Below are 115,343 nucleotides of genomic sequence, written 5' to 3' on the forward strand. Positions count from 1 at the left end.
CCGTGCGCCCGCCCGCCTGCCCGCCATCCCCACCCCGCCTGCGTTGCAAACGCCCACTGCCCAGCCCACCTTCCGGCAAAGGATGCCCGTGCGTGAACGTGACAAAAACGATGTGCTGGAGTCGCCCTGGCTCTCCCAGCAGGCCATGGCCCAGCTGTTCCGGGGGGAGCTGAGCCGCTCCGATACCTGGCGCACGCGCCTGGACACCACCACCAACTGGGCAATCACGACGACGGCGGCGGTCATCTCCTTCGGCTTCGCGTCGACGCAGAGCTCACACGTCACCTTCCTGGTGGGAATCTGGATGGTGGTGTCGTTCCTCCTCATCGAGGCGCGGCGCTACCGCTACTACGACTTGTGGAACCGCCGGGTGCGCCTGCTGGAGGACGGCTGGTGGGCCCCCATGCTCCGGCATGAGCCGGTGGACCCGGACGCCCTGCGCGAGCTGGCCCTGGAGCTGGAACGGCCCCAAATCCAGCTTTCTCTCTTCTCCGCCATCTCCACCCGGCTCAACCGCGCCTACGGGCCCATCCTGATGGTCCTGATGATGACGTGGTTCGTGAAGGTCTACAGCCACCCGAAGCCACCCGTGGACCTCGACGAGTTCCTGGCGCGGGCGGGGGTGGCCTGGATTCCCGGCGAGGCCGTGACGGCCATCCTGCTGCTGCTCACGCTGACCGCGTCCTACCTGTTCCTGTCGTCCTTCTTCATCCGGGCGCCCCTGGGCGAGCTGCGGACCCGGCCCCGGGGACGCCGGGCGGCCCTGTGGGAGGCCTTCTACCGGCCCTACGCCATCCGCACCCGGCGCAAACCCACCCGCCGCCCGCGGCCGTCTTCCACATCCGAGCACTGACACTCGGAGCGGATGCCCTCCCGCCCGGAATCCGGCCGGGTGACCCGCCAGGGTGCCCCTACCTCATGGCCGCCATGCCTCCGGCTGAATCCCGGGCGTTTTCGTCCTTTCGACACCAGGGAAATTGTGCTGTGACTCCGCACCCATGGCGACCACACGAACTGTCACGATCATCAATGGCGATGGCATTGGCCCCGAAGTCATGGCGGCCACCGTTCGCGTCCTCGAGGCGCTCAAGGTCCCCCTTGATTTCGAGTACAAGGACGCAGGCACGGAGGTGGTGGCCAAGTACGGCACCAACCTGCCTCACGAGACGGTGGAGGCGGTGCTGCGCAGCGGCATCGCGCTCAAGGGCCCCACGGGCACGGTGGTGGGCGGTGGCCTTCCGTCGGCCAACGTGGGCCTGCGCAAGCGGCTGGACCTGTACTCGTCGCTGCGGCCCGTGAAGAGCGTACCGAACGTGAAGACGCGCTACGAGGGCGTGGACCTCGTCGTGGTGCGTGAGAACACGGAGAGTCTCTACGCCGGCCTGGAGCACATCATCGTCCCGGGCGTGGTGGAGTCGCTGAAGATCATCACCGAGAAGGCCTCCACGCGGATTGCCCGCTTCGCCTTCGAGTACGCCCGCAAGCACGGCCGCAAGAAGGTCACCGCCGTGCACAAGGCGAACATCATGAAGCTGTCGGACGGCCTCTTCCTGGACTGCTGCCGCAAGGTGGGCCGTGAGTTCCCGGACATCACCTACGAGGAAGTCATCATCGACAACCTCGCCATGCAGCTCGTGAAGGACCCGACGCGCTTCGACGTGCTGCTGGCGGAGAACTTCTACGGCGACGTGCTCAGCGACCTGTGCGCGGGCCTGGTCGGCGGCCTGGGCGTGGTGCCGGGCGCCAACATCGGCGAGCGCACCGCCGTCTTCGAGGCCGTGCACGGCACCGCCCCGGACATCGCGGGCAAGGGCATCGCGAACCCCACCGCCCTGATGATGTCCGCGGTGATGATGCTGGACCACCTGGAGCTGGGCGAGGCGGCGCGCCGCATGGAGAACGCCATCTGGAAGGTGTACGGCTCGGGCGAGGTCCGCACCGGCGACCTCGGTGGCAAGGCCACCACCCGCGAGTTCACAGACGCCATCATCGGCGCGCTGTAGTTCGCACGGCGCAGGCCGTAGCAAGAAGCCCGGGGCGCCTTCACGGCGGCCCGGGCTTTTTCGTGCCCGGGTTACACCCTCGTGAACTTCACGCCGGTCCCTGACGCCCCTACCTCTCGGTATCCTGGTCCACGCGAAGTGCGGGAGAGCCACCGAAGCGGGCCAGGCTCACTCCGCTTGGTAAGGCACTGAATTAGGGGGCACTGGCTCCGAGCCATCCTGTATCGGCGGCACAGGAGATGACAGAGCGTCGGGACTCGGTGACTGAGCCGGGGCAACTGGGGGCGTTCGTGCAGGCGAAGCAGTGCCTGTGTCCCGAGCAGGCTCAACGGGATGCGGCGGCATTTGAGGCGGTGACGCTGGAGGCTCCTCGCTCGTCGGAATCGGAGCCTTCGCGACCACCTCCCCCTGAGCCGTCACCGCATAGACCTCCCACCAGTCGAGGACACGTCCACTCGGACCGTCACAGCGGTCAAAGCGTTGGTCCACCGCCACGAAGTACAAGCCCGGCGTCGGCCCCGCGAAGACGGAGACGTCCAAGCCCTGCTCCGGACTCGAACACCCCGCGAAGAGGTTTGGAAATGGGTTGGTCCTCACCACCTCACGAATTGCGCCTGCGGCAGCCAACGCGGCACCAGCCTCCATGCGCTCTACGACGGTTCTGGACGAATGCTCATCCGGCCACGGGACTTCACCCTTCCAAGCGGATGCAGGCGCGGCGCACCCTTGAAGCACCGCGACCAACCCTGCCACCGTCAGCGCCTTGCTCATTTTCCCGACCCTAATCACGGAGTAACTGCAATCCCCCGCTACGACATTGGGGGGCCACGTTCCGAAACGGAGGACGAGGAGGAGTGGGAGCACAGATGCCCAGCGTGACCCAGCTGCCCCTGGCGTCGCTCCACTGCTGGACCTCGCCCGTGGGGAAGTAGCGAAGGAAGAGCCGAGTCCCATCCTGGCGCTCCGCCACCAGTGCGGATGCCATCTCGATGACGGAGCCCATGAAGGCTGCTGGAGCAGGGTTTCCAGGTATCAAGCGCACTTCCGCCATGGACACGAAGGGCTTGAACGCGTCTGTAGGCCACACGCTCAAGTCCTGCGACGAAGGTGCCGCGGCACACGGATGGTTGTGGACGAAGCCCACGACCCACACCTGCGAAGATGGATAGTCCTCATCCCTCACTGCGAAGAACGGGCGGCAGGAAGCATGACTCCCCCGAACGGGCTCTGCCACCCGCCAGGACAACGAGTCTCGACCGCCCGCCACGTACACCGTCGAGCAATACTCCGTGGAGAGCCCTACGACGGGACGCCGTGTTCCCGGGTCGCACGCCGTCGCCCCAGGGAGATTCAGCAGCGCTTCCGCCACATCCCGAAGAAGGCTTATTGGGATGGAAGCATCCCCTGTGGGCATCTCGACAGCGGGGACTTCTGACCACGGGCCTCTCGCAACCTCCGCGTCGGAAGCGGTCATTGAGGGGGGAGTGGAACCTGCGCATCCCACCAGGAGGTGGAAAAGCAAAGCGCCAAGCCTGATGGAGCCAGCGGAGGCCATCGGCACGAATTATAGACGCAGTTCAACACACAGAGCGAACACGCACAGGACGCGCAGCGAAAGCGACACACGGTTCGACCTTCGTCGTATCCGCGTCGTCACCTCACGACCGGCAAGTGGCGTTCCAGCGCTTGGCGAAGAACACCAGGCCTCGCCCTTCACAAGCAAAGCCCGACGCCGAGCCCGTCAGCCGACCGTGACCTTCCGCACGCCCCGCGCCTCAAGCAGCGCGGGCAGCCGCTCACGCTGGTCGCCCTGGAGCACCAGCGTGTCGTCCTCCACCACGCCGCCGCAGCCGAGCGAATTCTTCAGCGCCTTGAGCCACACCTCGCGCTGAGCCGCGGGCAGCTCCAGGTGCTCCACCACCGTGACTTCCTTGCCGCCACGGCCCTTGCGCTCCATGCGAACCACCGCGCGCGCGGGGCCCTTGGGTTCTGCCTTCACAGGCGCCTGAGCCACGGGCGCGGCGGGAGCCTGAGGCAAGGCCTCCCGCTGCGCCGCGAGCGCGGCGAACGGGTTGTTGAACGGAGCCGCCGGTGCCGCCGGCGGCTCACCCTTCTTGTCGCGCTTGCCCATGGTGCGGGTGCCGCAGCCTCAGTGGTTGTGGCCCGCGTGGTCGTCGTGGCCGTGGCCATGGCCACCGGCCGGGCGCGGGCGCGGCGGAGGCAGCACGTCGAAGCCAGGGGCGCTCGGGTTCCCGTCCGCCATCACCAGCGCGTAGAGGAACGGCGCGGAGGGCGGTGTCTCGCGGCCGTTCACCAGCACCAGCGGCGTGCCCTGGATGTGGTGGCGCATGGCGTAGCGGGAGTCCTCCTGAATCTTCGCCGCCGTGGCCGGGCTGTTCATGCACACCTCCAGCTGCGAGCGCGGCACCGAGCCCGACGACGCAATCTCCACCGCCCGCTCCGTATCCAGCACGGCCTGCGCGGCGAACATCTTCTCACGCAGCTCCCAGTAGTCCGGCGCGCCCTCCAGGCAGATCTGCGCACGCGCCGCCACGCAGCGCACGCTGGGGGCATCCGGCCCACGGCGCGGAATCGCCGGGTTGCACGCGCCATCCAGCGGGAACTGGCGAGCCTCCAGCGACATCTTCCCTTCGGGAACCCGCTTCTTCAGCGCGGACAGCTCCTCCACCAGCATCTTGCAGTGGGGGCACTTGCTGTCCGTCCACTCGACGATCTTCACCGGCGCGTCCACCGGCCCATAGCGGTGACGCGCGGGCGCCGCGGCGGGCTGCGGCGTCTCGCTGCGGTACGCGGCCAGCGCATCCGCGATGAACTGCTGATGCTGCGGCGGCAACGAGCGCAGGAACTCCTCCAGCGACGCGGGCGGGGGCGGCGGCGTCTGCGGCGTCACGCCCGGCATCGGCGTGCTGGCCACCTGCGGCACGGGCGGCAGCAGCGCGGCACCGGACGCCTCCGACGCCTTGGGCGTGGCCCGGCCGGGAAGCAGCGTCGCCAGGAAGACCGCGGCGGTGACTCCCACCGTCCACTTCAGCGTGGCGCCCCACTCATCCGCGCCGGGCAGCAGCGGCCCGGGCAGGCCCTTCCAGGCCACACCCGCGAAGGCCACCACCAGCGCATAGGTCGCCAGACACGTGGGGCACAGCGCACCCGACTGCGCGCTCGCCACGGCGAAGACCACCACGGACACCAGGCCCGCGGCGGCCACCAGCCGCAGCCCGTTCGCCGCCGGGCGCACCGGACGGCCCGAGCGAGCCCACGCCAGGAACAGCGCGGACAGGCCCACCGCGACCAGACCCCACACGAGGCCCAGGGCCGCCACGGGCAGGCCCACCAGGTCATGCACACGGCTGGCGAAGGCGGAGTTCCACACCGTCTCGCAGTTCACCGTGTCGGAGACGCCGCACACGGTGGAGCCGCCACCGCGCAGGGTGAGCAACTGCATCCACTGGAAGATGGACATGCCACTCTCCGCGAGGCCCAGGACCAGCAGCGCCAGCGCGCCACGAGTCGCCACGGGGGTGGGCGAAGGGGAAGACGTCGAGCTCATGCATGCTCCGGGGGCGGGGACATCAGGACGAGGAGGCGGGCGGCATCGGGGCCGTCGTTGGCGACGCCGTGTTCGGCGCCCGCGGGGGCGAAAATGGCGGCGCCAGGACCGTGGACTTCCTCTTCGGCGCCCACGCGAAAGCGGCAGCGCCCGTCGAGGACGACATACACCTTGTCCGACGTGGCATGGCGGTGGGGCTTCTGGGCCTGTCCCGGCTGGAGGCAGTACACGTCCAGGAAGAAACGGCCGGACTGGAAGACATTGTGCTTCAGGAGCTTCTCCGGTGAGAAGTCCTGGAAGGACGACAGGTGCTTCACATCCATCGTGGCATTCGCTCCTTCGCCTCTATATAGCGACGGACATGGAACCGCTGTCTCTGCATTTTCTTCACGAGAAGGCGGGCGCCCGCTTTGGCGCCGTGGGCGGCCGGGAAACCGTGGCCGGGTATGGAGACTCGGAGGGAGAGTACCGGGCGGCGAAGGCGTCCGTGGCCCTCCATGATGCCTCCTACCGCGAAACCCTCCGAATCACTGGGGAAGACCGGGTCTCTTTCCTACACGGGATGGTCACCCAGGAGGTGAACAACCTGCCAGTGGGCACCGCGGCCTATGCCGCCATGGTTACCGTCAAGGGGGCCATGGTGGCGGATGCCCGCATCCTCAAGCGGGAGTCAGACCTCCTCCTGGATTTGGAGCCCGGCACCGGCGCCAAGGTGCGGGAGTTCCTGGATAAATACCTCATTTCCGAGGACGCCGAGCTGCATGAGGCCACGGGGGAGCTGGCCCTGCTCCGGCTGCTCGGGCCCCGGACGGCGGACGTCCTGTCGGCCGCCCTGGGCAGCCCCCATGCGCCGCTGTCGCACCATGCCGCCCGCACGGCCACGCTGGCCGGGCAAGAGGTGTGGCTGCTGGGGAGCACCGCCATCGAGCCCCATGGGGTCGACGTGTGGGTGCCGCGCGCCAGCCTGGAGGACGCCTGGCGGGCCCTGTCCGAGGCTGGCGCCGCTCACGGCCTGAAGCCCCTGGGCTTCGAGGCCCTGGAGCTGCTCCGCGTGGAGGCCGGCGTCCCCCGGTACGGCCAGGACATGGTGGCCACCACCATTCCGCTGGAAGCCAACCTGGCGAACGCCATCTCCTACAACAAGGGTTGCTACATCGGGCAGGAGGTCATCGCCCGAGCCACCTTCCGCGGCCACATGAACCGCAAGCTGACGGGGCTGCTGCTGGGCGACGCGGACGTGGCCCCTGGCACCGAGCTGCGGCGTGGGGAGAAGAAGGTGGGCTGGCTGACCAGCGTGGTGCAGTCGCCTGTCGCGGGGCAGCGGGTGGCCCTGGGCTACGTACACCGGGACTCGCTGGAGCCGGGCACCGAGCTGACGCTGGCGGCGGGCCCCGCCACGGTGAAGGTGGCGTCCCTCCCCTTCTCCGCGTGAAACAGTCCCAGCATACTGGTGAGCCATGTTCCCTGGCTCACCAAGCACCCTGCTTCGTCCCGCGCTGCTGTTCACGGCGCTGTCCCTCTTCCTGACGGGCTGCTTCAACGTCGAGCAGGACCTCTGGATTGAGCCGGGAGGTTCTGCTCGCCTCGTCGTCGACATGGGGATGCCCAGGTCCGTGACGGCGCTGGCGCGGCTGGGCGGCACGGCGGACGCCCGGGAGGCGCTGCTCGCGCAGGCGCGCGAGGCGGAGAAGACGCTGCGCCAGGACCCGGAAGTCTCCCAGGTGATGCTCCGGGACTACGAGAAGGACGGCCAGGTCCATCTCGTCTACGACGTGACGGTGAAGGACGTCACCCGGCTCCCGGAGCTCTACCGCCGCGCCGCCGAGCAGCACACTCAGGGCCAACCGTCATCGCCGAAGGATGCGTGGGACTTCCGCATCGAGCGCCAGGGCGGGAACTACGTCTACACCCAGCGTTTCAACCCGGAGAAGGCCTTCACCGCGCCGGTCGGCATCGGTGACGAGGCCGCGGAGCAGGCCGCCCAGGAGTTCGCGAAGGGCATGGTGAAGGCCATGCTCGTCAACAACCGCCTCACCCTCCGCATCCACGGCCCTGGCATCGGCGAGACGAACGGCACGGTGAACGAGCAGAAGGACACCGTGGAGTGGAAGCTCAACCTCGCGGAGCTGATGGACGCCCCCGCCGAGGGCCGCGAGTTCCGCGCCGTCATCCACGGCGGCGAGCCGCTCTGGCTGTGGCCACTGGTGCTGGGCGTGCCCATGATGGTGCTGCTGCTGACGATCGCCGCCGCCCGGAAGCGGCGGGGCATCGCCGCCCGATAACACACCCCTGACACACCTGTCACAGCACCCCTGCCGTCGCTGTCCCTCCGCACCAATCATTTCGAAGACTTCGCCTTGGAACGGACCTTGCTGAAGCAAGCGCCCGAGCATGCGACCCACGTCTTCGCTGACATGGCTGTCCTTCATCACCGGCGCGACCGTCATGGCGTCGGAGATGGCGGCGTCACGCCTGATGGCGCCCTACTTCGGCAGCAGCACGCCCGTCTGGGCCGCGCTCATCTCCCTGGTCCTGGGTGGGCTCGCGTTGGGCGCGCATCTGGGAGGCCGCGTGGCGGACCGCTCGGGTCGCCTGACACTGCTGCTGAGCGCGCTCTGCCTCTCCGCGCTCGCCCTGGCCATGTTGCCCTTCCTCGCGCGGGTGCTGCTGCCCGGCGCCACGGCCGCGGTGCTGGGCGGACGCCCCATGGAGGGGTTGGGCCGCGTGGCATTGCTGATGGTGGTGGCGATGCCGCCCCTGCTGGTGCTGGGCGCGGTGGGGCCGTACGTGCTGCGCGTGGGGCTGGCGGGAGTGGAGTCAGCGGGCGCGCATGCCGGACGGCTGTCCTCCGCATCCACGGTGGGCAGCATCACCGGAACGCTGCTGGCGGCCTTCGTCGTGCTGCCGCTGCTGGGCACCGCGCGCACCATGGCGCTCTTCGCGGCGGTGCTGGGGCTCACGGCCTCCTGGCGCCTCGGGTGGCGGTGGCGGCTGCCCGCCGTGGGCGTGCCCATGGTGGCGCTGGCCCTGGGCGCCCACGCCCTGCCCCGCGCCCCCAAGGCCGTGGACGTGGCCGAGTCCCCCTATGCCTTCATCCAGGTGGTGAAGGACGAACATGGCACCCGCTCCCTCGTCTTCGATGAGGGCTACGCGGTGCAGAGCGTCCACCGGCCTGGCCTGCCTGTGCGCGGCGAAGTCTTCGGGCACTACCTGCTGGTCCCCGCCATGGCCCAGGCAGCGCCTCGAGCGCCTCGGGTGCTCGTCCTGGGCCTGGGCGCGGGCACGAGCGCCCGGGGCCTGCGGGAGACGTACCCCGGCGTGGAGGTGGTGGGCGTGGAGCTGGACGCGGAGGTGGTGCGGCTGGGCCGTGCGCACTTCGACCTGCCCCCCGAGGTGGAAGTCCACGTCGGAGACGCGCGCGCCTTCCTCGCGAGCGACACCCGCCAGTACGACGTCATCCTGGTCGACGCGTTCCGCTTCCCCTACGTCCCCTTCCACCTGACGACGCGCGAGTTCGCCGCCGCCGTGGCCGCGCGCCTGAAGCCCGGTGGCGTGGCGTGCTTCAACGTGGGGCGCTACGCGCAGGAGCGCGCGGTGGTGGAGGCCGTGGGCGCCACGCTGGCCACCGTCTTCCCGGAGGTCCGGGCCGCCGACGCGCGCAACCACAGCAACACGCTGCTCTTCGCCGGAGCCCCCGGGCTCGCGGAGCGGCTCGCGGAACGCACACCGTCGCTTCCCGCCTCGCTGCGCCCGCTGGCGGAGCGCGTGGCCGGGGAGTTGGAGCCAGTGCCCGAGGGCGAGCCGCTGACGGACGACCGGGCCCCGGTGGAGCTGCTCACGGACGCCATCCTCCTGCGAGCCCTGTCGAGCGGGAAGGACCTCCAATGAAGCGCCTGCCCGCGATGCCGGAGTTCCTCGCGCCGCTGCCCCTGTTCGCGGTGGCGCTGATGGCGGTGAATGACCGCTGGCTCAAGCCCACCTTCCACAACGCCCTCACCGGCAAGCTGTCCGACGTCGCCATCTGCTTCTTCCTCCCGCTCTACGTGTCCGCGCTGCTGGCGCTGATGACGCGCTGGCCCAGGGCGCGCAGGGTGGCCGTGGGCGCGAGCTTCACCGCGTGCCTCTACACCGCGCTCAAGGTCTCCCAGCCCGCGGCGGACCTCTTCTGTGAGCTGCTGCGCCCTTTGGGCTTGCCGCTCGGCATCCGGAGCTTCCGAGCCTGGGCCGACCCCACCGACCTCGTCACCTTGCCGCTTGTCTGGGCGGCGGTGCGTTACAGCCGCGCCGCCGCCCGTGAACCGTCGTCCCTCCCCGCCTCACCCTCCACTGGAGTCAGCTCGTGAAAGTCATCCTGATGAACCTCGCGGCCACGGCCGCGCTCGCCACCACGGCGGTGCTGCTCGTCGCGGACTCGGGAGGGAAGGGCTGCCACCAGCCCGCCCAGAGCGTCACCTTCGACGTGGGCCACAACACGTGCGGAGCGCCGGGCATCCTCCGGGTGAGCACCCCCCAAGACACCTGCCGCCTCGACGTGGAGGCGGAAGAACGAACGGGCCTGCCCATGACGGGGGACGTCTACGACGGCAACGTGGACCTCCGCCAGGGAGACAACTGGTACCTGGCGGACATGAACGTCGCCATCACCGTGGACGCGGATGGTGGGACGCTGCCCGGCGACGTGGGCAGCGGAACAGTGGTCGAGGTCAACCGCGCGTGCGAAGTCCTGCGCGAAGGCGAGGTCCTCCGGCTGAAGTGCACCGCGCGCAGGGCGGACCTCGCCAACGAGCCGGTGAGCGCCTGCGAGGCCGTGCTCACCCCGCGCTGAGGCCCCCGGCGGCCAGCACTCCCACGCAGCCGCCGCCCAGCACCAACCACGCGGAATTGACGCGATAGCGGATGAGCAGCACGGCGGCCACGGCCGCCAGTGCCACCGGCAACGGGCTCACCAGCACGGTCCGCCCCAACTGCCACGTCACCACCGCCATCAGCGCGAGCGACGCCACGTTGACGCCGTCCAGGAAGGCGCCGGCCACCCACGAGCGACGCAGGCGTGGCACCAGCGGTCCACTCAGCGCCACGAAGACGAAGGCGGGCAGGAAGATGCCCGCCGTGGCCACCACCGCGCCGGATGGGCCGCCCATCACGTAGCCGATGAAGGTGGCCGTGGTGAACACGGGCCCCGGCGTCACCTGCCCTACCGCCACCGCGTCCAGCAACTGGGCTTCGGTCAGCCAACCGTAGCGCTCCACCAACCCGGTGCGGAGGAAGGCCAGCAGCACGTAGCCGCTGCCGTACAGCACCGAGCCCACCTTGACGAAGAAGAGGAAGAGGCCGTGCAGGGTGAAGGGGGCGGCGGCCGTGGCGGTGGCGGCCCCCAAGGGCAGCAGCGGCCACAGCGGCGCCACCCCCGTCCGAGGCGCGCCTGGCCGTTGTCGTTCCATGCCGCGCCACGCGAGCACGGCGAGCCCCGACAGGAGCAGCAGGAGCAGCTCATTGACGCCCATGAACGCCGCCGCCACGGCAGCCGCTCCCACGCTGGCGGCCAGCGGTGTCCGCACGACGGTGCGCAGCAGCCCCCAGAGCGCCTGGGCCACCACGGCGATGATGACGGCCTTCACGCCGTGCAACACGGCGTCCACCTTCGGCAGCGTTCCGAAGCGCGTGTACGCCCAGGCGATGGCCGCGACCATGAAGAAGGCGGGGAGGATGAAGCACGCACCCGCCACCAGCAGGCCGGGCCAGCCCGCGCGCCGATGGCCGATGTGGATGGCCAGCTCCGTGGAGTTGGGCCCCGGAATCAGGTTCGTGGCGCCGAGCAGGTCCACGAACTCCTCGCGCGACAGCCAGCCGCGGCGGCGCACCACCTCGTCCTCCATCATCGCGATGTGAGCCGCCGGCCCGCCGAAGGCGAACGTCCCCAGCCGGAGGAACAACCCCGCCAGCTCCCGCAGCGCGGTGACACGGTCCACCGGCGAAGCGGGAGACGAGGGAAGACCACCCTGCGGGGACGAGGAGGGACTCATGGGAATCGAGTGTCCCACGCCGCGCTTCCGGCGACCGCGCCCACGACAGGCGCGGTCGCCACACCGGACTCAGGCGGGAACCGCGTCCGGCTGCCGGTCGGCCTGGGCGGCCTGGAAGGCGGGCAGCGCCTGGCACTCGGCTTCGATGCGCAGCAGCGTGGGGTACGGCGACAGGTCCACGCCGAAGCGGCGCGCACCATAGAGCTGCGGCACCAGGCACACGTCCGCGAGCGACACCGCATCCCCGACGCAGAAGCGCCCCATCGTGGACTGCACCGCCGCCTCCAGCGCCTCCAGGCCCCGCGTGTTCCAGTAGGCCGACCACGCCTTGTCGTCCGCGCTCAGCACCTGCTTGACGTGCTGCATCACGGACAGGTTCTGCAGGGGCTGGATGCCGGAGTTCACCATCTCCGCCAGCATCCGGGCCTTCGCCCGGAGGAACGCGTCAGCGGGCAGCAGCGCGGGCGCCGGGAAGCGCTCCTCCAGGTACTCCAGCACCGGCAGCGACTGGGACAACCGGCGCACCGAGCCATCCGCCTCCGTCCACTCCAGCGTGGGCAGCGTGCGCATGGGATTGATCGCCCGGTACGCGGCGCTGTTCTGCTCGCCGCCGTCCTTCACCAGGTGCACCGGCACGTACTCGAACGCCAGCCCCTTCAGGTGCAGGCCGATGCGCACCCGCCAGGACGCGGACGAGCGCCAGTAGCTGTAGAGCCGAAGGCCCTTCATGGAACCTTCACCACCTTCTGGGAGATGCGGCCGAACACGCTGCGGCCCTCGGCGTCCGTCATCTCGATGTCGATGGTGTCGCCCGGCTTCATGAAGGGCGTCTTGGGCGCGCCCTGCTCAATCGTCTCAATCATCCGGCGCTCGGCGAGGCAGGAGATGCCGCGCTCGCGGTCCGCGTTGGACACGGTGCCGCTGCCCAGGATGGTGCCCGCCGTGTAGCTGCGCGTCTTGCACAGGTGCTGGATGAGGTCGAAGAAGGAGAAGTGCATCTCCGGACCCGCGTCCGTGTCGCCCACCTGCTGCCCGTTGAGCACCGAGCGCAGCCGCAGGTGGATGCGCCCGTCGCGCCAGGCCGCGCCCAGTTCGTCCGGCGTCACCGCGAAGGGGCTGAAGGCCGTGGCCGGCTTGCTCTGGAAGAAGCCGAAGCCCTTGGCCAGCTCGTTGGGGATGAGGTTGCGCAGGGACACGTCATTGGCCAGCATCAGCAGCTTGACGTGCGGCGCCGCGTTCTCCGCCTTCGTGCCCTGGGGCGTGTCGCCCAGGATGGCGCAGACCTCGCCTTCGAAATCCAGACCCCAGGCCTCGTCGGCCAGGGGGATGTCGGCGGTGGGCGCCAGGAAGTCCCCGGAGCCGCCCTGGTACACCAGCGGGTCCGTCTTCAACGTCTCCGGGGGCTCGGCGCCGCGCGCCTTGCGCACCAGGATGACGTGGTTGAGGTACGCGCTGCCGTCCACCCATTCGTAGGCGCGAGGCAGGGGCGCGTGCAGGGCGCTGACGTCCAGCGGGCGGCTCTGCACCGTGCCCGCCTCCAACTGGGCGTCCAGCGCGCGCAGCTGGGGTTCCTTCGTCTCCCAGTCGTCCAGCGCGGCTTGCAGCGTGAGCGCCACGTTGGTGGCCAGCGCATAGGCCGTGTTGTCCCGCTTGACGACGATGAGGCGGCCGTCACGGGTTCCGTCCTTGAGCGTCGCGAGCTTCAATGCCGGGCTCCCCGGCGGCCTCTGAGGAAAATAGCCGGGCCGCCTCGTGTGTCCGGGCTTTTCCGACGGAGATTCCGGGGTGTCAAGCAAGACGGACACGCGCCACCGGAGAAAAGCGAACGGCCGACACGTGGCGAAAAAAGAGCGCACGGGCGGAACCGGCCGCCCGTGCGCTCCTTGCTGCTTCAGTCACTCACGCCCGGAGCGGATTCACGACCTCGGGGCAGTGCCAGTACGTGTACTCGCAGGCCTCCTGCTCGGCATCGCAGGGCACCTGGATGATGGTGATGGCCTCGCACGGATGGCGCGGAGCCTTGCTCTGGCCTCCACCCCTCGTGCGGCCTTCGTCAGGGACCGCTCCCTGGGTCTCCAGCGCGTCCTTCGCGTCTGGAGGTGGCGTCACCCCCGCCGGATGGACGGGAGCGGATGCGCCCTTCGCCGGGCCTCCCCGGCCCTTTCGAGAAGTCCCGCGCGAGTCCTGACGCGACTCCTGCGTGGACGCCACCGGCGGCGCCGACACCACCGGCAGCAGGCCCGGGGCGGCGCCCAGCACCGCGCCCAGGACGTACAACTTCGTGTTCATGAAACCCCCTTGCCGGGTGCAGCCGCCGGCGCGCCCCTTCGGCGCGCCGGTACCGGAGCAGCGGCAGGGACGTCAGTACCAGGTGGGTCTGACATTCCCTGCCCTTCCGGACAGGGCCGGGAAGGTGCCGCCAGGATGCCCCATCCGCCCTCCCGCTCTAGACGTGTCACCGCCTGCGGCTAGGATGGCGCGCCCGCCCGGAGCCCGTCACCGTCATGCCATTCCAGATCACCGTTCACTCGCAGGACCGCATCCTCGAGGTTGTCTATCCCCCGCAAGTCACGACCGCGGACCTGGCCGAGTACCTGGCCGACGTGAAGAAGGCCATCAACGACCTGGCCGGTGAGTGGTCCGCCCTGGTGGACCAGTCCCAGCTCCGGGTGATGCCCAGCGACGTGGTGACGGCCATGGCCAGCCTCAACGCCTTCGCCCAGCTCCACGGCATGAAGCGCTCCGCCCGGGTCGTCAGTGACGCCCCCTCCGGGCTCCAGGCCTGGCGGATGACAAAGCGCGCCATGCTGAGCATCCCCACCCGCACCTTCGAGACGCGGGGGGAAGCCCTCCAGTGGCTGCGCGACCCCGACGCGGACTGAGGCGCGCGCGAACTGTCCGCCAGCAGACAGCAGGAACGCCTTTTTTCACATATATTGCGGCAGCCCGCCCCCGACGGGGCTGGGCCTCACATCTCCCGTAGGAGTGGTTGTCTCATGCGTATCCCCCGGACCGACGCCCGCAGGAAGCTGCTCGGCGCGCTGTTGTGTACCTTCTCCGTCGCGGCCTGTGGACCGGCTTCGGAGGGCGAGCCCGCTGGCAGCGGCTCCAGCGAGCAGCCCGTCGTCTATGGCAACGATGACCGGATGGACGTGTACGCGCACCCCGACGCCACCCTGCGGCAGTACGCGATGCAGGCCAGCGCCGTCATGGTCGACCCCTTCGAGATTGACGACTCGGACCCCAACAACGTCGTCTTCACCAGCCTCACGCTGGGCGAGTATGCCGACCTCTGCCCGGGCCAGCGCTTCATCGACGACCCGTCGCCCGGCTACTGCTCGGGCACGCTCATCGACGATGACCTCCTGCTGACCGCCGGCCACTGCGTGGAAACCGCGGCCGACTGCAGGGACTTCAAGTGGGCCTTCAACTTCTACCGGCCTGACGCGAACTCGGTGCAGACCATGACCACGCAGGACATCTTCAGCTGCAAGGAGATTGTCGTGCGGCGGGACAACACCTCCAGCGGCCGCACGCTGGACTACGCCATCATCCGCCTGGACCGTTCGGCGGCGCCGCGCTTCACGCCCGCGCCCATCCGCCCGGGCAACGCCGCCATGACGACGGGCGCCAACGTGGCCGTCATCGGTTCGGGCAGCGGCATCCCGCTCAAGATTGACTCGGGCGGCATCGTCCGCAACGGCCGCGCCAGCACCCTGGACTACTTCACCGCCACCACCGACACCTTCGGCGGCAACTCCGGCTCGGCCGTCTACGACATGTCGAGCCACACCATCGCCGGCATCCTGGTGCGCGGCGAAACGGACTACATCTTTCAGGGCAACTGCCGCGTCGTGAACGAGTGCAGCCAGAACGGCACGGACTGCGGCGGCGAGGACATCACCTACGTCCGCCCGGCCATCGAGGCGTTCTGCGCCGCCCACACCAGCGTCCGGCTGTGCAACACCACGCCGCCGCCGCCGACGTCCTTCGACTTCACGGCCAGCAACACCCAGAACGCCACCGTGAACACCACCCGCCACACGGTGGAGCTCACCGCCGGCCAGAGCATCACCGTGGGCACCTGCGGCCTGACGGGCGCCAGCGCCACCGGTGACACGTGGCTGCGCGTCAATGGCCCCAGCGGCATCGAGGTCGCCTCCAACGATGATGGCTGCGCCACGGGCCGCGGCTCCAAGGTGACTTTCACGGCCGGCGCGGCTGGGAACTACGAAATCATCGCGGGCTGCTACAGCAACACCAGCTGCAGCGGCACGGTGGCGTGGACCATTGGCACGGCGACGCCGCCGGCCACCTCCGGCACGTTCAACTACAGCTCGGTCAACTCCGACAGCGCGCGGCAGAACACCACCAACGAGAACGTCACCCTCACGGCCGGCCAGAGCCTCTCCTTCGGCACCTGCAACGTGGCGGGCGCCTCCGGCACGGGTGACTCGTTCATCCGCCTGTACAACGCCGCCGGCACGCAGGTGAAGTTCAACGACGACGGCGCCGGCTGCGGCTCGCTGTCCCACGCCACCTACACGGTGCCGGCGGGCGCGGGCGGCACGTATCAGATCCGCGCGGGCTGCTACGGCAACACCAGCTGCAGCGGCACGGTGGGCTGGACCGTCCAGTAGTCACGTTCCACCGACGAGGTGGGCACCGCGGGGCGCGTCACTCTTCACGGAGTGGCCGCCCCGCTGTCGCATCTGGCCACCCGCTCGCGGTTGAAGGACCTCTCCGCGGCGCGTTAAAATTCACACATTCGGCCGTTCGGTCCCGGAGCGTGCGTGGTCCTGAGGATTCGACCCGAACAGATGGCGTGCCTCGACACCTCGGTACGCGGCGCCTACGTGAGCAGCGTGGTGCGCTTCCTGAGGACGCAGCTCCCCCGGGAGAGCGCGGACCTGAAGGAGCGGGAGCTGCGCGCGCGGGCCGAGCGCGGCATCGACGCCGCGGCCCGGCATGGCATCACCGCGCGCTGGGACGTGGCCCGCTTCATCGCCTGTCAGCTCTGCCTGGGCGAGCACTTCGACACGGACCCGGCCCATGCCTGGCCCCAGGCCGTGCTCGCGCGGCCGTACCTCACGCCTTCCCGGAAGATGGACTGGATTGAGCGCCATTACCTGCGGCCCCGTCGCGGGCGCTCCCCCACCGTGCCCTGACCCATGCCCTACCTTCCCCTGCGCTGCGACTGGACGCACTTCGCCCCTTCCCAGGAGACGCTCGCCGTCACCTACGACCCGCCGGATGAAGGACGGCTCGTCTCCGTCCAGTTGGAGGTGCGCGACTACGCGGATGCCCTCGTGTACCGCTCGGACGCGCTCGATTGCCGCGGCGGCCCGGCGGCCATCACCTGGTCGGGCGCGCTGAACGTGGGCAATGACGCCATCCAGGAACCCTTCGCCACGCCGCTGAGGGCGCCCTACACGCTCCGGGTCGAAGCCGTCATCGAAGCGGATGCGCGCGAGGACCTGCGCCAGCCCGAGGACCTGCCCAACACCGAGCTGGGCAGCGTGGCGCCCTGCGAGTCCCGGCGTGACGAATCCCTCCCGGAGGAAGAAGCGAGGGAGCTGCCGCTCCCGCCTCCCACCACCGCGCGGGTCAACGTCCTCTACCATTCGGTGGAGGTCGTCCGCGGACCCTGGCTGGCCACCGGCGAGGTGTTCGTCCGGGGCACCGCCGCCAGCATCTGCCACAAGCTCAACCAGCTCGGGTACTACGCCGGCCCTCCGGCACGCGCGGCGGCCACCCCGGACCTGCTGGACAAGGCCAAGGAGCGCTTCCGTCGCAACCACGGCGACCTGCGAATCATCCCCGCGCCCACGAACGACGATTTCGAGAACGCGCTGGACGGCGCGCTGGGGCACGCCCATGGCGCACGGCCGACGCTGGTCGATGACCAGAGCAACCCCGTCCCGGAAGGCACCGCGATTCCAGGAGGGAATGGAGCGCCGCTGCGCGTCTACGTGGAGGCCGTGGGCTTCGACGAGGACCTCGCCAACCAGACCGACGAGTTCATGCGGCAGATTCCTTCCAACCGGGGCAATGCCGCCATCGACTGGAGCACGCTGCACAACAAGACGCGGAGCGAGGCCGGCAAGCTCAACCGCCCGCTCGTGCCGCTCGAAGCGGTCATCTACCTCAAGGGCCATGATGGAAGCCGCGTCGCCGCCCCCCAGGCCGTGGGCGCGGTGCGGGTGGACTGGTCCGCGCTCGAGCCGGGCGAGGACGTGTCGCACCTGCCCTTGAATCACGACCTGCACCTGGGAACCCGGGCCTACGTCAACCGCGTCCTCGGCAGCGACTTCGTCGACCTCGCGGGCGACGGTGGCACGAACTGCCCCGTGGCCTACGGCGGCATCCGCACCAAGGACGGCAACTTCCGCAACCCCTTCTGGCGGGAGCCCCAGTCCTATGCCCCCTACGCAACGCCCACGGAGGACGCCAGGGCCAAGAAGCTCTGGGTCCCCGCATTCACGGACGGCGCCGCGCATCCGAACCGCGTGGGCCGCTCGGGCATCTACCTCCAACCGTCACTGATTGCCGGCGACCGATACCAGGTGCGCGCGCGGCTCAGCTACGCGGGCCGCGGCAATGCCATGCAGCTCGAGGCCGCCAACCCCGTCTGCCAGTACGAGACGAAGCCCATCGTCGTCTGGCGCCGGGTGGAGGTCTTCGGCATCGTGGGCTGGCCGCTGCGCAACCACGGGAACCTGCCGCAGAAGTGCCGGGACCGCTACGCGGAGGCCTACCTGGAGGTCGACTTCTCCCACACGCAGTACCGGCGCATCTCCCAGGTCATCAACGACACGGACTACTCGGACTGGTTCACCCACATCCGGAGGCACGTCAAGCCGTCCGTCGCCAGCGTCGTTGGCCTGCTGGACACCACGCACGTGCATGACGCCAGCCCCGTCGTGCGGCTCCGCCCTGACGTGGAACTCAGCGCCAACCAGAAGAACAACATCTGGTTTTTCGTCAGCGACATGTTCAACGAGCTGGTCAGCGCGGCGAACGTCCGCAGCGCCGGCGGATTCCTGCTGTCGCGCATCTCCGACAGACTCCGCACGGGGGATGCGCCCTGCGGCGGCATCGTCATGCTCGAATACAAGCTGTCGGATGACATCGTGGACGCGCTCAGGACGTCGGACGCCGGAGAGGTACCCACGACCTCCAACGGCAACGGCGACCTGCTGGGCATCATCGACCAGAGCGTGGATGCGAACCCCGACTTCGTCTTCACCCACGAGGTGGGCCACTGCTTCTGGTTGACCCACCACGAGGCCTCCTCGGGCGTGGTTCCCCAGCACCACGACCCGCTCGACCACAACTGCATGATGAGCTACCCCGACTGGGAGCAGAAGCGGCCGCAGTACCCGCATCATGCGCCGGCCCGCTTCGACCCGCACTTCTGCGGCAAGTGCAACCTCAAGCTGCGGGGCTGGGACATCACCCACGACGACATCCTGGCGCTCGATCCGCCCGCTCCGGTCGACCAGCTCAGCACCCTCTTCTATTACGACCGCGCGGACCCCGGGCTGCAGTGGAACGTCGAGCTGGGGCACGTGCGCAACGCCTTCGCCCTTGCCTCACGGGGTCCGTTCCGTGAGCGCTTCTTCGACCGGGACGCGAACTTCGACACCTGGGTGAACCAGCTCGGCGACTGCGACATCTACCACCACGTCACCCACGGGAACGTGCGCTGCTCGAAGCACGCCATGCGCCTCGCGTCCATGGACATGGCCTACCCCCGCTACCCGACGTGGTGCCGGAATGACCCGTCCAAGGTGGATGGCCTGGCGGCCAAGGAGGAGAAGCTCTGCATGGAAACCGGCTTCGACCCGGTCGCGCTCACCCAGTGGGCGAAGGAGTCACTCATCACGCCGAAGCTGGGCTGGAGCCTCTTGAGCCCCGACCACACGCTGAGAAGCGTCATCCAGTGGACCGTGGACGACAACGACAGCAGCCGCGACGTCGAGTTCACCTACGAGGCCATCGAGCAGGCCTTCAAGCGCGGCAAGAAGCCGCCCCGGCTGCTCGCCTTCTTCAGCTCGTGCCTGATTGGCTGGGAGCATCACTTCGCCCGGCTCTTCATCAACCATGGAACGCCCTATGTCATCGCGTTCCGCAGCCGCTACCAGACCTCCCAGGCCCTGCCCTTCAGCCAGGAGTTCTACCGCATCCTGGCCCTGGGCAAGCTCGAGCCGCAATTCATCCACCGCGCGTTCCAGACCGCGGCGACGGGCAACCCCCACGCCGAGCCCTGCCTGTTCACGAAGGACAACATCCTCCGCTGCGTCGCGAAGACCAAGGCGGGCGAGGCGGAGTTCCACGACGTCAAGTGGGACTCCAAGGAGTTCTACGAGCCGCGCTTCCCCACCACGCAATGACGCATGGACCTCAAGCGAGCCCCACCCCACCCTTGACAGTCCCGAGTCCCAGGTCTAACGCAAGGCGCCATGAGCACTCCCCAGTTCCCGCCCTCTCCGACGCGCGCCATCAGCAGTGACGGCCCCTTCCGAGCCCTGCTGCTGGAGAACATCCACCCGTCCGCGGGGGAGATGCTGGCCGCCGAGGGCTTCCAGGTGGAGCGCGTCTCGTCCGCCCTCAAGCCGGACGAGCTGGCGGAGCGGCTGAAGGGGGTGCACCTGCTGGGCATCCGCAGCAAGACGACGGTGCCGCTCGCGGCGCTGGAGCACGCGGAGAACCTGCTGGCCATTGGTGCCTTCTGCATCGGCACCAACCAGGTGGACCTGACGTCCGCCAACACGCACGGCGTCCCCGTCTTCAACGCGCCCTTCAGCAACACGCGCAGCGTGGCGGAGATGGTGATTGCGGAAATCATCGTCCTGACGCGGCAGCTCTTCGACCGCAGCCGGGAGGTCCACGCGGGCCAGTGGCGCAAGGTGGCCACCGGCAGCCATGAGGTGCGCGGCAAGACGCTGGGCATCATCGGCTATGGCCACATCGGCTCGCAGCTGGGCGTCATCGCCGAGGCACTGGGCATGCGCGTCCTCTACTTCGACGTGATGACCCGGCTGCCGCTGGGCAACGCGCAGCCGGCCATCACCCTGGAGGAGCTGCTCGGCGCTTCCGACTTCGTCACCCTCCACGTGCCCGCGCTGCCCACCACGCACATGATGATGGGCGCCGAGCAGATTGCCCAGATGAAGAAGGGCGCGTGCCTCATCAACGCCAGCCGCGGCACGGTGGTGGACATCGACGCGCTGGCGCGGGCGCTCCAGTCCAAGCACCTGGGCGGCGCCGCGGTGGACGTCTACCCGGAGGAGCCGGAGAGCAACTCGGACGGCTTCGTCACCGCGCTCCAGGGCCTGCCCAACGTGGTCCTCACGCCGCACATCGGCGGGTCCACGGAAGAGGCGCAGGCCTCCATCGGCAAGGAGGTGGCCACCAGCCTGCTGAAGTACTTCAAGGCGGGCGCCAGCACGGGCGCGGTCAACTTCCCGCACATCGAGGCGCCGCTCATCCCGGGCACGCACCGCATCCTCAACGTGCACCGCAACATCCCGGGCGTGCTGCGCGACATCAACCGCATCGTCTCCGACCTCAACGCCAACATCCACGCCCAGGTGCTCAGCACGGACGCCAACATCGGCTACCTGCTGATGGACCTGGACCAGGACGTGTCCACCCCGGTGTGCGAGGCCATCGCCGGGCTGGAGACGGACATCAAGACGCGCATCCTGTCCTGATGTCCGGCGCCCTCAGGCATCCACGACCTTGCCCGGGTTGAGGATGCCTCGAGGGTCCAGCGCCCGCTTGAGGGTGCGCAGCAGGGCCAGCTCCGCCGGCGCGCGTGAGTAGCCCAGGTAGTCCTTCTTCAGCAGGCCGACGCCGTGCTCGGCGGAGATGCTTCCGCCGTGCTTCTGCACCAGCGCGAACATGGTGGGGTCCGCCTGCTTCGTGTGGGCCAGGAACTCCGCCTTGTCCATGGCGTCCGGCTTCATCACGTTGACGTGCAGGTTGCCGTCGCCGATGTGCCCGAAGAGGCAGATTTCCCAGCCCGGGTAGCGCGCGCTGAAGATGGCCTCCAGCTCCGCGCAGAAGGCCTCCAGCCCCGCCACCGGCAGGGAGATGTCGTTCTTGTGCGGCAGGCCGGTGGCGGAGAGGCTCTCGCTGATGCCCTCGCGCAGCGCCCACAGCTCGGCCGCCTGCGCCGCGCCCTGGGCCTGGACGCCGTCCGTCACCAGCTCGCGCTCGAAGAGCGAGCCCAGCCAGCCCTCCACCGCCGCGGCGTCCTTCGCCTCCGCCTCCAGCAGCACGTAGCACTCGCTGGGCGTCTCGAAGGGCGGGCGCAGCTTGCGGTGGCGGCTCAGGCGCGCCATGCACCGGTCGGTGAAGAACTCGTAGGCGGAGATGCTGAAGGCGTTCTGCCGGCGCGCGTCGCGGAACAGCCGCAGCACGGCCGCCACGTCCGGCACCGCGAAGAGGAACACGTCCTGCTTGCCGGGGAGCTGGGTGAGCTTGAGGGTGGCCTCGGTGATGACGCCCAGGGTGCCCTCGCTGCCGATGAAGAGCTGGCGCAGGTCGGTGCCGGTGTTGTTCTTCTCCAGCGCGCCATTGAGCTCCAGCACTTCTCCCTGGGCGGTGACGACCTGGAGCCCCAGCACCCACTGGCGCGTGAGGCCGTAGCGGATGACCTTCACCCCGCCCGCGTTGGTGGCGATGTTGCCGCCCACCGTGCTGGAGCCCTTGGAGGCGAAGTCCACCGGCCAGGTGAGGCCGTGCTCCGCGCAGTGGTGGTGGACGGCCTCCGTCACCGCGCCCGCCTGCACGCGCACCGTGTTGCCGAGCAGGTCCACCGGCCCCATGCGCGTCATGCGCTGGAGGGACAGGACCAGTTCGCCCCGGGCCGCCACCGCGCCGCCTGCCAGCCCGGTACGGCCGCCGGAGGGCACCACGGCGATGTGATGCTGGTGGCACAGGGCCAGCAGCCGGGCGACCTCGTCCGTCGTCCGGGGAAGCGCTACCGCGGCGGGGGCGGGCGTGTAGACGCGCGTCCAGTCACGGCCGTACTCCTGGAGTTCGCCTGGCTCCCGGGTGAGGAAATCTACGGGGAAGCCCTCGGTGATGGCCTGGAGGAAGTCGGCGGGGAGCGCGGCGGTGGACATGCCTCTAGGCGTATTGCAGCCAGACGGCTGTGACAAGGTGCAGCACAGGGCGCGTTGGCGCCGAATCCGCCAAGGAATCGAAGGGAGGGCGTATAGGGCGTGGGCCCATGGCGGAATCCGCCCGTTTTCAGCCCCTCCGCGAGGAACCCCTTATGCCGAAATCCCTGTCCCGGTGCATCCAGGCCCTTCCCCTGCTCGCGGCCCTGTTCGCGGCCTCCACCGCGGTGGCGGAACGGGCTGAAAACGGCCGGGAATACGTCTTCACGACCGTGGATAGCTACACCGTCCGGCTCGAAGGCACCATCGAGATAACGGGCGTGCTCCAAGGCGAAGAATCTCCCCGAACGCTGACCTTCTCGGCGCCAAACAACACCCAGAACAGTGCGGTGGCGTACCGCGACCGCTGCGACCGACTGGCCCTGCTCGCCATGAGCAAACCTGGCGCCTACCTGTTCACCACGTCGTCGGGAGGCAGCATCAGTTACAACCAATTCGCCTGCAACCTGACCCGCGTCCCCTAGCACCGCACGTCGATGGCACGAACGGCGCCCATGGGGACGAACCGAAAGACGTGGCTGGTGTTGACGCTGACCGTGGCGGGACTCCTCGCGGGGTGTTCTCCGGAATCAGGCCCCACGGAAGAGGACGCGGACGGGGACGGTGTCTCGGACGCGGCCGACTGCGCGCCCGGCGATGCGAGCCGGTGGCGGCTCCTGGAAGGCTCCGCGGACGATGACCGCGACGGCGTGGGCGCAGGCGCGATGCGCGAGGTCTGCGCCGGCGAGCGCCTCCCCGAGGGCTGGAGCCAGCAAAGCGGCGACTGCGCTCCGGGCGACGCGACCCGCTGGCGGGAGCGGGCCGGGCTCTATCCTGACCAGGACGGAGACGGAGCGACCGCGGAAGGCCCGGTGACGGGCTGCGTGGGCGACACGCTCGTGGGCTACCGCGAGCAACCCGGCACGCCGGACTGCGACGACAACGCCCCCCGCTTCGCCGCATCCATCCAGCTCTGGCCGGACGCGGACTTCGACGGCATCGGCAACGGCGAGCCCATCTCCCACTGCGCGGGCAGGGACCTGTCCCGGGGCTACGCTGCGGTCGACGGCGACTGCGCACCCGACGACCGCGCGCGCTCGACGTGGCGCGACTACACTCACCGGGACGCGGACGGCGACGGCTTCACCGTGCCCGAGGAAGGCCGGGTCTGCTCCGGCATGACATTGCCCGCCGGCTACGCCCTGGAGGCGCGCGGCCTGGATTGCGACGACACGAACGCCGCATGGTGGCAGGACCGCACCGTCTACGCGGATGTGGACGGAGACGGCTTCGGCAGTGGTGACCCCGTCATGCGGTGCACGGGCCGCACGGCGCCTCCCGGCTACGCGCTGGACTCCGTTGACTGCGCGCCGGAGGACTCCACGCGGTGGCAGTGGCGCTCCTATGCCCACCGGGACTCAGACGGTGACGGCGACACGGTGCCCGAACAGGGCGTGACCTGCAGCGGCGCGGCGCTTCCTCCGGGCCATGCCCCGTGGCCCACCGGCCATGACTGCGACGACCGCGATGCCACCGCCATGGTGACCTGGCACGTGTATTCCGACGATGACGGGGACGGCTTCGGCACGGGCACGCGGCAGACCTTCTGCGCGGGCCGGCAGATTCCCTCTGGGTACTCGGCGGTGAACACTGACTGCGACGACACGGCCCCCCTCCTCTGGCGGCTCCTGGCCTACTCGCACCGGGATGCGGACGGTGACAGCTTCACCGCGCCGGAGGTGGGCACGGTGTGCTGGGGCATGGCGCTGCCGCCCGGCCATGCCACCACACCACGAGGGAATGACTGCGACGACGCGGACCAGAGCATCCACACCACCGTCCAGGCCTGGACGGATGCAGACGGGGACGGCGTGGGCGCGGGAGACGCGGTCGCGCTGTGCACGAATGGCACGGTGCCCGCGCCGTGGTCGGCCCAAGGGACGGACTGCGCGGCGGAAGACGCGGCGCGCTGGCGACAGGCAGCCTACGCGCATGTGGACCGGGACGCGGATGGGCACACCCACCCCGAAGCAGGAACCGTGTGCACCGGTGCGTCACTTCCCGAGCCCTACTTCACCCAGGCCACGGGTAACGATTGCGATGACACGGACGCCGCGCTCTACCGGAACGTTGTTCTCTACCCCGACATGGATGGCGACGGCGTAGGCACCTCGCCCCGCACGATTCCCTGCATCGGCGCACAGACGCCCCTGGGCTTCTCCCTCAAGGGATACGACGTGGACGACTCGGACGCGTCCATCCAGGAGGACCCCGAGGACGACCTGATGTTGGAGCTCATCCTCGACTAGACGCAGACGCTGGCAACGCCAGACGCACTTTGAATAACAATTCCCAGTGGGCGACAGGTGGCTGCCACAGGCTTTATTCCTCGTCGAAGGACTCCTCCCGCCCGAGGAGCGCCTCCCCCGCACACACTGGAAATCCGATGATGCGTCTCGCAAGAACCTCATGGCTCTGGGCCCTCCTCCTGGTCCTTTCCGCCTGTACCCCTGACAGTCCCACCCCCACGCCCGACGCCGGCACGCAGCCACACGACTCAGGGACACAGCTCGGCCGCGTGACAGGGCAGGCCCTCCTCGAAGGGGAGAGCCACCATGAGGGCACCACCGTCATCCTCTCCGGCGTGCGCGACAGCGTGTCCACGGACGCGCAAGGCCGCTTCACGTTCGACAACGTCCCCGCGGGAACGCACACCGTGGAGGCCCATCGGGACCACTACCAGCGGGCCGGGGACACGCTGGAGGTCCAGCCAGGTCAGACGACGTCGGTCGACCTGTCGCTGAGCCGCCACCAGGAAGCCCTGGTGCTCGAGGCGCCCGCCCTCACCGTGCAGCGAGGCCACCTGAAGCTCACCGGCTCCGGCTTCGGCGAGACGCGTGGCACCTCCCGCGTCTCCATCGGCGGCGTGGACGCCGAGGAGTACCTGTCCTGGTCGGACACGGAGGTGGTGGTGCGCGTGCCAGGGAGCGTTGTGCCCGGCGAGCAGGAGGTCGTCGTCACGCCTGGCCTGGATTGGAAGCCCGCCGCTACCGCGTCGCTGCGAGTGCTCCGACAGCGGACCCTCGCGTATGCGGCCGACTGGGGCATTGGCGTCCTGCCGAACAACACCGTCACCGTCTGGGGCTCGGCCGACTCCCTGAATGATGTCACTCCGACGCCGGCGGGGCTTTCCGATGTCGTCAGCGTGGGCGCGGGGACGACCTTCGCCGTGGCCCTGCAGGCGGATGGAACCGTAGTCAAGTGGGGAGGCCCCGACCCCGTCCCGGTGCCCGCGGGCCTGTCGGACGTCGTGGACATCAGCGCGAACGGAGTCCTGGTCCTCGCGCTCAAGCGAGATGGGACGGTCGTGGCCATCGGTGCGGAAACCGACCCGCAGACGCATGTCCCTGAAGGGCTTCAGGACGTGGTCGCGGTGTCCGCGGGGGCGTACCACGGCATGGCGCTCAAAGCGGACGGCACCCTCACCGTCTGGGGGCAGGACGTGTTCGACCTCCTCGTCGTCCCGGCGGGCCTGGATGACGTCGTGGCCATCGCCAACACGAGCAGCAGCGCACTGGCGCTGCGGGCGGACGGGACCGCGGCCGTCTGGGGATTTGGCGCGGCGTACTACGACCTCGCGCTCACCCCGGACCTCAGCGACGTCGTGGATGTCGCGGCAGGCGAACACCACTACATGGCGCTCCGGTCCAACGGCACCGTCGTCGCCTGGGGGAACAGCGCCTTTGGCCAGACGACGCTCCCCGCGGGATTGACGGATGTCGCCGCCGTCGCGGGCCAGGCCTTCAACAAGAGTCTGGCGCTCCGGCACAACGGCACCATCGCGGCCTGGGGAGACACCACCTCTGCCGGGAAACTGCCTCCGCCGGGCCTGGTCCTCCGCGTCCCTGCCCGGTAGACCCAAGCCGCTCCTCCGGCGCCTCACCTCGGGCGCCGGAGCGGCAAGTATTCCAAGGAATACAGGTTGCACATGGAGTCATGCGGAGGAACACTCCGGCATGCTCGCAATCCAACGGAGAGACGCGGCGATGACAGCTCCCGTCCAGCTCGACGCGCCCGACATCCAGGATGTGGTGCGGAGCCGAACGTTGGGGCTGGCATATGTCGGCACGGTGTTGGTGGTGGCGCACAACGCGCAGCCACCGGCCCCCGACGACTGGGCGCGCTACTGCGAGCTCATCGCGCGTCACCAGGACACGGCCACCGGGCAGCTCGTCCTGGCCGAAGGGCCCGGGCCCAATGCCACCCAGCGGCAACAGGCGCTCAACCAGGTGCCCAAGGACTACGTCATTCCGCCCACGGCGGTGTTCACCGAGTCCCCACTGGTCCGCGGCGTCGTGACGCTCTTCAACTGGTTCAGTCCCCGGGCCATGCGCGCCTTCATTCCGGGGGACGTCCCGGGCGCCGCGCGGCACCTGGGCTTGAGCGAGGAACAGGTGCGGCGGCTGGTGGACATCGGCAAGACGGTGCGGCCGGAACTGCAGTGACACGCACCGGCTACGGCTGGGTGCCCTGCTGGATGCGCAGCTCCCGGATGCCCTTGAGGATTCGGGGCGCCGTCAGCAGCATGTTCTGGTTGAGGAGCTTGCCGTCCACGGGGGTGCAGCTTCCCGACACACATGCGGTGTACGCGGGGCACGGTGACTCGCACTGGAAGGACTCCGGCGATATCTGGCAGGTCTCCGAGCAGTAACCGGAGAGGCAGGCCTCGTGCCGCATGCACGGCTGTCCATCTGGAAGCTGGCACAGCTTCGTCGCGCCACACTGCGTGGGCGAATGACATTCGGCGTTGCTGTCACAGCGTCCGTCATCGCGGTTGCACTTGCGCTCCGCGTTGCAGAAGAAACTGGCGCAGTCGCGGTCGTGCTCGCAGGACTCTCCCGGCTTGAGGAGACAGACGGACGAGCCCAGCACGTCCGCACACGTCAGCGCGCCCGGGCAGTCGTCCGGGGAGGCGCAGTCCTTTCCCAGCGGCACCGTGCACCCCACGCCGGGCTCACAGTAGCCGGTGATGCACTGGGAGCCCGCCTCACAGGGCTGGCCTTGCGAGGCCAGGCACACGCCCCCATCGAACTGCTTCGCGCACGTCAGCCCGCCGCCACAATGCCCATCCGGACAGGGCGCCCCGGGGCTGGGCTGCCGCGCCCTGCCCGCGGCGAGCAGGGAGGCCACCGTCCCCAGCAGGATGAACGTCGCCACCGCCATGACAGCCCAGTTCATGGGGAACGCCCTCGCGGCGGGCGGCGAGGAGACCACCTCGACGGTGACAGCGGGCCCCTGCGCGAACCGCTCGTCGGGGCTGTCGCAGTCCTCCACTCGCAGGTGGAAGGTGAAGTGGCCCGGTGGCGTCCCCGCTGGCACGCGGAGCCGGATGAGGATTCGCTGCGCGCCCGTCGGAGGAAAGTCGCGCTGGGTATCTCCGTCGATGAAGAGCCACTCACGCCGGGCGCCTGCGTCAGGCACCACCGAGAGGCGCGCGCGCACGGGGGCACGCGAGGCGTTGATGACGTGGAAGACGGCCTCCCCCGTCCCGCTGGGAGACAGACGAAGGGTGTCCGTGACTGCGGAGACATCGAAGACGCGAGACATCGACCTGCTCTCTTGGAGGACCGTGCGGCATTGAGCGAGTCAGGCCAGCGCTCCCGCCTCAAGCCCGGCGGTTCCCCCATCGCCCGGCCTGTCGCGGAAGGCTGTCCGTTCCATCATTCGCCTCGTCGTCGCGTCCCCGCGGTGGCCACGGGGGGAGGCTCGCTCCGTTCCCAGGCCTCCGACGTGGCCGCTCGAAGGCCCCGCGCCGCCGGACTCAGCGCATACACCGCGAGCAACTCGGGCCCCACGCCCCACGCATCAGGCGCCGCCGTCTCAGGCCCCGGGCTCCGCGCGGCAAGCGCAGCAGGGACAATCGACACCCGCCCTGCGTCCCACGCGTCGAGCGCGGCAGCGACAGTCTCCTCCAACCCCGCGCCCCACGCCTCGGAGACACCGGGAATGGAAGCCACAGGGCCCACGCTCCACGCATCGGGCGCACCAGCGACGGACGCCTTCAGCCGCGCGCCCCACGCATCGGGGAAGGACGCTTCGGGCGCCATGCCCCATTCATCAATCCAGGACGTCTCCAGCGTCCCGTGAGCCGGGTTCGGCGCGGTGGCACCCGGTGACGCGGGAACGCGCTCGGCGCCGCGTGGCGTCTCCTCGGAGGTGACAGACGGCGGGTGGCTTTGCGGCATGTCACTCCTCCTTCAACGGCAGGCGGATGAGCAGCGGCTGGGGCTCGGCGGCAAGCACCTCCGAGCCCAGCTCGAGCAGCTCACCCCTGGCGCGCACTTCCAGCCGTCCCAGCGTGGCCACGGGAGGCACGCTGGGAAAACGGAAGCAGCCCTTGGCATCCGTGCGCGTGGTGAGCTTCAACGTGGGCAGTTCGACGAGCGCGCCCGGAATCGGCACGTCCCCCGGGCCGACGACACAGCCCAGCAGCGCTTCCGCGGGCGTCGGCGTGGCCTGGGGCGTGGCGGAAAAGAGCACCCGGTGGATGACGGGCATCGCGCGCTCCCGCCGCACCGGGACGCGCAGGCGGAAGCAGGGACGCGGCGCGGTCCTCAGCCCGGCCCACACCGTGGTGGGCACCGGCGTGAGCTCCACCTCGAAGTCCGCCTCCTCCATGGCCGCGAAGACGAGCTCACCCAGCAGCCGGTGCGCTCGCTCCGGGGACTCCGCCCCCGCGGTGATGACGTAGCAGACCGAAATCTGCAGCGACGCGCGCCCCCCACCCCCGCCCCGGACCGGAGGCGCGGGCCCCAGCTCCAGCAGGTACAGACAGACGCCTCGCTCGAGCGATTCGCGGTCCGGCACGCCCAGGAACACCGGGACATCACCGGCAATGCGGCCCACCCACGCCTTCAAACGTTGATCGACTTCGTCGATCATCCGGACCCCCCGTCCTGGGCCGGTCGACCCGGGCCACTCGCAGCCCGGTGCTTTCCGGACTTGCAACGTGTCACCGGCTTCCAGGTGCAGGTATTGACCGGCGGGGCGGAGCGACGTCCGGCCTTCAACAACCCCCGGCAATCGCAGGGAAAAAGAAGGCACACAACTCTCGGACGGCTGGGACGGATAATTCCAAGACGCGCCACCCCCACGCGCACCGGGATTCCTCCATCATGGCCACGAAAGTCAGCGACAGCCCGCGTCCTCTCCCCTCACTTCCGTCGCGCGCCGCCGTGGCGAAGGACACCCGGGCCTCCGAGCCCCCGGCGAAGCCCGCCAGCGCGCCTCCCGGTTGGAACGCGGACCGCTTCGAGTCATCGGCCCGCGCGCCCCGGCCGCTCGTGTGCACCGTGCCCACGCCGCCGCCCACCGCGCCGGTGGAGCCGGCCCCCGCGCCGGAGCCGGAGGTGGACAGCGTCGCTGTGGACTCGGACCCGATGACGCACATCGCGTACCTGTCCTCGGACGAGCTCCAGGGCCGCGACAGCCCGTCAGCCGGTCTGGATGCCGCGTCGCTGTACGTGCAGCAGCACGTGCAGAAGTACGGCCTCGTCGGCCCCAACACGAACAACCCGGAGAACCCCTTCGAGCAGCGCTTCGACGTGTACTCGTTCGCGAGCCGGCCCGGGGTGCGCGGCGAGTCGGGCGAGCACGCCCACACGCCGAGCACCTACGGACACGCGCTGTTCGAGGGCGGCTTCTACCTCGACGACAACATGCCCAAGGAGACGCTCGCGCTGCTCAACCAGCAGTACGAGAAGTCGATGAACGCACGCGGCCTGCCCCTGGCCCCGCCGCGCGAGGGGGCGCAGCGAAGCGTGGAGGAGCTGCGCCAGCTGGCCTCCGCGTCCGGACAGGCGGTGAACACCATGGCGCTGCTGCCGGGCTCCGGGCCGAACAAGGACGAGGTCATCGTGGTGATGGCCCACCTGGACCACGACGGCGTGGACCGGCGCGGCAACGTCCTCAACGGCGCGGACGACAACGCCTCCGGCAGCGCGGTGCTGATGGCGGCGGTGCCGGAGCTGGCGGAGGCGGCCAGGCGAGGCGAGCTGGACCGCTCCGTGCTCTTGCTGTGGACGGGCGCCGAGGAGAAGGGCCTGGTGGGCTCGCAGTACTTCGTGGACCACCCGATTCCGGGGCTCGGCATGGAGGAGATTGCCGGCGTCATCAACGTGGACATGGTGGGCCGCTGGGATGACCAGCGCCTGTCGGTGGTGGACACCAACTCGCGCGGACAGCCCAACTACTTCCGGGAAGTGCTGGACCAGGCGAACGCGAAGCTCGATGACCCGTTCGACCGCATCAACCGGGACATCAACGTGTTCCGCGACCGGCAGGACGGTGCGTCCTTCGGGCGCAAGGGCGAGGACGTCCTCTTCATGTTCGAGGGCCTGTCCAACCCCAACGGCGGCGGAGACCTCATCCCCGAGTACCACCGGGCCGACGACGACATCGACCTCATCCTCCGCGACAACGGCGGAGAGAAGCCACGCCGCATCAAGGATTTGATGGTCAACGTCATCGGGCTCGCCGCCAATCGGACGACAGAGCCCTGAAATACCGGCGGCCCTGACCGCCAATGTCGGATACCAGCGCCGAAGCGGCCTCTTCCCGCCGTCATTTTTCCTGACGTCGCTTCTTTTTCCGCCCGGTCGCGCGAATGATGGCCACTGGGCCGGAAGACGCTGGAACACGACATGACGATGGCGACATCCTCGACGAAACGACAAAGGACATTCCTGCTGGGACGGCACGGCGCGGCGCTCACGTGCGCCCTGGGCCTGGGGGCCGCGACACCGGCCCTGGCCGACGGGTCGGATACTCCTCACCGCTTTGGCCTCATGCTGGACGCGGGCGCGCCGCACGGCGTGGGCCTGTCCGCGGTGCTGCGGCCGCTGCCGTGGCTGCGCTTGCAAGCGGGCCCCACCACCAACACGCTCAGCTTCGGCTTGCGCGGCGGATTGAGCATCCTGCCGATGCAGACCTTCGTGGCGCCGTCCTTCAACGTGGAGGCGGGGCACTACTTCGGCTCGGACTACAACGACGTGGTGGACTGGCTGGGCGCGACGCCGAGCCGGGCCAGCGCGGCCATTCGCGACGTGACGTACAACTACGTCACCGGCAGCGTGGGCCTGGAGGTGGGCGCGGCCAGCCGCTTCAACTTCTTCCTGCACCTGGGCCTCAGCTACGTGGACCTGGGCGTGGACGACGCGAGCGCCCTGCTCCAGGACGCCACGGATGACCCGGACGTCACCGCGAGGAACCTCTCCGTGCGCGCCACCATGCCCTCCGTGAAGCTGGGCTTCATCCTCTACTTCTTCTGAGCCAGGAGCTTTTCAACCATGCGAACGACTTCCTTCCGCATCCTGCTCCTCTCCAGCATCGCGATGCTCGCCACCGGCTGTGAATCCCTCTTCTTCATCGAGGCCGAGGCCGAGGAGATCTGCAAGACGGAGCGCGACCTGTCCTTCCCCGCGGCGCTGCCGCTCACCGTCAACGTGGAGCGGAGCATCACCTTCCCGCTGGGTGACTTCTCCGACCCGCTGCCCGAGGACACGGACATCGAAACCGAACTTCGGTTGCGCCTCTTCGAGGTGACGGCCGACACGGACCTGAGCGGCGTGGAGCGCGCCAACGTCTCCGTGCGCCTGCCGGGCTCCAACGACACCCACGTCATCGGTGAGTACACGCGCACCAGCACCGCGCCCACGCGCACCCTCCAGCTCACCAGCACCGGCCCGGTGGACCTGATGGACCTGGCCCGGCAGCCCGAGCTCGAGTTCATCTTCGACGCCCGGGGCACGCTGCCTTCCGAGGACTGGACCGCCTCGCTGCGCGCCTGCGCGGGCGTGAAGGCGCACGCCAACTACTTCGACCTGGTGTTCTAGGCCGCCCGCCGCTACCGGAGCCCGGAAGCCGCCGCCGCGCGCTTCCGGGCCTCCACGGGCGCGGGCACGGGCTGTTCGACGGGCGCGGGCTGCTTGGATGCGGGAGGTTGCACGTTGAGGAACTCGCGCCGCGTGCCCATGACCAGGTCGAAGAACGGGTGCGTCACGCACCAGTTCGCGTTCTGGTCCTTGCCCATGTGGTGGTCGTAGTGCCACGGCAGGTGCTCACGCGCCCACTTCGGGTCCAGGTGCGCGCGCCGGTGGACGAAGTAGTAGTTCGCCGCGCAGGCCCACACCGTCCCCACGAAGAAGGGCGCCACCGGCAACAGCGGCGCGTGGGCCAGCGCCAGCACCGCCAGCCCCATCAGCTCCTTGGTCTGCGCCGACCAGCTCCACAGCGAGCGCATGTACTGGTCATCCACCATGTCGTGGCGCCGCGACTTCTGGTGGTGCTCGTGCCAGTGGAAGCTCCAGAAGCTCTTCCGGTTCTTCCCCAGGCCGTGCAGGACGGACCTGTGAAGGACCCATTCACCAAAATTGGAGTAAACCCAGCCCAGGGGGATGCCGATCATCGTCGCCTCCGGCGAAGCGCCCGGCCGGCGCTTCGCTTCCCATAAATGACTATTTGGTCACTCTTTTTCTACCGCGCAATGGACTGGAGCGCACGGCAATGGCGAGCCGGGATGGCACGCGGGCGGATGGCGCCCAGGAGACGGGCAAGCCGCCCGCACGGCCCGGGGGCCGCCGCGAGGCCCACCGCCGAGAGCGAGAGCAGTCACTGGAGGACGCCGCGCTGAAGCTGTTCCTGGCGCGGGGCCTGGATGGCGTCACCATCGACGACATCACCCAGGCGGCCGGGGTGGCCAAGGGGACGTTCTACCGGTACTTCGACGACAAGGCGGCGCTGGTGGACAGCCTGCTGGAGCCGGTGCGCCGCGAGCTGCTGGCCGGGCTGGAGACGTGCGGCCACTCCCTGGCGGAGGCGCGCAACGTGGAGGCCATGTTCGACGCGTACCGCGCGGTGGCGGCGGTGATTGCGAGCGCGCTCCTCCAGTACCCGGGCGTGGTGCGGCTGTACCTCCAGGAGTCCCGGGGGCCCGCCGTGGGGGCGCGGACGAAGGTGGCGGAGCTGGCGCGACAGGTGGCGCGTCACGCGGTGGACATCACGCAGAAGGCGCACACCAGCGGGCTGCTGCGCCCCATCCGTCCGGCGGTGAGCGGACTGGCGGTGGTGGGCGCCGTGGAGCGGCTGCTGCTGGCGGTGCTGAGCGAGGAGGACATCGGCAATCCGCTGGAGCTTCCGGACGCGCTCACCACGCTGGTGTTGGACGGGCTGCGCCTTCCCCCGGAGGTCCGCCCTGGGCGCCGGAAGTTGGACGGAGGCCCCAAGCGCCCCTAAGGGTGGAGGGGTGGGACGCAAGCGGGCGGCACGGCGTGAGGGGATGACGGTGCCCGGGTGGGCGTGGTGGTTGCCGTGTGTGCTCGCGCCGGTGGTGCTGCTCAACGTCGCGGTGGCCTGGTTCGGCAACAGCTTCGTGTCTCCGCTGTCCTTCTCGTTCCTGGAGGCCAAGGCGGGTGCGCTGCGCGCGTATCTGGCGCACCGGCCGTCGTGCCTGGTGGAGGGACACGCGCCCCTGGAGCCCGTCATCGACGCGGCCGAGCGCCGGCACCGCCTTCCCGCGGGGCTGCTGCGCGCGCTGGTGCAGGTGGAGTCGGAGACGCGCGTGCACCGCATCTCCCCGGCGGGAGCCATGGGGCCCGGACAGTTGATGCCCGGCACCGCGGCCATGCTGGGCGTGAAGGACCCGTTCGACCCGGAGCCGGCGATTGACGGCAGCGCGCGCTATCTGGCCCAGCAGTTGCGGCGCTTCGGTGACGTGCGGCTCGCGGTGGCCGCGTACAACGCGGGCCCAGGCTCCGTGAATGGCCGCGTGCCGCGCAATGGCGAGACGGAGTTCTACGTGCCCAAGGTGCTCGCGGCGTGGGAGCTGACGCGCCCGCCTCCGCCGAGGAAGGCTCCGCCCGCGGTGAAGCCTGTAGCGAAGCCGAAGCCGAAGCCGGTGGCTCCGGCTCGCTCAAAGGCACCGGCGTCCGCGGCGAAGGAGCCGAAGAAGCCCGGCGCGCCCGCGGAGAATGGCCGGAGCTGAGGCGAGCGCAGCAGCCTACAGCGCGCGAGCCGCCGCAGGGTCCAGCCACACCTCGACGTCCGGGTGGAGCTGGAGGAAGGAGGCGGGACAGCGGGGGGACACGGGGCCCTTCACCATGCCGCGCACCGCCTCCGCCTTGGCCTCACCAAAAGCCAGCAGCAGCGCCTGCCGTGCCTGGAGGATGCTGGCCATGCCCAGCGTGAGCGCCTCCATCGGCACACGCGACGGGTCATCCCCGAAGAGCATGAGGTTGGCCTCGCGCGTCTGACGGCTCAGCCGCGTCCGGTGACACCGCGCGCGCAGTCCGTCCGCCGGCTCGTTGAAGGCCAGGTGCCCGTTCGAACCGAGCCCCAGCAGCACCAGGTCCAGTCCGCCCGCTTCGGCCAGCCGGGCCTCGTAGCGCGCGCACTCCGCCTCCGCGTCCTCCACCGCGCCATCCAGGAAATGGATGTTCGCGGGCGACAGGTTGACGTGCTGGAAGAGGTGCCGCTCCATGTAGGCGCGGAAGCTGCCCGCGTCGTCCGCCGACACACCCAGAAACTCATCCAGGTTGAAGGTGCGGACCTGGGCCCAATCCAAACCGCCGCGTGTGAACAATTCCACCAGCTCCCGGTACACGTTGAGCGGCGTACGCCCCGTGGGGAGCCCCAGCACCAGGGAGGGGCGTGCCGTCACCGCTCGGGCGATTCGCTGGGCGCACGTGGCGGCGGCCTCCCGCTCGGAATCGAAGACGCGGATGCGCATGGGTCCGAAACATAGGCATGCACCGGGTGCGCTTCCAGGCCGCGTGAATCATGACAGAGTCAGGGACATGGACCCCTTTGTCAGTCTCGACGCGACGGCACAGGCGGAGCTCGTCCGGCGCCGGGAGGCCACGCCGCTCGAGCTCGTGGATGCGGCCATTGCCCGCATCGAGCGCCTCAACCCGACGCTCAACGCAGTCGTCCAGACGCAATTCGACCAGGCGCGCGAGCGAGCCCGGGGAACGCTGCCTCCGGGCCCCTTCACCGGCGTCCCCTTCCTGCTCCAGGACCTGCTCACGGCCCAGGAGGGTCACCCGCTCACTCACGGCTCGCGCTTCGGGAAGGACTACGTTCCAGACCAGGACAGCGAGCTGGTGAAGCGCCACCGACGCAGCGGCCTGGTGGTGCTGGGCAAATCGAACACGCCGGAGATGGGGCTGCTCCCCACCACGGAGGGCGAGCTGCACGGGCCCTGCCGCAACCCCTGGGACACCTCGCGCTCTCCGGGCGGGTCCAGCGGCGGCGCGGCGGCGGCGGTGGCCAGCGGCATGGTGCCCTTCGCCCACGCGACGGACAGCGGCGGCTCCATCCGCATCCCCGCCGCCGCATGTGGCCTCTTCGGCCTCAAGCCCACCCGGGGCCGTAACCCCATGGGCGGCGACATCGCGGACGCCGTCCACTGGCTCGTCACCGAACACGCCCTCACCCGCTCCGTGCGAGACAGCGCGGCGCTGCTCGACGTCACCTGCGGCGCGGACGCGGGGACGCCGTACCAGGCCCCAGCCAAGGCCCGGCCCTATACCCAGGAGGTCAACACGCCCCCGGGCCGCCTGCGCATCCGCGTGGCCGTACGAAACCCCATGGGCGCCGCGCTCCACCCGGAGTGCCTGGCCGCCATCCACTCCGCGGCCCGGCTGCTGGAGGACCTGGGCCACCACGTGGACGAGGGCAGCCTGGAGGTGCCCGGTGATGACGCGGTGGGCCAGCACTTCATCACCGTGTGGACCGCGGGCGTCGTCTTCAGCATCGACGCGATGGCCGAGCGCCTGGGACGCAGTCCGGAGGCTTTGCACTTCGAGCCCTTCACCTGGGCCCTCTACCAATATGGCCTGGACCAGGGCCTGTCCGCCTATCTGCGCGCCAGCGCGGAATTGCAGCGTCACAGCCACGCCGCGCTCCATCACTTCGACGACGTGGACGTCTGGCTGATGCCCACCCTCAACGAGCTCGCGCCGCCGCTGGGCACGTTCTCCTCGCCACCGGGCGAGCCCCTGGCCCCGCTGCTCCGCGCGGGCGCCTTCGCCTCCCTCTGCCCGATGGCCAACACCACGGGGCTGCCCGCCATGAGCATGCCGCTCCACTGGAGCCCGGACGGCCTGCCCGTGGGCGTTCAGTTCATGGGGCGCTTTGGAGATGAAGCCACCCTGTTCCGGCTCGCCGCCCAGTTGGAGGCTGCCCGCCCCTGGGCCCAGCGTCGTCCACCGGTGTTCGGATAGATGGTTGGAAGGTCCCCGGGTGAGCGCTCGGGCGAACTTGGACATCGCGTCTGGCGCCGGGCGCGATAGAACGTTTCTCCATGAAAGTCGCCGTGCTCACCGGCGGGGGCGACTGCCCCGGCCTGAACGCCGTCATCCGCGCCGTCGTCCGCCGCGCCAACGCCCACGGCTTCGAGATGATGGGCCTCCGAGATGGCTGGAAGGGGTTGTTGGAGGACAACCACTTCCGCCTCACGCGTGAAACCACGTCCGGAATCCTCCACCGGGGCGGCACCATCCTCGGCACCTCGCGCGTCAACCCGTTCAAGGTCGAAAACGGGCTGGAGCGCGTCAAGCGCGCCATCGAACGCAACGGCATCCACGCCGTCATCGCCATTGGTGGTGAAGGCACGCTGTCGGCCGCCACGCGCATGTCGCAGGAAGGGCTGCGCATCGTCGGTGTGCCGAAGACCATCGACAACGACATCAACGCCACGGACTTCACCTTCGGCTTCGACACGGCCGTCGCCATCGCCACCGAGGCCATTGACCGGCTGCACTCCACCGCGGAGTCGCACAAGCGCGTCATCGTCTGCGAGGTGATGGGCCGTCACGTAGGCTGGATTGCCACCTACGCGGGCATCGCTGGCGGCGCGGACGTCATCCTGGTGCCGGAGATTCCCGCCGACCTGGCGAAGGTGGCCGAGCACATCCAGCGCCGCCACGCGGGCGGACGCACCTTCTCCATCGTCGTGGTGGCGGAGGGCACGCGCATCAAGCTGTCCGCGGACCAGCAGGAGCAGCTCGTCACCAGCGGAGCGCTGGACGAGGCAGGCAGGCCCCGGCTCGGTGGCGTGGGCACCATCCTGGCGCACGAAATCGAGCGGCGCACCGGCTTCGAGACGCGCGTGTCCGTGCTGGGCCACATCCAGCGCGGCGGCGCCCCCACCGCGCATGACCGCGTGCTCGCCACCCGCTACGGCGTCCACGCCTGCGACATGGTGGCTCGCGGCGAGTTCGGGAAGATGGCCGCGCTGCGAGGCAACGACATCATCAGCGTGGACCTGTCGGACGCCACCCGCGAGCTCAAGCGCGTCCCGCAGGAGTTCTTCGAAGTCGCCCAGGTCTTCTTCGGCTGACGCGACGCAGCATCGCGGAGCGCGGATGAAGCACGGGGCCGCGCTCCGTTAGCATCGGCACCTCCTCACGCCGTCACAAGGAAGGGTGCCGATGCTGCCAGGCCGCATGATGGATTTCCCGCTCACGCTGAGCCACTTGATGGAGCGTGCACGGACGTTCTACCCACGCTCGGAAATCGTCAGCCGCAACCCGGACAAGTCGCTGCACCGCTACACGTACGCGGACTTCTACGCGCGCACGTGCCAGTTGGCCAACGCGCTGACGCGGCTGGGCGTGAAGGCGGGGGACCGGGTGGCCACGCTGAGCTGGAATCACTACCGGCACCTGGAGGTGTATTACGGCGTGCCGTGCATGGGCGCGGTGGTGCACACGCTCAACCTGCGCCTGCACCCCAATGACCTGGGCTACATCGCGCGGCACGCGGAAGACTCCGTGGTGGTGGTGGACCGTTCGCTGCTCCCGCTGTTCGAGAAGTTCAAGGACGCGGTGCCCAGCATCCGCCACGTCATCGTGGTGCCGGACGCGGGCCCCGCACCGGAGGGGACGCTCGACTACGAAGCACTGCTGGCAGCCGAGTCCCCGGACTTCGAATTTCCCCAGCTCGATGAGAACTCCGCGTCGATGCTCTGCTACACGTCGGGCACCACGGGCAATCCAAAGGGCGTGCTCTACAGCCACCGCTCCACCGTGCTGCACGCCCTGGCGTGTTGCATGACGGACGTGACGGGCATGCGCGAGGCGGACGCGGTGATGCCGGTGGTGCCCATGTTCCACGCCGCCGCGTGGGGCCTGGCCTTCGACGCCGTCCTCACCGGCGCGAAGCTGGTGCTTCCCGGGCCGCACCTGGACCCGCCCTCCCTGCTGGACTTGATGGCAGCGGAGAAGGTCACCCTGGCGGGCGGCGTGCCCACCATCTGGATTGGAATCCTGGCGCTGCTGGACCAGTCGCCGAACAAGTGGGACCTGAGCAGCATGCGGTCGATGCTGATTGGTGGCTCGGCGGCGCCTCCGTCGCTGATTGAGGGCTTCCAGCAGCGGCATGGACTGGAGGTGGTCCACGCGTGGGGCATGACGGAGATGAGCCCCGTCGGAACGATGGCGAAGGTCAAGGGACCGCTGCGGCAGGCGGCGCCAGAGACGAAGTCCTCGGCGCGGGCGTCCCAGGGGTTCGCGCTGCCGTTCGTGGAGACACGCGTCGCCAGCGACGACGGCACGCTGCTGCCCTGGGATGGGGAGACGATGGGCGAACTGGAGGTCCGTGGGCCCTGGGTCGCGTCGTCCTACTTCAGCGACGAGGGCGCGGACCGCTTCACGAAGGACGGCTGGTTCAAGACGGGCGACGTGGTGACCATCGACTCGCACGGGTACGTGCGCATCTGCGACCGGAGCAAGGACGTCATCAAGTCGGGCGGTGAGTGGATCTCCTCCGTGGCGCTGGAGAACGCGCTGATGGCGCACCCGGCGGTGCTGGAGGCGGCCGTCTTCGCTGGGAAACATCCGAAGTGGGATGAGCGCCCGCTGGCCGCCGTGGCACTGAAGGAGGGGCAGCAGGTCACGAAGGAGGAGCTGACCGCGCACCTGGCGGGCCAGTTCGCGAAGATGTGGCTGCCGGATGACTATGTCTTCGTCCCGCAGGTGCCGCGGACGTCCACCGGCAAGTTCCTCAAGACGAAGCTGCGCGAGGACTACGGCGACCACCTGCTCAAGAATCTGAAGGCGGACGCGGCGACGTAGACCGCGACGAGGCAGTGACCTCCACGCGTCCGCCTCTGACGCGCGGAGGTCACTTCTGGCCCTGCGCTAGTTGCCACCCAGGCAGATGCCGTCGCAGGTGACCTCCACCTGTCCGTCTGGCCACAGGAACCGGTCCACCTGCTCCCGTCCATCGTCGTCCCGGCGCACGCCTTCGTGAACGGCATTGTCGGCGGCCGGCAGGTCCGCCACGGTGCCGGGCAGCGGCGGCGGTAGCCCGAAGTCGAACTGCACCAGCGCCGAGCCCTCCACCGGTCCCTCTGCCGCGGGCAGCATGGGCACGCGCCAGGTGGCGGGCAGTTGCTGCGTCAATCCCATGGCGCGGGCATGCAGCTCGGTGGCCACGTTGGGAACCTGCGCATCCCCCAGGCCGTACTGCACCAGCACCCGGCGCGACGCGGGCGCTCCGGGATACAGGTCGCCAAGCACGTGCGGCGCATAGGTGAGCGGGTCGATGCGGTCGAAGGACGTCTGCGTCAGCGCCGCGAACTTCTGCTGGTCGAGCGCGTCCGGCACCGTCTGGGCAATCGCCTCCAGGAACATGCCGAAGGGCCGGGCGCGGAACATCATCAGCGAGAAGTCCGCCCCGCCCACGCTGAACACGGCGCGTGAGACGTGCGGCGACAGCGCGACGTACGTGCCGCCCAGGATGTGGCCCTGGCTGATGCCGTAGAAGTACGTCTGCTCCGGGTCAAAGACGCGCACGCCGTCGTCCTGCAGCTCGGTCAGCGCCCCCAAGGTCGTCCGGGCCGCGTACGTCACGGCGAGCTGATTCACCATGCCTTGGTGGACGCGGTCGGTGAAGCGCAGCGTCTGGCCAGGGTTGCCCGCCATCGCCTGGAGCACGCCCGGCGCGTCCGCCTGCGACATGCCCCACCAGTCCACCGTCAGCACCACCATCCGCGTGGCCTGGATGAAGGGCCGGACGAAGGAACCATCCGCCTCCGCCTGCCGGCCGAAGAAGCCGTGGCCATACTGGAGCAAGCGCACCGGCGCCACGGACTGTCCCCAGACGCTGCGAGGAATCTGGAGCGTGAAAGGCACCTCCGCGTCGCCATTGCGACGCGCACGGCCTTCCTCGTCACGGGCGAGCAGCGCACCGGGCTGGTCGCTCTCCAGGAAGAGCGGGACGCGCAAGGTGCCGGTGATGCGCCGGGCGACGTTGGCGTCCACGTCATCTCGCACCTCCGTCACCGTGACGGCGGGGGGCGTGGCCTCCAGCGCCTCCATCGCCAGGCGGCGCACCTGGAGCATGTCCTGCGTGACGCCCTCTTGCGACTCGGTGGTGAAGTCCCACGCGAGCTGGAGCTCCGCGCGCGGCACACCCGCGGCCTCCAGCGCCGGGAAGACGTCCGCTTCGTATCTGGCGGCCAGGGGCGCCAGCAGCGGGTCTCCCGCCGTCTGGCCATCCCGGATGCGCCGGAAGCCCTCAGGCACCGGCACGGGCGTGCCGTCCTTCGCCGTCAGCCCGCGCAGCGCGATGATGTAGCGGGCCGTGTTGCGCAGCCGCACCACGGGCCGCAACAGCAAGGCGCGGCGCGCGTCGTCCGGAGCCCTGGGGTCCAGCTCCGCGAAGTGGAGCACGCCCTCGCCGCGCTCCGCGTCAAGGAACACCGTGTTCCCATTCGTCGCGGCGGTGGGGCTCGTCACCGACGGCAGGCGCGCGTCATCCACACCGTCCGGAAAGAGCGCGAGCACCTGCGTGCCATGGGAATAGCCGTCCGCCGGGTGGAGGTCCGTGAAGTCGAACGCGGCGCCGTCCGGTGCCTTCAACTTCGCCGCTTCGGAGAGCCGCACCCGGTGGCCGGACGGCAGCGCCGCATCCTCCTCGAGGAAGTAGTCGGAGGGGTATGGCAGGAGGCAGTCATGCTCGGAGGCCAACGGGTTGCAGCCCGCGGGCACCATCAGCGGAGGCAGCTCCTCACCCGCATCGGGCGTGCCGCTGTCTCCCGCATCCGGGCTCCCACTGTCGCCCGCGTCGGGCAATCCCGCGTCCGGTGGCGCGCCTTCATCCGAGTCGCCGCAGGCGGGAGCCACCGCCAGCAACCACGCCGTCAACAGTCCAGCGCCATACCGCTTCATCCGCATCATCATGTCGTCGCTCCTGGAGGGCTTCGCGGAAGGGGTTCAGTTGCCCCGGCGCGATGAAAGCGGACGCATTTCCCCCAAGAAAGGTCGCGCGCGTCATGGCGCGGAGGGACGGCACGGCTCCCGACCGGCGGTGGACACTCCATGGGGAATGGACGCGCTCCAGCGCCAACTTCGCGCAACGCGGTCTATGGTGCGAGCACCATGCCGTCCGTCAAGCAACTGCGCCCGTTCGCTCTGGCAACCCTGGAGGCCTTCCTCGAAGCATCCGGCCGCGTCGTGCTGGTCCAACAACCTCCCGAGCCCGTCTTCCAACAGGTGGCCATGCGGCTCGGCGAGGCACGCACCGTGGGCATGGCCCACCGGACACGGCTCGTGGACCGGCTGTTCGTCATGCTGCGCGGGTTCGATGCCCTGGAGGTCCACTTCCTCAGGCCGGAGGCGGAGGGAGAGGAGTTCTCCGTGGGCCGCATCGAAGGCTGCTCCCTGGTGGTACCCGACCCGTCCGTGTCCAAGCACCACGCGACACTGCGGTGGCACGCCCAGGCCGGTGACTGCTCGGTGCGCGACCAGGGTTCCATGAATGGCACCTGGGTCAACGCCTCCTCGCTGGGGCCGGACCAGGACCGGATGCTCAACGACGGCGACGCCCTGGCGTTTGGCGATGCCCAGTTCCTCTACCTGCGCACGGAGACGCTCCACGCCCACCTGCGGATGGCCAGTCCCAGCCGGGGCTGAGGGGCCGGGGACGGAACATTCCGTCCAAGCCCCAGCCACTTCCTGCGGCGCGTGTCGCCCGCCCCGGCTATGACTGTTCCCCTTCACGCTACGGGAGCACCGTCAATGGGCAGGCTGCTGTTCCTCCTCGTCTTCAACGTCGGCGCCTGGGCCGTGCTCCGGTCGCTGTGGCCCGGCCTGCTCCGAAAGTGGCGCCTGGGTGCCTTCGCGGTGGGGACCTTCCTGTCCCTGGTGGCGTGGCTCTACTCCGCGGTGGCCGGACGGCACGCGCAGCTTCCCGTGGGGGATGCGGCCCTGCGCGTCTTCTCCGTGGGCTGGTCCGTCGCCATCATCATGATTGTCCTCGCCGGCGCGCCCTTCCTCCTGCTGCGCAAGTGGCTGGACCGGCCCGCCCGTCAGGAGCCGCCCCTCACCGCGCCCGAGGCCAACCCCGCCCCGCCGGTGAACATGGCGCGCCGCAACCTGCTGACGAACGCCGGCCGCGCGGTGCCGCTACTGGCGGCCGGGACGAGCTCGGTGGGGCTCGCCAACGGCTACACGCAGTTCTCCGTCCGCGAGGTCGACATCCACCTCTCCGGCCTGCCTCCAGCGATGGACGGGTTCCGCATCGGCCAGATTACGGACGTCCACGTCGGCACGTTCATCGACACCCACTACCTGCAAGACGCCGTGCGGGCGATGAACGACGCCAAGGTGGACCTCCAGGTGATGACGGGCGACCTCATCGACGACCTGGACCAGCTCGACGGCACCATGGCGGCGCTGTCGGAGTGCAAGGCCCGCCACGGAATGCTCGCCATCCTGGGCAACCATGAGCACTGGCGCGGCCTGGAGGCCATCCTCCAGGCCTACGCAGACGTGGAGGCGCGCGGCGGCCCCGTGCGCCTGCTGGTGGACACGTCCCATGCCTTCGAGCACGCCGGCCAGCGCGTGCGCGTGGTGGGCGTTGACTACCCCATGTCCGGCCGCAGTCACCGCGTGAAGGCGGAGCGTATGCAGCAGTCCGCGGAAGCCGGCTTCCGCGACGTGGCGCCCGAAGAGGTGGTGCTCTGCCTGACGCACCATCCGGACTTCTTCCCGCTCGCGGCCGAGCGCGGCGCCCGGCTGACGCTGGCCGGCCACACCCACGGCGGACAGGTGGCCTTCCTGGGCGTCTCGGCCTTCTGGTTCGCCTTCAAGTACATGCTGGGCCGCTACCGCCACGGCGACCACCAGCTCTACGTGTCCGGCGGAACGGGGCACTGGCTGCCCTTCCGCATCGGCGTACCGACAGAGGTGACGGTCCTCACGCTTCGCGCGACGGGAGCGCCGGCTGCTGGCCGTACGTCTTGAACTTCTCCAGGACGCGCGCCATCTCCGCGCCGTCCAGCAGCACCGGCTCACCCACCTGGAGCGCCCGCCAGTACATGGCGGCCAGCGTCTCCACTTCGACGGCCAGCTTGAAGGCCGCCGGCAGGTCCCTGCCCACCGCCACCATGCCGTGGTTCGCCATCAGGCAGGCCTTGCGCCCCTCCAGCGCGGCCAGCACGTGGGCCGCGAGCTCCGGCGTGCCGAACGTGGCATAGGGCGCGCAGCGCACGTCCGTGCCGCCCGCGGCGGACACCATGTAGTGGAAGGCGGGAATGTCCCGGTGCAGGCACGCCAGCGTGGTGCAGAACATGGAGTGCGCATGCAGCACCGCGCCCACCTCCGGCCTGGCGGCCAGGATGTCCCGGTGGAGCTGCCACTCCGAGGACGGACTCCGGCGACCCTCGTGGCTGCCGTCGAAGCGCATGAGGACCAGGTCCTCCGGCACCAGCGAGTCGTAGTCCATGCCAGTGGGCGTCAGCAGGAAGCCGGCCTCCACCCGCACGCTCAGGTTGCCGGAAGTGCCCTGGTTGAGCGCGGACGCATTCATCCGCCGCGCGGTGGCAATCATCGACTCGCGCAGGGCGAGGTGCTCGCACGCACCGCTCATTCCGCCCTCCCGCGCCGCTCCGGGAAGAGCGACAGCAGCCCGTCATGCGAAGCCGGGCACACGCCGCGCTCGGTAATGAGCGCCGTCACCAGCCTCGCGGGCGTCACGTCGAAGGCGTAGTTCGCCGCGGGGCTCCCCTCCGGCGTAATCCGCACCGTGGCCACCTCGCCCGACGCCAAACGTCCGGTGACGTCGCTCAGCTCCGTGCCGTCGCGCTGTTCAATCGGAATCTCGCGCACCCCATCCCGCAGCGTCCAGTCGATGGTGGGCGAGGGCAGCGCCACGTAGAAGGGCACGCCGTTGTCCTTCGCCGCCAGTGCCTTGAGGTAGGTGCCAATCTTGTTCGCCACGTCGCCCTGGGCCGTGGTGCGGTCCGTGCCGACGATGCACAGGTCCACCTGCCCGTGCTGCATCAGGTGGCCCCCCACGTTGTCCGCGATGACGGTGTGCGGGACGCCGTGCTGCCCCAGCTCCCAGGCCGTGAGCTGCGCGCCCTGGTTGCGCGGGCGCGTCTCGTCCACCCAGACGTGCACGGGGATGCCCGCGTCGTGTGCCTGGTAGATGGGCGAGAGCGCGGTGCCGAAGTCCACCGTGGCCAACCAGCCGGCGTTGCAGTGCGTGAGCACCTCCAGGCGGCCTTGGCGCCCCTTGCGCGTCCAGGCGTCCTCCAGGAGCTTCAGGCCGTGCGCACCGATGGCACGGTTGATGGCCACGTCCTCGTCGCTGATGGCCTCCGCGCGGCGAAGCGCGGCAGCCACCCGTTCAGCGGGAGGCAGCGGCGCCAGGAGCTGACGCATGTCATCCAGGGCCCAGTGCAGATTCACGGCGGTGGGGCGCGTGCCCCGCAGCACCGCGAGCGCGTGCTCCAACGCGCCGTCCGAGGCATCCGCGCGCAAAGCCAGCCAGACGCCATAGGCCGCGGTGGCACCGATGAGAGGCGCGCCGCGCACCTGCATGCTCCGAATGGCGTGAGCGGCTTCATCCAGCGTCGTCAGCCGCACGGTGACGAGCGCATGCGGAAGCCGCGTCTGGTCAATGGCCTCCGCGGCCTGCGCATCCGGCGCCAACCAGATGGAGCGCATCGGCTTGCCATGGACCTTCATCGGCGCAGCACCCGGCCCGCCACCGCGGACAGCTTCTCCACCATGGCGGCGTCCCAGGCCGGGGGCGCGGTGATGATGGCGTGGTCCAGCGCCCTGTGGCAGCCCTGTGCACAGGGGCCGGTATGCGACCCGAGCAGCGGCACCACGTTCTTCACCAGCCCCTTCGCCTTGCCCGCGTTGCCCAGCAGCACGGAGACAACCTGGTCCACCGTGACGGCGTCATGGTCCGGATGCCAGCAATCGAAATCCGTGACCATGGCCACCGTCGCGTAACAGAGCTCCGCCTCCCTCGCGAGCTTGGCCTCCGGCATGTTCGTCATGCCGATGACGTCACAGCCCCAGCTCCGGTACATGTGGCTCTCCGCGATGGAGGAGAACTGCGGCCCCTCCATGGCCAGGTACGTGCCGCCCCGGCGCGCGACGACGCCCAGGCCCTCGCACGCGGAAATCACCGCGTCCCCCAGCCGCGAGCACACCGGCTTCGCCATGGAGACGTGCGCCACCAGCCCGGTGCCGAAGAAGCTCTTGTCCCGGGCGAAGGTCCGGTCGATGAACTGGTCCACGACGACGAAGGTGCCCGGTGGGTATTCCTCGCGCAGGCCCCCCACGGCGGACAACGACAGCAGGTCCGTCACCCCGCTGCGTTTGAGCGCGTCGATGTTCGCGCGGAAGTTGATGTCCGTCGGCGCCAGCCGGTGGCCTCGCCCGTGACGCGGCAGGAAGACGACGCGGTGCCCTCCGAGCATGCCGAAGCACAGCTCGTCCGAAGGCTCACCGAAGGGGGACGTCACCTTCTTCCATTCGACGTCCGTCAGGCCATCCATCTGGTACAGGCCACTGCCGCCAATGATGCCGATGACGGGCGAGGTGGGGTTGGACATGCGGCGGGCTCCCGGTGGACGCCGGCACAAGGACTGCGCCGGCGGCAGGGAGCGTAGGAGTCGCGGCGGCCTCGAGCAAGCCAGAGCGCGGTCCTGTCCAAGCGCTCATGGGGCCGTGCGCCCGGTCCCCTTCAGCATCCAATCCACCCGACTCCGCTGCTCAGGGTTCTCCCAGCGCGAATGACGCCATCCGATGTCTGTAGACCTTTCCGGTGTCTTCGAGGACATCGTTGTGCCCCGCCCCCGCCACTGTCTCCACGACGGCCTGGGGGAAGAGCGTGCCCAGCCTGCGCCCCATGTCCACGGGGATGAGGGTGTCCTCCTCGCCGTGGATGATGAGCACGGGGAGCTTCACGTCGGCGGCCTTGGAAGCGGTGTCATACCAGTCCCGGGCCAACAGGCGGACGGGCAGGAAGGGAAAGGCCGTGGCCCCGATGTCCGGGATGGACGTGTACGGACTCACGAGCATGACCCGCGAACCGTGCCCACGGCGCGCCATCTCCACCGCCACGCCCGTCCCCAGGCTGCGGCCACTGAGCACCGTCTGCTCGGCGCGCACCCCCTTCGCGCGCAGCCAGGCGAGCGCCGCTTCCGCCGCGGCGTAGATGCCTTCCTCCGTGGGATGCCCCGGTGACGCGCCATATCCCGGGTACTCGACGGTGAGGAAGCCCAGCCCCCGCGCTTGCATCAAGTTGCCCAGGCCCATCTGCGTCAGCACCTCCTCCCCGTTGCCGTGGAAGTGCACCACCGTGGGCGCGCCCGGAGGTGCCGGCAGGTGGAACAGGTCCACATACAGGCCGCCCTCCATCGGGAGGCGGCTGAAGCCGTCACTTTCCGCCAGCGGCGGCGTGCCCTTGGGAGCCGGGTAGAGCAAGGAGCGTTGCAGCGCGAATACCGCCACACACAACACGAGGTAGAGCGATCCGAAGGTGGCCAGGGTGAGGATGAGCATGCGGCGCAGCCGAAGCATCGGCCCAGTGTGCCGCAGTTCGCAACGCAGTGCGATGGCGAGTGGCGTCACGCCCGTGGTGTGCGGAGCCTGTCATTCCCACCCCGTCCAGCCAGCTCCCCTGGCATCCGAACCGGCGGCAATGCAACGATAGCGATTGGAAGCCCTCTCACAGACACGCCGCAGGACGACTCGGACACCCCAGGCCGCTGCCTGGATTGGAGAAGGCGTGACGTCTCATTGGGTGCTGGGCCATGCCCTGGAAGAGCGGCTGCCTTCGCTCCGGATGCGCGGCACTCCGGACGCGGTGGATGAGGCACGCGCGCGGCGCAGGCTGGAGCGCTGGCGCAAACAAGAACCGCTCACGCGGGACTCACTCTGGGCCGAGCGCCTGCGTGCCTCGGGGCTGACGGAAGCGGAGCTGCACACCCTCCTGGGAGAACCGGCGGAGGCGCTGCATGCACGCATGGGCGCGCCTCCGCCGTGGCAACGCGTCATCGAGCAAGCCTACGCGTCGGAGATATCGCCGCCCTTCTCCTGGCCGGAGCCCACGCCACCGGGCGCGGCCCTGCTCGGCCTGGTCGAGCCACTCGTCCACGCGGCACACGCGCGGCTCGTCTCCGCCCTGGACACCTGCCTGCGTGACACGCCCGAAGCGCCGTTCGAGCCAGAGCACACGGCCCGCATGTTGCTCGCGCCGCTCCCGCGGATGTTGATGCCCTTGCTGGGACGGACGCTCGCGGTGGAGCTGCGCATCGCTCAGCTCGAAGGACGACTCCAGGGCGACACGCCCGAAGCACGCTTCCAGGACTTCGCCCAGCACCTCCGGCGACGCGACGTGGCGCTCGACATCCTTGCCCGCTACCCGGTGCTCGCGCGGCAAGCCGTGGAGTACGTCACCGCGTGGGAAGCCACGGGCGTGGAGCTGATGCAGCGGCTGGCCCGGGACGCCACCGCGCTGTGGCACCGCTTCCACGGCGGTGTTCCTCCGGCCTGCTGGTGGAGGCCCAAGGCGGTCTGTCAGACCCGCACCGAGGTGGACGCACCGTCTTCCTGCTCCGCTTCGCCTCGGGACTGCGGCTCGTGTACAAGCCGCGCCCGCTCACGGCGGAGGCCGCTTTCCAGCAACTCCTCTCCTGGCTGAACGCGCGCGGCCTCACGCCTCCGCTGCGCACGGTGGAGGTCCTCTCATCGGACGGCTACGGGTGGATGGAGTACGTGGAGGCCGCGCCCTGTCAGTCGGCCGAGGAAGTTCGGCGCTTCCATCTGCGGCAAGGCGCGCTCGTCGCGCTGCTCTACGCGCTGGACGTCACCGACATCCATTACGAGAACCTCATCGCGATGGGCGAGCACCCCGTCCTGGTGGACCTGGAGACGCTCTTCCATCCACACACGCTCGCAGCCTCCATCCGGGACATGGAGAAGCAACCCGGTGCGGTGCTGAACGGTACGGTGCTCAAGAGCGGGCTGTTGCCCCAACCCGCCTGGCGCGCGAAAGACGGCACGGAGGTGGACTTCAGCGCCCTGGGCGCTGGCGAGGGCCAGCTCACACCACTGGGCTACCTGGTGGCGACAGCACACGGCACGGACCAGCTCCGCTTCGAGCGCCGCCGGATGGAGATTCCTGGCGCGGCGAACCGTCCTCGCATGGAGGGACAGGACGTCTCTGTGACGGTGCAAGCGGACGCGCTCGCGCATGGGTTCTCGACCCTGTACCGGCTGCTCGCCGAGCACCGGGATGCGCTGCTCGCCCCTGGAGGGCCGCTCGCGGCTTTCGAGCACGCGCCCGTGCGAGTGCTCTTTCGCGGCACAGCCAGCTACGACGCACTGCTGCACGAGAGCATGCATCCCCACGCGATGGGGGACGCACTGGACCGGCAGCGCTTCTTCGACCACCTCTGGCTGGCCGTGAAGGAGCGCCCGTACCTGGCGGCCCTCATCCCTTTCGAGCAGGAGGAATTGCAGCGCGGCGACATCCCCCGCTTCACCGCCCTGCCCGGCTCGAAGGACCTGTGGTCAGGCGCGGGCCGCCACCTGCCTGACTTCTTCGACGACTCCGGCCTGGAGCGGGCGCGGCGGCGCTTGGCGGGGCTGTCGCCGGATGACCACGAGCGGCAGCTCGGCTTGCTGCGAAGCGCGCTCCACCGGGTCCGCTTGGCGGCAAGCCCTGGCGACCGCCCCCGCTATCCGTTCCGCGAGCCGCCCGAGCCCGCGCACCCAGACGCGCTGCTGGCGGCTGCACGACGTGTGGGAGAGCGATTGGTGGCCCTGTCGTTCTCCGGCGCGGGCCATTCCCACTGGCTGTCGCTCGAGATGTCCGACACGAAGGAGTGGCGGCTCGTCCAGGTGGGAGTGGACTTCTACCAGGGGCTCTCAGGCATCGCGCTGGTGCTGGCGCAGCTCGGAGCCCTGACGGGCGAAGCACGCTTCACGCATGCGGCCCGAGGCGCATTGCGCCACCTGACCTGGCGCCTGGAGTCCTCGCCAACGCAGGTCCGTGGCGTGGGCATCCTCAATGGCTGGGGCGGCATTCTCTACGCCCTGACCCACCTGGGGGCCCTGTGGGGGGAACGCGCGCTGTTCGAGACCGCCGAATCCTTCGTGGACGCCATGGCTCCCCGCGTGGAGCAGGACGAGCACCTGGACCTGGGCAGTGGCTGCGCGGGCGCCCTGCTCGGCCTGCTGACGCTCGTGGGGTGGCATCCGTCCGAGCGAGCGTCACGGCTCGCGCGCGACTGTGGGGAGAAGCTGCTCCAGACGGCCACGCCCCAATCCCATGGCTTGGGCTGGCTTTCACCCGCGACCGGCGGACAGGCGCTGTGTGGACTGGCACATGGAGGAGCGGGCATCGCGCTGGCGCTGCTGCGGCTGACCTCGGCCACGGGAGAGTCCCGCTTCCACACCACGGCGCTGGAGGCGCTGGCGTATGAGCGTGGCCGCTTCTCACCCGAGGCCGGCGACTGGCCCGACCTCCGCGCCGACGCCGGGGTGCACGGCGGTGATGGACCCGCCTTCATGTGTGGCTGGTGCAATGGCGCACCCGGCATCGGGTTGGCGCGCATCTCCGGACTGCCGCTGCTCGATGACCACCGGGTGCGTGAGGAAATCGCCACGGCGGTCCACGCAACGCTCGCGGGAGGCCTCGGCTACAACCATGGCCTGTGTCATGGCGACCTGGGCAACGTGCTCTTCCTGCTGGAGGCCGCGCGCGCACTGCACGATGACACGCTGCTGCGGCGCACCTATCAGCTCGCGGGCGGCATCCTCCAGGGCATCGAGTCGCATGGCTATCTGCATGGCCTGCCCGACAGCATCGAGACGCCAGGGCTGATGGTGGGGCTCGCGGGCATCGCCCACGGCCTGATGCGGCTCGCGGCGCCGGAGCGGGTGGCGGACGTGCTCTCCGTGGCCCCTCCCATCTCGTGAAGCGGCTTCGTTCCCGACGAACTCCGGCACCGCGAGGGTTGGCGGTCCGTTGGCAGTCCCCCAACAACCCAAGAGGAGCAGCACCATGAGCCACAGCGACAAGAACCACATCCTCCGCGCCTGGCGTGACGCCGACTACTACGACAGCCTCTCCGACGCGGAGCGCGCCGCGCTTCCGGCCAGCCCCGCGTCCGTCATGGAGCTGGAGGATGCGACGCTGGCGTTCATCACCGGCGGCGATGCCGAGGCCACCTGCCCCGCCACCCCCACGCCCAACGAGCTCACCTGTCTCTATACGAACTGCGGGCGCACCGCCTGCTGTCGCTGAGCGGAGGGACGTGAGCTGACGCGGAAGGACCGTGGCGACTCGACGTGAATACGGACGTAGACCGCTCGGGGGAGCGGCGGAGGAATGCCGCTCCCCGGTCTGCCCCACCGAGAAGCTGAGCGCAGTGCCTATCCAAACAGGCCCAGTGACGGAGGCGGCGTGAAGCCAGGGAACACCCTCGCCAGCTCCACACCAGGCCGACAGGCACGCAGGACTTCCGCCAACGGCACGCGTACGTCCGTCCATGCAGGCACATCGCGCCCGTCCTGCAAGTGGTCCGGCTCCAGCGAATCGAAGCGTCCGTACACCTTGCCGCCCTTCACGCCGCCGCCCAACACCAGCATCGCGCTGCCCACACCGTGGTCCGTTCCGCGACTGCCGTTCTCCCGCACGGTGCGGCCGAACTCCGTCAACACCACCACCGTCACCTGCTCCAGCCGAGGTCCCAGGTCCGCGGCGAAGGCAGACAGCGCGCTCCCCAACTCCTGGCAGCGGTTGGCGAACGCGCCCGTCGCGGCACCCTGGGCGGCATGCGTGTCCCAGCCGCCCGACTCCGTCGCCGCCACCGCCAGCCCCACTTCTCCGTGGATGAGCCGCGCGATGTCCCGCAGCCGCTGCCCGAGCGGCCCCTTTGGATACGCCACCGCCGCGTGCGAAGGCAGCTTCGCCAGCCGGTCCTCGTCCAGCAGGGACATCGCCTCGAATGCGCCCTGCCCTGTCGTCCGCAGCGCCTCGTCCACGGCGCCCGCATAGAGCGCACTGAAGCCCCGGGTGGCTTCCTCTCCCCGGCGTCCGCCTCGCAACCGGAACTCCTCCAGCCGCCCCATGGCCACCGCCCCCGCGTCTCCGAACAACGCTCGGGGCAGCGTGGGCTGCAGCGCCACGGCGCGCAGCGCGGCGCCCTCCTCTTCGTCCAGCGCGCGGTTGAGCCAGCCATCCGGCGTCGATTTGCGCCCTGGCGTTCCAGACTCCACGAAGTCTTGCGCGTCGAAGTGGGAGCGGACCGGCTCCGGCAATCCCACGCCATGCAGCACCGCCAGCCGGCCGTCGTGCCACAGCGGCATCAGCGCATCGAGCCTCGGATGCAAACCGAACGGCCCTGACAGCTTCAGCGCGGCATCGGGCCCGCTTGCCCGCAGAGCCAGCGAAGGGCGCGCCCGGTGGTACGCCGCATCCTCGATGGGCGGCACCAACGAGAGTCCGTCCACGCCTCCGCGCAGGAAGACTGTCACCAGCGTGCGGCGAGCGGCTGACGCTGGACTCGCGGCGAGCGCCCGTCCCAGGCCCCCCGGAGCACAAACAAGCCCCACGCCCGTCACTCCCAGGGCGCGCAGCAGATGGCGGCGAGTCAGCGGTGCGATCATGGCCTCTGGAGCTCCGAAGTTGCGCCCGTCTCCAGGCAAGAACACGCAACCCCACGAGAGGTTAACTCGCTCAACACCGCCAGCGACCTTTCCTCACGGCGCGTCCGCGCGCCTTGACAGCCCAAGAAGGCCGACAGCCTGGGCCTTGGCCCGGGCTCAAAAGGGAACCTGGTGTGAATCCGGGGCTGCCCCGAGGCGGTAAGATACGAGTCGCATGTCGGATGGAACTCGGTGCGGAAGGCGCCCCAGGCCGACTGCTCCAGCGTGACATTCACATCACGCAGCTTCGCAGCGGGCACCTTCAGCGTCACCACCTGCTCCAGGCCCATGACGACGTGCCAGCTCACGACCTCCACACCGGTGGGCGGAAACTGCTGGAAGAAGTCCTGCTTCGGCGAAGCTCCTCACTTCGCGCACCGTCCCGATGACAACCGTCAGCGGCCGAGGTCGAACTCCAGCTGGAGCTCGGTGACGTCCCCCTGGCAGGGCCCCTCGCTCGCGACGTCGGCCCGGAGCGAGAGACGGCCCTTGAGTTTCGGAGGAGCATCGAGCACCAGCTCTCCACGCAGCTGCTGAGGCGTCTGCTCGATGTAGCGCGGCATTTCATCACAGACCGTCCATGCCCACGCCGAGACGATTGCCGGAGCGTGGCCCGCCTGCGCGGTGAACTCAGCGGCTCCATCGGAACCGTAGGCCAGGGGAATGGCGGTACCCGCGATGGTCAGCGCCGAGCGGTCGGCGCCCAGGGCCGTGGAGTCGAATCGCAGTTCCATGCAGGATTGATGGGTGCCGTCGGCGTCGACATCCGTCACACCATGGAAGCCGCACACGGACATCTCTCTGAGCCCCGAGCTCCCCGCCCCATCCTCAGTGATGAAATGCGAGCCGGGGGACTCCGTGAACTCCTTCCATGCTTCGCCATGACGGGCGCGCATGGTGAGGTTCCAGATCGGCTCATCCCCACCACAAGCGGGGAGCAGGAGCAGCAGCGCCAGCGAACAAGCCGGCGTGAAGAGACGGGACGGCTCGGTGAATGGGGTCATGTCGGGAGGCGTGACTAGCACGACGTCTTGCGTTTGAACCGCGAAGCAGAGGACTCAGCGGGCCCACCACGCAGCCGCCGAGCCAATCCTGACTCCTGAGAAACCAAACACGTCAGCCCATCTTTCCAACCTATCCGGCGATGTCAGAGGGCTCCGATACGTTGACTTCTCAACATCAGGAGAAGCGGATGCACCCCGACAACACGGAAGTGAAGAGCGGCCTCAAGGCCATGATCGTCGACCGCCTGCGGCTGGACATCGACCCCGCGAGCATTCCGGACGGGGCACCGCTGTTCGGTGGTGACTCGCAGGAAGGTGAGGCGGGAGGACTGGGACTCGACAGCGTCGAGGCGTTGGAGATCGTGGTCGGCATCGAGGAGAAGTGGGGCGTCGTCATCGCGGATGACAGCGTCGCCAAGGAGTTCCACTCCATCGACACGCTCGCCGCGCTGGTCAACCGGCTCATCGCGGAAGGCGGGAAGAAGGCCGCCTGTGCCTAGCCAACAGGCAGCAACGCCCGCAGGGCTCGGCATCCAGGAGCTCCTCCGGCTCCTGCCGCATCGCTATCCGATGCTCATGGTCGACAGGATTGACAGCTTGGAACCCGGCGTGTTCGCCGAGGGAATCAAGTGCGTCACGGCGAACGAGCCCTTCTTCCAGGGGCACTTTCCCGAGCACCCCATCATGCCCGGCGTGCTGATCGTCGAATCCATGGCCCAGGTGGCGGGCGTCATGCTCCGCACGAGGAGCCGCCCGGACCTCGCGCCCGTGGAGCCTGCGGCACAGAAGCCAGCGCGGCCGGGCGTGATGGCCAACATCCACCGGATGCGCTTCCGCCGCCCTGTCGTTCCGGGAGACCAGCTCCGTGTCCGGGCCACGCACCTCAAGAGCCTCGGCACCATCCACCATGTGAAGGTCGAAGCACGCGTGGGTGAAGAGCTGGTCGCCGACGGCGAATTGATGCTGGGCGCCTAGCCCCAAGGAAACACATCACCATGTTCTTGAAAGTGCTGCTCCAGGGGAGCGGCTTTCCACGGCTGCGCTCCACTGTCACCCTCGTGCAATCCCAACAGCGAAACATCCTGGTGGACAGCGGTCTGTGCGACGACGCGGGACGCCTGGTGCTCGCACTCAAGGAACGCGGCCTGACACCGGATGACGTGGACGTGGTCGTCGCCACACACCTCCACTACGACCACTGCGGCAATCACTTGCTGTTCCGCAACGCGCAATACGTCGTGGGCGCCAAGGACTTCGTCGAAAACGCGCACTTCATCGAGGCGTATCACCAGGACCACACCCCAGGGAAAGCCGCGACCTCGGAGCTGCTGCGCGAGCATTACCAGACGGTGAAGGAGTTCTATGTCCGGTCCATCGTGCGCGAGGTGACTCGGAACATCGGGTTCTACAACCGCGTGCTCGAACGTGACTCGCGCTTCGTCCCTGTCGACGGCAGCCACTGGCTGACGGAGGAGGTCGAGGTGCTGCCCACGCCGGGCCATACCCATGGGCATATCTCCGTCGTCGCGCACCGCGCCCGCACGGACGATGAGGGCACGCCGCGAAAAATTCTCATCGCGGGGGATGCGCTCTTCACACGGAAGACCTTGGTGGAGAACGCCGAGCGGGAGCTCCAGCTCGCGCAGGACACCGAGCTCTACAGCCACACCCGCCGCAAGCTCCTCCGCGAATACCGCCACATCATTCCGGGCCACGACTGTCTGGTGGACACGGCGCCGTCCGAGCCACTGGAGAAGCTCTCATGAGCCCCCATCGCGTCGTCATCACGGGCCTTGGCGTGACAGCTGCCAATGCACTGTCCTCCGACGAGCTCGCCCAGGCCCTGTCGAACCGCCGCAGCGGCATCCGGCGGGCTGCTCCGTTCGACATCGAAGGCCGGACGTACTCCGCGGGCGTGGTGGACCTGCCGGACGAGACGCCCGACAACGGTTTGGACCGCGTGTCAAAGCTGGCCCTTCACGCCGCGGAGCAGGCCCTTCGCGACAGTGGGCTCGAAGCCCAGGGGAACTGGCGGGAGGTGGCGGGGGTCATGCTGGGCACGAGCCGTGGGCCCGCTTTGTCCCTCGAACAGGTCATTCGCTCCGGAGGTGATGAGGACGCTCGCCGGAGACACTTCGGGGAAGTTCCCTTCTCCTCCATCGCGCGAAACGTCGCGGACCGGTTCGGCCTGGGCGGCATCCTGTCCACCGTCACCATGGCCTGCGTGTCCAGCAGCCTCGCCATGGGCCGAGCACTGGACGAAATCCGTCAGGGACGGGCCTCCGTGATGCTGGCGGGAGGAGCGGACGCACTGACCCTGCTCAGCTTCAGTGGCTTCTCCGTCCTGCGCGCCATGACGCCCACGGTGTGCCGCCCCTTCGACCATCGGCGCAATGGGATGGTCCTCGGCGAGGGCGCGGGCATCCTCGTGCTCGAGGAGCTGAACCACGCGCGCCAGCGGGGCGCTCGAATCCATGCGGAGCTGTGCGGCTGGGGAACGGCGGGTGATGCCCATCACCCCACCAGCCCGCACCCCGAGGGCCGGGGGCTCCAACAGGCGATGACGCTCGCCTTGCGACAGGCGGGACTGACGACGGAGCAGATCGACTTCGTCAACCTCCACGGAACCGGGACGCCGGCCAATGACCCCGCGGAGTGCCAGGCAATGCGAGGTGTCTTCGGCGCGCGAGCCGCGTCGGTGCCGGTCAACTCCCTCAAGCCCTACTTCGGCCACACGCTGGGGGCCTCCGGCGCGCTGGAGCTCATCGGCTCCGTGCTGGGCATGGCTCGCGACTTCCTCCCGCCCACCCTCAACTGCGAGGAACTGGACCCGAAGTGCGACGTCGACGTGGTGCGTGGCGAGGGCCGCGCCCAACGCATCGACACGCTGATGAGCACCAAGTCCGCGTTCGGCGGGGCGAACGTCGCCCTCGTTGCCCGGCGCTTTCCCGAGACAGGGAGGGCGCCACGATGAGCCGGCGCATCGTCATCAGCGGGCTCGGCGCGGTGTGTCCCCGGGCCACGGGACCTGCGGCCCTCTGGGAGCACTTCTCCCAAGGCGATGCGGGCCCACCGTCCTCCCTGGCGGAGCGCATTCCCGACGCGGCGTTCGCGAAGCAGTCCGCCCAGTTGCGGCACATGGACCGGCTCGGCCGCATCGCGCTCACCGCGACCACACTGGCCATCGAGGATGCCGGGCCCGGCAATCCCCTCCAGACAGGCATCGCGTTCGGCTCCAGCTACGGCTGCCTGCCCACGAACGCGGAGTACCTGGAAGCCATCCTGGAGCGAGGCGGCCGTTACGGAAACCCGGTGGTGTTCCAGAACACCGTCACCAACGCGGCGACGGGCTACATCTCCATGGTGCACGACCTTCGCGGTCCCACCGCGACCTTGTGCTCGGGCCACGCCGCGGGACTGGAGGCACTTCGCTTCGGCTGCCAGCAAATCGAGGAGGGGCAGGCGGAGCGGATGGTGGTGGTGGGCGCGGACACCCTGAGCCCTTTGCTCCTGGCTGGCATCGCCCTACCTGAGGGAATGCGGGTGAGTGAAGCGGCGTGCGCCCTGGTCCTGGAGGAGCACACGCGCGCCCTGACGCGCGGCGCACACCGCCACGCGGAAGTCCTGGGCACCGGACACCGGGGAGGCTCGCTCACGAACCAGGCGCACACGCTGGCCCGCGCAGTGCGGGACGCGCTGCACACGGCTCGAATCGCGCCCGAGCAACTGGGCGCCGTCTTCTCCTGTGCGAACGGCCGAGGAGGCTTCGACGGGTGGGAGCAGCGTGGGCTCCACGAAGCCCTCGGGGCGCACGCGGCGAAGGTGCCCGTGAGCTGTCCCAAGGACGTGCTTGGAGAGACGTTCAGCACGGCGGGCATGCTGGCCGTCGTGCTGGCCACGCGGGCCCTCGACAAGGGATGCGCGCTGGTCACCGCCCTGGGGGGTGAGGGCAGCGCCCTGGCCGTGGTGCTGCGCGGGGGTGCTCATGACTGAGCACCCCATGGCCCGCATCTACGGCGGGACACCGCACCGGTTCCCCATGCTGCTGGTCGACGCGGTGGAGACGCTCTCACCGGGCTTTGGCAGGGCGTTCAAGCAGGTCTCCGGCAACGAGATGATGTTCGAGCGTTTCGGAGACGCGCCCCCCGCCCTGCCCTCCTGCCTGCTGGTGGATGCCCTGGGACAGGTCGCCATCATGCTCCTGCGCGAGCCCGACGAAGCCACACCGTCTGTCTGGTACCTCGGCGGCATCGAGGCAATGACATTTCACACACCCGTCCCGGCCGGCAGCGTCCTGCGGATGGAAGCCAACATTCTCAAGCGGTGGCGGACCACGGTGCGCGTCGAGGTCAAGGCCTGGGCCGACGCGGTCCCGGCTGCCAGCGGCGTCATGGTGCTTTCCCAGAGAGGTTCAAAGTCACATGAGTCACCCTGAAACAAACACACCGTTCCTGGACGGCTTCCTCCACCAGCAGGTGGTGCTGGTCACCGGAGCGGGACAGCCCATCGCCAATGCCATTGCACGGCGCCATGGGAAGGCGGGGGCGCGTCTGGCCCTGGTGTTCCTGCCGGAGCACGAGGCAGAGGCAACGGCACTCGCCAGGGAGCTGAGCGCGGAGCTGGCCCTGGCCTGCGAGTCTTCTGACGCACAGGCGGTGAGCACGGTGGTCCGCCGCGTCGCCACGGAACTGGGCCGCATCGACCTGCTCATCAACGCGTCATTGAGCCGCGCGGCCGGCCGGCTCAGCGACCTGTCCGCCGAACAGTGGAAGGCCGTGCTCGACCGCCAGTTGAGTGGGACAGCGTGGTTCTGCAAGGAGGTCATCCGCCCGATGATGCGCAAGCGCTCGGGGCGCATCGTCAACCTGCTGGATGCCGCTTCCGGAGGCGCGAGCCGCGTGGCCGCCGAAGGCATCACCGCGATGACACGCGCGCTGGCGAACGAGGTGGCCCGGCAAGGCATCTCCGTGAACACGCTGGCGGTCCAACTCCTCGAGGAGGAGACAGCACACCTCACCCCAGCGCAGCGCGAGCGGCTCGACGGCGAGCTGGGTCCCCTGGGGCGGCTCGGGAGCGCGGAGGAGGTCGCCGAGGCCGTGCTCTTCCTCGGTTCGAGCGCCGCGAACCTCACGACGGGTCAGCGCCTGTCTGCCACCGGAGGTCTGTGGTGAGTGAATCCCAGGCAGCACGTCAGCGGTTCCAGCAGCAGACGGTCATCATCACGGGCGGCTCGCGTGGCATTGGCAAGGCCATTGCCCTCGCCTTCGCCGCGGAGGGCGCGGACATCGTCCTCAACTACGGGAGCAACGCGGAGGCCGCGCGGCAGGCCGCCGCCGAGGTCGAGGCGCAGGGCCGACGCTGCGTGCTGGTCCCCGGCTCGGTCGCCAGTCCCGACGTACCAGGACAGCTCCGAGAGGCGGCGCTCTCCCACTTCGGCCGCATCGATGTGCTGGTGAACAACGCCGGCATCAGCCGGGATGGGCACTTGATGATGCTCCAGGCCGCGGCGTGGCGGGAGACGGTGGACGTCAATCTCTACGGCGCGCTCGCCTGCTGTCAGGCGGTCATCCCGACCATGGTGCAACAAGGCCGTGGCGCCATCATCAACATGTCCTCCTCCGCCGGAATCCGGGGACGCGCGGGACAGGTGCCCTACGCCGCCACCAAAGGGGCCTTGATTGGGCTGACGCAGGCGTTGGCGGGAGAGCTGGGGCCACATGGCATCCGGGTGAACTGCGTGGCGCCTGGCTTCGTGGAGACGGAGATGGTCGCGGGGCTGATGAACCGTCCCGGGGTGCGGGAGGGCTTCATCCAGGCCACCCCCATCCGCCGGCTGGGAACCGTGGAGGACGTCGCCAACGCCACGCTCTTCCTGGCGTCTCCGGAGAGCGCCTACGTGGTCGGCGACGTGCTGCGCGTGAATGGCGGGCTGGTGCTGTAGCGCGCCGCTCGCGGACATCTGTCTTTTCAAGGAATCGCGCAACACGGGCTGAGAGGAACAGGATGAGCAACAAAGTCGTCGTTACCGGCATTGGCGTTCTCACGCCCATTGGCAACAACCTGGAGGAGTTCTCCGAAGGGCTTCGCTCGGGGAGAGATGGCATCGCGCCCGTCACCCGTTTCGACGCCAGCAAGCACCGCTGTCAGTCCGCTGGCGAGCTGAAGAACATCGACTTCTCCGCGCACTTCAGCCCCGAGGAGCTGCCCTACCTCAGTCGCGGCGCCCAGATGATTCGCGTGGCGGCGGCGCAGGGACTGGCGGCGTCCGGGCTGGACCTGGACGTCGAGGACCGCTCGCGCATTGGCGTGGTGCTCGGAACCAACCTGGGAGGAATGCCCGCGAGGAAGGAAGGCTACGCCGCGCTGCACTACCCCTACCGGCGCGGGCGCGCGGGCCCGAAGGAGCCCTGGCGAGCCCTGGTGCTCGACAGCTTCATCTGCGCCATGAGTGACCACGTCGCCAGCCAGTACCAGTTGGGGGGACTCAGCCTGGTCATGTCCACCGCGTGCAGCGCGGGCCTGCATGCCCTGGGCGTGGCGATGGATGTGATTCGCTCCGGGCGGTCGGAAGTGATGCTCGCGGGCGGAGTCGATCCGCTCAGTGAGATGCCCCAGGCCGGCTTCGGCGTCCTGCGCTCCCTGGCGAGCGACAAGCTGCGGCCCTTCAGCAAGGACCGCGACGGGACGCTGCTGGGCGAGTCCGCCTCGCTGTGGGTACTGGAGAGCGAGGCCCACGCGAAGCGCCGCGGAGCGAACATCCTGGCGGAGCTCGCGGGCTACGGAGGCTCCACGGACGCCTACCACATGACCCGGCCCGACGAGACGGGACGCGGCCCCGCGCGGGCCATGCAGGCGGCGCTGGCGAGCGCGGGCCTGAAGCCCGAGCAGATTGGCTACATCAAGGCGCACGGCACGGGCACGCCGGCCAATGACGTCATCGAGACGCGCGCCATCAAGCATGTCTTTGGCGAGCAGACCCGAGTCCCCGTCAGCTCCATCAAGGCGATGGTCGGCCACAGCCTCGGGTCCAGCGGCGCCATGGAGGCGGCCGCGGCGGTGGTGGCGCTGAACGACGGCTTCCTGCCGCCCACGCTGCACCTGGATACGCCAGACCCCGAGTGCGACCTGGACTACGTGCCCCATCACAGCCGGCCCACGAAGCTGGAAGCGGTGCTCTCCAACGCGTTTGGCTTTGGCGGCAACAACGCCGCGATGGTCTTCCGCCGCTGGGAGGGCTGATGGAACACAAGGGGAAACGCATGGCTGGCGGTACGCGAATGACAGATGAGATGCGAGTGGTCATCACCGGCATGGGCGCGGTGTCCCCCTACGGGGCGGGCGTCCCGCCCCTGCTGGACGCGCTCGCCGAGGGACGCAGCGCCATCCGCCCCATCGATGACTTCGATGTGTCGGGGTGCGGTTGCAAGCACGGGGCGCGCGTTCCTCGAGGGAGCCTGTCCGCGCTGACGGGCTCCAACAACCTGCGGCGGGCACCTCGAGGGACGCAGTACACGATGCTCGCCACGGAGGAGGCGCTCCAGATGGCGGGGCATGGGCCCTCCACCTGGAACCCGGAGCGGGTGGGCGTGTTCCTGGGCACCTACCGGGCCATGGCGGAGGTCAGCCAGGACATCTGGCACCGCATCATCACCAGCGAGCCACGCTTCGTCCAACCGCTCCTGTTCCAGGAGACCGTGACGAACGCGGTGGCCAGCGCGCTGAGCATCCGTTGGGGCTGGCGCGGCACCAACTACGCCATCAGCGCAGGGAACGCCTGCGGCTTCCAGGTGCTCGCGCTGGCGGCGCAGGCGCTGCGCAGTGGACGGGCGGACGCCCTCATCGCGGGGACGTTCGACCTGTTCACCACGGCCACGCACTTCGACATGGATGACATTGGCGTGCTAAGTGATGCCAACGTGAGTCGTCCCTTCGACACCCGGCGAGATGGTTACATCATGGGAGAGGGGGCGGCAGTGGTGGTGCTGGAGACGCTCGCCTCCGCGCGGGAAAGAGGCGCCACCCCGCTGGCGGAGATTGCCGGCCTGGGCGTGGCGCACGACGGGCACGCCTTCGGCATCCACCACCCGGAGGGCCGGGGACTGGCCTCCGCGATGAGTCAGGCGCTTCGCGACGCGGATGCCTCGCCCGAGGCCGTGGACTACATCGCCGCGGCCAGCAACTCCACGCAGTCGTTGGACAGGGCGGAAGTGGCCGCGCTGAAGACGGTGATGGGCGCCGCGGCGAGCACCGTTCCCCTCAGCAGCGTGAAGGGGCTCATGGGCGAAGCCGAGTCCGCCAGCGACATGTTCAACCTGCTCGCCTGTGTCGGCGCAGTTCGGGGAGGCGGGTTGCCTGTCCAGGCCGGCACCGAGCAGCCGGAGTTCGAGCTCAATCTGGTGCGCCAGTCGCGGCCACACCGGCCCGTCCGGGCGGCCCTGGCGCACTCCTATTCGTTCGGGGGCAACGCCGGCGCGGCGTTGGTCCGGGCGCTCTAGCATCGAGGAACACAGACATGGCCAACTTGGAAGGGACGGCGGCAAGCACGGCGAACGAGGACGTGCTCCTGTCCCTGAATGACATCCGGCGCGACTACGTCCTGGGAGAAACACGGGTCGAAGCCTTGAAAGGCGTCTCCCTGCGCATCCACCGGGGAGAGTTCGTCGCCATCTGGGGCCCGTCGGGCAGCGGCAAGTCCAGCCTGATGAACATCCTGGGGCTGGTGGACGCGCCCACCTCGGGTGAGGTGTCGCTGGAAGGCACGCCCATCGCGAAGCTGACGGACAACTCGCTCTCCGACTTGCGCAGCCGCAAGGTCGGCTTCGTCTTCCAGAGCTTCAACCTCATCCCCGTGCTCAGCGCCCTGGAGAACGTCATGGTGCCGCTGCAGATTCAAGGCGTGGGCGCCGCCGAGGTACGCGCGCGCGCCAGTCAGGCCCTCAAGGACGTGGGCCTGGAGAATCAAGCCAACGCGCGCCCGGACAAGATGAGTGGCGGTCAGCGCCAGCGCGTGGCGATTGCCCGCGCGCTCGTCACGTCGCCGTCCATCGTCGTGGCGGATGAGCCCACGGCCAACCTGGACTCGGAGAACAGCTACATGGTGGTCAAGCTCATGCGTGAGCTCAACCGCTCCAAGCGCGTCACCTTCATCTTCACCACCCATGACCCGCGGCTCATGGACCTGGTCGACCGGAAACTCCTGCTCAAGGACGGCCTGCTCCAGGCGGACGAGGCTGTGCGATGAACTACTTCTCCATTGGCTTCCGCAACATCCTGAAGAATCACCGGCGCAGCCTCGTCACCCTCCTCTCCGTGGGCTTCGGCTTCGCCTCCATCAGCCTCTTCGCGGGGTACATCAAGTATGTGTACAGCGGGCTGGCCAAGCAGGCCATCCATGGGGAACTGCTGGGGCACCTGACGGTGATGAAGCAAGGCCTGCGCACCCAAGGCCGCCTCCATCCGGCGCAATACATGTTCTCCAAGGAGGAGCTGGACCGGGTGATGCCCATCCTCCGGCAGTACCCTCACACGCGGCTGGTGACGCCGCGCATGTCCCTCAGCGGAATGGTGTCGAACGGCACCGCGTCCACCGTCTTCGTGGGCGAGGGCATGGTCCCCGAGGACGTCAAGAAGCTCCAGGGTGACTTCCAGCGCAAGCTGTCAGGTGACTTGAAGGCGGACAACCCCATCGGGGTGGCGACGGCGGAGGACCTGGGCAGGATTCTCAATTTGAAGCCCGGCGACTCGGCCGCGCTGTTGGTGAGCACGGTGACAGGTCAGGCCAATGCGCTAGACGTGGACATCGTGGACGACTTCAACACGGGCAACGTCGGCACCAACGACAAGTTCCTGTACCTGCCCTTCGACCTGGCGAAGTCCCTGTATGACTTCGACGGCGCCGAGCGGCTCATCGTGCTGCTGGATGACAAGGCCTTCACCGAGCAGGCGCGAACGGAGCTCACCGCGCAGCTCAAGCAAGCGGGCTTCGACGTGGAGCTCAAGACGTGGCTGGAACTGTCGAGCTTCTACTCACAGGTGAAGCGCCTGTTCGACATGATTTTCGCCTTCATCTTCAGCAACGTCTTCATCGTGGTGGTCATGAGCATCGTGAACTCGATGAGCATGACGGTGGTGGAGCGGACGCGGGAGATTGGAACGCTGCGCTCCATGGGTCTTCGCCGCTCGGGCATCCTGCGGCTCTTCACCACCGAGGCCTTCATGCTCGTGGTGCTGGGCTGCGCCGGAGGGTTGCTCTTCACGTTGCTGGTGCGGCTGGCCGTCAACAGCGCGGGCATCACCTATACCCCGCCCAACTCCTCCAACGTGGTCAGCCTCATGGTCGACCTCGACGTGCCCCGGATGGCGAGGACGTTCGTCATGCTCTCGCTGCTGGGCATCGCCGCGGCCTTCTTCCCGGCGCGTACCGCCGCGCGCAAGTGCATCACCGACTCGCTGGGCCATGTCTGACGGAAAGAGAGACATCACCATGAAACACATCCTGGCGCTCATCCTGGGGCTGCTGCTCTTGCACACCGGCACGGCGCGGGCGGCGGAGCCAGACGCGGCGGAGATTCTCAGGGCCTCGGACCGCTCGCGAGGTGGCGGGCTTCCTGGCATCCGCTGGACGGTCCGCATCACTCCCGAAAGCGGCGTGGACAAGGAGCCCGAGCGGCTGCTCACCCTGAAGGCCAATGCCACCGCCAGCCTCGCGGAGACGCGAGAGCCCGTGCGCTTCAAGGGCTCCAAGCTGCTCCAGGTGGACCGGAACATGTGGATGAGCCGTCCCGGCCTCCGCAAGCCCATCCCCATCTCACCGAGGCAGAAGCTCTCCGGTCAGGCGTCTCAAGGCGACATCGCATCGACGAACTACGCCGTCGACTACCAGGGCAAGCTGCTGCGCGAAGAGGACGTCAACGGCGAGGCCAGCTACGTGCTGGAGTTGAAGGCCATCAACACGTTCTGCACCTATGACCGCATCACCTACTGGGTCTCCAAGGCGCGGCAGGTCGGCGTCAAGGCGGAGTTCTTCTCCCTCTCCGGCAAGCTGCTGAAGTCCGCCACCTTCGAGTACGGCAACCAGCTCACTCACGAAGGCAAGACGTTCCCTTTCGTGAGCAAGATGACCATCCAGGACGCGCTCACCCCGGCCAAGACGACGCTGGAGTACGCCGACGTTCAGGTGACGGAGCTGGCGCGCGGGACGTTCGACGTCAACCGGCTTGGGAACTGAGGCGCATGCGCTCCAAGCGAATCGCTGTCTTCTCGCCAGCGGGCCTGCCGTTGTTCGTGGGCCTGCTGGCGGGAGGGCTGGGTACGACGGCGAAGGCCCAGGCATTCCAGGAGCTGCTGGAGCAGGGCTCCGCCGGCCTCCAGGTGCTGGCACTGGACAGTGAGCGAGGACTCCGTGAGAACAGCCTGCTCAATCCTGGCAACCGCATCGCCCGTCTTCCAGCAGGGCAGACGGAGGTGGAGGGCCGGCTTGATTTGAAGCTCGCCACGGACACCTTCGAGGTGAGCCTGAAGCCCCGGGCCCGCTTCGAGTGGCGGCGCTTCGGAGAGACGGGACCGGAGACGCGGCTCGACGCCTGGGTGAACCAGGGATTGGTGACGCTCTACCCGGTGCAGTCGCTCGCGGTGTCCCTGGGGAGGGACGTGCTCATGTGGGGGCCCTCCAACTTCCGTTCGCCCAGCAATCCCATCTACTTCGAGAACGGCCGGAACAACCCCATGCGCGAGCTGCGGGGCGTGGACGTGGCCCAGGCCACCTGGTCCCCCACGCAGGCCCTGTCCCTGTCGCTGCTGCACCAGTTCGGCGACGGGCGCGGAGACTGGCAATGGGAGAAGGAGGACGGGTTCAAGGCCCTGTCGTTGCTGAAGGTGGACTACACAGCCGAGGCCTCCGTCGTGGGACTGAACGCATCCAAGCGGTGGGCCCACGAACGCCCGCGCTTCGGTGCATTCGGGCAGACCACCGTCGGCGAGGCGCTGCTCCTCTACGCAGAAGGTGGCGTGCGGCAGGGGACCTCCGCGCTCTACCCCGAGCGGCTCCCCAACGCCGTGGGAGGCGCCTTCCTGCCGCGCCATGCCCGGGACCACCGGCTCATCTACTCCGCCCTCGCTGGCGGTGGCTACACGCTGGACTCCGGCCACACCGTCTACCTGGAGTACCTGAGCAACAATGAAGGCTACCGGTGGGCGGATGGCGCGCGGTACTTCGACATCGCCACCCGTGCATCCTCGGTCCTGACCCTCCCCTCTCCGGATGCCGCGCTCGCGGGCCAGACGCTGGGAGCGGCGCTCAACAACGGACTGCCGCTGCTGGGGCGGCACTACCTGTTCATGCAGGTGCAGAACAACCCCACCGACACCGGGCCGACCTGGCAGCTCCGCTATTCACTCAACCTGGTGGATGGCAGCGGACAGGCCTCCGCCTATGCGGAGTGGAATGTCTGGAGCCGCGTAGCGCTCTTCGCGCTGGGCGTCATTCACCACGGAGGCCCCCGGACCGAGTTCCACTCCCTGCTGAGCCAGTCAATTCTCGTGGGAGCCAGGGGCTACGTCCTGTAGGCGCGAAGGCAGCGCCATCGCGCTGCGCCAAAGCAGGAAGGCACTTGGGAGCTCGGGCCGCAATAGAACTCATACTCGACGTGAATTTTCTCATTCGTTCCGATACGCTGGGGAAATGATTGTCAGGGGCGAACAACTGACGGCGCTGGGGAGCGCGAGAGAGACGCAGTTCACCAGCGAGATGGTCACCCACCTGCGGTCACACTTCCCGAGGGAAGTCGATGGCCTCGGCGATGGTGAACTGCGCATCCACATCGAAGAGAGCCTGACCCGGGCACGCGGCTACGGCCTCACGAGCACGCAAGACACCATCCGCTTCCTGAACCTCTGCGCATCGTTCGGCTGGCACTTCGACCAGGAGCCATCGCGCCCCTGGGTTGGCGAGTACCTGCATGACGCGGAGATTGCATTGCCCTCGGAGCGGTTGAGCCGGGTGTCGCGCCGGTGCCTGCGTGACCTCAAGACTGAATCGAACAACCGCAAGGCGCGGGCTGCGCTGGGCGGTGCCGCATGAGCGAGCCTTTCTGGGAATCAGATGCCCCTCCCGTTCAAGACCCCGCGGCGTTGTACTTCGCCGGTTCGGGTCGCCGGCCACCGCCTGAGCCCGCGGCGCCCGAGGCGGAGGACGACAAGCACGCGAGACTCGCCGCCGCCGAGCAGGTCGCGAGCCAGAGCCCGGCGAACGTGGCCCCCGGCAGCCTCACCGTTCCGTGTCCCCTGCGCGAAGCCCACACGATAGAAGTCCGCGTCATCGGCTCCGACGACGCCCCGTTGGAGAACGTCACCCTCGTGCTCGAGAAGAGCGAGTCCGAGGTGCTCATCGCGAAGACGGACGCTGATGGACTCGCGCGCTTCCGCGGCCTCGCGATGGGGAAGTACCAGCTCCACCCGCGTGAGCTCGACCACGAAGCCTGGGAGCTGGAGTCGTCCGAGAAGCTTCCCCCCGAGCGGGACCGCTGCGACACGAATGCCGCATGGCAGGCCCCGAGTGGGCCTGACACGAGGGAAGCCATCACCCACGTCGTGCAAGCCGGCGAGTGCATCTCGACCCTTGCCTACCGGCACGGACATCTGCCGGAGACACTCTGGAACGCGGAGGAGAACGCGGCGCTGAAGGAACTCCGTGGGGACAAGAACATCCTCAATCCCGGGGACTCCGTCGTGATTCCCGCGCCCCGCCGTGGGACGGAGGGCGTCGACGCTGGCAACGCCTACCTCCTCCGTGGGAAGGGGTTCACGGAGACGCTTCGCGTCCGGTTTCTCGACGCGGAGGGCCAGCCTCGCGTGAAGCTGCCCTACGTGGTTTCGCTGGAGAGCGACGTCAGGACCGAGGAGCGCGCTGGAGCGACGAACAGCGAAGGATTCCTCGTCGAGCCCGCATCGGCGTCGGTCCATACCCTGAAGGTCACCTTCGGCTCCGGCTCCAAGCGAGAAACCTACGCGTTCCAAGTCGCCAGACTCGCGCCGCTGGACACCCTCGCTGGCGCCCAGGCGCGGCTGTGCCACCTGGGCTATAGCTGTGGCGAAGAGGATGGCGTCATGGGCCCGTGGACGCGACGAGCGCTCCGCGACTTCCAGCGCGACCATGACTTGCCGGTGACCTGTGAGCTCGACGACGCCACGAGGACACGGCTCCGCGCTGAGTACCTGGCCTGAGTGCCCCCCACGTTGACTGAGCAGCGCGGAGGCAGCCCATGGGGCGCCTCCGCGGCCCGGCCCATGAACAATCGCCCGCAGACGAGGAGACATCCCGCATGCCGACCGTGACAGGCATCACTCCCGACAACGTCACAGTTGATGGAGGTGAACGGGTAACGATTACCGGAACCCTGTTCACGGCGGGCTCGACCGTCACCTTCGGGGGGACTCCCGGAACGAACATGGTGTTCGTCTCCGCCACCCAAATCACGGTCATCGTGCCCGCCCGGGCGCTCCCAGGCACTGCGGTCGTCCAGGTCCGGAACGTCCATGGGGCACCGGCCACTTTCGTCGGCTTCCACTATCGCTGTGTCGTGAGCAGCATCACGCCAGCGGAGGGGCCTTCGTCCGGGGGGACTGACCTTGTCATCACCGGCAAGGGATTCCACGCCCAGATGGAGGTGGAGTTCGGCGGCGTCCTCGCGACCCACGTCGTCGTGGCGTCCGCGACCGAACTCCGGGCGCGGACGCCAGCCCACGCCGCGGGGAGTGGCGTTGCCGCCGCCGACTTCTGGAACCACGGCCGGGCCGCGGGGACGCGGGCCGCTTTCAGATACTGCACGCCCCTGGTGACAGGCGCGACGCCGAACAGCGCGCGGCCAGGAGGCGGCGAGGACATCGTCCTCCGTGGCAAGTTCTTCGACGCGGCGGCGACGGTCTCCTTCGGCGGTACGCCCTCACCGCACGTCGTTTTCCGCTCCAGTACGGAGTTGGTCGCGCAAACGCCAGCGCACGCCGTGGGGGCCGCCGACGTGGTGGTCACCAACGGTGACGGCGTCGCCGGCACGCTGACCCAGGGGCTCACCTTCATTGGCGCCGAGGTCACGAGCATCCAACCGGCCCGAGGTCCCTCCGTTGGGGGTACCGACGTCACCATCCGGGGCGCGCGCATCGCCGCCGGAGCCACGGTGTCGATCGGGGGCACGAACGTGGTCCCCACCATCCATCCCCCAGACTCCCTCACCGCGAGGACACCGGCGCACGCCGCGGGCGCCGTCGACATCGTCGTCCAGAATGGGGGAGAGGCCGCGAGCACGCTCGTCGGGGCCTTCACCTACATCGCGGCGCCTGCCATCACCCGCGTCGAACCACCCCGGGGGACAACGGCCGGAGGGACGGCCGTGACGGTGACGGGGACGGACTTCGCGGAGGGCGCGCGGGTCCTGATGGGCGGCCGCCCCGCGACCCAGGTCACCATCGTCTCTCCGACGACGCTGACCGCAACCACCCCGGCCCACGCCGCGGGCACCGTCGACATCGAGGTCCAGAACGCGGACGGCGCCCCCACCACGCTCGTGGGCGCGTTCACCTACACCCAGGTCCTCTCCATTGCGCCCGCACGCGGACTGCCCGCGGGAGGAACGGATGTGGTGATTCGTGGCCACGGGTTCGCCATGGGCGCGACGGTGAGCATCGGGGGGACGGCCGCGACCCACGTCAATCGCGTGTCCGACACCGAGCTTCGCGCGAGGACGGCGGCGCATGGCGCGGGCCTCGTCGATGTCGTGGTGACGAACCCCAACACACCGGCGATGACGCTCGCCAACGGGTTCACCTACGCCACCGTGACGAGCATTCTCCCCGCCGAAGGCCCCGTCGCTGGCAACACCGTGGTGGTGATACGCGGGGACGCCTTCGCGGACACCACCACGGTTGCGTTCGGAGGGACGCCCGCGGCCGCCGTCGCATTCCAATCCGCGCAGGAGCTCCACGCGACAACCGCCGCGGGAATCGCGGGCCCGGTTGACGTGGTGGTGACGCGGGCGGTGGGTGGCGCGGAGCAGGTCACCCACGGGTTCGCGTTTCGCGCCGCGCCCACCATCGCGAGCGTGGCTCCGCCGGCCGGCCCCGCCGCGGGAGGGACCTCCATCACGCTCACGGGGACCGGCTTCGTCGACGGCGCGACCGTCACCCTCAACGGCGTCAACGCGACCCACGTCCGGGTGCTGTCGCCGACGACGCTCACCGCGACGACCGCGGCCCAGCTCCATGGCACGGTCAATGTGATGGTGACCGTCCCCAGCGTGCCCAGCGGGACGCTCGTCAACGGCTTCACCTACCGTCAACTGCCCACGCTCGCCGCCATCACCCCCGCGCAAGGAGCGCTCGAAGGTGGCAGGGCGGTCGACATCACCGGGGCCCGGTTCCTGGACGGAATCCAGGTGCGCATTGGCGGAGTGGACTGCACGGATGTCGTCGTGGTCAACGCGGGCCTTCTCCGGGCGCGCGTACCCGCGCACGTCGCCGGGGCGTGTGACGTCCAGGTCCAGAACCCGGGCGAACCGCTCAGCCTGCCCTTGGCGAATGCGTTCACCTACGTGGATGCCCCCACTGAGACGGGAGACAACGACGTCGTCTTCCTCATGGACGGAGAGGAGTACTTCGAGGAGTTCCGCCTCAACCTCGAAGCCGTGCGACAGGCGCCGCGACATGCGCTCACGTACGTTCGCCTCGCGTTCTGGATGATTGAAGCGTCAGTCACCATGGGCGACCGGGCCCACTTCCGGGTGCCCAATCACACCCTCCTCTCCTATATCGACCGGGTCATCCGCGCGGGGCACGACTTCGACATCATCGTCTGGCGCCCGGCGAAGGTGGAACGGGTGAGCGAGGGCAAGGGCGTCGCCGAAGTGAATGAGGCTTTCGCGCAGGCCGTGGCGGAAATCGACCGCGCCGCGGCCGCCGCGGGCCCGGGGGTGGGACGCGTCCGCGTCTTCCTGGAGACCTACGAAGGGGAAATCGGGGCCTCGAACCACCAGAAGATTGCCATCTTCTCCGTCGCGGGGCAGCGAACGGTGCTCCTCGGAGGCATCAACCTTTCTCCCTCCTACTTCGCGCCCAACGATCATTCGAACAATCAGACCTGGCACGACGCCGCCATCCGTCTTCGCGGCCCCGCGACGGATGACGTTGAAGCCGAGTGGATGCGCCGGTGGCGGCGGACCTCCCAAATCGAGGAGCGGTGGATCTGGAACAGCTTTGGAGGAGGCGGAGACATCCTGGCGCGAGGATTCGCATTCAACGCGAGTCAGACGGTTCGACGGGAAGCCATTCAGATTCAGGAGAACCGGACGCTTCAGGCCCCCCAGGCCGCCAACATCAACGTGAGCATCGCCTTGACGCGCTCAGAGGGAAAGACGCGCTATCGCAAGCTGCGCGACCTGCTCCTGGCGCGCATCGCGGCGGCGGATCAGTACATCTACCTGGAGAACTACCACTTCGCGGATCCAGAGATTGTTCGAGCCATCTACACGCGCCACGAAGTCCGCCGACAGGCCGGCCAGGAACTGCGCGTCATCGTCATGATGCCCACGGGTGGCGGTGCCCCCGGCTATATGACGCGTCGCTCGTGGCTCCAGATTGTCCTGCGACTCCGCAGACCGAATGGGACCCACTACTGCAGCCGCGTCTACTACATGGTGAACGGCGTCGAGCAGCACATCGACCGGGTCGACTGTGTCACGTGGACCGTGGTGGACACGTACCAGGCGAACAACCCGACGGCCTCGAGCTGGTTGGAGGCCGACACCCTCACGTTCCGGAGAAATGGAGGTGGGGGCATCGACACCGTGGTCAAGCTCGAAGACATCTCGCGCGTGGATTGCGCGCTCCATATCTACACGTGCATGAACGTCACCGCCAGGGCGCGTATCTACACGCACTCGAAGGTGGCGATCATCGACAACCGTTGGCTCATCGTGGGCTCCGCCAACTGGTCGTATCGCAGCATGCAATACGACGGGGAGATCTCCGCGTTCATCGACAATCCCGCGCTTGCCCAGAACACGCTCCAGCGGCTCCTCGGCCACTACGACACAGCCACCCCGCTCACCGTGAACAACATCGAGGCCGAGGCCTGCACCAACCTAGCGGGGGTATTGGGCACGAATCTCGTGAGGCAAGCCGCCATCATCAATCACTACGTCGTCCTTCCACTCGGGCACACCACCCAACCCAATTTCGGGCTTCCACGCGTCAGGCCCGGCCTGATGGAGGTCCCCAACTACACCTGGTATTGAGACAACTCACCGGCCGCCCAGCTTCTCCAGCATCTTCACCGCGTTGGCGTTCTTGGGGTCGAGTTCCAGCGATTTCTTGTAGCGCATGACGGCGTCATCCTTGCGGCCCGCCTCGGCGTAGGCCTCCCCGAGGCTGTCGTGGGCGTTGGCATCCTCGGGATAGAACGCCGCGTTGGCCTCGAACACCTTCACGGCGTCCGCGAGCTTCTTCTGGCGCAAGAACCCATAGCCAATCTCGTTGAGGATTCCCGGGGACAACTGGGCGTCAGTCGCCTGCCCCTGCTTGCGGTCCTTGAACCAGGCCAGGGCAGAGTCCACGCCCTGGAGCCTGACCAGCAGGTCCACCGTCGTGGAGGGGCTGTCCGGCCGGGCCTCCTCCATGCCCTTCCAGCCATACTCCGCCACCGCGCTGGCGAGCAGCCTGTCAAAGAGGCGCGAGCCGTCGTCCGAGTTCGTCATCACGGCGATTCCGCTCCCTGAATCCGCCAGGGCCATGAGGAAGGCGCGGTAGCCCGCGTTGGCGCCGCCGTGCCCGAACCAGGCCTTGCCCTCCTCGCGCGCGAAGCCAATGCCGAAGTTCGAGGACTGAGCGGTGAGCATCTGCCTCGCCATCGCCGGGGAGACAATCCGCCGGGACTTGCCGTTCCGGGCCTTGGAGACCTCCAGGGCGATGCGCGCCAGGTCGGAAGGCGTGGTCCACAGCCCCGCGGGGGCCATCTCCGGGTAGGTGTGCCACCGTCCCTCCACGCTCGTGCCACCTGAACGAGTCCCCACGGCGGCGCGGGCTTCCAGCGCCTTGGGGAGCGGCTGCTCGAAGGTGCTGTCCTTGAGGCCCAACGGGGCGAAGACCGCATCCTTCATGATGCGCGGGAAGGGCTGCTGGAGCTGGTCGACGAGCATCTGCTGGACGACGACCGTGCCACCACCGCTGTAGCGCGTCCGCGTCCCCGGCACGGTGTCGACTCTCACGGCGCCGCTGTTCGCCGGAGCGGCGCCGTCCAGAATCTGCTGCGTCGTCGGCACGGCCGCTCCCTCCGCGTAACCCGCGAAGCCGTGCACCGTCGTGCCCGCGTTGTGCGCGAGCAACCGGCGGAGGGTGACCTTCTGCTCCTTCGTGAAGTCGTTCTCCGGCACCTTCCAGGAGACGAGCGTGTCGTTGATGTCCGCGTCGAGCGACCACTTGCGCTTCTCCGCGTGGCGCATGGCCGCGAGCGCCGTGACGGGCTTGCTGATGGAGGCCGCCTGGAAGAGCGTGTCGATGGCGACGGGCTCGCTGCCGCCGGACTGCTTCACGCCATAGGTCTTCGCCCAGACGAGCGCGCCCTTGTCGAAGACGGCGATGCTCAGCCCAGGCACCGAGTACAGCTCCATCCATTGCTGGAGCGTCAGGTGCCGGGGGGCCTCACCTGGAAGCACGACGGGAGCGAGCCCCGCCTCCACCCGCGCGATGCGTGCGGCCTCAGAGGGCCGCGCGAGCCACTCCGTAGTGGGACGTCGCGGGGCGGCGGCGGTGAGCAGCACGAGGGCGGCGAAGCTGGACAACGCCGTCGCGACGATACGGGCAGGACGCAATGGGGACATGGCGTGAGCGCTACGAAGGAGTTCGCAGTTGATTGTGCCCGCGCGGACGATTTCTGGGGCGTTCCGGACCAGGCGGCCACGGCACGCTGCGTGTGCGAGAGGCGAGGCTACTGCTTCTGGAACTCCGGCGAGCCCAGCAACAACCCGGCGATGAGCGGGACGTCCACGGGGCGTGTCTCTCCCACGGCGCTGGCAGCCTCGGCGCGCTTCGACAGCGCGTCGAGGATGGTCGCTCGCGTCTCCTCCGAAGGAGGCGCGCCCAGCAGCGCCTGGCCCAGCGAGTCCACCCAGGCGCGCTCAGTGGGCTCGGTTGGCGTGGCCAACGTCTTCAACGCCACCTTCGTCCCCGGCATCCGCCCGGACACCAGCTCCAGGCTGAAGTTGAGCCGGGCCACCAGGGAGCCGCTGCTCACCCACGGAGCCGCCCCTTCCGGAAAGCCCGTGGGCGCTGGGGCCCGGAAGAGCGGCTCGCCCATCTTCGCCAGGGACTGCACCAGCCGGGGGCGCACTGTCACCTCCGCTTCGGTGGCTCGCAGCGCGGACACCACGAACTCGAAGGGCGTCTTCACCTTCACGGCCCGCGCCTCGGGTGCCCAGAACTCTGGTGACTGGAAGAGCGCGCGGTACACGGTGGGCAGGTCCCCGCCCGAGTCGAGGAACACCTTCGCCACCCGCTCCACCAGCGCCGGCGGCGGCGTGTCCGAGACGAAGCGCCGCGCCAGCTTGCTCGCGACATGGCGCGCGGTGGAGGGGTGTCGCGCCAGCAGGTCCAACACCTGCTCCCCATCCGCCACGCTCCGCCGTCCGGGGATGCGCTGTCCCAGCACCCACTTGTCGTCCGAGTCATGCGCCCGGCGACGGAAGTAGAACGCAGGCTCCTGGCGCGGCTTGCGGATGCTCCAGCCCGTGAAACAGCGGGCCACCTCGCGCACGTCCTGCTGCGTGTAGCCACCCTCCACGCCCAACGTGTGCAACTCCAGCAGCTCACGCGCGTAGTTCTCGTTGAGGCCTGGCTTCGGCTCGGCGGGCTCCGGTGCGTCATCATCCTCTGACAGCGCTTCGCGTGACACGCGCTCCGGCATCCCGTCACGGACGCTGCGCCAGTTGTCCAGGTAGAAGAGCATCGCCGGATGGCGGGCCGTGGCGCCCAGCAGCTCCCGGAAGTTGCCGAAGACATGCGGGCGGATGGCATCGCGCTCGTAGGCCGTCACCATCCACCGCACCGCGCCTTTGTCCGAGGACACGTTGAAGTGGTTGAACCAGAAGTCCACCAGCACCTCTTCGAGCTGATTGGGACTCTCCACCGCCCGCAGCAGCTTCGCCGCGGATTGCTCCAGGCCGATGAGGGCGGGACGCTGAGGCTCACGCCCGTCCTTCAAGGCTTCCTCCCGCTGGCGCTTCGGCGGGTACTCCCGCACCAGCTCCGCCATGGACATCGTCAACGTGGGCAGCGCTTGGAGCTTCGCCTCCAGACCGGCGGGCAGCGGCGCACCGGGACGGGAGAGCTGCGACGCCATCCACTCCTCCACGCCCTGGCGCCGCAGGTCCGCCAGCGACTGTCGCGAAGGTCCGAAGGCCATGCGTCGCAGGACGTGGACCGCACGTGCCTCGTCGAAGGCGGGTCCGGCCGACACAGGCTCGGACGCCACCACGGTCGTGGAGTGCGGCCTGCTCGCACATGAGAGCACGAAGGCCACCAGGAATCCGACAGACAGAAGTCGCATGACGATGGAGGAACCCCACACGGTACCTGAAGTTACGCGGTGAGCTGTGGGCCCGAAGTCAAATGACGCTTTCCTGGCGCAAAGGACTCCCGGCCCACTGCATCGTGACTTGCCGTAGGGCGCACGATGTCGTTCCACCGGGACCGGGCTGCCCGTCGGTGCCCCCGGAGAGCGCCATGCCCCCGTCCCCGCTTGCCCGAGCACGTCTCCTGCCGCTGTTGCTGGCATGCCTGTTGGCCAGCGCCTGCGGGCCCGTGGCCGATGACGAAGGGGGACGCCCCGGAAGCGAGGATCCACTCGAAGGGCCCTTCCATCCGGTAGTCGACCTGCGCGCGGATGTGAACCGCAATGGCATCGTCGAGCTCGACAACCCCACGGAGGACGAGGACGAGGACACCTGGACGGCGGAGCGCGGCGCCATCTTCCTGGCCAACCTGGACGACGACGAGGACGCCTGCCCCTTCTCCATGGACCCCCACCGCATCAGCGATGACGCGCTGACGCAGTGCCATGACGCCATGGACGCGGTGGTGAATGGCGAGTCGGACCTGGAGGACCTGGCCCGGCTGCGCACGGTGCCCTGGCCCGAGGCGCCCGCGGGCACGGTGGGCTCCGTCATCGTGTCCGGGGCCGCGGGCAAGAAGGTGCGCCTGTTCAAGCGCGTGCGGGGCAACTTCATCTCGGGCGGATTTCCCGACACGGTGTTCCTGTCGACCGCCGAGATACGGCGCGGCGTGGTGCTCGCCATCGAGGGGCGCGACATCGTTCGCGACCCCGAGGAGTGGGATGGCTTCGCGGACGTGGTGCTCACCATCGGCCGGAACAATCCGCACGACCCGGTGTTCACCGACACCGTCCGCATGCGCGTGGCGCCCGTGGTGCTCTTCCACCACATGACGCCCGCGTGGAACGTCTTCGTCTCCAAGCCTGCCGCCAGCATCGAGGCCAACCAGTTCCGGCAGGCGCTGGGCGGCGTGCTCGCGGACTCAGGAGAGCGGATGGTCTACTCCGAGTTCGCTGTGGATGATTTGTGGGCGCAGGACTACTTCGAGCCCGCGTACATGTCGATGCCTGCGCCGGAGGGCCGCCAGCACGTCATGAAGGTCAACTACCGCGCGCCGCACGTCTACAACACCGACGCGAACGCGCCCCTGCGCGCGGCCGGCCGCATCGCGTTCTGGCTTCGCGGCCCCGACAATGCCGCCATCCAGCAGTACCAGCAGGGCATGTCCATGGCCTCCCAGACGCTGAACTCCTTCGGCAATACGGAGGTCATCCCGCCTTACGAGAAGGACGGTGTCGCGTATCCCCTGGGCCGGCTGTTCCGGGGCCGGGGGCCGGACTCGCGGCCGGACTATCAGCCCGACCCCAGCTTCACGAAGATGCTGGAAGCGCAGGCCGTGCAGCCTCCCATCTACGTGGACACGTCGTGGCTGTTCGTGGACCACGTGGATGAGACGTTCACCTTCCTGCCCGCCCCCCCGCCTCGGGGCTGGATTGCCCTGGTGGCCGACCCGGCGCTCGCGCGGCGGATGCTCCAGGACGCGCAGGCCCAGGGGCACGGAGACGCGAAGCTCTTCGCCGGCCTGTCCTGGGCGTACTCCATTCCCGCGGAGGCAAGCATCGCCGAGGTGCTCGACAACCCCGGACTGATGGACGCCAGCGCCGTGGCGGCACTGGAAATCGACACGCAGCTCTCCATCCTCCGCGAGGAGACGGGCCTCACGGACGCCGACATCATCCGCGTGCCCTTCCTCTTCCAGAACGCGTCAGACGGCGTGACGGCGTATCAGCCCGCCACGCTGAACCTGCTGTCGTTGACGCCCACGCAGGTCATCGCGCCAGACCCGCATGGACCGCTCATCGATGGGAAGGACCCGTTCAAGACACGGTTCGAGGAGGCGCTCGGGGCCCATGGCATCCGCGTGCACTGGGTGGATGCGTGGGCGCCGTTCCACATCGCCCAGGGCCAGGTCCACTGCGCCACCCAGAGCGCGCGGCAGGTACCCGACGTGAAGTGGTGGGAGGGTGGACGATGAGACGCGCGCTGCTTCGCGGCATCAGCGCCGCCTTGATGCTGGTCTCCCTGAGCGCGGGTGGGACGCAGACGCCCCCCCCGGGTGATGACTGGAGGGCCGGCTTGAAGACGAACATCTCCCGGGCCCGCCAGGAGAATCCAGCGGCGTTCATCCGGTTCGACACGGCCGCCGCCCAGGTGGACGCGCTGGACGCGAAGAAGCGGGGCACCCTGGCCGCGGTGTCACCGGGGCTTCGTGCGCTGGGGCCGGAGGCGCTGTGGCCCATGGTGGAGCGGCTCGCCTTCCCACCCCAGGAGACGCCGCGGCTCCCCTCGCGTGAGTCCGCGCGGCTGGCCTTCAAGGTGGGCCTGGTGGAAGCCACGGGGGCGCTGCGTGACCTCCGCCTGGCCCCCTTGTGGAAGAGCCTTCTCGAAAGTCCGGCCACCCAGCCCCAGGTCCTTCGCGCGGTCGCGGGAGCGCTGGCGCGGCTGGAGACATTGGACGCGGCGAACACGCTCATCGCCGCGTCGAAGCAGAAGGACGCCCGGGGCGAGGCCGCGATGGAGGCCCTGGGCCTGTGCCGGCGGCTCGTGGCGACACGGGCGTTGGCGGAGGCACTGGACGCCCGACCGGAACGCGACGTCATGCGACGGTTGGCCAAGGCCCTGGGGGATGCCGGGTCCGCGTGGGCATGGAAGACGTCCGGCGTGAAGGCGCGCTCGGAGGAAGGCGCCATCCGTCGCGTGGCGGCCGAGGCGCTGGTGCGGGCGTACGTGGACACGGACGGTGACGTGCGGCGCGCCGTCTCCAACGCCCTGCTGCGCGTGGATGCGCCCCAGACGCCCACGCTCATCGACGCGGCCCGGCTGAGCGCCCCGCCCGCCCAACAGGCGGCGCTGGACGCCCTGGTTGAACGGCTGCGCGACAACCCGCTGCGCTGACGTCAGGCCGCTTCGATTTCCATCCGGTACCCCACGCCGCGCACCGTCTGGATGGCGAAGCGGGACGTGCTGTTCCAGCCCAGCTTCTTCTTCAGGCTGGAGACGAAGTTGTCCACGGTGTGCGGGTCCACGACGACGTCCCGGCCCCACACCGCGTCCAGGATTTCGTCGCGGCGCAGCACGCGCTCGCGCTCGCGCACCAGGAACGCGAGCAGGTCGAACTCCGTCCGCGTCAACTCCACCGAGGCGCCCGCCGGCGTCTCCACCTTCCGGCGGTCCAGGTCCATCCGGTAGCCCGCGAAGCGCAGCCCCTTCACCGGCGCCGCGCCGGAGCGGCGCACCAACGCGCCCACGCGCGCCAGCAGCTCGCGCAGCCGGTAGGGCTTGCCCAGGTAGTCCTGCGCGCCTGACTCGAAGCCCCGCACCACGTCATCCTCCAGGGTGCGCGCGGTGAGCATCAGGACGGGCGTCGCCACGCCTTCTTCGCGCAGCGCGCGGCACAGCGTGTAGCCGTCACCGTCCGGCAGCATGACGTCTAGCAGGATGAGCTGGAAGTCGCGCCGGCCCAGGTGCTCGCGCGCCTCCCGCACGCAGGTGGCTTCCTCTACCGCGTAGCCGCCCTGGTTCTCCAGGTTGTCGCGCAGCGCGAGTCGCAGGTTGGCGTCGTCCTCCACCAGGAGGAGCGCCGGAACGGATGAGGTCATGTCGTCACCGTATGAGGAAAGCGAAGCTCGAAGGTGGTGCCTTCCGGGCTGGAGGCCGCCACGCGCAGGGTGCCACCGTGCACGCGCATGATGCGGCGGCACAGGGCCAATCCCAGGCCACTGCCGGGTGCATCATGTCCCTGGCCCGGCAGGCGCACGAACTCCTCGAAGGCGCGCTCCCACTGCGCCTGGGGGATGCCCACGCCGTTGTCGGAGAAGCGCACGCGGCCATCTGACAGCGCCTCGATGCGCAGGCGCACCGGGCTGCGGGTGTTGTAGGCGCAGGCGTTGCGCGCCAGGTTTGAGAGCAGCAGGCGCAGGAGCTGTCCGTCCGCGAGCAGGGAGAACTCCCCCACGTCCGCCTCCAGTTCCACGGGGACCTTGGACCAGAACTCCAGGTCCTTGCGCAACTGCGCCACCAGCTCGTCCAGGCGCACCGGCGCCAGCTTTGGCACCCAGCGCCCCTTGTCGATGCGGTTGAAGGACAGCAGGTTCTCCACCAGGAAGCCCAGGCCGTCCGCTTCCCGGACGATGCGCGCCGGGTAGTCGCGCGCGTCCGTGCCCTCCGCCAGCCGCCACTCCAGCGTCTCCGCCAGCAGCCGGATGGAGGCCAGTGGCGTGCGCAGCTCGTGTGACACGGTGGCCACGAAGTCGCTCTTCAGTTCCAGGAAGCGCAACTTGCGGTGCTGGGCCACGAAGGCCAGCGCGGCGATGCCCAGCGCCAGCACCGCGCACGCGGCCACCATGCCCGTCTTCAGCCGGTAGCGTCGCTCCAGCGCCCCTTGGGCCCGCGCCCACTCCGGCGTGTCCACCGACAGCGGCAGGTCGGCCAGCGGCAGCATCTCCGCGTCCGCGAGCAGCCGCACCTGTCCGTCCGCTTCCAGCAACCCGCGCTCGCGCATCTCCCGTGTCAGCGACTGGAGCAGCGCGCCCGAGTCCACCGCCACGCCCCGCACGTGATTGCCGCCGCGCGGCTCCAGGTACCACCCCGCTCGCACCAGCGCGGGGCCCGGAAGCGTCCTGGGCAATGGCAGCGGTTCGGACGCGAGCTCGGCGGCGCGGGCCTCGAAGTCCGCCGCCGGCACGCCGGCCTTCGTGGAGAGCGCCACGATGCGCTCGCGCAGGAAGTCGAAGTCCTCCTTCGTGAAGCGCGCGCGGCGCAGCAGGAGCAGCCGCTGCAATCCATCCAGGCGGCCGCTGCGCCCGTCCGCCAGGCCGTCACGCACCAGCGCGTGCATCAACTGGGGAACGGGGTCGCCCCGCTCCGCCAGCGACTCCAACACCACCAGGAAGCCCGGCACATCGCGCGTAGAGGCCAGCACGTACTGCGAGCGGTGTTGGAGCAGCGCCATCAGCGCCACGGTGGACGCACGGCGGTCGCCGCGTGACAGCGCCCGGTCCACCTCGCGAATCAGCGCGAGCCGCTCCGCCCACGGGTCCTCCGCCTCGTCCGCCCGCTCCGTGCCGGCGCGCAGGCCCGCGTAGCGCTCTTTCGCGGGCGTGTCTTCGCCGGTGTCGTGGAGGGCCAGCCGGGGCAGCAACTGCGTGCCCCGCTCTCTCAGGTAGAGCCCCGTCGCGGGGGCGAGCGGATCCAGCGCGGCGGCCTCCAGCGCGGGGCGCGCCGCTTCCAGGCGGTCTCTCAGGGACTGCGCCAGGGAGGCACGCGCGTACTGCTCCAGGGCCTCCCGGCGGGAATCGAGCGAAGCCTGCGCGTCATCCCGCTCGGTGGCGAAGATGCGCTGGAGCGAGCCCAGGCCCCAGGCCAGCCCGGCGAAGCCCAGCAGGAGCGCGATGAGGGTGGGCAGCAACCGGCGGAGCATCGGAGCGGCTCAGTTTCCCAGGGAGGGCACGTCGTCGAAGTCCGAGCTTCCGCCGGGCATGAGGCGCTCGAAGCGCTCCTTGCGCGTGTCCAGCGACTGGGCCTTGCGGATGAGCGCCCCCAACTGCGCCACGTCCTTTCGGGCTCGCAGCGGCTCGCCGATGCCTTCCCACAGCGTCAGCAGCCGGGGCCAGTCCAGGGCGCGCGTCCAGAAGGAGCCTCGCAACTTCTCCGCGAACGCGGAGGCCACGTAGGCCAGGCGCGTGGATGGGGCGGCGCGGGCATAGTCGGAGCGCAACGTGCTGGAGGGCATCATCATCTGCACGCGGCGCCAGTTGCTCGAGTTGCCCTGCTCGTAACGCACCCGGAGCATCCCGAAGGCGATGGAGGGCCCGTGCACCTTCACCTCGTGGATGGCGGTGACGGATTGGCCGGCGGCCAGTGGAAACAGCTCCGTCTCGTCGCCTGGGTCGGGCGGCTCCGGGTTCGGAGACAGGTACTCGTAGCCCAGCAGCCGGTAGCGGGCGATGGCCTTCCGGTTGAACTCCACCTGGACGCCGACCTCGCGCACCGGCTCGCGGGCCTTCACGGTGATTCGCACCACGTGATAGCCCTTGCGGCTGGGCGAAGGGAAACCCTCGACGTAGAGCAAGAAGGGGCCGTACGGCTCGCCTTCGTCCCCGGTACCGAAGCTGTTGATGAAGGCCTCCGTCCGCACCGCGCCTTCCGCGGGGAAGACGTCACGAGACAGGTAGTCTCGCGCCACCGCGTAGGCGCTGGTGTCCACGGCCACGGGGAACTCCGAGACGCGCGACTCCTCCGTGTCGATGGTGGGGTTCACCCCAAAGCCCCGCGTCTCGACGCCGGAGCCCGGCTTCCCCAGCGACGCGCGATAGACGGTCTGCCACGCCCCATCCGGCACGAGCACGGGCAGGTGCTGCAACGTCCAGGCGGGTGCCCGCTCCCGGTCATCGTCCACCGGCGCGGGGGCCAGCACGGAGGGGCGCGTCAGCAACGCCGCGGCGAGCGCCACGTCCACGCGGGGCTCATGCCCGGCCTTCACCGTGATGTCCGTCCGGATGAGCGCCTGGAAGGACTCCTTCTCGAAGCGGAGTGAGTAGACGCCATCCTCCAGTTGGGGAAAGCGGAAGCCGCCCTGCGCGTCCGTCACCGTGGAGCGGGGCTCCGGCAGCGCGGGTGAGGTCGCGGTGACGCGCACCTCCGGGATGGGGCTTTTGTCGCTGGCACGCACGACGGTGCCTGAGAGGCCTCCGGCCGCCAGCGCAGGCGCGGACAGCAGCAGGAGGACGACACAGAGGGCATTGCAGAGGGTGGGCTTCATCGTGGGTGCCATCCCGGGCCACGCACGCCGTGACCACCCTGGGGAGGTGCCTGCAGCGTGCCGCAGGCGGGCCCTCCGTTCATCATGGTTTCATCATGTCATGGCGGGGAGAAGGGCACGTCCAGCACGGGGCGCTTCTTCGCGTCCGGCAGGTCGTAGTGCCACCACTCCATGCGGTTGCGCTTGAAGCCCACGCCTTCCATGGCCTCGCGCAGGATTTCGCGGTGCTTGCGCGACGCCTCGGTGCCGCCCTCGTACCCATGGTGCGCGGCGCGTGTGAAGGTGTCGAAGGGGGTGGGCATCTCCACCTCCTGGCCCTCCAGCGTCGTCAGCGTGAGGTCCACCGCCCCGCCCCGGTTGTGGTTGGAGCCGGTGCGCGGGTTGGCGACGTAGCCGGGCACCGGCATGATTTCCCACATCTGGTACTGCACCGCGCGGGGCCGGTAGCAGTCGTACACCTTCAGCCGGTAGCCCCGGGCGCGCAGCGCGTCCGCGGCCTTCTTCAGGCGCTCAGCCGACTCGGGCAGCAGCAGGCAGCGCGCCGTGTCCGGGTACACCTTCCGCTTCAGGAAGTTGTCCGCCGTCGCGTAGCGCAGGTCCACGACCAGGTCCGGCACCACCGTGGTGGCGTCCACCAGGGAGGCCGCGGCCTTCGACGTCGCGGTGGCCTTCGGCGTTCCCGCGTCGTTGGCCAGCGCGGGCCCGGACGACAGGCCCAGCGCCACCACCACGCCCCAGCCGAGGCGCGGCGTCACGCGGACTCCGTGTAGCGCGTGGGGTCCGGCACGCCGGCTTCCTCGAAGCCCTTCTTGCGCAGCACGCAACTGTCACAGCGCCCGCAGGCGCGGCCCTGCGCGTCCGGGTCGTAGCAGGAGTGCGTCAGGCCGTAGTCCACGCCCAGCTTCACGCCTTCACGGATGATGTCCGCCTTCGACAGGCCGGACAGCGGCGCGTGCACGGTGAAGCGCGCGCCCTCCACGCCCGCCTTGGTGGCCAGGTTGGCCATCGATTCGAAGGAACGGATGAACTCCGGGCGGCAGTCCGGATAGCCGCTGTAGTCCACCGCGTTGACGCCGATGTAGATGTCCGTGCTGCCCACCACCTCCGCCAGCCCCAGCGCCAGCGAGAGGAACAGCGCGTTGCGCGCCGGCACGTACGTCACGGGGATGCCGTGGCTCATCTCATCCGAAGGCCGGTCCTTGGGCACCTCGATGTCCGCCGTCAGCGCGGAGCCGCCCACCTGCCGCAGGTCGATGGACACCACCCGGAAGTCCGTCACGCCCATGGCGGCGGCGACCTTCTTCGCCTGCTCCAACTCCACGACGTGCCGCTGCCCGTAGGCCACCGCCAGACAGACGGGCTCGAAGCCCTTCGCCTTGGCCATGGCCAGGCACGTCGTCGAATCCAGGCCGCCCGAAATCAACACCACCGCGCGCTTCACCATCAATCCCTCCGCTCTCCCTGCACGGTGTACACCGTGGTGCAGGTGGACGGCTGGCAATTGCAGTTGCGGGTCCCCGGCAAGAAGATGTCCGTGAGGGAGCCGCACGCCAGCGACACGTCGTAACCGTTCTCCGTAGGACCCGGCACCGAGCCGTCGGGGATGCCGCCGTCGAACTGGCGGCAGTCGCGGCTGAGGCTGCGCGCCTGGCTGTCGCTGAAGAGCGTCACCCGCAGCGTCTCCTCGATGGAGGAGTCCTCGCAGCCCGTGCCACAGGACGCGCGGGGCGCGACGGCCTTCAGCGTGGACGTGGCCACCTGCCCTTCATAGCCCGCGTCACGCGAGTAGCCCTGCACGGTGAAGAAGCCCGTGCCCGCGTCCGTGTCGCGCGAGAAGGTGCCCTCGAAGAGGAACACACCGGCGTCGTTCAGTTGCGCGAAGTCCGGCACCGAGGCGTCGCACGTGGTGCGCGCGGCATCCAGCCGGGCCTCGAAGCGAAACGAACCGAGCACCTGGTCACCCGGGTACACCGGTTCGGAATAGCAGGCCATCGCCACGGCGACGGCCGTGACGGGCAGGGCGGCGAGAGCAAGGCGCTTCACGTGCATGGCGGCGTCACGCTACACGGCTAGGCGCCGTCCAGCACGCAAAGGGCCAGCGCCCGGAAGGTGTCGCCGCGGGCAAGCACGGCGCCTACATCCACCTGCGCCGGGTCCCCTCCGCGCACCTCCGCGTCCAGCCGCGCCAGGACGCGCCCCGCCGCCAGCGAGGCCGGCACGGCGCGGAAGGCCGCCACCGCCGCCGCTTCCATGGCCGGCACCGGACCGGGACGGGCCAGCTTGACGCCGTCTTGCCCCAGCGCCAGCGCCAGCGCGCACAGGTAACTCAGCTCGGAGGCGCCGAAGCAGGACAGCGCGCCCGCGCCCAGCACCAGCACGTCGCCGCTGGCCAGGTACGCCTCCACCCCGCCCACCGGGTCCACCACGAGTCGCAGCGAGCCCGCGCCCAGCGAGGCCAGGACGGGGCGAAGCGCCGCGGCGAGCCGGGGCAGGCGCTCGGCCGTCACCGGCACCGCGCCGGCGGGTACCGGGTGCTCGAAGCCCGAGGGCACCGGCAGCGGGGACACCGGGGCCTGAGGCGCCGCCGCGTCGCTGGAGGACAGGGCCGCGCCCACGCCGTCCGCGCGCTGCGAGTCCTCCGTCCGGCCCAGCGCCCGCAGGGCCTCCGCGTAGAGCGTCCACCCATCCACGTCCAGCGGGTGCTCCCGGAGCAGGTGCGGCCAGATGTGGACGGCCAGGGACACGCCCTCGGGCACCGTGGAGAGGTGCTCGGCGGCCATGCGGGTGACTTCAGGTGACAGCTCGCCGGCATCGAAGAGGCGCGCGGCGAGCCGGGCTCCGGGCGACACCAACTGCGCGTCCAGGTAGCCGCGGAGAATGGCCTCCAGCACCGCGGGCTCGTCGGTGAGCCGCTCGCGCAGGCGCAGGGCCTCGCCAGTGAGGCCGCGCTCCTCCGCCAACCTCGCACGGCGGGCCAGCCGTTCGTCCGTCTCCGGCAGCCGCTCGAGCTGCGCGGCCGCGTCCGCCACCATGCCCAGGGCCTCGTAGGCGTCCGCCAGCCGCTCGCGGTAGGTGTTGCCGGACTCCGCGCCCGCGGCCTGCTCCAGCCGCTCCACCAGCGACACGAAGACAGCGGGCTCCTCGCCCAGGTCCACCAGCGACAACAGGTGCCGCAGGGAATGGAGCTGCGCGGGGTCGTCCTTCAGGGCCTGTTCGAAGGCCTCGCGCGCCTCGGGCAGCTGCTCCAGCGGACTGAGCAGCAACTCGCCGCGCTCCAGGTGCAGGACGGCGCGAGCCACCGCGTCCGACTCTTCGCCTGCCAGCTGCGACAGCGTGCGCACGCAGGCCTCGTAGCGGCCCAGCTCCAGCTCCAGCGCGTAACGCTCGCGCAAGAGCGCCTTGCGCCGCGAGGGCCAGCCGTCCGCCGCCATGGCCAGCGCTTCCACGCGCACCGTGCCCGGCTGCGCATGCACTTGCGTCAGCACCGCCTCCGCCAGCGCCTCCGGGAGCTTCTCCAGGGTGGGCAGCAACAGCGTCAGACGGGCCGCGAAGCCCGGCTCGGGCGCCAGCTCTTCCAGCGCGCGCAGGCGAGGCAGCACCGAGGCCGCCGCCGAGCGGAGCACCTCATCGCGCAGCGCCACCGCGAACGCGGCGTCACGCGCGGCGGACAGGCCCGCGAGCTCCAGCAACCCTTCCGCGTCGCCTTCCGCGCGCAGGCCATCCGCCAGGGCCGAGGCATGCGCGGGGTCCGCGTCCGCCTGCGCGGCCAGGGCCCACAGCGCCTCGCGCGTGCGCGCAGTGTCGCCCGCCTGCGCGGCCATGGCCAGCGCGTCGGTCAGGTCGCCCGAGGCCATGGCGGGCGCGAAGCCCACTTCCAGCGCGCGAGCGAAGGCGCCCAGCCGGCCGAAGCGCTCGGCCAGCTCCGAGGGCGCGAGCATGTCCGATGCCTCGGTAGCGATGCGCTCGAACACCTCCAGCGCCTCACCGTGCTCTCCCGCCTTCTCCCAGAGGCCCGCGGCCTCCAGCAGCAGCGGGGGGCGCTCCTCCGGCGCCGCCAGCCGCGCGGCCTGAAGCAGCGCCCGCGCCGCGCGAGGCGCCTCGCCCGACGCGCGGTACAGGTGGGCCACCCGCAGAGCGGCGTCGACGTCCGGCTCCACCGAGGCGGCGTCCTTCGCCGCCTTCAGCGCCTCCGGAAGCTGTCCGGCGGCCTCGAAGCCCCGCGCGGCCGCCATCAGCAGCACCTGCCGCTCGCGGCCCGAGGCCAGCTCCGCGCGCGCCACCTGCACCTCGGCGCGACGGGCGGGGGCGTCCTTCAGCAGCGGCTCGAGGGCTTCCAGCGCGTCCGCGTAACCCGCGCCCGAGGCGCCACGCGCGGCCACTTCCTCCAGCGCCTCGCGCGCCACGTCCACGCGGCCCGCGTCACGCGCGAGCGCGGCCAGCTCCAGCCGCAGCACCGCGGACTCGTCGGCGTCCTCGACGCGCGGCACCAGCCGCTCCAGCGCCTCCAGCAGCCGCGTGGAGTCGCCCCGCTGACGCAGGCCCGTCACCAGTGCCTGGAGCGCGGTGAGGTCCTCCGGCGCTGCCTCCGCGGCGCGCTGGGTCAGCGTCCACGCCGCGTCTTCATCCGCCAGCGAGCTGGAGGCCACCGACGCGGCGGCCAACAGCAGCTCCGCGGCGCGACGGCCACCCGCCGCCTCCGCGCCCGAGGCGTACACGTCCAGCAGGTCGCCATGACGCCCCAGGGCGTGCAGCCCCGCCACGGCCCGGTCGATGACGGACGCATCCGCGGGACGCAGGCGCGCCAGCGGCAACAGCGCGTCGATGGCGTCCTTCGGGTCGTCGAAGAGGTCCGCCGCGCGGCGGTAGAGCACCTCGGCGGTGGCGGCGTCCTCCGCATGGCGCGCCAGTTGGAGCGACGCCCGGTAGAGGCCCGGCGCGTTGCCCGTGCGCGAGTGCACCTCGGCCAGGAGCGACAGCGCCTCGCGGCCGCGCTCGCCTTCCGGCTCCAGCGCCACCACGGACTCGAAGGCATCCGCCGCGTCGTGGAACGCGCCCGCGCCGAGCGAGGCATGGCCCAACCGCAGCCAGGTCCGCGTGCGCACCGGCACCGGCAGCGCGTCCCCGCCCACGTCCAGCAAGCGGCGGTCGTAGGGGCGCGCGGCGACGGGGCCTCCACCCTTCGCGGCCAGCTCGGCGCGCGCGGACAGGGCGTCGACGTCGTCCCCCGCCAGGGAGAGGTATTCGTCGAAGGCCTCCGCGGCCAGCAGCGCCTCGCCCGCGGCCAGCAGTCGAGCGGCGCGCTCGCGCAGCAGAGGCAGGGCCTCCGACGTGGACAGGGCCGCGGCGCGCTGGGACAGCAGGTCCGCCAGCCGGCGCACGTCACCGGCCGCGCGCTCACGCACGCGCTCGAAGGCCTCCGCGCTCGCGGGGCTCAGCTCGAAGGCCTGGTCCTCGCACAGCAGCGCCCGCTCGCGGGCACCGGCCGCGCGGAAGGCACGGGCGGCGGACAGGTAGCTCTCCGCGGCGCCCGCGGCTTCCTGGCGCTGCGCCCTGCGCAGCATCAGCTCGGCGAGTGCCTGATGGTCCTCGGCCTCCTCCAGGAAGGCGAGGTGCCGAGCGAAGACGGGCTCGCGGAACGGGTCCGCCTCCAGCAGCACCGCGTCGAACTCCGCGGCGTCCGCGTGGCGCTTCACCTCGTGCAGCAGCTCCGCCGCCTGCGCGGTGAGCTCCAGGTCGTCCGGGCGCGCGCCACGCGCCGCGATGAAGGCCGCGGCGGCGGACTCCGGGCGCCCTGCCCGGTCGCGGTACAGCACGGCGGCGCGCAGGAACAGCTCCGCGCGACGGGCCGCATCGGGCTCGCCTTCCGCGCACTCCTCGTACCAGGCCGCCAGCTCCGCCAGCCGGCCGTCGCTCTCCAGGAGCTTCTCCAGCAGGCCCTCGGCCTCCGTCAGCGCCCGGTCCTTGCGCAGCGCCGAGCGCAGCAACTCCTCGGCCTTCGCCACGTCTGACAGCACGCCCAGGTTCAGCCGCGCCAGCCGCAGCAACACGGCCGCGGCCTCGCCCGCGTCATCCAGCAGCGGCAGCGCGCGCTCCAGCCAACGCGCCTCGGCCTCCGCGTCGTCGCGACGCTCGGCCAGCGCCGCGCCCAGCTTCGCGGTGCCCAGGTCCACGGCCAGGGCAAAGGCGCGCTCCAGCGCGACCTCGGCGCCAGCGGGGTCCAGCTTCACGTCGCGCAGCAGCTTCGCCCGGTAGCGCTCGCGCGCCGCGGCCTCGGACTGTTGCCCCCGCGCCTCCAACAAGTCGCGCGCATCCGCCAGCGCCCGCAGCGCGTCGTCCGCGCGGCCCAGGTCGACCGCGAGCCGGGCCTCTTCCTGATAGGCCTCGAGCGCCGCGTCCGGGTCCCCTGCCTCGAGGCTGAGGGTGGCCACCTGGCGCAGCTCGGCGAGCAACTCCACGGTGCGGCCGGTCTCCCGGTGCAGCGCCGCCAACCGGCGACGCAGCGGCAGCGGCTCCGACGCCAGCGACGCGGCGCGCGCCAGCAGCGAGGCCGCCACACCCGCGTCCGCGAGCACCTCGCGGGCCCGCGCCGACAGCTCGACGAGCCGCTGCACGGTGTCCTCGGACGGAGCCAATGCGTGCGCGTGGGTGACGCGCACCTCGAAGGCGCCGCGCGGGTCCTCCTTCTCCAGCAGCGCGGCCAGACGCATGACGGCGGCCTCGCACAGGGGCCGCTCCACGAGCAGCTTCCGGTACGCGGCCACCGCGCGCTTCGTCTCTCCGGTCTGCTCGGCCAGCTCCGCCAGGCGCAGCCACGCGGACTCCGCGGCCTCCGGAGCGCTCCGGAAATCCGCGGCGGCGGCGAGTGCGTCTTGCAGCGGCAGCGCCTCGATGACGGCGCCGCGCAGGTAGAGCAACTCCGCCAGCGACGCCAGCTCCGGCCCCTGCGCGGGGACCAGCGCGTGGGCCTTGCGCGCCAGCTTCAGCGCCTTGTCCAGGTCGTGCGCGCCTCGCGCGTAACCCGCGCCCTCACGCAGCAGCAGCGCCGCGTCGTGGGCGGTGGCGCTCTCCGCCGCGGTCTCCAGCAGCGCCGCGGCCTCACGCAGCTCCCCACGCTCCGCCACCAGCGAGACGAGGCGACGGCGAACGGCGGCGTCAGACGGGGACAGGCGCAGCGCCTGCCGCAGCGCGGCCTCCGCGGGCACCGGCTGCGACAGCCGGTCCAGGTAGAGGCTGGCCAGCTCGGCGTACATCGCGGCCGCCTCGGCGGGCGCCACGTGGGGTGCCTCGGTGGCGAGCAGCTCGGCCAGCGCGGCCCAGTCCTCCCGGGTCCGCAGCACGCGCTGGAGCGCGGCGGTGGCCTGCGCGTGCCGCGGGGCCAGCGCGAGCGCGGCCTCCAGGCTCTGCCCCGCGTCCTCCATGCGGCCGCTGGACTCCAGCAGCGCGGCGCGCGCCAGCAGTGCCTCCACCCGACGAGGCGCGGGACCCTGGAGGGCCGCCTCGGCGAGCGCGGCGGCCTCGTCCTCCGGCTGGCCATCACGGCGCGCCAGCTCGGCGAGGGAGAAGAAGGCGTCACACCGCTCCGCCGCGGACAGCTCCAGTCCAATGGCCGCGCCCAGGGCCTCCCGCGCAAGGGCACGCTCGTCCTTCTCTACCAGCGTGGCGGACAGGGCCAGCAGTCGCTCGCGAGCGCGGGTGGCGAGGTTGGCGTCGGCGGCCACGGCGCGGCGCCACACGTCCAGCTCCGCGGCCTCGTCGCCCGACTCGCGCGCCAGCTCCGTCAGCGCGAGCAGCAGCGATGCGGGACGACGAGAACCCTTCGCGGCCTCCGAGAAGTCGTCGCGCGCGGCGGACACCCGGCCCGCGGCGCGGTGAAGCACGGCACGCCGGGCCAGCAACTCCGCGCGCGCCTCGCCCGAGGCGGCGGCCACGAGCGTGCTCAGCAACTCCAGCCGCTCCGTCTCCTCTTCCAGCGTGCCGGTGCCGGGCGGAGGCAGCAGGTCCAGCAGCGACTGCGCCGCCCAGGTGTCCTGCGGCTCCTCCAAGCGCAGGCTGCGCAGCGCGTCCACCGCGGTGGTGGCGCGCCCCAGGCCCAGCGACAGCTCCGCCAGTTCGCGGCGAGCGGCGCGGCGGGGCTCGCCGGACAGGCGCGGCCACAACTCCACCAGCAGGTCCGCCAGGGCCTCGCGCGCCCCCGCCTTACGGTGCAGCGACGCCAGCTCCACCCGGGCGTCCAGGTCTTCCGGCGCGCGGGCGCTGTACTCGGCCAGCAGGCGGCGGGCGGCATCCGTGCGGCTCGCGCGCACCGCGGCGGTGGCGGCCTTGCGCGTCAGGGCCACGCGCTCACTCTCGCGAGGCGCGTCGCCGTCCGCGGGCGGCAGGGCCAGCACCGCCTCGAAGTCCTCCAAGGCGGCGCGGGCATCCGTAGGCAGGCGCAGCTCGCCCCGGCGCTGGCGCGCGGGCGCGTAGCTCGCGTCACGCTCCAGGGCGTCGGCGAGGAAGGCCTCCTCGCGGCTGGTCCCCGCGGCGAGCAGCGAGGCGCGGAACAGCAGCTTCGCGCCAGCGCGGGCTTCGGGCATCAGCGCGGCGCGGCGCGCGTACAGGCGCGCGGCCTCCAGCTTCTCGCCTCGCTCCAGCTCCAACTCGGCCAGCGACTCCAACACCTCGGCGGCCAGCGGGCCCTCGGGGTCCGCCTCCAGCGCGGCCGTCAGGCGCATCAGCGCCGCGGCGTTCTCGCCTCGCTCGAGCAGTGCGCGAGCGCTCTGGAGGAACAGCGGCGCGGCCTCCTCGGCGCGGTCGGCGCCCATCAGCGCCTGGGCGCGGCTGGCCCACAGCTCGGCCAGCGCCTGCGACTCCCCGGCCTCCGTGTAGAGCGCCTCCAGGCGCGCGGCCAGGGCATCATCCAGCCGGCGCAGCGGGAAGGCCTGCGCGTAGGCGGCGATGGCGCCTTCGCGGTCCCCCAGCATCTCGCACGCGCGACCCAACCGGGAACGCACGTCCGCCAGCTTCTCCGGCGCCGCCGTGCGAGGCAGCGTGGACAGCAAGCTCTCCAGCGCGCGCCGCGCATGCTCGGGGCGCTCGCAGCGCAGCGACAGGTCCGCCAGGTCCAGCAGCACCGCGGCGTCCGGCGCCAGCCGCGCGGCCTTCTCCAGCGCCACCAGCGCGTCACCCACGCGGCCCAGCCGGGCCTCCAGCACTCCGGCCAGCTCACGCAGCGCCGCCGCGGCCAGCCGCTTATCGCCCTGCGCCTCGGCCACCCGCGCGCGCACCTCCAGCGCGTCGGCGAGCCCCGCCATGTCGGCGCGCTTGCGCTGCAACGCGCACAGCTCGCCCAGCGCGGGCAGGTCATCCGGCTCGGCGCGCAGCACTTCCTGGAGCGCGTGAACGGCCAGGTCCAAATCGAAGGCCAGGTCGCGCGCGGCGACCGCGAGCCGGCGGTACTTCTGCGCGCGCTCCTTCAGGTCCGTGGCGAGCCGCGCCAGCGAGGACAGGCACCGCGTCAGCAGCGCGCCGTCACGCCGGGCCTCGGCCAGCGCCAGCAACGACTCCAGCGCGGGCCGGTGGTCGCCATCCGCCTCCAACGCCAGCAGGAGCAACCGCTCCGCCTTCTCCGGCTGTTGCAGCTTGCCCCGGTACAGCTCGCCCGCCTCGGCCCAGGCCGCCGCGCGCTTGCCGGGGGCCTCCTGGAGCGCCGCGGCCTTCTCCAACGCCTCCGCCAGCTCCTGCGAGCGGCCAGTGGCGCGGAAGTACGGAATCAGCTCCTCCAGCGCCACCGCGTCGCGCGGATCCAACGCCAGCGCGGACTCCAGGTGCTCCCGCGCGCGCGCCGGGTCACCCAGCCGCGTGCGGTACAGCCGCGCCAGCGCGTGGTGGCTGGCGTGCGCGGCGTGACGCACCCCTTCCGAGCGCGGCGCCGGCCCCGCCAGCTCCAGCGCCTGCTGGTAGCCCGCGAGCGCCTCCTGCAACCGGCCCAGCCCCTCCGCCACCCGGGCGGCTGCGAACAGTGGCTCCGGCTCACCGGGCAGCAGCGACACCGCCTCACGGAAGCGCAGCAGCGCGTTCTCCGGCTGCTTCAGGCCTTCGTCCCACACGCGGCCGGCCATCAGGTCGGCATGGCCCACCCGGTCCAGCTCGTGGCGGCCCATGGCCACCTCACGCAGACGGTCCAGGGCCTTCAGCGCGCGCAGGTGCTCACCGCCGCGATGGCACAGCTCGCCCAGCAGCAGCAGCGCGTCCGGATGGTCTGGCGCCAGCCGCAGCGCGGCCTCGCAGTGCAGGCGCGCGCCGGCGATGTCGTCTTCCGTCTGCGCGCACAGCCGGGCCAGGTGCACGTGCGCATCGGCGGCCTCGGCCGGGTCGCGAGCGAGCGCCGCCAACCGGCGATAGGCCCGCACCGCGCCCGCCCTGTCACGGGCCTGGTCGGACGCACGCGCCAGCGCCTTGAGCGAAGGCAGGTGGTCGGGCTTGAGCCCCAGCAGTTCGTGCAGCGCCTTCACCGCCACCTGGGGCGCGGTGTCGCGCGAGCAGCGGGCGGCGGCCTCGGCGGCGAAGAAGGCCGCGGCCTCCTCCGAGGTCCGGCGCGCGAGCGCGCACAGCGCCAGGTAGCGCTCGGCGGCGCGGGCACCTTCCCCCCGGCGCTCACGCACCACGGCCTCGCCCCAGAGCGACGCGGGGCTGCGGTCCCTGCGGCGTTGCAGCGTCGCCGCCACGTCCAGCGCCAGGTCATGCGCCTGCGGGTCCGCCACCATCAGCGACAGCAGCCGCTCGGCGGCGAAGGGGTGCGCGTCCTGCGCGTCACCGGCCTGGAGATACGCCTGACGCGCGTCGGCCAGCCGGCCCTGCGCGATGAGGCCTTCGGCGTCCGCGAAGGCGCGCGCGCCTTCCAGTGCGAGCAGCAGCTCCTCATCCGGCGGCGACGGCGGCGGCAGTCCTCCCGCGGAGAAGCGCAGGCGCAGGCCCGTGCTGGAGACCTCCGCGGCCGACAGGCGCGCGGTGTCCAGCGTCGGCATCTTGTAGCCTCGGCTCACCGCCGCCAGCTGACACAGCGCGGGCAGCACGCGCGTGGAGAAACCCGTGGCCCCGCGGACCTCGACATCCGGCACCAGCGCCAGCGCGCCCACGGCCGCGGACAAGAGCCCCGGCACCTGCACGGACGGCGTGGAGGAGAAGCCGTAGAGGCGCACGTCGTAGAGGTAGACGGCGAGCCGCTCCCCATCCGCGTCGAACGCCACCTTGAAGGTGAAGGGCGTGTGCTCCGGCGCCGGCAGCCGTCCCTGGCCTTCGAGGTAGCCGGGCCGGAAGTGCAGGCGCAGGTCCTCGATGCCGGCCAGACGCCCGGCCAGCTCTGCCACCCGGCGCGTCACCAGGTCCGCGTCGACGGACAGCTCGAGGAAGCCGAAGTGCAGCTTCTTGCGCTGGTAGCGCGTGGCGCCGGCGCTGACGTTGAAGGGGAAGCTGACGTCCGGAATCTGGAGCGCGAAGTCGGAGATGCGCAGTCCCGGCAGGACCTCCAGCGCCGGGAAACCCACGAACGCCCTGCGGTCCAGCAGGCGCAATTCGGGGGCGGCGGCGCGCGCATCCAGCGCCGTGGCGGGCTTGGGAGAATCGCTTTCGGTAGCCATCGCGGGAGCAGGGACGTTAGCACGGGGTCCAAGCCCTCGAAATTTCTGGCAAACCCCCGCTTGTGGGGCAAGCAACGAGACGTGATGGCTCCCCGAATCCTGGGTGAAGGAACGGGCTGCGCGCTGGACCGAAGTCGGACAAGATGCGCCCCGCGTGCTGGCCCCTGACTCCCTTGTCCTCGACGGTCGCTTCCGGGTTCTCCGTCCGCTGGGCTCGGGCGGAATGGGTGAGGTCTACCTTGGTGAACAGGTTTCCCTGGGCCGCAAGGTGGCCATCAAGGTCCTGCACCATGACCTCCACGCCCAGGCCGGCATGGCGGAGCGCTTCAAGCGCGAGGCGCGCCTCCTCTCCGCCGTGGAGCACCCGGCCGTGGTGCGCATCGTCGACTTCGGCGAGTCCGGCGACCACGCCTGCCTGGTCATGGAGTTCGTCGAGGGTGAGAGCCTGTACGACGTGCTCACGCCGGGCCCCATGCCCCCGGGCCGCGCGCTGCCCCTTCTCCAGCAGTTGGCGGAGGGCTTGGCCGCCATCCACGACAAGGGCATCATCCACCGCGACCTGAAGCCGGAGAACGTCTTCATCTCCAAGAGCGCCCGGGGCGAGCAGGCCCGGCTCCTGGACTTCGGCATCGCCCGGTTGGTGGAGCCAGACGCCGCCAGCAGCGTCAGCCAGATTGGCGTGGTGCTGGGCACGCCGGAGTACCTGTCGCCAGAGCAGGCCGTGGGCGCGAAGGTGGACACGCGCAGCGACCTGTACTCGTTCGGCGTGCTGACCTACCGCGTGCTGTCCGGACGGCTCCCCTTCGACGGGCCCCTGCCGCGCAACTTCCTGTCGCAGCACGCCTCCGCCGCGCCGCTGCCGCTGGACCGCGCGGCCCCCTCGCTGTCGCGCTATGTGGGCCTGCTGTCGCTGGTGATGCGCCTGCTGGAGAAGGACGCGAGCAAGCGTCCCCAGAGCGCGCACGAACTGGCCGACGCGCTGGCCGCGGCGCACTCCGCCCTCTCCGCCTTCACGCCCGGCCTGGGCACCCCTGCCTACGTCCCGCAGCCGGGAAGTGGCGCCACGCCCTCCTCGGGCACGTCGGTGTTCGGCACCGGGAGTGCCACGGGGAACAGCTCGGGACCCACGGGCACGGCGGCCTTCGCGGGAGCCGCTCCAGCGCCGCAGGCGAGCAGTGGTACCGCCGCGTTCGGTGTGGCCTCCAGCGGCGGCTCGGCCTCGGGCGCCCTGCCGGCGGCCTCCCCGCGCACGGGGACGGCGTCCTTCGGACTGAAGTCCTCCGGCGGCGTGGCCGCGGTGACGGGCGGCAACGCGTCGGTGGTGAAGCCGCAGAACCTCACGGTGATGCTCACCGACATCCAGGGCTTCACCGAGCGCACCAGCCGGCAGACGCACGAAGAGAACGCGCGGATGCTGGAGACGCACGACAAGCTGCTGATGCCCCTGGTGAAGGAGCACGACGGGCGGCTGGTCCAGAAGCGCGGGGACGCATTGCTGGTGGTGTTCCGCTCCCCCACCGCGGGCGTGCTGTGCGGCATGGCCATGCAGGACCGGCTGTGGCGCCACAACCAGACGGTGCCGGAAGTGGACCGCCTCAACGTGCGCGTCTGCCTGCACGCGGGCGAGGTGCTCGCCACGCCGGACTCCGTGCTGGGCGAGCCCATGGAGGTCATCGAGGCCGTGGAGCATGTCGCCAGCGCGGGTGAGGTCACCTTCACCGAAGCGGTGAACCTGGCGCGCAACCGCGCGGAGGTCACCGCCGAGCCCTGCGGCGCCATCACCCTCCCCGGCCGAGACGAGCAACTCCAGCTCTACCGCTGCCAGCGCGCCGCGGAGGGCCCGCCCTTTGGAGACCGCTTCGCCTCGCAAGGCAGCCGGGGCAACGCGCTCGCGCCCCTGCTGGCGAAGCTCCAGGCCGTGAAACTGCCCACCGGCCTGGGAGAGCTGCTGCGTCAGCGGCGGCGCGAGGCGGCGCTGGTCGCCGGCGCGGTGGTGCTCCTGGGCGCTGGCGCCGCGTGGCTGAGCCACCGCAACGACGCCGGCACCCGGGCCTTCGCGCTGCTGGAGGATGGGAAGCTGACCGAAGCCCTGGCGCTGATGGACGCCGCCACTGACGAGGAGAAGGAACTGCCCTCGTTGAAGCGCGCGCGCGTGGCGGCGCACCATGCCAAGGGGCACCACATCAGCGAACGGACCGCGCTCAGCCACCTGAAGGAGGAGGAGCTCGAGGACGTGGAGCCGCTCATCCTCGACGGACTGGCGGAGGACTACGGCAAGGAGCCGCTCACCGTCCTGGGGAATGCCCTGGCCCGGTTCCCGAAGGACCGCTTGCGCGCCCACTACGAGGACCTGGCCGAGGAGGCGTACTCCCTGCGCCAGTGGGGCGCGCTGCGCTACCTGGAGTTCATGAAGGCCGCGGACGGAGTGAACCTGGTTCGCGCCTATAGCGAGGCGCTGAACTCCCCGGACTGCGACATCCGCACCCAGGCCGCCAACCGTCTCGCGGGCCTGGGTGACGCGGATGCCATCCCCGCACTGGAGCGCGTCACCGCGCTCCCCAAGGCGAAGGGCCTCCTGGGCAGCAAGGACTGCGGCCACGAAGCAGCGGCGATTGCCATCAAGTCACTCAAGCAGAAGAGCGACTGACTCAGTCATCCCGCCGTGCGTGCCCCTTCTTCTTGCCGCGCCCGCGACCGCGCCGGTCGTCATCATCGTCATCGTCGTCATCCCAGTCATGTCGGCGGGCCTTCACCTTCTCATCCACCCGCAGGAGGCTGCGCGAGTACGCATCGAAGTCCAGGTGCAGGTGCCCCTTCGCCCTCCGCGTGGAGGCATGGAACTTCACCCGCCACACGTCCCGCCCCTTGCGGTCCGCGTCCTTCAGGCGGCACTCATAGCCACGCGAGCGGCATTGGTTGAAGCCCAGGTCCACCGCTTCCCTGTACGTCATCGCCACCGGACGATGCGGAGGCGGCGGTGGACGCGGAGAAGGTGAGCGGGTGTGCAGGACACAACCCGAAGCGAGCAGCAGACAGCCAATGACAAGGGCGAGTCGCATGCCACCCATGACGCATCAGCGCGGCCCATCTTCAAAGCCACTCAGGGTATGAGCCAGGCACTGGAAAGTTACAACCCTTCAGGCGACGCGAAGGCCGCGAACAGCTCGCCCGCGAGATAGGCCCGCGAGCCCTTCGCGGCGGGACGGATGTAGTCGTTGACCACGGGCCCGCCCTGCTCCAGCTGGTGCCTCGACGGGAAGGACAGGTTCAGCCGGCCTCGCGCGACGCCCTTGCCGCCCCGGTGGATGAAGGTGACGGTGCCATGGGCATCCACGGCCTCCACCACGCCAATGTGTGTCATCCCGTCGTTGCGGCGGCCATCGCGGTTGCGGTCATACGTCTCACGGAAGAAGACGAGGTCTCCGGGACGCGGCGGCTGGTGGTGGACAGAGCCGACATCCACCGCGCGGCGGAAGATGGCGGAGACGGCGTTCTCTCCCGCACGAAAGCCGTGCGCCACCAGGTCGATGCCAGCGGAGCGGTACGCCAGGCGCACGAAGCCGGAGCAGTCATCCGGAACGCCGCGGCTGACTCGGCGCAGGCTGCGCATGCCCACGAGCTGGAGGGAGCGCTGAACGATGGAGCGCGACATCTGCGTGGGCGCGAGCACCACGTCCCAGAACCGGCCGGTGGTGCTGGCGGGCCCCGTCACCTGCTCGGCCGCTCGCAGCGTGGCCTCCAGCACGCCCGCGCTCACCCACTGCGTCGCCACCCCCGTGGGCGCCACTTCGGCGGTCCCCAGCTCCACCGCCGTGACGGGCACCGGCACCGGCGCCGCGAGTCCTCCTGGCGCGGCCACCGTCACCACCGCTTCCGCCGTGGCGACGGGCTCCGTGGGGCGTGGCTTCACGGTGGCACACCCCACGAGCACGCTGAGGGGGAAGACGGCAAGGAGTGGAAGGCGGAGCGACATGAGAGGCCGCATTCAAGACCACCTCCCAGGCCGTCCGCCAAGAACTCCCGGTGTCAGCCCTCCCAGGTCGCGAGCATGGCTCGCACCCGTGCATACCTCTGGAGCAGCGCCGCGCGATGCGCACTGAGCATCACCATGGAACCAATGACCAACAGTCCCAGGACGAACAGTGAGGCCGCGGCAATCCGGTGGTCCCGCATGCCGAAGCGCACCAGGTTGGCGGCGATGCACGTCACCAGGAACGCCGTGCCCAGATACATATAGGAGCGGATGCGCAGCGCGATGCCACACGCCACGCCCACCACACAGAGCGTGACGCACAGGAGCATCGAACCGCCATCAGTGAACATGAGCGGCTTCCAGGCACCCGCCACGTAGATGGCGGTGACGGCCAGCGCACGCAACCGGGCATAGGTCTCCGCCTCGATGGCCTCGCGGAACACGCGCAGCAACGCGAGCAGGGAGAGCCCCGCGGGGATGACGTAGAACTGCGCCTCTCCCGCGCCCGTCCCCTGCCACACCAGCAGCAGCGCCGCGTTGAACGCCACCACCGACGTCAGCGACGCCAGGCCCCGGTGCCGCGGGTGCGTGGCCAGCGCGGCGAAGTGAGCGGCATACCCCACCATCAACGCCGCCACGTGAAGGGGCTCGCCCCAGGGTGCGGAGAGCAACCCCGCCAGCGGGAAGAGGTATGCACCCAACAAGGCGGGCCGTCGGAAACACGCCAGGGAGGAACCCTCGCGCTGCACGAAGAAGTAGAGGCCGGTGAACAGCGCACCGCCCACCAGGGCCGCAAGGCTGTCGCCGGGGCCCGGGTGCGCCCCCATTCCCAGCATGCGGATGGAGAGATAGCCCAGCGCGAGCACCACCTGCGCCATGTAGGCGGACGCCTCTTCCTTCTCCGTGGCCGCGCGGCGGACCAGGGCGAAGAGCAGCACGCCCAGCGCCACGCTCGCCACCAGTCCCTCGCGGAGCGCGCCCAGCGACGCGTCCACGAGCGCCAGCCCCGCCATCACCTCGAAGAGCGCCACCCCGGCGAAGCCATGCCCCACGCTCCGGCGCCGCGACTTGCTGGCCACGAAGAGCGAGAGGGCCGCCAACAGCGCGCTGGCCGCTCCGAGGTACGGCAGGATGAACGCCGCGCCTCGGCCGCTGGAGTACACCGCGCCCAGGTACAGCAGCCATCCGTGCACGGCGGCGAGCGAGGCCAGCCACCCCACCACCTCGCGCTCGCGACGCCGCCACACCACGGCCCACGCCGAGCCCACGCCGAAGAGGAACGTCAGCGGGGTGCCCACGTGCTCCAGTTCGCGCAAGCCCGCGAGCGACAGCAGCGCCAGCACCCAGCCGCCATGGTGCAGCGAGGCGCCCACGCGCACACCGCGAGCGTCCACGAGCGACCCGATGAGGCACAGCGCCAGCCCTGTTCCACTGAGGACAGCCGGCACCCACAGCGGGTCCACGGCGGCAACGAGCGAGGCCCCCAGCAACGCGGTGGCCACGTTGGCCATCCACCGCTCCCTCGCCACCATCAACACACACGCCGTCACCGCGGCGCCCACCGCCACCGGCAGGGCCAGCGAGCCAGGGCCTGACAGGAGCAGGCGCTCCAGCAGCAGCGCGCCCAACGCACCGGCGCTGCCCACCCACAGCGGCTCGCTCCAGGTGTCCTCCAGCGGAGGCAACACCTTCGCGAAGGTCTGGGTGAGCACGCGTTGGATGCCTCCGGACTGGAGCACGGCGGACGCCACGGCCGCGCCCAACACCACGGCGATGACGGACAGGCCCGCGTCGAGCCCCCGCTCGAACAGCTCGTTCACTCTGACCGCGCCCATGGGCGCCAAAGCCAACGCCCAGACGGCGGGAGCCAGCAGCCACCGCCGAGACAGCAGGAACGCGGCCAGCGCCAACACGCCCGCCAGCGTGGCCAGATGAGACGGCGTGGGCGAATCGAGGGTGGGCAACGCCGCGAGGATGAGCGCCGTGATGACGGCGCCGGGCCGCAGTGCCGCGTCCGGAGCGCTCCGGAAGAACGCCCACACGCGAGCGGGCCCATGACTCTCCGCGATGGCCAGCGCGAGCAGCAGGCCGATGACGATGGGACGTGCCTCCACGAAGAAGAGGAGGGCCAGCGCGGAGCCACACACGCGCAGGAAGGGACGCGGCCCGGGCATCAGTGCCAGGGACGTCAACAGCACATAGAGCGACGTGGGGACATGATACGGCCTGAGCGCGACGAAGAGCACCGGCAGGGCCACCACGGCGAGCCATCCCTGCATCCACGATGACAGCGCCTGGCGAGGCGCCTCCTCACGCGAGCGCAGCAGCAACGATGCCGCGGCGGGGACGTGCGCCACGGCACGCACCAACGCCAGGCTCAGCAGCGGAAGCGCCTGAACCCACGAGGGCAGCTCGCCACCCACCACCACGATGCCCACGAAGGAATACGGGACAGCGAGCGACGCGAAGAACGGCTGACGGCTGGCTCGCGTCCAGAGCAGGGGCAGCACGCAGGTACCCACGAGCAGCAACGGCAGCCCCGCGTCGTCCCACTTCACCACCGCGACGCCCAGAACCACGGCGGCGGACAACGTCGCCGCCAGGGCGAAGCGGTGACCGCCCGTCCCCACGCGCAAGACCGCGGGGACCTCCTCCAGCACGGCCAGGAGACTCAACACCCCGGCGAGGCACAACAACGGCACGGCGCCAAAACTGAACGTCGCGGTGAGCGCATAGAGCGCGGCCACGGCGACACTCAGCCCCGCGGGCAGTACGCGCGCGGTGAGCAGCGCCGCGAGCGCTGCCCCCAGCAAAAGGGGCGCCTGCTCCGACGAACGCGCGCCCAGCAGGGCCGTCAGCGGGAAGACGAGCGCGATGAGCCCGGCGACCATCGCGCTGATGCCTCGGCCCCACCGCGCCGCGGCGACGGAAGCCCCCAGGGCCCAGCAGCAGAACAGCGCCACGGACAGGCCCGGCGACATCCATCCACCCCATGGCGAATAGAGCCCCGGGATGTCGTGCACCAGCGCCAGGGCCGACATGAGCACGGCGAGCGGACGCACCACCGGGAAGGTCCGCGACGCCACGGCCACCGCGCCCGCGGACACCAGGATGACGCCGGCCAGCCCCGGCACCTGGGCCAGCACGCCCCAGGGAATCGCGAGCACCGCGTAGAAGACGCCCGGCAGGCCCAGCCACCGCGCCAGCCCACCCCGCGTCCCCAGCCACGAGAGCCCGAGTGCCACCGCCGCGAGCGTGGGCGCCACCGCCGTGGACGAAAGCTCTCCCGCCAGGCGTGGAAGCACGGCCGCCGCCAGCACGGACGCCAGCGCCATGAGGGAGGCACGCTGGAGCACCCAGGCGACAAGCACCGCGGCGGCGCCACACAGGGCCATGCCCGTCACGGCCGTGAAGCCGTCACCGGCAATCAGGCCCATGAGGAACCCCGCAGTGGCCACCACGCCCACGACGGCGCCCAGCAACCCACGCGTGCGCGCGGTGCACACCATGCTCACCGCGGCGAGCACGAGGGCCAGCACCCCCGACGCGACCGCGCCGCCGGATGCCCCCAGGACGGCGTAGGCCTGGAAGGGAAGGAACAGCGACAGCCCCGCCCCCACCACCGTCAGGAAGAAGCGCTCCACCAGCAGGCCCAGGACGAGACACAGCACCGCCAGCGCCAGCGCGCTCCAGAAGGAGGGCCGAGCGTCCGGTCCCGACAGGCCCAAGAAGACGAAGAGCGGGCTCGCCACCGCGGTAGCTCGCAGCAGCACCTCCGCCAGCGCGAGGTCCCGTGCATTGCCCGTACGCTGACCTCGCCACAGCCGCGAGACGGCGAACACCGCGCCCGCGAAGATGAAGGGCAACGCGGACAGCGCTCCGAACTGAAGGGGCAGCGGCTCGGTCACGTAACCGAACCAGGCCTTCACCGCATTGATGATGCGCCGCGCCGGCCCGGGGATGAGCTGGGAGAAGGAGACATAGGCGACGTACGTGCTCGCATAGGCCGCGTAGATCCACCGGATGCGGGCGACGCCGCCGCGCGACAGCGACAGCAACGTCCACGAGACGACGGCCGCTGTGACAAAGAGCGCTGGCCCCGGAGCCGGCACCGCGACGATGAGGCAGGTGGCCTGGAGTGACACCGCGCCAATGGACAGCGAATCCGCGCCCCGCTCGGCATCCAGGGTGCGGAAGCGCAACGCGGTGGCCAGGAGAAAGGCGCCGAACGGGGCATAGGTGCCAACGGAGACCGCCACGTCCGCGCCCGCCAGTGCGATGTGCAAGCGCGTGAAATAGAGCAGCAGCAGGTACAGCGGCGCGGCGAGGACGAAAGCGAGCGCGGTGCCCTCACGCGGCGCTGGTGGCGGACGCGAGGACAAGAGGAAGAAGAGCGCACACGGCAGGACGTTGAGCCACAGCGCCAGGCCGCCCAGTCGCGCGGCGAGCGGCGCCAACCCCATCATCAAGGTACTGGCCACCAGCGCCAGTTGGATGAAGGGACGGGACGAGGAATCGAAGGCCTCCAGCGGCTTGCGCGCCAGGAAGGCCGCCACTCCCGCCCATGCCAGCAGCGCGGGAATGAGCCACACCGTGCCGACGCCTCCCAGTTGGAAGACGTCCCCCAAGCCCATGGGCCCCAGTGCGATACCAGCGAGCGGAGCCACGGCTGTACCGATGAGCCCCAGGATGTACCCAGGCTTGCGTAACGCCTCACGCCTGGCGAGGTACGCCCCCCAACCGGTGAAGCCCGCGGAGCAACTCGCCGTCAGCCCGAACACGGTGAGCGAGCGGAAGCCGGACGACATCCCCACCCAACTCTCGAACACGAGGTAGAGAGCACTGGAGAGGATGAGGAAGGCCCCGACGAACCACATGAGGCTCTCGTAGAGGAACGGCCTCCACACCCGGTTCCAGGTGGAGGTCTCCTCGACGAGGCGCGCGGTGAGGCTTCGCGCCGGTGGCGGCTCCGCGTAGGGCTCCGCCGGATTCGCGGGCAGCGGCATCCAAACTGGCGGGGCCTCGGGGCGCGAATCATCCGACTGCACAGCCTCGGGCGCAGCGTCCACTCCGGCATCGGCCTCCGGCTCGGACGGGTCCGACGGCGCCGCGGCGGCCTCCGGCTCGGACGGAGCGGACGCCTCGGTCCGGCGTGGCTCCTCGGTGAGGCCCGGAGCCTCCACGGCCGGAGTCGCCTCGACCTCCGATTGTACCGAAGCCGCCTCCTGCGGCGCGGGAGGCTCCTGCATCAACGCCGCGGGAACGGGCGTCGCGGCATCCACCTGCGCCGGGGCCACGACGGTGGCCGCCTCCGCTGAGGCCGCTGGAGGCAGCTCCGTCAAGACCGCGAGGAGGATGCACGCCTGCCGCTCATACCGCTCCGAGATGAAGCGCCGGACGTTGGGAGGAACCTCGGACGACTCCCACCGAGTCAGCTCATCGAGGAGGAATTGAACGTGCGTGAGCTCTGCTTCGATGACCTCACGCGAGCGCCCCGTCATCCGAGCGCCACACAGCGCGCACCACAAGTCCTTGCCACGCCGCTCTTCGCGGCAGTCAGCGCAGTACATGCATCCCCCTCGATACAACGAACATGCCATCCAAGAGGCCGTCGCGTACAGACACCCCCGGACGAAGGGGAACGCGTACACGCTGCATCACACCCGTGGCATCTGTGCATCCGGCTGCACAACCCGTGCGTGAGTGTCAACGCAGCGGGCGGCCCCCTTGCCGGCGCTGGCACCTCGGCCCCGGCTGTGAAACGTTGCGCGCATGAGCACGGAAGAGCTGACGCTGCGACACATCGAATCGAGGGATGACGCCGCGGTGGCCGGCATCATCCGGACGGTGATGCCGGAGTTCGGCGCGGACGGCCCTGGCTTCGCCATCCACGACCCCGAGGTGTCAGCGATGAGCGCTGCCTACGCCCGGCCCCGGCACGCCTACTTCGTCGTGGAGCGGGCAGGGCGTGTCATCGGCGGCGGTGGAATCGCCCCACTTGAAGGAGGCGACGCGGGCGTCTGCGAGCTGCGGAAGATGTACTTCCTGGCCGAAGCCCGAGGCCTCGGCCAGGGCGAGCGCCTGCTCCGGCGCTGCCTGGAGTTCGCACGAGAAGCGGGCTTCCAGCGCTGCTACCTGGAGACGCTGGCGGGAATGCAGCAGGCCCAGAAGCTCTACCGCCGCATGGGCTTCGAGCCGCTGTGCGCGCCCATGGGCAGCACGGGCCACTTCGGCTGCGATCACTGGTACGCCCGGGATTTGTCAAAGCCGCTCGACTGACGAAGACGGACGGCCCCCTGCCCTGCCGGCGGCCCTTCGTGCGGCCCAGTGCCTCGTCGCGCCCGCGTCCCCAGGTTTGGGGCGGGAGGCAGCACATGACGAGCATCCATCCCGCGGGAGGAACGCGCCATGCCTAGCCGGCAGGCGCCCACGAAGCCCGGCCGCGTCGTGGAACCACCGCCCCGGCCGGACAAGAAGCCCTTCGACATCGACGAGGTGCTCGGCCGCATCCGAGAGGCGGTGCGCCACTTCGCGGACGCGGCGATGTTCGCGCTCGCGGCCCGAGGACATGACACGCTCTTCGAGCAGCTCGTCGCCTGCATCCTCTCCATCCGCACACGCGACGAGGTGAGCCTGCCCGTCTCGCTCGCCCTGCTCCAGCGCGCCTCCACGCCGGAGGCCCTGGCGCGCATGTCGCCGGAAGACATCGACGCCCTCATCCAGCCCGTCACCTTCCACGAAGCGAAGGCCTGGCAGCTTCACGCCATCGCCACGCGGACGCGGGATGAATTCGGAGGCGCGCTGCCGTGTGATGCCCAGGTGCTCCAGTCCTTCAAGGGCGTGGGCCCCAAGTGCGCGCACCTGGCGCTGGGCATCGCCTGCGGGCACGAAGCCATCAGCGTGGACATCCACGTCCATCGGGTGACGAACCGCTGGGGCTATGTGCAGGCGCGCACGCCGGAGGCCACCATGGAGGCGCTGGAGGCCGTGCTCCCGCGCGCCTGGTGGGTGGAGCTCAACCGGCTGCTGGTGCCCTTCGGCAAGCACGTCTGCACGGGCACGCGGCCGAAGTGCTCCACATGCCCGGTGCTGAGCTTCTGCCGGCAGGTCGGCGTGAGGGACGCGCGCTGACGCTACCGGTCCTGACCCACGAGCTGCGTCGCCCGACGGGCCAGCCGCTGAGCGCCTCGCGGCCCGCGCTGCGGTGCTCGCCGCTGCCTACGCCGCTCACCCTGAGCGATTCCCCCGCGGTGCCCCCATGCCGAAGACACCGCCAATCTCGAACGCACTGTCTCACTCGCGTTGACAGGTTCCGCGTGTCGCGCCGCAGCCAAGGCGCTGGAGTGCGCCACCTCGACGGTGGTGGTGGCCGTAACAGGCAAAGATTTACCCCGGATGGCTTGGAGACTTCTGGCCTCGTACACGGCTCGCTTACTCGCCGCGACGCGCTCATGACGTAGCGAGCGAATCTTGGATAGGCACTCCTGCACGTCCAGCCCTCCGTCGCGCACTCGCCAGGAGGAGGGCTTGGTCCTGGTTGCAGTGCCCGCCGCGATGGGAGGGGGCAGGTCCCAGCGCACCCTTTAAGTAAACCAAGGGGTGAAAGGGTATTGGACGACCTCAGCACTTGAGCCCTTGCGGGTGCAATTCATTGAGCATTGAGATAAATTCGCACGGATGTCCCGTCCCAGCGTCCCCCCTCCCCATGCGGCCGCGAGGACCTCGGACGTGTCCACGGCCTCCGAGTCGGTTCCGTACGGGCAGCGCCCGTCCTCACGCCCGATTCCAGCGTTGACGCTCATCTCTCACACCACCGTCACCCGCCTCGGGGAGAGGCTGCTGCTGCACGGACTCCTCGCCGGCCGGGAGGTCCCGCTCTCCCGCAATGCCCCGGACTTCTGCCGCCCGGGCGAGCCGCTGGGCCTGCCCCTGGGCGACCCCTTCATGAGTCGCAAGTCGATCCTGTTCGTCCCCGCGGGAGCAGGCCTCCGCGTCGTCCTGGGCGAAGTGGGACGATGCACGTCAGCGGGTGAGCCACTCCACGGGGCCCGCGAATTCGGTCCCACAGAACTTGAAAGAGGAGTCCCGCTGGAGTTCTCCAGGCGGACGGGGGTGCTGCTGCACCTGGCCCCTCCCCCCGAATCAAACGCACCATCCGCCCTGGGAATGGTGGGCGAAAGCGCCGCCATCCATGCCCTGCGCCGACACATCGAGCGCGTCGCCGACCTGGATGTGCCCGTCCTCATCCGGGGCGAAACCGGAACTGGCAAGGAACTGGTCGCCCGGGCCCTCCACGAGCGGAGCCAGCGCCGAGGCCCCTTCGTCAGTGTCAACCTGGGCGCCCTCCCGAAGGAACTGGCCGCGGCCGAACTCTTCGGCAGCGTCCGGGGAGCCTTCACCGGTGCCCAACGCGACCGTGAGGGCCTCTTCCAAGCCGCGGAGGGCGGCACGCTCTTCCTCGACGAGGTGGGAGAGGCCTCATCCGACGTACAGGTCATGCTCCTCCGAGTGTTGGAGACGGGGGAGCTGTACCCGGTGGGGGCCAGCAAGCCCGTGGCGACGAACATCCGCCTCATCGCGGCCACGGACGCGGACCTGGAAGCGCAGATCGCCGAGGGACGCTTCCGGTCTCCCCTCCTCCACCGGCTGGCCGGCTATGAGCTCCGGCTTGCCCCTCTCCGTGAGCGCCGGGAGGACATCGCTCCACTGTTCCTCCACTTCGCCCGCCAGGAGTTGGACGCGCTCGGAGAGGCTCACCACCTCACCACGAGAGACCCTCATGCGCGACCTTGGCTGCCATCAGACCTGGCGGCGCAGCTCCTGCTGCATCCCTGGCCGGGTAACGTCCGTCAGCTCCGGAACGTCGCCCGACAGCTCGTCATCGGCAGCAGGGGTAAGCCCTACCTGGAGCTTGATGCACGCCTCGCCCAGGAGTTGAGGCTCGACCTGGCGCCGCCGGCCCGGCCCTCCGCCTCCGCCCTCCCCCCGAAGCGTGAGGTTGCGGCCCGTCGCAAGTCCACGGACGTGGGCGAACAGGAACTCCTCATGGCCTTGCGTGCGCACGACTGGGACGTCAAGAAGGCCGCCCACCACCTGCAGATCGCCCGCTCCTCCATCTATGATCTCATCGAGCGCAGCCCCAGCATCCGGCTGGCTGGAGACCTGAGCGTGGAGGAACTCACCCGCTCCTTCCACGCGTGCCAGGGCAACCTGGATGAGATGGCACGGCGCCTGGAGGTGTCCAAGCGGGCCTTGAACCGGCGTGTCAAGGAACTGGGGCTGTATTCGAAGGAGTCCTGAGCGGACGGCCTCACACCGCCTCAATGGAAGACCAGGAGACGACCATGCAGCCCGACAGCATCACCATCGACTTCACAAAGAACCCTAAACCAGAACCGAAGACAATCACGGTCCTAGACGGCACCAGGATAACCTTCAGGATCATACTCCCTGACGGCTTGAAGCTGACTCCAACAATCACCTTCTGCGATACCGACCCCGATGCCTGCATCCTGACAATCAATGATCCCACCCACGACTTCGTCTTCACCGAAGAAACAAACACATATGAACACGACTTCGTTCCTCAGATAGACAAAACCAAGGCCCCCACCTCCCAAGATCAATTCATACGCAACTATGTCGTCAAACTCGTGGAAACCGTGCCCCCCGAGTACCCTCTGAGAGACAGGGTGGAGAACCGCCCTTCAAAAGGGGAACCCCCCACATCCTCCGGGACAATCGAAGTATCAGGCGGTCCTGGCTCAGAACTTCCCTCTCTGGTCTAGCCACCGCTCCCGAGGTACGCCCCACGCTCGCGGCACGACGTTTCACTCTCACGCCAGTCAGCCGCAGACGTAGCGGAGGGCGACGCAAGCACGGGCTCAGGGGCATGCGGCAAGCCGCTGCGCGCCAGCGAGTGAACCGCCCCACTCGTTGGAGAGGTTTGAATTGTGCGTGAGCGCCTGGGTCAGCTCATCCAGGGCCTGGCGCCTCCAGGTGCACAGGTCCCCGGGGGGCTCGGCTTCAACCCACTCCAACCTCAAACCGGCCCGCAGGGCGCGGGCCGCGGCCCAGTCGGGCCGGAGCTTCAGCGCTTGCTCGGCGTGTTCGAGGCCCCGCAGAAGGAGCGGGCCGTTTTCACGACCCGTGCGCTTCTGGTGTTCCGCCCACCGTCGGTAGAAGCGGCCAGCCTCCAGGCGATATTCCGGGTCGTCTGGAGAGAGCGTGAGGGCCCTGTCGAAGGACTTCGCCGCTGCCTCCATGGCCTCGGGCTGGAGCGACCCGCGCTGTGCCTTCCAGTGCGCATGGAGGGCCTGCGCCTTGCCAAGCTGGAGCCAGGGCTCCGCCTCCAGGGAGTTCACCTCCAACGCGGCGTGGAGTTCCTTCAGGGCGCGAGCGACGGCAGCCCCGGGGTCTCGCCCTTGGTCCGACTCGATGCGGGCCTGGATGACATGCACCGTGCCGAGGAGGACCCGCAGCCACACGGCCCCCGGCATCCTCTCGGAGGCTTGTCTCAGTGCCTCCCTTGCCTCATGCGTGCTCGAAAGAGGCGACTCGCCAAGCGCGAGCAGGTAGTGCGCGCGCCGGACGAAGAGAGAGCCCAGGTTCGCATAGGCAAAGCCCTGTCCGGGCGCGACAGCGATGGCCTGTTCGAAGCACGTCCGAGCCTGCTCCAGCGCGGGCAGGGGATCCTCACCCCGGTTCCAGGAATCCTCGGCCCGCAGCAAGTGCACCACGCCCATTCCGTTATGGAAGTTGGGGATCCGGCGGTTGATTTCAATGCCACGCTGATACTGCTCCAATGCATGCGCCAGGACGGGTCGCGGATCCTCGCCGCGACGACCCCGCCGCCGAGCCAACTGCTCGTCGACCTGCCCCGCATAGAAGTACAGCGCCATATGCTGGGGGTTGAGGGCCCGAGCCTCCTCGAGTGCCGCCGCCGCCCGCCCCAGGTCCTGCTCCGCCTCCGCATTGAGTGGACGGGAAGCCCGTGAAAAAAACGCACGCCCCAGGTTGATCCAGTCCTCGGGGACACGATTGTCCAAGGCGATGGCCGCCTCGTAGGCACGGATGGCTTTGTCCCTGTTCCCGCCGGAATCCCTCCCGAGCTGCTCCTCGTAGTCCGCCCACGTCGTGAAGACGAGACCTGAATCGCCGTGGTAGGCGCGGTCCCGGTGCGCCACGCCGATGCTCGCGAACAACGCGGCGGCTTCTCCGAGCAGCGCGCGTGGGTCCTCGCCCCTCTCGATTTGATAGCGCGCTTGGAGCCAGGTGCTCCGAGCCAGGTTGAATGTGGCCGCCGGAAGCCCGGGCTCCACCAAGAGGGCACGCCGCGCTGCCTCTAGCGCCTTCGCGAGAGGCTCCTCCCCATCGCCCCCATGGGTGAGCCGGTGCTCGGCCAGGCGGTGGTGCGCGCGCGCCATGCGGATAACACACTGGGCGTCGTCCGGAGCAATGGTGAGACAACGGGAGAGCGCGTCCAGGGAACGGTGGTACGCAGGCATCACATCCCCCCTGCCATACAGCTCCATGACCATCGCATCGTTTTCGAGCAAGGCCAGGGACCGGTAGACGGCGGGGTCGCTTTCAGCGGTGGCGATGGCGGCGGCGTAGGCCTTGCGACCGGCTTCGAAGCTCGCTCGGGCTCCCTCGGGATCTCCCCCGTTCCAGCGTTTGAAGGCCTGTGCCGCATGGACGTCCCCGCGCAGCATGGGCAGCTCATGAAACCAGGGCAGCTCGCTGGCAGCGCGATCCGCCAGGAGCAGGGCGTCATCGAAGCGGCCCTCGTAGAAGGCGACCAGCGCCGCCACGTATTCCCTCGAGGGCACCTGAGCGCCTTCACTCTGCTTGAACCACGCGAGCGCCGGATCCCGGTAGAGGCGCTCCGCTTCACGCGTCGCGGCCTCCCGCAGCGCCGGCACACGAATCCGCTGCGCCTCCAGGAGTTGCTGCTGATAGCGCCGCCCGCTCACCAGTGCGAGCGCATACGCGGCCCGGGGCGAGCGAAAACCATTGCGCCAGGAGGACTCCAGGAACTCCAGGGCCTTCGCCTCGTCTCCGAGCGCGAGGTGGCCACGCCCCAGCGCATGGTGCCCAGGGCCCAGCGCCTGCGGACCGGAGCGCTGGATCTCCGCCTCCAGTTCGGCCATCTGGGCCTGGAGTGCCCGGCGGTCCTGCCGGATGTCATGCAGCCGCGAGAGCGCGGAGTAGCGGCCCCTGGACTCGATGCCCTCCACCAGCTCGGTGAATCGCTGGACGATTCGCTCACGCTCGGCGGCCTCCTGGCGGGCCCGGATGCCCCAACCGAGGGCCCCTCCCGCCGTGACCAGCGCGGCGGCGCCCACCGTGGCCAGGAGCCGGTGTTTGCGCAGGCGCTTGCGCAGGGAGTACGCGAAGCTCGTGCGTGCCAGCACCGGCTCGCCGCCCAGGAAACGCTCCAGGTCATCCGCCAATGCACGCGCCGAGTCGTAACGGGCGTCGCGATCCTTCTCCAGACACTTGAGGGCAATGGCCTCCAGGTCCGCCGGGAGTCCTGGAGCAAGCAGGCGCGGCGCGCGCGGCTCCTCGGTGGCGATGCTGTTGAGCACTTCCAGGCCATTGGCCCCAGGGATGGGGACCTCGCCGGTGAGGAGGAAGTAGAGGGTGGCCCCCAGGCTGTAGACATCCGCGCGGCGGTCGAGCCCGCTCACCTCTCCGCGAGCCTGTTCCGGGGCCATGTAGTGCGGCGTCCCCAAGACGGCGCCGCTGGCCGTGACGGACTCGTTCCATTCACGCGCAAGACCAAAGTCCATCACATAGGGCCTGGGAGTCCCGTCGTCGGAGGACTCCACCATGATGTTGGAAGGCTTGATGTCCCGGTGGATGAGCCCGACGCGGTGGGCCGCATGAACCCCCAGAGCAGCCTCACGCATCACCAGTGCCTTCTGCTCGATGGTGAGCGAACGCACCTGGGCGCTGAGCGACTGGCCGTCGATGTACTGCATGGCGATGAAGACCTTCCCCCCGACGTGGCCCACCTCATATACTTGACATACGCGCTCGTGCTTCACCTTGGCCTGAGCACGCGCCTCGGAAACGAAGCGGCGAGCGTGCGATTCCTCGTCGCGGACGAACTTGAGGGCGACCTGTCGGCGCAGGCGTGGGTCCCAGGCCAGGAACACACGACCCATTCCGCCCTGTCCCAGGAACCGCACGGGTTGGTATCGCTCCCACCCGGGGAGCGGGAAAGCAGGGACGTCGGCGTCCCCCGGGGCCAATGCCTGTTCAACCCGGACCGGGTCGACCGTAACGGTCTGCTCGGGAGAGGGCTGCTCACCTGACGGGCGCTCCTCCAGGGCAAGGTTCTCCCGCATCAGCGAGGCAAGTGTCTCTTCCGAAACCCGGCCCCGCTCCTGAAGCAACTCCAGCGGGCTTCGTCCCAGGCGTCGCGCATCCTGAAGCAGGGCCTCCGCCTCCTCGCGGGACAGGATCCCCTCGTCAATCGCGAGCCAGATCTCCGTCTCATCGTCACGATTCATCGATGGGCACCTCAAAGAGAGCAGCGCGCAAAGCCAGCGGCCGTCTCAGTTGAAGGGCCCCGCGCTCCCCGGTCGTTCCTATATCACGAGGTCTCTTCTCAGAAGAGACACGGGAGCCGCTTCGGTCCAAGGAGTGCTCGCGGCATGTCGCCGACATGTCGCCGGACTGTCGAGACATCCCCCTGGGGCGCAATCACCCTACCAACGCGTGCGCTGGCGGAGACGCGCCACGCCCCTTGATGGAAGCGTGAGCAGTCCGATTCGGAAGCGAAGCTCGAGTGGGCACGAGAGGTGCAAACACAGACTTACGCCTGGTGATTCCACCACGCATTGCCGCTCCCTTGCCCCTCTTCAGGTGAAAGCCATGAGAACAATGTCCGAATTCAGCTCGCGAAACTCCAAGCCGCGCGGAGGGTGGGACGCACTCCGCCATGCCACGAAGGTTTCCGCCATGTTGGCAGGAGTCCTCGGTCTGGTGGGGTGCACGCCCGAACAGCAACTCCAGCTCGAGCAAGACGCGTTGAGCAGTTCGCGTGCGGGCCTGACGCTGGGCGGTTCGAGCCTCCTCCACCGCTACAGCTTCACCGCCGGCGGGACCGACTCGGTGAGCGCGGCGCATGCCACGCTCGAGGGGGGTGCCACGACCGTCAATGGCGAGGTGATTCTGAACGGAGCGGGGGCCTATGTGAACCTGCCCATCACCGGGACCCTCGCCAGCCTCCAGGATGCGACCTTCGAGGCGTGGGTGAAGTGGGATTCCGCCTCGGGGCAGACATGGGCGCGCATCTTCGACTTCAACGATGGCGTTTGGAACAAGTCCCTGGTCCTCACCCCGCGCAATGGCGGCTTCGACTCGGGGCCGGCGGTCGATACTCCACGCTTCAGCATCTTCAGCCCGGCCATCAGTGGAGAGGAGCAGGCCACCAGTGCGACCGGGTTCCCAACGGGCGCACTCACGCACGTCGCAGTGACCATGGACAGCGTCGCGAGGGTCAACCGCCTGTACATCAACGGCGTGCAGGTGGCTCAGACCACCACCCCTACCGCGCTCACTCCGGCGAGCCTGGGCACGCTCGCGAATGCGTGGTTGGGTCGTTCCGCCTATTCCGCGGATCCATTCTTCAAGGGCTCGATCTCCGAGTTCCGCGTTCACGGCGCTGCGCTGTCGTCCAATGACCTCACCGCCAGCTACCAGGCTGGCCCGGATACCGTGATGGCTCCTGGCACGGAGCACGTGGTCATCTACGGGCGAACGGACGTCGCGGGCATGGCCGCGGACACCACGAGCGTGTACTGGGTCGAGAACCGAACCTGCGGCCAGGTGATGAAGGCGTCGCTCTCCACAGGTAGAGCGCAGGTTCTCGCCTCCGGCCGCGAAAACCCGAGCGCCGTGACCACGGATGCCACGTTTGTCTACTGGGTCGAGAACGGCACGACCATCTTCAAGATGCCCGTCAATGGCGGGAGCATCACCTCCCTGGCCTCGGGGCTATCGGGGATTGGCCAGCTCGTCACGGATGGCGCGGAACTCTTCTGGACCCAGGGAGGCTCCATCCTCCACATGCCGGTCCAGGGCGGCACGCCTGCCATTCTCTATACGACGGCCCTGGCTGGCCCCCTTGCAGTGGATGGTCATCATCTCTACTGGATGCAGCCGGGCGGCACCATCGTGAAGGCAGCCAGGCCCGGCGGCCCTGCTTCATCCCTCTGGAATTCGTCGAACTCCACCACGGGTATCGCCAGCGACGGAACGGACCTCTTCATCGCGGAGAACCTGAGTCCATACGACATCCTCCGGCTCCCGGTAGGAGGGAGCCAGTGGGCGCTAGCGTTTGCCGTCAGGTACGGCAACATCACGAGCCTTGCCGTGGGGCCCAACCGCGTCGCCTGGTTCGACCCCAGCCTCGGTGCGATTCTCGCCAAGGGCAAGTAGAGCACGCGGACACAGGGCCGGCGGGGGGAGGCCCACCGGCGGCCGTTCCCCTCGCTACCGGTCCTGCCCCACGAGCTGCGTCGCCCGCCGTGCCAGCCGCCGCCAGGGATTGGTGCGGCCCCCATTCTCCAGCGTGATTTCCTTCGAGTGCCGCAGGTCCCTGGCCCAGCACCGCGCCAGCTTGCGGACGAAGGACGCGTCGTGGATGACGAGCGAGCCCTCCTTCAGCTTGTTGAGCGACAGCGAGTCCATGTTGGTGGAGCCCACCACGGCGAGCCAGTCGTCCACGAGCAGCGTCTTCGAGTGCAGCATCGACGGCTGGTACTCCCAGATGCGCACGCCCGCGGCCAGCAGCCGCTCGTACGTCGAGCGCTGGGACGCCCTCATGATGGGCACGTCATGGTTGGGCCCCGGCCCCAGGACACGAATCTCCACGCCCTGACGGCACTTCTCCTCCAGCTGCTCCAGAATCGCGTTGGGCGGTGAGAAGTATGCGTTGGCAATCCAGATGCGCTCACGCGCGGCGCCAATCACGATGCGAATCATTCGCTCCGCGTCGGTGAGGCCCAGCTTGCCCGCGCTGTCGATGAAGCCCGCGGCGCAGGGGCCCGCGGGTTCCGCTTCCGGAAAGGCGCTCGGTGGAATCAACCCGCCACCCGACTCCTGCCAGTGACGGGAGAACGACAACTGCATCCGGCGCACCTCGGGGCCCTCCACGCGGATGTGCGTGTCACGCCACTCGTCCGGCTTCAGGCCGTCGCCTTCCCACACCTTCCAGATGCCGAAGCCTCCCGTGTAGCCAATGCGCCCGTCGACGATGACGAGCTTCTGGTGACTGCGCCCCAGCAGACGGCCCAGCACCTTGCCCGCCAGGAGCCGGAAGTAGTGGACCTCCACCCCAGCGTCCGTGAGCACCTTCTCCACCTTCTGGTCGAAGTCACGGTCGCCGCGAATCTCCTCGCTGCCCACCGGGTCCACCACCACGCGGCACGCCACGCCCGCTCGGGCGCGCTCCACCAGCGCCTCCACCACACGGTCCGACAGCTCACAGGGCCGCCAAATGTACACCAGGACATGGACGCTGCTCTGGGCGGCGCGGATGTCCGCCAGCATGCGCTCGAAGACCGCGCCGTTCTCCAGCAACTCCAGCGCGTGTCCGGGAATCAGCCCCACGCCCGTGGACTGGTACAGCGCGAAGGAGAAGGCCTCCGGCCCCGGCGGCAGCGTGAAGGGCCCGTGCATCTCATGTCGCGCACGCTCCACGCTGCCCGAGAAGCCCAGCGCCCCGGGCTTGGGAATCAGCGCCTCCAGCTCCTGCATTTCATCCATACGGGCAAGCTAGGGATGCCTCCCTCCGCTTGGAATGCCGCGCCTGCCCGCCTGCCTTAGGCCCGACGCGTGCTTCCCGTTGCCGCGCGGCGGCAGGCTGGCCACACTGCGCTCGTCCTCAAGCCTCCAGGAGCGCCAACCATGGTGGATGACACCCGACCGACAGCCCACGAGCTGCTGTCCCTTCCTCGACTCGCTCCGCTCGTGCCCATGCTGTACGTGGCCTGGACGGACGGGGAGCTCACGCCGGAGGAGATTCGCGCCATGGGCTCCGCCGCCCGCGCGCAGCCCTGGCTGGACCTGCGCGCCAACACCGTGCTGGCGCGCTGGCTGGACCCGCTGGTGCCGCCCAGCCCCGGTGAGCTGGCCCAGGTGCGCGAGCACATCCGCCGCACCGCGGAGCGCCTGTCCCACAGCGAACACAACAACCTCGCCGAGCTGGGCGCGCGGCTCGCCCAGGTGGGCAACGGCGACGAGGGCCTTCCCGCGCCCATGCCGGAGCTGACGCGCGCGCTGGCGCAGTTGGAGGCGTCCCTGGGCGTCTCCGGCAGCGAGGCCGTCCGCGCGCTCGTCCCCGCCGCTTCTCCCAGCCGCGCCGAACAGCGCACGCCCACGTCCTTCGACCCGGAGGCGCTGCGTGCCGTGCTGGACCGGACCTATCCGGAGACGCGCGCCCAGGTGCGCCAGTGGCTGGCGGACCCGGCCTACCGCCACACGGACACGCGCGACACGGCGAAGTACCGGGACCAGGTGCTCGCCTGGCTC

The 115,343-nt window shown here is 69.7% G+C and carries 88 protein-coding genes (1 of these 88 running past the window's edge); 54 read left to right on the forward strand and 34 right to left on the reverse strand.

Annotated elements, in window-relative coordinates:
• Positions 1–82 precede the first annotated feature (82 nt).
• Both FMP39_RS07280 and FMP39_RS07285 read left to right on the forward strand, forming a co-directional pair.
• On the forward strand, positions 83–853 hold the full coding sequence (locus FMP39_RS07280; protein WP_090488647.1) for a DUF2270 domain-containing protein: 771 nt from the start codon (positions 83–85) through the stop codon (positions 851–853).
• Between the two features lie 145 nt (positions 854–998).
• Positions 999–2,003: an isocitrate/isopropylmalate dehydrogenase family protein gene (locus FMP39_RS07285; RefSeq protein ID WP_141589254.1), complete on the forward strand. Its 1,005-nt coding sequence runs from the start codon at positions 999–1,001 to the stop codon at positions 2,001–2,003.
• A gap of 1,741 nt (positions 2,004–3,744) precedes the next feature.
• On the opposite strand, the gene FMP39_RS07290 is transcribed toward FMP39_RS07285, so the two are convergent.
• The 3 genes from FMP39_RS07290 to FMP39_RS07300 are packed head-to-tail and all read right to left on the reverse strand — an operon-like array spanning position 3,745 to position 5,894.
• Positions 3,745–4,134, reverse strand: coding sequence for a translation initiation factor (locus tag FMP39_RS07290; RefSeq protein WP_141589256.1), 390 nt, complete (start codon positions 4,132–4,134; stop codon positions 3,745–3,747).
• A gap of 18 nt (positions 4,135–4,152) precedes the next feature.
• Positions 4,153–5,571, reverse strand: a complete 1,419-nt coding sequence (locus tag FMP39_RS07295) for a thioredoxin domain-containing protein (RefSeq protein WP_194858279.1) — start codon at positions 5,569–5,571, stop codon at positions 4,153–4,155.
• Entirely contained in the window at positions 5,568–5,894 is a 327-nt protein-coding gene (locus FMP39_RS07300; protein ID WP_011556273.1) for a cupin domain-containing protein, read from the reverse strand. The genes FMP39_RS07295 and FMP39_RS07300 overlap by 4 nt, the downstream gene beginning before the upstream one ends.
• Positions 5,895–5,932: 38 nt before the next feature.
• Between FMP39_RS07300 and FMP39_RS07305 the strand changes: the two genes are divergently transcribed.
• The 5 genes from FMP39_RS07305 to FMP39_RS07325 all read left to right on the forward strand — a co-directional run bounded on the left by FMP39_RS07305 (position 5,933) and on the right by FMP39_RS07325 (position 10,396).
• On the forward strand, positions 5,933–7,003 hold the full coding sequence (locus FMP39_RS07305; RefSeq protein ID WP_141589257.1) for an aminomethyltransferase family protein: 1,071 nt from the start codon (positions 5,933–5,935) through the stop codon (positions 7,001–7,003).
• Positions 7,004–7,028: 25 nt separating this feature from the next.
• Positions 7,029–7,853 carry a hypothetical protein gene (locus tag FMP39_RS07310; protein ID WP_141589258.1) on the forward strand — a complete coding sequence of 275 codons (825 nt, stop codon included), beginning with the start codon at positions 7,029–7,031 and terminating at the stop codon, positions 7,851–7,853.
• A gap of 109 nt (positions 7,854–7,962) precedes the next feature.
• Positions 7,963–9,459 (forward strand): fused MFS/spermidine synthase, encoded by a 1,497-nt coding sequence (locus FMP39_RS07315; protein ID WP_141589259.1) that lies wholly within the window; start codon positions 7,963–7,965, stop codon positions 9,457–9,459.
• A complete protein-coding gene (locus FMP39_RS07320; protein WP_141589260.1) occupies positions 9,456–9,914 on the forward strand; it encodes a hypothetical protein in 459 nt (152 codons plus the stop codon). The genes FMP39_RS07315 and FMP39_RS07320 overlap by 4 nt, the downstream gene beginning before the upstream one ends.
• Positions 9,911–10,396, forward strand: a complete 486-nt coding sequence (locus tag FMP39_RS07325; RefSeq protein WP_141589261.1) for a hypothetical protein — start codon at positions 9,911–9,913, stop codon at positions 10,394–10,396. The genes FMP39_RS07320 and FMP39_RS07325 overlap by 4 nt, the downstream gene beginning before the upstream one ends.
• Here the strand turns inward: FMP39_RS07325 and chrA are convergent.
• The 4 genes from chrA to FMP39_RS07345 all read right to left on the reverse strand — a co-directional run bounded on the left by chrA (position 10,383) and on the right by FMP39_RS07345 (position 13,883).
• Complete coding sequence (gene chrA / locus FMP39_RS07330; RefSeq protein WP_141589262.1) at positions 10,383–11,594, reverse strand: chromate efflux transporter; 1,212 nt, start codon at positions 11,592–11,594, stop codon at positions 10,383–10,385. The genes FMP39_RS07325 and chrA overlap by 14 nt on opposite strands.
• Positions 11,595–11,663: 69 nt before the next feature.
• Positions 11,664–12,323: a maleylacetoacetate isomerase gene (gene maiA / locus FMP39_RS07335; RefSeq protein WP_141589263.1), complete on the reverse strand. Its 660-nt coding sequence runs from the start codon at positions 12,321–12,323 to the stop codon at positions 11,664–11,666.
• Positions 12,320–13,300, reverse strand: coding sequence for a fumarylacetoacetate hydrolase family protein (locus FMP39_RS07340; RefSeq protein ID WP_090488623.1), 981 nt, complete (start codon positions 13,298–13,300; stop codon positions 12,320–12,322). Before FMP39_RS07340 ends, maiA begins: the two co-directional genes overlap by 4 nt.
• Before the next feature lie 193 nt (positions 13,301–13,493).
• Positions 13,494–13,883 (reverse strand): hypothetical protein, encoded by a 390-nt coding sequence (locus FMP39_RS07345; RefSeq protein WP_141252665.1) that lies wholly within the window; start codon positions 13,881–13,883, stop codon positions 13,494–13,496.
• Between the two features lie 215 nt (positions 13,884–14,098).
• Here FMP39_RS07345 and FMP39_RS07350 point away from each other — a divergent pair, with 215 nt between their 5' ends.
• From FMP39_RS07350 to serA, 5 genes are all read left to right on the forward strand, one after another.
• On the forward strand, positions 14,099–14,476 hold the full coding sequence (locus FMP39_RS07350; protein ID WP_011556283.1) for an STAS/SEC14 domain-containing protein: 378 nt from the start codon (positions 14,099–14,101) through the stop codon (positions 14,474–14,476).
• Between the two features lie 114 nt (positions 14,477–14,590).
• Positions 14,591–16,234 (forward strand): serine protease, encoded by a 1,644-nt coding sequence (locus tag FMP39_RS07355; RefSeq protein ID WP_141589264.1) that lies wholly within the window; start codon positions 14,591–14,593, stop codon positions 16,232–16,234.
• A gap of 180 nt (positions 16,235–16,414) precedes the next feature.
• Complete coding sequence (locus FMP39_RS07360) at positions 16,415–16,762, forward strand: hypothetical protein (RefSeq protein WP_228557752.1); 348 nt, start codon at positions 16,415–16,417, stop codon at positions 16,760–16,762.
• Between the two features lie 3 nt (positions 16,763–16,765).
• Positions 16,766–19,990: a hypothetical protein gene (locus FMP39_RS07365; protein ID WP_141589265.1), complete on the forward strand. Its 3,225-nt coding sequence runs from the start codon at positions 16,766–16,768 to the stop codon at positions 19,988–19,990.
• Positions 19,991–20,059: 69 nt separating this feature from the next.
• A complete protein-coding gene (serA, locus tag FMP39_RS07370) occupies positions 20,060–21,313 on the forward strand; it encodes a phosphoglycerate dehydrogenase (RefSeq protein WP_141252669.1) in 1,254 nt (417 codons plus the stop codon).
• Between the two features lie 12 nt (positions 21,314–21,325).
• Here the strand turns inward: serA and FMP39_RS07375 are convergent, their stop codons facing one another.
• Positions 21,326–22,732, reverse strand: a complete 1,407-nt coding sequence (locus tag FMP39_RS07375) for an FAD-binding oxidoreductase (RefSeq protein WP_141589266.1) — start codon at positions 22,730–22,732, stop codon at positions 21,326–21,328.
• Positions 22,733–22,884: 152 nt separating this feature from the next.
• Here FMP39_RS07375 and FMP39_RS07380 point away from each other — a divergent pair, with 152 nt between their 5' ends.
• The 4 genes from FMP39_RS07380 to FMP39_RS07395 all read left to right on the forward strand — a co-directional run bounded on the left by FMP39_RS07380 (position 22,885) and on the right by FMP39_RS07395 (position 27,273).
• Complete coding sequence (locus FMP39_RS07380) at positions 22,885–23,253, forward strand: hypothetical protein (protein WP_228557753.1); 369 nt, start codon at positions 22,885–22,887, stop codon at positions 23,251–23,253.
• Positions 23,254–23,283: 30 nt separating this feature from the next.
• Complete coding sequence (locus FMP39_RS07385; RefSeq protein WP_228557754.1) at positions 23,284–25,077, forward strand: hypothetical protein; 1,794 nt, start codon at positions 23,284–23,286, stop codon at positions 25,075–25,077.
• A gap of 269 nt (positions 25,078–25,346) precedes the next feature.
• Positions 25,347–26,684, forward strand: a complete 1,338-nt coding sequence (locus tag FMP39_RS07390; protein ID WP_141589269.1) for a carboxypeptidase regulatory-like domain-containing protein — start codon at positions 25,347–25,349, stop codon at positions 26,682–26,684.
• 130 nt (positions 26,685–26,814) lie between these two features.
• Complete coding sequence (locus FMP39_RS07395) at positions 26,815–27,273, forward strand: STAS/SEC14 domain-containing protein (protein WP_186817749.1); 459 nt, start codon at positions 26,815–26,817, stop codon at positions 27,271–27,273.
• 10 nt (positions 27,274–27,283) lie between these two features.
• Here FMP39_RS07395 and FMP39_RS07400 read toward each other — a convergent pair whose 3' ends face one another.
• The 3 genes from FMP39_RS07400 to FMP39_RS07410 all read right to left on the reverse strand — a co-directional run bounded on the left by FMP39_RS07400 (position 27,284) and on the right by FMP39_RS07410 (position 29,710).
• Positions 27,284–28,375 carry a hypothetical protein gene (locus FMP39_RS07400; protein ID WP_141589270.1) on the reverse strand — a complete coding sequence of 364 codons (1,092 nt, stop codon included), beginning with the start codon at positions 28,373–28,375 and terminating at the stop codon, positions 27,284–27,286.
• A gap of 113 nt (positions 28,376–28,488) precedes the next feature.
• Positions 28,489–29,013, reverse strand: coding sequence for a hypothetical protein (locus FMP39_RS07405; RefSeq protein ID WP_228557755.1), 525 nt, complete (start codon positions 29,011–29,013; stop codon positions 28,489–28,491).
• A gap of 1 nt (position 29,014) precedes the next feature.
• Complete coding sequence (locus FMP39_RS07410) at positions 29,015–29,710, reverse strand: carboxypeptidase-like regulatory domain-containing protein (protein WP_228557756.1); 696 nt, start codon at positions 29,708–29,710, stop codon at positions 29,015–29,017.
• Between the two features lie 233 nt (positions 29,711–29,943).
• On the opposite strand from FMP39_RS07410, the gene FMP39_RS07415 reads away from it, so the two are divergent.
• The 3 genes from FMP39_RS07415 (at position 29,944) to FMP39_RS07425 (ending at position 32,661) form a co-directional block, all read left to right on the forward strand.
• Positions 29,944–31,329 carry a M28 family metallopeptidase gene (locus FMP39_RS07415; RefSeq protein WP_141589271.1) on the forward strand — a complete coding sequence of 462 codons (1,386 nt, stop codon included), beginning with the start codon at positions 29,944–29,946 and terminating at the stop codon, positions 31,327–31,329.
• Positions 31,330–31,470: 141 nt separating this feature from the next.
• A complete protein-coding gene (locus FMP39_RS07420) occupies positions 31,471–32,097 on the forward strand; it encodes a hypothetical protein (protein ID WP_141589272.1) in 627 nt (208 codons plus the stop codon).
• An 18-nt stretch (positions 32,098–32,115) separates the two neighbouring features.
• Entirely contained in the window at positions 32,116–32,661 is a 546-nt protein-coding gene (locus tag FMP39_RS07425) for a hypothetical protein (RefSeq protein ID WP_090488595.1), read from the forward strand.
• An 11-nt stretch (positions 32,662–32,672) separates the two neighbouring features.
• On the opposite strand, the gene FMP39_RS07430 is transcribed toward FMP39_RS07425, so the two are convergent.
• Positions 32,673–33,233 (reverse strand): sterol desaturase family protein, encoded by a 561-nt coding sequence (locus tag FMP39_RS07430; protein WP_090488593.1) that lies wholly within the window; start codon positions 33,231–33,233, stop codon positions 32,673–32,675.
• 98 nt (positions 33,234–33,331) lie between these two features.
• Here FMP39_RS07430 and FMP39_RS07435 point away from each other — a divergent pair, with 98 nt between their 5' ends.
• Together FMP39_RS07435 and FMP39_RS07440 are read left to right on the forward strand one after the other, a co-directional pair.
• Positions 33,332–34,060: a TetR/AcrR family transcriptional regulator gene (locus FMP39_RS07435; RefSeq protein WP_141589273.1), complete on the forward strand. Its 729-nt coding sequence runs from the start codon at positions 33,332–33,334 to the stop codon at positions 34,058–34,060.
• Positions 34,061–34,070: 10 nt separating this feature from the next.
• Positions 34,071–34,808: a lytic transglycosylase domain-containing protein gene (locus tag FMP39_RS07440; protein ID WP_141589274.1), complete on the forward strand. Its 738-nt coding sequence runs from the start codon at positions 34,071–34,073 to the stop codon at positions 34,806–34,808.
• Positions 34,809–34,823: 15 nt separating this feature from the next.
• Here the strand turns inward: FMP39_RS07440 and FMP39_RS07445 are convergent, their stop codons facing one another.
• Positions 34,824–35,552, reverse strand: a complete 729-nt coding sequence (locus tag FMP39_RS07445; protein ID WP_141589275.1) for a glucosamine-6-phosphate deaminase — start codon at positions 35,550–35,552, stop codon at positions 34,824–34,826.
• Between the two features lie 67 nt (positions 35,553–35,619).
• Between FMP39_RS07445 and FMP39_RS07450 the strand changes: the two genes are divergently transcribed.
• The 3 genes from FMP39_RS07450 to FMP39_RS07460 all read left to right on the forward strand — a co-directional run bounded on the left by FMP39_RS07450 (position 35,620) and on the right by FMP39_RS07460 (position 39,900).
• On the forward strand, positions 35,620–37,047 hold the full coding sequence (locus FMP39_RS07450) for an amidase (protein WP_141589276.1): 1,428 nt from the start codon (positions 35,620–35,622) through the stop codon (positions 37,045–37,047).
• Between the two features lie 80 nt (positions 37,048–37,127).
• On the forward strand, positions 37,128–38,165 hold the full coding sequence (locus tag FMP39_RS07455; protein WP_141589277.1) for a 6-phosphofructokinase: 1,038 nt from the start codon (positions 37,128–37,130) through the stop codon (positions 38,163–38,165).
• A gap of 91 nt (positions 38,166–38,256) precedes the next feature.
• A complete protein-coding gene (locus tag FMP39_RS07460) occupies positions 38,257–39,900 on the forward strand; it encodes a long-chain fatty acid--CoA ligase (RefSeq protein ID WP_141589278.1) in 1,644 nt (547 codons plus the stop codon).
• Between the two features lie 66 nt (positions 39,901–39,966).
• Here FMP39_RS07460 and FMP39_RS07465 read toward each other — a convergent pair whose 3' ends face one another.
• Positions 39,967–42,012 (reverse strand): hypothetical protein, encoded by a 2,046-nt coding sequence (locus FMP39_RS07465; RefSeq protein WP_141589279.1) that lies wholly within the window; start codon positions 42,010–42,012, stop codon positions 39,967–39,969.
• Between the two features lie 198 nt (positions 42,013–42,210).
• Between FMP39_RS07465 and FMP39_RS07470 the strand changes: the two genes are divergently transcribed.
• The gene (locus FMP39_RS07470) at positions 42,211–42,744 is read left to right on the forward strand and encodes an FHA domain-containing protein (protein WP_141589280.1); all 534 of its coding nucleotides are present in this window, start codon (positions 42,211–42,213) and stop codon (positions 42,742–42,744) included.
• Between the two features lie 105 nt (positions 42,745–42,849).
• Positions 42,850–44,076, forward strand: a complete 1,227-nt coding sequence (locus FMP39_RS07475; RefSeq protein ID WP_194858280.1) for a metallophosphoesterase — start codon at positions 42,850–42,852, stop codon at positions 44,074–44,076.
• Here FMP39_RS07475 and FMP39_RS07480 read toward each other — a convergent pair.
• The 4 genes from FMP39_RS07480 to FMP39_RS07495 all read right to left on the reverse strand — a co-directional run bounded on the left by FMP39_RS07480 (position 44,030) and on the right by FMP39_RS07495 (position 47,655).
• Complete coding sequence (locus tag FMP39_RS07480; protein ID WP_141589282.1) at positions 44,030–44,701, reverse strand: class II aldolase/adducin family protein; 672 nt, start codon at positions 44,699–44,701, stop codon at positions 44,030–44,032. The genes FMP39_RS07475 and FMP39_RS07480 overlap by 47 nt on opposite strands.
• Complete coding sequence (mtnA, locus tag FMP39_RS07485) at positions 44,698–45,804, reverse strand: S-methyl-5-thioribose-1-phosphate isomerase (protein WP_141589283.1); 1,107 nt, start codon at positions 45,802–45,804, stop codon at positions 44,698–44,700. Before mtnA ends, FMP39_RS07480 begins: the two co-directional genes overlap by 4 nt.
• Positions 45,801–46,685 carry an S-methyl-5'-thioadenosine phosphorylase gene (locus FMP39_RS07490; RefSeq protein ID WP_141589284.1) on the reverse strand — a complete coding sequence of 295 codons (885 nt, stop codon included), beginning with the start codon at positions 46,683–46,685 and terminating at the stop codon, positions 45,801–45,803. The genes mtnA and FMP39_RS07490 overlap by 4 nt, the downstream gene beginning before the upstream one ends.
• A 160-nt stretch (positions 46,686–46,845) precedes the next feature.
• On the reverse strand, positions 46,846–47,655 hold the full coding sequence (locus FMP39_RS07495; protein ID WP_141589285.1) for an alpha/beta hydrolase: 810 nt from the start codon (positions 47,653–47,655) through the stop codon (positions 46,846–46,848).
• 978 nt (positions 47,656–48,633) lie between these two features.
• Between FMP39_RS07495 and FMP39_RS07500 the strand changes: the two genes are divergently transcribed.
• Together FMP39_RS07500 and FMP39_RS07505 are read left to right on the forward strand one after the other, a co-directional pair.
• Entirely contained in the window at positions 48,634–51,060 is a 2,427-nt protein-coding gene (locus FMP39_RS07500; protein ID WP_228557757.1) for a type 2 lanthipeptide synthetase LanM family protein, read from the forward strand.
• 85 nt (positions 51,061–51,145) lie between these two features.
• Positions 51,146–51,388 (forward strand): mersacidin/lichenicidin family type 2 lantibiotic, encoded by a 243-nt coding sequence (locus tag FMP39_RS07505; protein ID WP_194858281.1) that lies wholly within the window; start codon positions 51,146–51,148, stop codon positions 51,386–51,388.
• A 128-nt stretch (positions 51,389–51,516) separates the two neighbouring features.
• Here FMP39_RS07505 and FMP39_RS07510 read toward each other — a convergent pair whose 3' ends face one another.
• Positions 51,517–52,752 (reverse strand): DUF1501 domain-containing protein, encoded by a 1,236-nt coding sequence (locus tag FMP39_RS07510; RefSeq protein ID WP_141589287.1) that lies wholly within the window; start codon positions 52,750–52,752, stop codon positions 51,517–51,519.
• Positions 52,753–53,186: 434 nt separating this feature from the next.
• Positions 53,187–53,795 carry a hypothetical protein gene (locus FMP39_RS37825; RefSeq protein WP_228557758.1) on the reverse strand — a complete coding sequence of 203 codons (609 nt, stop codon included), beginning with the start codon at positions 53,793–53,795 and terminating at the stop codon, positions 53,187–53,189.
• Between the two features lie 188 nt (positions 53,796–53,983).
• Between FMP39_RS37825 and FMP39_RS07520 the strand changes: the two genes are divergently transcribed.
• The 17 genes from FMP39_RS07520 to FMP39_RS07600 all read left to right on the forward strand — a co-directional run bounded on the left by FMP39_RS07520 (position 53,984) and on the right by FMP39_RS07600 (position 72,076).
• The gene (locus FMP39_RS07520; RefSeq protein WP_090488559.1) at positions 53,984–54,295 is read left to right on the forward strand and encodes an acyl carrier protein; all 312 of its coding nucleotides are present in this window, start codon (positions 53,984–53,986) and stop codon (positions 54,293–54,295) included.
• Entirely contained in the window at positions 54,288–54,770 is a 483-nt protein-coding gene (fabZ, locus tag FMP39_RS07525; protein ID WP_141589288.1) for a 3-hydroxyacyl-ACP dehydratase FabZ, read from the forward strand. The genes FMP39_RS07520 and fabZ overlap by 8 nt, the downstream gene beginning before the upstream one ends.
• Before the next feature lie 20 nt (positions 54,771–54,790).
• On the forward strand, positions 54,791–55,561 hold the full coding sequence (locus tag FMP39_RS07530) for an MBL fold metallo-hydrolase (RefSeq protein ID WP_141589289.1): 771 nt from the start codon (positions 54,791–54,793) through the stop codon (positions 55,559–55,561).
• Positions 55,558–56,769: a beta-ketoacyl synthase gene (locus tag FMP39_RS07535; protein ID WP_141589290.1), complete on the forward strand. Its 1,212-nt coding sequence runs from the start codon at positions 55,558–55,560 to the stop codon at positions 56,767–56,769. Before FMP39_RS07530 ends, FMP39_RS07535 begins: the two co-directional genes overlap by 4 nt.
• Positions 56,766–57,788 (forward strand): beta-ketoacyl synthase N-terminal-like domain-containing protein, encoded by a 1,023-nt coding sequence (locus tag FMP39_RS07540; RefSeq protein ID WP_141589291.1) that lies wholly within the window; start codon positions 56,766–56,768, stop codon positions 57,786–57,788. The genes FMP39_RS07535 and FMP39_RS07540 overlap by 4 nt, the downstream gene beginning before the upstream one ends.
• A 7-nt stretch (positions 57,789–57,795) precedes the next feature.
• Positions 57,796–58,230, forward strand: a complete 435-nt coding sequence (locus FMP39_RS07545) for a 3-hydroxyacyl-ACP dehydratase FabZ family protein (protein ID WP_228557759.1) — start codon at positions 57,796–57,798, stop codon at positions 58,228–58,230.
• Entirely contained in the window at positions 58,217–58,966 is a 750-nt protein-coding gene (locus FMP39_RS07550; RefSeq protein WP_141589293.1) for an SDR family oxidoreductase, read from the forward strand. Before FMP39_RS07545 ends, FMP39_RS07550 begins: the two co-directional genes overlap by 14 nt.
• Positions 58,963–59,736 carry an SDR family NAD(P)-dependent oxidoreductase gene (locus FMP39_RS07555; RefSeq protein ID WP_228557760.1) on the forward strand — a complete coding sequence of 258 codons (774 nt, stop codon included), beginning with the start codon at positions 58,963–58,965 and terminating at the stop codon, positions 59,734–59,736. Before FMP39_RS07550 ends, FMP39_RS07555 begins: the two co-directional genes overlap by 4 nt.
• A gap of 62 nt (positions 59,737–59,798) precedes the next feature.
• On the forward strand, positions 59,799–61,034 hold the full coding sequence (locus FMP39_RS07560) for a beta-ketoacyl synthase (protein WP_141589295.1): 1,236 nt from the start codon (positions 59,799–59,801) through the stop codon (positions 61,032–61,034).
• A gap of 50 nt (positions 61,035–61,084) precedes the next feature.
• On the forward strand, positions 61,085–62,290 hold the full coding sequence (locus FMP39_RS07565; protein WP_228557761.1) for a beta-ketoacyl synthase: 1,206 nt from the start codon (positions 61,085–61,087) through the stop codon (positions 62,288–62,290).
• Positions 62,291–62,307: 17 nt separating this feature from the next.
• Positions 62,308–63,036 (forward strand): ABC transporter ATP-binding protein, encoded by a 729-nt coding sequence (locus FMP39_RS07570; RefSeq protein ID WP_141589297.1) that lies wholly within the window; start codon positions 62,308–62,310, stop codon positions 63,034–63,036.
• Positions 63,033–64,259, forward strand: a complete 1,227-nt coding sequence (locus tag FMP39_RS07575) for an ABC transporter permease (protein ID WP_141589298.1) — start codon at positions 63,033–63,035, stop codon at positions 64,257–64,259. Before FMP39_RS07570 ends, FMP39_RS07575 begins: the two co-directional genes overlap by 4 nt.
• 19 nt (positions 64,260–64,278) lie before the next feature.
• Complete coding sequence (locus FMP39_RS07580; RefSeq protein ID WP_141589299.1) at positions 64,279–65,022, forward strand: outer membrane lipoprotein-sorting protein; 744 nt, start codon at positions 64,279–64,281, stop codon at positions 65,020–65,022.
• Between the two features lie 5 nt (positions 65,023–65,027).
• Positions 65,028–66,359, forward strand: coding sequence for a hypothetical protein (locus tag FMP39_RS07585; protein WP_228557762.1), 1,332 nt, complete (start codon positions 65,028–65,030; stop codon positions 66,357–66,359).
• A 115-nt stretch (positions 66,360–66,474) separates the two neighbouring features.
• Positions 66,475–66,873 carry a hypothetical protein gene (locus FMP39_RS07590; protein ID WP_011556338.1) on the forward strand — a complete coding sequence of 133 codons (399 nt, stop codon included), beginning with the start codon at positions 66,475–66,477 and terminating at the stop codon, positions 66,871–66,873.
• On the forward strand, positions 66,870–68,015 hold the full coding sequence (locus FMP39_RS07595; RefSeq protein ID WP_228557763.1) for a peptidoglycan-binding protein: 1,146 nt from the start codon (positions 66,870–66,872) through the stop codon (positions 68,013–68,015). Before FMP39_RS07590 ends, FMP39_RS07595 begins: the two co-directional genes overlap by 4 nt.
• A 98-nt stretch (positions 68,016–68,113) precedes the next feature.
• Positions 68,114–72,076, forward strand: a complete 3,963-nt coding sequence (locus FMP39_RS07600; protein ID WP_194858282.1) for an IPT/TIG domain-containing protein — start codon at positions 68,114–68,116, stop codon at positions 72,074–72,076.
• 6 nt (positions 72,077–72,082) lie between these two features.
• On the opposite strand, the gene FMP39_RS07605 is transcribed toward FMP39_RS07600, so the two are convergent.
• Together FMP39_RS07605 and FMP39_RS07610 are read right to left on the reverse strand one after the other, a co-directional pair.
• Positions 72,083–73,657 carry a serine hydrolase gene (locus tag FMP39_RS07605; protein ID WP_141589301.1) on the reverse strand — a complete coding sequence of 525 codons (1,575 nt, stop codon included), beginning with the start codon at positions 73,655–73,657 and terminating at the stop codon, positions 72,083–72,085.
• A 107-nt stretch (positions 73,658–73,764) separates the two neighbouring features.
• A complete protein-coding gene (locus tag FMP39_RS07610) occupies positions 73,765–75,381 on the reverse strand; it encodes a DUF1800 domain-containing protein (protein WP_228557764.1) in 1,617 nt (538 codons plus the stop codon).
• A 176-nt stretch (positions 75,382–75,557) separates the two neighbouring features.
• On the opposite strand from FMP39_RS07610, the gene FMP39_RS07615 reads away from it, so the two are divergent.
• Both FMP39_RS07615 and FMP39_RS07620 read left to right on the forward strand, forming a co-directional pair.
• Positions 75,558–77,420 (forward strand): protein-arginine deiminase family protein, encoded by a 1,863-nt coding sequence (locus FMP39_RS07615; protein WP_141589303.1) that lies wholly within the window; start codon positions 75,558–75,560, stop codon positions 77,418–77,420.
• Positions 77,417–78,340, forward strand: coding sequence for a HEAT repeat domain-containing protein (locus FMP39_RS07620; protein ID WP_141589304.1), 924 nt, complete (start codon positions 77,417–77,419; stop codon positions 78,338–78,340). The genes FMP39_RS07615 and FMP39_RS07620 overlap by 4 nt, the downstream gene beginning before the upstream one ends.
• A 2-nt stretch (positions 78,341–78,342) precedes the next feature.
• On the opposite strand, the gene FMP39_RS07625 is transcribed toward FMP39_RS07620, so the two are convergent.
• From FMP39_RS07625 to FMP39_RS07655, 7 genes are all read right to left on the reverse strand, one after another.
• A complete protein-coding gene (locus FMP39_RS07625; RefSeq protein ID WP_090488530.1) occupies positions 78,343–79,044 on the reverse strand; it encodes a response regulator transcription factor in 702 nt (233 codons plus the stop codon).
• Positions 79,041–80,864 carry a HAMP domain-containing sensor histidine kinase gene (locus FMP39_RS07630; protein WP_141589305.1) on the reverse strand — a complete coding sequence of 608 codons (1,824 nt, stop codon included), beginning with the start codon at positions 80,862–80,864 and terminating at the stop codon, positions 79,041–79,043. Before FMP39_RS07630 ends, FMP39_RS07625 begins: the two co-directional genes overlap by 4 nt.
• 9 nt (positions 80,865–80,873) lie before the next feature.
• Positions 80,874–82,205: a von Willebrand factor type A domain-containing protein gene (locus FMP39_RS07635; RefSeq protein WP_228557765.1), complete on the reverse strand. Its 1,332-nt coding sequence runs from the start codon at positions 82,203–82,205 to the stop codon at positions 80,874–80,876.
• A 98-nt stretch (positions 82,206–82,303) separates the two neighbouring features.
• A complete protein-coding gene (locus tag FMP39_RS07640; protein WP_141589307.1) occupies positions 82,304–82,960 on the reverse strand; it encodes a M15 family metallopeptidase in 657 nt (218 codons plus the stop codon).
• Positions 82,957–83,649, reverse strand: coding sequence for a 7-cyano-7-deazaguanine synthase QueC (queC, locus tag FMP39_RS07645; RefSeq protein WP_141589308.1), 693 nt, complete (start codon positions 83,647–83,649; stop codon positions 82,957–82,959). The genes FMP39_RS07640 and queC overlap by 4 nt, the downstream gene beginning before the upstream one ends.
• Positions 83,649–84,254 (reverse strand): hypothetical protein, encoded by a 606-nt coding sequence (locus tag FMP39_RS07650; RefSeq protein ID WP_090488521.1) that lies wholly within the window; start codon positions 84,252–84,254, stop codon positions 83,649–83,651. Before FMP39_RS07650 ends, queC begins: the two co-directional genes overlap by 1 nt.
• A gap of 20 nt (positions 84,255–84,274) precedes the next feature.
• Positions 84,275–93,823 (reverse strand): flagellar hook-length control protein FliK, encoded by a 9,549-nt coding sequence (locus FMP39_RS07655; protein WP_141589309.1) that lies wholly within the window; start codon positions 93,821–93,823, stop codon positions 84,275–84,277.
• A gap of 223 nt (positions 93,824–94,046) precedes the next feature.
• On the opposite strand from FMP39_RS07655, the gene FMP39_RS07660 reads away from it, so the two are divergent.
• Positions 94,047–96,470 carry a protein kinase gene (locus FMP39_RS07660; protein ID WP_255508462.1) on the forward strand — a complete coding sequence of 808 codons (2,424 nt, stop codon included), beginning with the start codon at positions 94,047–94,049 and terminating at the stop codon, positions 96,468–96,470.
• Between the two features lies 1 nt (position 96,471).
• On the opposite strand, the gene FMP39_RS07665 is transcribed toward FMP39_RS07660, so the two are convergent.
• The 3 genes from FMP39_RS07665 to FMP39_RS07675 form a co-directional block, all read right to left on the reverse strand.
• Complete coding sequence (locus tag FMP39_RS07665) at positions 96,472–96,774, reverse strand: hypothetical protein (protein WP_228557766.1); 303 nt, start codon at positions 96,772–96,774, stop codon at positions 96,472–96,474.
• Between the two features lie 176 nt (positions 96,775–96,950).
• Positions 96,951–97,808, reverse strand: a complete 858-nt coding sequence (locus tag FMP39_RS07670) for a CHAP domain-containing protein (protein ID WP_141589312.1) — start codon at positions 97,806–97,808, stop codon at positions 96,951–96,953.
• Between the two features lie 41 nt (positions 97,809–97,849).
• Positions 97,850–103,366, reverse strand: coding sequence for a hypothetical protein (locus FMP39_RS07675; protein WP_228557768.1), 5,517 nt, complete (start codon positions 103,364–103,366; stop codon positions 97,850–97,852).
• Positions 103,367–103,568: 202 nt separating this feature from the next.
• On the opposite strand from FMP39_RS07675, the gene FMP39_RS07680 reads away from it, so the two are divergent.
• The 4 genes from FMP39_RS07680 to FMP39_RS07695 all read left to right on the forward strand — a co-directional run bounded on the left by FMP39_RS07680 (position 103,569) and on the right by FMP39_RS07695 (position 107,584).
• Positions 103,569–104,075: a GNAT family N-acetyltransferase gene (locus FMP39_RS07680; protein ID WP_141589314.1), complete on the forward strand. Its 507-nt coding sequence runs from the start codon at positions 103,569–103,571 to the stop codon at positions 104,073–104,075.
• Between the two features lie 129 nt (positions 104,076–104,204).
• Positions 104,205–104,927 carry an endonuclease III gene (gene nth / locus FMP39_RS07685; protein ID WP_011556357.1) on the forward strand — a complete coding sequence of 241 codons (723 nt, stop codon included), beginning with the start codon at positions 104,205–104,207 and terminating at the stop codon, positions 104,925–104,927.
• A gap of 546 nt (positions 104,928–105,473) precedes the next feature.
• Positions 105,474–107,096 (forward strand): sigma 54-interacting transcriptional regulator, encoded by a 1,623-nt coding sequence (locus FMP39_RS07690; protein WP_141589315.1) that lies wholly within the window; start codon positions 105,474–105,476, stop codon positions 107,094–107,096.
• Positions 107,097–107,140: 44 nt separating this feature from the next.
• Complete coding sequence (locus FMP39_RS07695; RefSeq protein WP_153904233.1) at positions 107,141–107,584, forward strand: hypothetical protein; 444 nt, start codon at positions 107,141–107,143, stop codon at positions 107,582–107,584.
• 96 nt (positions 107,585–107,680) lie between these two features.
• On the opposite strand, the gene FMP39_RS07700 is transcribed toward FMP39_RS07695, so the two are convergent.
• Complete coding sequence (locus FMP39_RS07700; RefSeq protein ID WP_141589316.1) at positions 107,681–111,316, reverse strand: serine/threonine-protein kinase; 3,636 nt, start codon at positions 111,314–111,316, stop codon at positions 107,681–107,683.
• A 451-nt stretch (positions 111,317–111,767) separates the two neighbouring features.
• On the opposite strand from FMP39_RS07700, the gene FMP39_RS07705 reads away from it, so the two are divergent.
• Positions 111,768–113,249, forward strand: a complete 1,482-nt coding sequence (locus FMP39_RS07705) for a LamG domain-containing protein (protein ID WP_228557769.1) — start codon at positions 111,768–111,770, stop codon at positions 113,247–113,249.
• Positions 113,250–113,303: 54 nt separating this feature from the next.
• Here the strand turns inward: FMP39_RS07705 and FMP39_RS07710 are convergent, their stop codons facing one another.
• A complete protein-coding gene (locus FMP39_RS07710) occupies positions 113,304–114,578 on the reverse strand; it encodes a phosphatidylserine/phosphatidylglycerophosphate/cardiolipin synthase family protein (RefSeq protein WP_090488489.1) in 1,275 nt (424 codons plus the stop codon).
• A 141-nt stretch (positions 114,579–114,719) separates the two neighbouring features.
• Here FMP39_RS07710 and FMP39_RS07715 point away from each other — a divergent pair, with 141 nt between their 5' ends.
• Positions 114,720–115,343, forward strand: partial view of an acyl-CoA dehydrogenase gene (locus FMP39_RS07715; RefSeq protein ID WP_141589318.1) — the start only. 1,710 nt of this gene lie beyond the right edge of the window; the window shows 624 of its 2,334 coding nt (coding positions 1–624); the start codon lies at positions 114,720–114,722; the stop codon falls past the right edge of the window.

Source organism: Myxococcus sp. AB056, assembly GCF_006547365.1.
Taxonomy (GTDB): domain Bacteria; phylum Myxococcota; class Myxococcia; order Myxococcales; family Myxococcaceae; genus Myxococcus; species Myxococcus virescens.

What these genes read in the sequence shown, in the direction of transcription:
- FMP39_RS07280 (WP_090488647.1), top strand. Translation starts at nt 83, where the DNA reads ATGCCCGTGCGTGAACGTGACAAAAACGATGTGCTGGAGTCGCCCTGG.
- FMP39_RS07285 (WP_141589254.1), top strand. Translation starts at nt 999, where the DNA reads ATGGCGACCACACGAACTGTCACGATCATCAATGGCGATGGCATTGGC.
- FMP39_RS07290 (WP_141589256.1), bottom strand. Translation starts at nt 4,134, where the DNA reads ATGGGCAAGCGCGACAAGAAGGGTGAGCCGCCGGCGGCACCGGCGGCT.
- FMP39_RS07295 (WP_194858279.1), bottom strand. Translation starts at nt 5,571, where the DNA reads ATGAGCTCGACGTCTTCCCCTTCGCCCACCCCCGTGGCGACTCGTGGC.
- FMP39_RS07300 (WP_011556273.1), bottom strand. Translation starts at nt 5,894, where the DNA reads ATGGATGTGAAGCACCTGTCGTCCTTCCAGGACTTCTCACCGGAGAAG.
- FMP39_RS07305 (WP_141589257.1), top strand. Translation starts at nt 5,933, where the DNA reads ATGGAACCGCTGTCTCTGCATTTTCTTCACGAGAAGGCGGGCGCCCGC.
- FMP39_RS07310 (WP_141589258.1), top strand. Translation starts at nt 7,029, where the DNA reads ATGTTCCCTGGCTCACCAAGCACCCTGCTTCGTCCCGCGCTGCTGTTC.
- FMP39_RS07315 (WP_141589259.1), top strand. Translation starts at nt 7,963, where the DNA reads ATGCGACCCACGTCTTCGCTGACATGGCTGTCCTTCATCACCGGCGCG.
- FMP39_RS07320 (WP_141589260.1), top strand. Translation starts at nt 9,456, where the DNA reads ATGAAGCGCCTGCCCGCGATGCCGGAGTTCCTCGCGCCGCTGCCCCTG.
- chrA (WP_141589262.1), bottom strand. Translation starts at nt 11,594, where the DNA reads ATGAGTCCCTCCTCGTCCCCGCAGGGTGGTCTTCCCTCGTCTCCCGCT.
- maiA (WP_141589263.1), bottom strand. Translation starts at nt 12,323, where the DNA reads ATGAAGGGCCTTCGGCTCTACAGCTACTGGCGCTCGTCCGCGTCCTGG.
- FMP39_RS07345 (WP_141252665.1), bottom strand. Translation starts at nt 13,883, where the DNA reads ATGAACACGAAGTTGTACGTCCTGGGCGCGGTGCTGGGCGCCGCCCCG.
- FMP39_RS07350 (WP_011556283.1), top strand. Translation starts at nt 14,099, where the DNA reads ATGCCATTCCAGATCACCGTTCACTCGCAGGACCGCATCCTCGAGGTT.
- FMP39_RS07355 (WP_141589264.1), top strand. Translation starts at nt 14,591, where the DNA reads ATGCGTATCCCCCGGACCGACGCCCGCAGGAAGCTGCTCGGCGCGCTG.
- FMP39_RS07360 (WP_228557752.1), top strand. Translation starts at nt 16,415, where the DNA reads ATGGCGTGCCTCGACACCTCGGTACGCGGCGCCTACGTGAGCAGCGTG.
- FMP39_RS07365 (WP_141589265.1), top strand. Translation starts at nt 16,766, where the DNA reads ATGCCCTACCTTCCCCTGCGCTGCGACTGGACGCACTTCGCCCCTTCC.
- serA (WP_141252669.1), top strand. Translation starts at nt 20,060, where the DNA reads ATGAGCACTCCCCAGTTCCCGCCCTCTCCGACGCGCGCCATCAGCAGT.
- FMP39_RS07375 (WP_141589266.1), bottom strand. Translation starts at nt 22,732, where the DNA reads ATGTCCACCGCCGCGCTCCCCGCCGACTTCCTCCAGGCCATCACCGAG.
- FMP39_RS07380 (WP_228557753.1), top strand. Translation starts at nt 22,885, where the DNA reads ATGCCGAAATCCCTGTCCCGGTGCATCCAGGCCCTTCCCCTGCTCGCG.
- FMP39_RS07385 (WP_228557754.1), top strand. Translation starts at nt 23,284, where the DNA reads ATGGGGACGAACCGAAAGACGTGGCTGGTGTTGACGCTGACCGTGGCG.
- FMP39_RS07395 (WP_186817749.1), top strand. Translation starts at nt 26,815, where the DNA reads ATGACAGCTCCCGTCCAGCTCGACGCGCCCGACATCCAGGATGTGGTG.
- FMP39_RS07400 (WP_141589270.1), bottom strand. Translation starts at nt 28,375, where the DNA reads ATGTCTCGCGTCTTCGATGTCTCCGCAGTCACGGACACCCTTCGTCTG.
- FMP39_RS07405 (WP_228557755.1), bottom strand. Translation starts at nt 29,013, where the DNA reads ATGCCGCAAAGCCACCCGCCGTCTGTCACCTCCGAGGAGACGCCACGC.
- FMP39_RS07410 (WP_228557756.1), bottom strand. Translation starts at nt 29,710, where the DNA reads ATGATCGACGAAGTCGATCAACGTTTGAAGGCGTGGGTGGGCCGCATT.
- FMP39_RS07415 (WP_141589271.1), top strand. Translation starts at nt 29,944, where the DNA reads ATGGCCACGAAAGTCAGCGACAGCCCGCGTCCTCTCCCCTCACTTCCG.
- FMP39_RS07420 (WP_141589272.1), top strand. Translation starts at nt 31,471, where the DNA reads ATGACGATGGCGACATCCTCGACGAAACGACAAAGGACATTCCTGCTG.
- FMP39_RS07425 (WP_090488595.1), top strand. Translation starts at nt 32,116, where the DNA reads ATGCGAACGACTTCCTTCCGCATCCTGCTCCTCTCCAGCATCGCGATG.
- FMP39_RS07430 (WP_090488593.1), bottom strand. Translation starts at nt 33,233, where the DNA reads ATGATCGGCATCCCCCTGGGCTGGGTTTACTCCAATTTTGGTGAATGG.
- FMP39_RS07435 (WP_141589273.1), top strand. Translation starts at nt 33,332, where the DNA reads ATGGCGAGCCGGGATGGCACGCGGGCGGATGGCGCCCAGGAGACGGGC.
- FMP39_RS07445 (WP_141589275.1), bottom strand. Translation starts at nt 35,552, where the DNA reads ATGCGCATCCGCGTCTTCGATTCCGAGCGGGAGGCCGCCGCCACGTGC.
- FMP39_RS07450 (WP_141589276.1), top strand. Translation starts at nt 35,620, where the DNA reads ATGGACCCCTTTGTCAGTCTCGACGCGACGGCACAGGCGGAGCTCGTC.
- FMP39_RS07455 (WP_141589277.1), top strand. Translation starts at nt 37,128, where the DNA reads ATGAAAGTCGCCGTGCTCACCGGCGGGGGCGACTGCCCCGGCCTGAAC.
- FMP39_RS07460 (WP_141589278.1), top strand. Translation starts at nt 38,257, where the DNA reads ATGCTGCCAGGCCGCATGATGGATTTCCCGCTCACGCTGAGCCACTTG.
- FMP39_RS07465 (WP_141589279.1), bottom strand. Translation starts at nt 42,012, where the DNA reads ATGATGATGCGGATGAAGCGGTATGGCGCTGGACTGTTGACGGCGTGG.
- FMP39_RS07470 (WP_141589280.1), top strand. Translation starts at nt 42,211, where the DNA reads ATGCCGTCCGTCAAGCAACTGCGCCCGTTCGCTCTGGCAACCCTGGAG.
- FMP39_RS07475 (WP_194858280.1), top strand. Translation starts at nt 42,850, where the DNA reads ATGGGCAGGCTGCTGTTCCTCCTCGTCTTCAACGTCGGCGCCTGGGCC.
- FMP39_RS07480 (WP_141589282.1), bottom strand. Translation starts at nt 44,701, where the DNA reads ATGAGCGGTGCGTGCGAGCACCTCGCCCTGCGCGAGTCGATGATTGCC.
- mtnA (WP_141589283.1), bottom strand. Translation starts at nt 45,804, where the DNA reads ATGAAGGTCCATGGCAAGCCGATGCGCTCCATCTGGTTGGCGCCGGAT.
- FMP39_RS07490 (WP_141589284.1), bottom strand. Translation starts at nt 46,685, where the DNA reads ATGTCCAACCCCACCTCGCCCGTCATCGGCATCATTGGCGGCAGTGGC.
- FMP39_RS07495 (WP_141589285.1), bottom strand. Translation starts at nt 47,655, where the DNA reads ATGCTTCGGCTGCGCCGCATGCTCATCCTCACCCTGGCCACCTTCGGA.
- FMP39_RS07505 (WP_194858281.1), top strand. Translation starts at nt 51,146, where the DNA reads ATGAGCCACAGCGACAAGAACCACATCCTCCGCGCCTGGCGTGACGCC.
- FMP39_RS07510 (WP_141589287.1), bottom strand. Translation starts at nt 52,752, where the DNA reads ATGATCGCACCGCTGACTCGCCGCCATCTGCTGCGCGCCCTGGGAGTG.
- FMP39_RS37825 (WP_228557758.1), bottom strand. Translation starts at nt 53,795, where the DNA reads ATGACCCCATTCACCGAGCCGTCCCGTCTCTTCACGCCGGCTTGTTCG.
- FMP39_RS07520 (WP_090488559.1), top strand. Translation starts at nt 53,984, where the DNA reads ATGCACCCCGACAACACGGAAGTGAAGAGCGGCCTCAAGGCCATGATC.
- FMP39_RS07530 (WP_141589289.1), top strand. Translation starts at nt 54,791, where the DNA reads ATGTTCTTGAAAGTGCTGCTCCAGGGGAGCGGCTTTCCACGGCTGCGC.
- FMP39_RS07535 (WP_141589290.1), top strand. Translation starts at nt 55,558, where the DNA reads ATGAGCCCCCATCGCGTCGTCATCACGGGCCTTGGCGTGACAGCTGCC.
- FMP39_RS07540 (WP_141589291.1), top strand. Translation starts at nt 56,766, where the DNA reads ATGAGCCGGCGCATCGTCATCAGCGGGCTCGGCGCGGTGTGTCCCCGG.
- FMP39_RS07545 (WP_228557759.1), top strand. Translation starts at nt 57,796, where the DNA reads ATGGCCCGCATCTACGGCGGGACACCGCACCGGTTCCCCATGCTGCTG.
- FMP39_RS07550 (WP_141589293.1), top strand. Translation starts at nt 58,217, where the DNA reads ATGAGTCACCCTGAAACAAACACACCGTTCCTGGACGGCTTCCTCCAC.
- FMP39_RS07560 (WP_141589295.1), top strand. Translation starts at nt 59,799, where the DNA reads ATGAGCAACAAAGTCGTCGTTACCGGCATTGGCGTTCTCACGCCCATT.
- FMP39_RS07565 (WP_228557761.1), top strand. Translation starts at nt 61,085, where the DNA reads ATGCGAGTGGTCATCACCGGCATGGGCGCGGTGTCCCCCTACGGGGCG.
- FMP39_RS07570 (WP_141589297.1), top strand. Translation starts at nt 62,308, where the DNA reads ATGGCCAACTTGGAAGGGACGGCGGCAAGCACGGCGAACGAGGACGTG.
- FMP39_RS07575 (WP_141589298.1), top strand. Translation starts at nt 63,033, where the DNA reads ATGAACTACTTCTCCATTGGCTTCCGCAACATCCTGAAGAATCACCGG.
- FMP39_RS07580 (WP_141589299.1), top strand. Translation starts at nt 64,279, where the DNA reads ATGAAACACATCCTGGCGCTCATCCTGGGGCTGCTGCTCTTGCACACC.
- FMP39_RS07585 (WP_228557762.1), top strand. Translation starts at nt 65,028, where the DNA reads ATGCGCTCCAAGCGAATCGCTGTCTTCTCGCCAGCGGGCCTGCCGTTG.
- FMP39_RS07590 (WP_011556338.1), top strand. Translation starts at nt 66,475, where the DNA reads ATGATTGTCAGGGGCGAACAACTGACGGCGCTGGGGAGCGCGAGAGAG.
- FMP39_RS07595 (WP_228557763.1), top strand. Translation starts at nt 66,870, where the DNA reads ATGAGCGAGCCTTTCTGGGAATCAGATGCCCCTCCCGTTCAAGACCCC.
- FMP39_RS07600 (WP_194858282.1), top strand. Translation starts at nt 68,114, where the DNA reads ATGCCGACCGTGACAGGCATCACTCCCGACAACGTCACAGTTGATGGA.
- FMP39_RS07605 (WP_141589301.1), bottom strand. Translation starts at nt 73,657, where the DNA reads ATGTCCCCATTGCGTCCTGCCCGTATCGTCGCGACGGCGTTGTCCAGC.
- FMP39_RS07610 (WP_228557764.1), bottom strand. Translation starts at nt 75,381, where the DNA reads ATGCGACTTCTGTCTGTCGGATTCCTGGTGGCCTTCGTGCTCTCATGT.
- FMP39_RS07615 (WP_141589303.1), top strand. Translation starts at nt 75,558, where the DNA reads ATGCCCCCGTCCCCGCTTGCCCGAGCACGTCTCCTGCCGCTGTTGCTG.
- FMP39_RS07620 (WP_141589304.1), top strand. Translation starts at nt 77,417, where the DNA reads ATGAGACGCGCGCTGCTTCGCGGCATCAGCGCCGCCTTGATGCTGGTC.
- FMP39_RS07625 (WP_090488530.1), bottom strand. Translation starts at nt 79,044, where the DNA reads ATGACCTCATCCGTTCCGGCGCTCCTCCTGGTGGAGGACGACGCCAAC.
- FMP39_RS07630 (WP_141589305.1), bottom strand. Translation starts at nt 80,864, where the DNA reads ATGCTCCGCCGGTTGCTGCCCACCCTCATCGCGCTCCTGCTGGGCTTC.
- FMP39_RS07635 (WP_228557765.1), bottom strand. Translation starts at nt 82,205, where the DNA reads ATGAAGCCCACCCTCTGCAATGCCCTCTGTGTCGTCCTCCTGCTGCTG.
- queC (WP_141589308.1), bottom strand. Translation starts at nt 83,649, where the DNA reads ATGGTGAAGCGCGCGGTGGTGTTGATTTCGGGCGGCCTGGATTCGACG.
- FMP39_RS07650 (WP_090488521.1), bottom strand. Translation starts at nt 84,254, where the DNA reads ATGCACGTGAAGCGCCTTGCTCTCGCCGCCCTGCCCGTCACGGCCGTC.
- FMP39_RS07655 (WP_141589309.1), bottom strand. Translation starts at nt 93,823, where the DNA reads ATGGCTACCGAAAGCGATTCTCCCAAGCCCGCCACGGCGCTGGATGCG.
- FMP39_RS07660 (WP_255508462.1), top strand. Translation starts at nt 94,047, where the DNA reads ATGGGTGAGGTCTACCTTGGTGAACAGGTTTCCCTGGGCCGCAAGGTG.
- FMP39_RS07665 (WP_228557766.1), bottom strand. Translation starts at nt 96,774, where the DNA reads ATGACGTACAGGGAAGCGGTGGACCTGGGCTTCAACCAATGCCGCTCG.
- FMP39_RS07670 (WP_141589312.1), bottom strand. Translation starts at nt 97,808, where the DNA reads ATGCGGCCTCTCATGTCGCTCCGCCTTCCACTCCTTGCCGTCTTCCCC.
- FMP39_RS07675 (WP_228557768.1), bottom strand. Translation starts at nt 103,366, where the DNA reads ATGTACTGCGCTGACTGCCGCGAAGAGCGGCGTGGCAAGGACTTGTGG.
- FMP39_RS07680 (WP_141589314.1), top strand. Translation starts at nt 103,569, where the DNA reads ATGAGCACGGAAGAGCTGACGCTGCGACACATCGAATCGAGGGATGAC.
- nth (WP_011556357.1), top strand. Translation starts at nt 104,205, where the DNA reads ATGCCTAGCCGGCAGGCGCCCACGAAGCCCGGCCGCGTCGTGGAACCA.
- FMP39_RS07690 (WP_141589315.1), top strand. Translation starts at nt 105,474, where the DNA reads ATGTCCCGTCCCAGCGTCCCCCCTCCCCATGCGGCCGCGAGGACCTCG.
- FMP39_RS07695 (WP_153904233.1), top strand. Translation starts at nt 107,141, where the DNA reads ATGCAGCCCGACAGCATCACCATCGACTTCACAAAGAACCCTAAACCA.
- FMP39_RS07700 (WP_141589316.1), bottom strand. Translation starts at nt 111,316, where the DNA reads ATGAATCGTGACGATGAGACGGAGATCTGGCTCGCGATTGACGAGGGG.
- FMP39_RS07705 (WP_228557769.1), top strand. Translation starts at nt 111,768, where the DNA reads ATGTTGGCAGGAGTCCTCGGTCTGGTGGGGTGCACGCCCGAACAGCAA.
- FMP39_RS07710 (WP_090488489.1), bottom strand. Translation starts at nt 114,578, where the DNA reads ATGGATGAAATGCAGGAGCTGGAGGCGCTGATTCCCAAGCCCGGGGCG.